Below are 113,141 nucleotides of genomic sequence, written 5' to 3' on the forward strand. Positions count from 1 at the left end.
GCCACACCCCCAATACCAGCCCCATCAGCGATAACGCCAGCACGTACCACGCAGGTGCAAAGGGCGACAGCCCCATCAACACCGTCACCACAATCGGGGTCAGCCCGCCGAAAATGGCATACGAGACGTTATAAGAGAAAGAGATTCCGGTGAAGCGTACCTCCGGCGGGAAGGCGCGGACCATCACGTACGGTACGGCGCCAACGACGCCCACACACAGCCCGACGACACCGTACAGCAGGAACAGCTGTTCAGGATGGGTGCCCGCAAGATGATAGAATGCCCAGCTCGACGCGGCCAGCAGCAGGCTGCCGACAATAAAGGTCACGCTGGCGCCGAAACGATCCGCCGCCAGCCCGGCGGCCAGACAGCCAAAGCAGAGCATAATTGTCGCGATACTGTTCGCCTGTAACGTCACGGCAGGCGCAAAACCGTACTGTTTTTGCAGCCAGACCGGCGACATCAAAATGACCACCACGATACCCGCAGACAGCAGCCAGGTCAGAAGCATCGACACGACTACCGCTTTTTTATGCCGCACTACTACGGTTTTCACCGGCAGTTCTTGCGCCAGCGCCTTCCGCTGCTGCATTTCCAGAAATATTGGCGTCTCCTGCAACCAGCGTCGCAGGTACATTGCCACCAGCCCAAACGCCCCGCCCAGCAGGAACGGTATACGCCAGCCCCAGTCGTGAAGGGCCTGTTGTGTCATGCTGGTATTGATGATGGTTGCAACTACGGAGCCAAGCAGGATCCCGATCGTCAGCCCCGCGGTCAGCGTTCCGCACGCAATGCCGATGCGGCGCACCGGGACGTGCTCAGCGACAAACACCCACGCGCCAGGCACTTCCCCGCCGATGGCCGCGCCCTGGAGAATACGCATCAGCAGCAGCAATAACGGGGCGATAATGCCCATCGACTCATAGGTAGGCAAAAGGCCAATCGCCAGCGTCGGCACGGCCATAAGCAGGATGCTGAGGGTAAACATCTTCTTGCGCCCAACCAGATCGCCAAAGTGCGCCATGACAATGCCGCCCAGCGGACGCGCCAGATAGCCGGCAGCGAAAATGCCGAAGGTTTGTACCTGACGCAGCCATTCAGGAATATCCGCCGGGAAAAACAGCGCCCCCACAACGGCGGCGAAGAAGACAAAGATGATGAAATCGTAAAACTCCAGCGCGCCGCCCAGGGCAGCGAGCGTGAGGGTTTTGTAGTCCTGTCGATTCAGAGGTCGGGGATTATGTGACATAGCGAACCATTGTGCATGTGTTGTGGATTATTTTTTACAGCAATCGTAAAGAAAAAATTACTATATCGTAAATCCATTTACACGCTACTGCGGCTGGCGCTTATGTCACATTTTAATCATTTTCAGGAGATTGTTTCGCGGCGAGCGCTTTTAGGGCGAAATGCTGCTACCACGTTGCCGTCAGTTTCCACGTACGGACCGTCAAGCAGTTGTATACAATACGGTACACTTGCAAAGATACCGTGGACGATAACGCTGCCGTCCTCGGCTTTTACCCCTTCCAGCGTCTCTTTTATCGACTTCGGCTGCCCCGGCAGGTTCAGGATCAGCGCCTGTTTGCGGATCACCCCGACCTGACGGGAAAGAATGGCCGTCGGGACAAAGTGTAGACTGATCTGGCGCATCTGTTCACCGAAGCCCGGCATTTCACGATCGGCGATAGCCAGCGTCGCGTCCGGCGTCACATCGCGGCGCGCGGGGCCGGTGCCGCCCGTCGTCAGCACAAGGTGGCAGCTCATCTCATCCACCAGCTCACACAGGGTTTGCTCAATGATCGGCTGCTCATCCGGGATCAGGCGAGTCTGGATCTCAAACGGGGTAGTGAGCGCGCTGCCCAGCCACGCTTCCAGAGCAGGGATGCCTTTATCCTGATAAACACCGCTGGAGGCGCGGTCAGAAATCGACACTAAGCCGATGCGTAAGGTATTCATATCCATTCCATTCAAAAAGTACTGATTAAAGGGAATGATACACGCAGAGAGAAAATTCAGACAGAGGCGGGGGAAAGACGCGTGACCGGGAGCCCGGTCACGCAGAATGATTACAGCAGGTCGCCGATCATTTTTTCCAGTTTTTCCTGGTCGATAGCAAACTTACGGATACCGTCCGCCAGTTTATCTACGGCCATTGGATCCTGGTTGTGCTGCCACAGGAACTCGGACTCGGTGATGCGCTCAGGGCGCGCTTTCACTTCGCCAGTGTAAGACAGTTTACGCTCGATAGCACCTTCGCTTTCTGCCAGCTCTTTCAGCAGCGCAGGGGCGATGGTCAGGCGGTCACAGCCAGCCAGCTCGATGATTTCGCCGACGTTACGGAAGCTTGCGCCCATAACAACGGTCTCATAGCCGTGCTGTTTGTAGTATTCGTAGATTTCAGTCACAGAAATCACGCCTGGATCTTCAGACGCCGCGTACTCTTTCTTGTCGGTGTTGGCTTTGTACCAGTCCAGAATACGGCCCACGAACGGAGAAATCAGGTATACGCCAGCTTCGGCACATGCACGCGCCTGTGCGAAGGAGAACAGCAGAGTCAGGTTACAGTTGATGCCTTCTTTTTCCAGCTGCTCAGCGGCGCGGATGCCCTGCCAGGTAGAGGCCAGTTTGATCAGGATACGGTCGTTGCTGATGCCCGCATCGTTGTACAGTTTGATCAGGCGTTTTGCTTTGGCGATAGAGGCTTCGGTGTCGTAGGACAGGCGAGCATCAACTTCGGTAGAGATACGGCCAGGAACGAGCTTCAGGATTTCCAGACCGATGTTCACTGCCAGTTTGTCAGTGGCATCCACAACCTGCTGCGCGCGGTCATTGCTCTGTGCTTTTGCCCAGGTCACCGCCTCGTCGATCAGTTTGCGATACTCAGGGATCTGCGCGGCGTTAAGGATCAGAGAAGGGTTGGTTGTGGCATCCTGCGGCTGGTACAGCTTCATTGCCGCGATATCTCCGGTGTCAGCGACGACAGTGGTGAACTGACGAAGGGAGGTCAATTTATCCGTCATGATAGTGTTTCTCTTTTAACGTGCCCTGGATAATTCACACTACCGACAGCTTGCCAGCAGCGGAAAAATGACAGGTTTACTTGTTAGGGGGATGTAACCGGTCTGCCCTGATGATAACACGAGTGAGAGGCAGCGCAACCGCAGACAGTGCGCTTAGGCAGAGTATGATAAACTCAGAATATTAACAGGCTGCTAAGTAACAGCATGCACAATCAGTGGTAGCGCTTACATATTCACTTTGGCATCAACAAGAGGGACGTTAGTGCCTGATTTCTTTTTCTTTATCAACGAAGTCCTCTGGGGTTCGATCATGATATACCTGCTTTCAGGAGCAGGTATCTGGTTTACGTGGCGCAGCGGTCTGATTCAGTTTCGCTATATCCGCAAATTTGGCAGAAGTCTGAAAAACAGCGTCACCCCACAGCCGGGCGGCCTGACCTCGTTTCAGGCGCTCTGTACTAGCCTTGCCGCGCGCGTCGGCAGCGGTAACCTGGCCGGTGTCGCGCTGGCGATCGGCGCGGGCGGTCCGGGCGCGGTATTCTGGATGTGGGTGACGGCGATTATCGGTATGGCCACCTCCTTTGCTGAATGCTCGCTTGCGCAACTCTACAAAGAAAAAGACGGCAAAGGTCAGTTTCGCGGCGGTCCCGCCTGGTATATGGCTCGCGGGTTGGGAATGCGCTGGATGGGCGTTCTGTTCTCGATCTTTTTGCTGATTGCCTATGGCCTTATTTTCAATACCGTTCAGGCAAATTCCGTCGCCCACGCGCTGCGCTTTGCCTTTAATTGTCCGGAGTGGCTGACGGGCGGCGCGCTTGCCCTTCTCACCCTGCTGACCATTGTGACCGGGCTCAAAGGGGTTGCCCGCCTGATGCAGTGGCTGGTTCCGCTGATGGCGCTGCTGTGGGTGTCCACCAGCGTGATGGTATGCGCGATACATATTGACGAGGTGCCGAACGTCATCGTCACCATTTTCCAAAGCGCGTTCGGCTGGCGCGAAGCGGCTTCAGGCGCGTTGGGTTACACCCTTAGCCAGGCTCTCACTGCGGGTTTTCAGCGGGGTATGTTCTCCAACGAAGCGGGAATGGGCTCCACGCCGAATGCCGCCGCAGCGGCCGCATCCTGGCCCCCGCATCCCGCCGCGCAGGGCATTGTACAGATGATTGGCGTCTTCACAGACACCATTGTTATCTGCTCCGCCAGCGCGATGATCATGCTGCTGGCCGGTGCCGCTGAGCAACCGTCCGGTAGTACGGCAGGCATTCATTGGGTACAACAGGCGCTGGTCTCCCTCGTCGGCGGCTGGGGCGCGGGCCTTGTCGCACTTGTCGTGGGACTTTTTGCCTTTAGTTCCATTGCGGTGAACTATATCTATGCCGAAAACAACCTTATCTTCCTGAAAGTCAATTCGCGTCTGACCCGCAACGTCCTTCGCGCGGGTGTGCTGGGAATGGTTTTCGTCGGCTCCCTGCTCAGCATGCCGTTGGTCTGGCAAATAGCGGACGTCATTATGGCACTGATGGCCATCACGAACCTGACGGCCATTTTGCTGCTTTCACCGGTTGTGGCGCTGATCGCGCGCGATTATCTGCGTCAGCGCAAGCTCGGCGTACAGCCCGTCTTTGACGCCTCACGCTATCCCGAAATCGAGTCACAAATTGCCCCTGGCACCTGGGATGATTTGCCGCGGCAATAACAGCTATCGATCAATTCAGGGCGATTTTTTGTTAAAGTCGCTCTAAATTTCCTGCAAGGACTGGATATGCTGATTCTGATTTCACCTGCCAAAACGCTCGACTACCAGAGCCCGCTCGCCACTGAGCGTTATACCCAGCCGGAATTGCTGGACTACTCGCAACAGCTGATCCACGAGGCGCGTAAGCTTTCGGCTCCGCAAATCGCTTCGCTGATGAGCATCAGCGATAAACTCGCCGACCTGAACGCCACCCGTTTTCATGAGTGGCAGCCTGACTTCACGCCCGCCAACGCCCGCCAGGCGCTGTTGGCCTTCAAAGGTGACGTCTACACTGGCCTGCAAGCAGAAACGTTTAGCGAAGCCGATTTCGATTTTGCCCAGCAGCATCTGCGCATGTTATCCGGCCTGTACGGGGTGCTGCGCCCGCTGGATCTGATGCAGCCGTATCGTCTGGAGATGGGTATCCGCCTGGAAAACGCTAAAGGTAAAGATCTGTACCAGTTCTGGGGCGATGTCATTACCGACAAGCTTAACGCGGCGCTGCAAGCCCAGGGGGACAACGTGGTGATCAACCTGGCCTCCGATGAGTACTTCAAATCGGTGAAACCGAAAAAGCTGGATGCGGACATTATCAAGCCGGTATTCCTCGACGAGAAAAACGGCAAATTTAAAGTAATCAGCTTCTACGCCAAAAAAGCGCGCGGTCTGATGAGCCGCTTCATCATTCAAAACCGCCTGACGAAGCCAGAGCAGCTCACCGGCTTTAACAGTGAAGGGTATTTCTTCGACGAGGCATCGTCAGGAAAAAACGAGCTGGTGTTTAAGCGTCACGAGCAATAAAAGACAACCCCGCCAGCTGGCGGGGTTTGTGTTAATGGTGCTTCCGGTCCGGGCGACGATCGTCATGACGGTGGTGATCGTCACGATCGCGATGTTCATCGTGAGGACGCCAGTGGTTATCGCGCCAGTCATAGTGCGCTTTCCACCAGTCATGGTCGCGCCAGCGGCCGCCATCCCAGTAGTGCCCGTTATTATCCCGATCGCCAATTTGCAGTTTTACCGCGGGCACGAGGGTGATTTCAGCTGCCTGCACCGCCATCGGAGCGACCAGCATCAGTGAAAGCGCGATAAGTGCAGGTTTCAGTGTAGACATAGGTGACTCCTTTTTCTTCTTGCCCAACGTGGGCCGATGTAAGGAGAGTACGTGATGGGAACGGGGGATGTTATTCTCTGCAATCCTAAACGCTAAGTGACCGCATTTATTGGGAATTTCTGCTTTTTTCCTGCTGTTTTTCTCCTTAATTTCTCCATAAAAAAGCCGGGTGGCGGCTTCGCCTTACCCGGCCTACGTTCTGAGCCGTTGTAGGTCGGGTAAGGCGTAGCCGCCACCCGACAAAAATCACGCTCGGGTCATCATCAGCTTACGCAGCGCGGCAAAGTCTGCGGGCAGCTCATGAGACAGCAGCGGCAGGTCGGCGCGCTCGGCCAGCTCTTTTGGCAGCGGCAGCGTTTCCCCCAGGATCGCTTCCACGCTCTCTTTGAACTTGGCCGGATGGGCGGTGCCGAGGAACAGGCCATACTCACCCGGTTGAAGCTGATCGCGCAGGGCACGATAGGCAATCGCCGCGTGCGGCTCAGAGGTATAGCCCACCGCTTTCAGCTCGCGCATGGTGGCTTTCGTGGTTTCGTCCGTCACCGCTGCGTAACCCAGATCGCCCAGACGCCAGACCTTACGGCGGAACAGCTCTTCCACACGCGGCCAGTTGTTAGGCTGTGACACATCCATCGCATTGGAGAGCGTGGCCTGAGTCGCGTTCGGCGCCCATTTTCCGTCCTTCAGGAAACGCGGCACGGTGTCGTTGGCGTTGGTGGCGGCGATAAAGCGCTTCACCGGCAGGCCGAGTGATTTCGCCAGCAGGCCTGCCGTCAGGTCGCCGAAGTTCCCGCTTGGCACGGAAACCACCAGCTGATTGCGCGCGTCCTGCGGCAACTGCGCCACCGCTTCGAAGTAGTAGCAGATCTGCGCCAGCAAACGGCTGATGTTGATGGAGTTGGCAGAGTTCAGCCCCAGCGCCGCCTTCAGCTCTTCGTCATCGAAGGCTTGCTTCACCAGCGCCTGACAGGCATCGAAATCGCCGTCGATCGCCACGGTTTCAATGTTGCCCCCAAGGGTGCAGAACAGTTTTTCCTGAAGCGGGCTGATTTTGCCTTTCGGATAGAGGATCACCACGCGGACGTTTTTCAGGCCGTAGAACGCATGGGCCACCGCCGCACCGGTATCGCCTGAAGTCGCGGTCAGAATGGTCACCGGTTTGTCGCCGCTGATGTGGGTCAGCATCTGCGCCATAAAACGACCGCCGAAATCTTTGAACGCCAGCGTCGGGCCGTGGAACAGCTCCAGACAGCCAACGTCAGGCTCCACCTGCTTCACCGGCGCCGGGAAAGCAAACGCCGCACGCACGCGCTCTTCCAGCAGCTCCTGTGGGATTTCGTCGCCGATAAACGCAGACAGAATTTTGGTGCTGCGGGTGACAAAGTCCTGCTTCAGCAGTTCATCGATTTCGGTCAGCTGAAATTCCGGCAGGTCGTGGGGGAAGAACAGCCCCTGATTTTTGCCCAGCCCCTGCGTTACCGCCTGCGCAAAGCTGACCTGCTCGTTATGATCTTTAAGGTTGTAGAGTTTCATTCGTTATCCCAGTACTCGTGCGCCAGCCGTGTCCAGACGGCAAATATGAACAAAGCCTTCCTGATTTTGCAGGTAGTGTTTAGAGAGCCAGTCCGCCACGCGCTGCGCGGTGTCTGGCTTGTCGCATAAGGCGAACAGCGTCGGGCCGGAGCCGGAGATGCCGCACGCCTGTGCGCCGATATCCATGGATGCCTGTCGCGCTTCGTTAAAGCCCGGCAGCAGCTTCGTGCGATACGGCTCGGCAATAATGTCTTTCATCAGTTTCGCCGCCAGCTGCGGCTGTCGGGTGTAGCAGGCATGAATAAAGCCCGCCAGATGACGCCCGTGGGCAATACAGTCCTGACGACGATACTGCGCCGGCAGGATCGCACGCGCTTCGGCGGTAGACACTTTAATGCCCGGATAGGCCAGCACCCACAGCCACTCATCAAACCCTGGCACCTGCTGGCTGATGATGCCATTTTCTTCAATCATCAGCTGCATGCCGCCAAGGAAGCACGGCGCCACGTTATCATAATGAATGCTGCCGGAGATGCGCCCTTCCAGCTCGCCCATCAGCGCCAGCAGACGGCTGTTGTTCAGCGGCTTGCCGCAGTGCTCATTCATCGCCACCAGCGCGGCGACCACCGAGCAGGCGCTCGAGCCCAGCCCCGAACCAATCGGCATGCTCTTTTCCAGCGTCATGGCGACCGGCACGTTCTTGCCGATCTCCTGACAGAAGCGTTCCCAGCACTGATAAACAATATTCTCGCGCGGTTCAGACGGCAGCTTACTGGCGAAACGGCCGATGTTATTCAGGCTGAAGCGCTCTGCCGCCTCAACCGTAACCGTATCGCCCAGCAGCGAACCGTCCACCGGCGTTACCGCCGCGCCCAGCACGTCAAATCCGACGCTCATATTGGCGCTGGAAGCCGGGGCATATACTTTAACCATCTTAAACTCCTAACTTCCATGACAGGGTACGCAGCAGATCGGCAAACACACCTGCCGCCGTCACATCATTCCCTGCGCCATAGCCGCGAAGCACCAGCGGCAGTGGCTGATAATAATGGCTGTAGAACGCCAGAGCGTTCTCGCCGTTTTTCACCTTGTACAGCGGATCGTTGCCATCCACTTCGGCAATCTTCACCCGGCAGACGCCGTCTTCTTCAATGTTGCCAACATAGCGCAATACCTTACCTTCATCACGGGCTTTCGCAACGCGTGCGGCAAAGGCATCGTCAAGCTGAGGTAAATTCGCCATAAAGGCGCTGACGTCACCGCTGTCATCAAATTCTGCTGGCAGCACCGGCTCAATCACGATATCCGAAAGCTCCAGCTCGCGGCCGGTCTCGCGCACCAGGATCAGCAGCTTACGCGCCACGTCCATACCGGAGAGGTCGTCCCGCGGATCCGGCTCGGTGTAACCCAGCTCGCGCGCGGCGCGGGTGGCTTCCGACAGGCTCATCCCTTCGTCCAGCTTGCCGAAGATAAACGACAGGGAGCCGGAGAGGATGCCGGAGAAACGCTGTAGTTCGTCGCCCGCGTTCAGCAGGTTTTGCAGGTTCTCGATGACCGGCAGGCCCGCGCCCACGTTGGTGTCATACAGAAACTTGCGGCGCGACTTACTCGCTGCCAGACGCAGCTGGTGATAGTAATCCATCGACGAGGTGTTGGCCTTTTTGTTCGGCGTCACCACGTGGAAACCTTCGCGCAGGAAATCCGCGTACTGATCGGCCACCGCCTGGCTGGAGGTACAGTCAACGATCACCGGGTTAAGCAGGTGATATTCTTTCACCAGACGGATCAGGCGGCCCAGGTTAAACGGCTCTTTCGCCTCTTCCAGCTCCGCCTGCCAGTTTTCCAGGTTCAGACCGTGGACGTTAGTCAGCAACGCTTTCGAGTTCGCAATGCCGCAGACGCGCAGATCGATATGTTTCTTCTTAAGCCACTCCTGCTGACGCTTTACCTGCTCCAGCAGCGCGCCGCCGACGCCGCCGACACCCACCAGGAACAGCTCAATCACCTGGTCGGTGTTGAACAGCATCTGATGCACCACGCGCACGCCGGTAGTGGCGTCATCGTTATCCACGACAACGGAAATGGAACGCTCGGATGAGCCCTGGGCAATCGCCACGATATTGATATTGGCCCGCGCCAGCGCGGCAAAGAATTTGGCGGAGATACCGCGCAGGGTGCGCATACCGTCGCCGACCACCGAGATAATCGCCAGACGCTCCTGAATGGAAAGCGGCTCCAGCAGCTCTTCTTTCAGCTCCAGATAGAACTCTTCTTCCAGCGCGCGACGGGCGCGCAGGCAATCGCCCTGCGGAACGCAGAAGCTGATGCTGTATTCGGAAGAAGACTGCGTGATCAGCACCACGGAGATCCCGTTGCGGGACATAGCGGCAAAGACGCGTGCCGCCATGCCGACCATGCCCTTCATCCCCGGGCCGGAGACGCTGAACATCGCCATGTTATTGAGGTTAGAAATGCCTTTCACCGGCAGGTCATCTTCATCCGCGCTGGCGCCAATCAGCGTGCCCGGCGCCTGCGGATTACCGGTATTCTTAATCAGGCAAGGGATCTGGAACTGGGCAATCGGGGAGATGGTACGCGGGTGAAGAACTTTAGCGCCGAAGTAGGAAAGCTCCATTGCTTCCTGGTACGACATCGACTTCAGCAACCTGGCATCCGGCACCTGGCGCGGATCGCAGGTATAAACGCCGTCGACATCAGTCCAGATCTCACAACAGTCTGCGCGTAAACAGGCCGCCAGCACCGCAGCGGAGTAGTCAGAGCCGTTACGCCCCAGCACCACCAGTTCGCCCTTCTCGTTACCGGCGGTAAAGCCTGCCATCAGGATCATATGGTCAGACGGGATTTTGCTCGCCGCAATACGGCGTGTCGACTCGGCAATGTCGACGGTGGATTCGAGGTAGTGGCCCACAGCCAGCAGTTTTTCAACCGGATCGATGACCGTCACGTGGTGACCGCGCGCTTCCAGCACGCCTGCCATGATGGCGATAGAGAGTTTTTCACCCCGGCAAATCAGCGCCGCGTTGATGCTGTCCGGGCACTGGCCAAGCAGGCTGATACCGTGAAGAACGTGTTTAATCTGGGCAAATTCAAGTTCAACGGTGCTTTTCAGCTGCGCCAGCGGGAAACCAGGCTGGGCGTCGGCCAGCCCCTGAAGCAGATCGGCGAAGATACGCTCGGCGTCGCTGATATTCGGCAGTGCATCCTGACCACCGATGGTTTTTTCAATCATCGCCACCAGGTGGTTCGTGATTTTGGCCGGGGCAGAGAGCACGGTGGCAACCTGCCCCTGCCTGGCGTTGCTTTCCAGGATATCGGCAACACGCAGAAAACGTTCTGCATTTGCCACTGACGTACCGCCGAACTTCAACACTCGCATGGTTCTACCTCATTTCCTTTAGCCGAAAAAAAAGCCCGCACTGTTCAGGTGCGGGCTTTTTTCTGTTTTTCCTGTACGCGTCAGCCCGCATCGTTACCTGTGGTAATGATGATGGTTGTAGTAATGGTGGTGATGCTGATGCGTTTCATGGATGTTGTGTACTCTGTCATTATTATCTGTCTGTGCTCTATTCTTTTAGGGTTAAAGGATCGAGCCCCTTAAGTCAATGAATTTTTAATTCGATCACAATTCGGGACATTCTCACGTCCCGCTGCGGGCAGATTTATTTTCATCGGAATACCCCAGTTGCAACCCCAGACATCAGCAGGATCGGCCATAATAAAAACCTATGGCACTATTTTACTCCGCTAATTTTTTTTCAATATCATGAAGCAATCGGTGCAGCATTGCCGTGTCACGCTGTTCAAGACGCCCCAGGCGCTGCTGTAACCAGTCCACCATTTTTTGATCGTCAGCGACGCCCAACTGCGCAAGAAGCTTATCTGCACGAACACGCAGTGCCGCCAGCTGGTTTTCATCCGAAACTGTCACCGGTGGCTGAGAAATTTGTATTAAGGATGCTAATTGATAGCAATAGACCATCACCGCCTGCCCCAGATTGAGTGACGGGTAATCCGCCACCATCGGCGCGCCCGTCAGCACGTCAGCCAGCGCCAGCTCTTCGTTAGTCAGCCCGGAATCTTCTCGCCCAAACACCAGCGCGGCTTTCTCCAGCCACTGGCTTTTCTCTTCCAGCATCGGCACCAGTTCAGCAGGCGTGGCGTAATAGTGAAACTTCGCCCGGCTGCGCGCGGTCGTCGCGACGGTAAATGAAATATCGTGGAGTGCGTCGGCGAGCGTAGCGTAAGTGGTTATATTATCGAGAATATCACCCGAACCGTGCGCCACCCAGCGCGCAGCAGGCTCCAGATGCGCCGTGCTGTCCACAATACGCAAATCGGTAAAACCCATAGTCTTCATGGCACGCGCCGCAGCGCCAATATTTTCAGCTCTTGCTGGTGCCACCAGCACAATCGACAGATGCATTTACGCTCTCTTTTTAATCAGTTAGCAGGTAAAAATGTGATTCAGTTCAACATATTACGCAGCACGAATTTACATTTTTGCAACACAAATCACCGAAATAGCGTTTCATAACAATTAAAAAAAGCTAAACTATTTTGTGGCTGAACAATCAGTTAGAATGTTAACAGAAGACCATTATCCTTATGTTTTGTAATGATAATGACCATATGAATACTCTTTTCTGATTGGATTCGTACCGTTTATCAATCAATGTCCGCAACTAGTTGGTTTATTGAAAAATTGTGACAAAGGCTAGCATTCAGCTACGATGATTTCATCAAACTGTTAACGTGCTACAATTGAACTTGATATATGTCAACGAAGCGTAGTTTTATTGGGTGTCCGGTGTCACTTAGCCTGTTATGTTGCTGTTAAAATGGTTAGGATGACAGCCGTTTTTGACACTGTCGGGTCCAAAGGGAAAGTACCCACGACCAAGCTAATGATGTTGTTGACGTTGATGGAAAGTGCATCAAGAACGCAATTACGTACTTTAGTCACGTTAAGCCGATCATGTTAATTTGCGACATGCATCAGGCAGGTCAGGGACTTTTGTACTTCCTGTTTCGATTTAGTTGGCAATTTAGGTAGCAAACATGCAGACCCCGCACATTCTTATCGTTGAAGACGAGTTGGTAACACGCAACACGTTAAAGAGCATTTTCGAAGCAGAAGGCTACGATGTCTTTGAAGCGACCGATGGCGCAGAGATGCATCAGATCCTTTCTGAAAATGATATCAACCTGGTGATTATGGATATCAACCTGCCGGGCAAAAACGGGCTTCTTCTGGCGCGCGAACTGCGTGAACAGGCGAACGTCGCGTTGATGTTCCTGACAGGCCGTGACAACGAGGTTGATAAAATTCTTGGTCTGGAAATCGGCGCGGATGACTACATCACCAAGCCGTTCAACCCTCGCGAGTTAACCATTCGTGCACGCAACCTGCTGTCCCGCACCATGAATCTGGGTACGGTCAGTGAAGAGCGTCGTAGCGTCGACAGCTACAAATTCAACGGCTGGGAACTTGATATCAACAGCCGTTCGCTGATTAGCCCGAACGGTGAGCAGTACAAACTGCCGCGCAGTGAATTCCGCGCGATGCTGCACTTCTGCGAGAACCCGGGCAAGATTCAGTCTCGTGCAGAACTGCTGAAGAAAATGACCGGTCGTGAGTTGAAGCCACACGATCGTACCGTTGACGTAACCATCCGTCGTATTCGTAAACATTTCGAATCTACGCCTGATACGCCGGAAATCATCGCCACGATCCATGGTGAAGGCTATCGTTTCTGCGGTGACCTCCAGGAGTAATCCTCACGTCACGCAGTAAAGAACGGCGCATTTGCGCCGTTTTTTTTATCAATGCCACGGCATAATCGGCACCGCGCTAATCGCGTTTTTCGGTGAGCCTTCCACGACTTTGTCCGAGTAGGCCAGATAAGCCAGGGTGTTACGCTTCGCGTCATAAAAACGGACCACCTGTAGCTTTTTGAACACCAACGAGGTCCGTTTCTGGAATACAACGTCGCCCTGCGCTTTGCCGTTTTTAATTTTGTCACTCAATTCCACCGGTCCAACCTGCTGGCAGGAGATGGCCGCGTCAGACGTGTCTTCAGCCAGCCCCAGGCCGCCTTTAATCCCGCCGGTCTTCGCCCGGCTGACATAGCAGGTGACGTTTTTAACGTCCGGATCGTCAAACGCCTCCACCACAATTTTGTGGTCCGGCCCAAACATTTTAAACACGGTATCCACGGAGCCAATTTGCTCCGCCTGCGCCACGCGCCCTGCCATCAGCGCCAGTGCTGCAAAGACTAAAACCTTGTATTTCATATTGTTACCATTCATAAAAAATTACGCTGAGCGATTATTCAACAGATTAGATAAAAATGTAGCAAGATCACAGGATTAGAATATATCCGCACATAAATCACCATAAAAAGCATTTATGCGCAAAAAAAACACTGAATGCTAAAACGTCAAAAAATGCTATTATCCGCTAACCTGTAAACAGGCACCTGCGGCAGTTTTAAGGATGAGGATAGTATATGGATCAGGCTGGAATTATTCGCGACCTGCTCACCTGGCTGGAAGGTCATCTCGACCAGCCATTGTCACTGGATAATGTGGCGGCAAAAGCAGGCTATTCCAAGTGGCATCTGCAAAGGATGTTCAAGGATGTCACCGGTCATGCTATCGGTGCCTATATTCGCGCACGTCGTTTATCAAAGTCTGCTGTTGCGTTGCGCCTGACCGCGCGACCAATCCTTGATATTGCCCTGCAATATCGTTTCGATTCACAGCAAACTTTCACCCGCGCCTTTAAAAAGCAGTTCTCGTTAACGCCAGCGCTTTATCGCCGCTCGCCGGACTGGAGCTCCTTTGGTATGCGTCCGCCGCTGCGTCTGGGCGAGTTTGCGATGCCAAAATATGAAATCATCACCCTGCCAGAAACGCACCTGGTCGGCACCACGCAGAGCTACTCCTGTTCCCTTGAGCAGATCTCCGAGTTCCGCCATCAGATGCGCGTTCAGTTCTGGCGCGAATTTTTAAGCCATGCTCCGGCGATCCCGCCGATTCTGTATGGTTTGAACGAAACGCATCCAAGCCAGGAAAAAGATGACGAGCAGGAGGTGTTCTATACCACGGCGCTGACGCCTGATATGGCGAACGGTTACATTCATGGCTCGAAGCCTGTCGTGCTGGAAGGCGGCGAGTATGTGATGTTCTCATACGAAGGTTTAGGAACGGGCGTTCAGGAGTTCATCCTGACCGTTTACGGGACCTGCATGCCGATGCTGAATCTGAATCGCCGTAAAGGTCAGGACATTGAGCGCTACTATCCGGCGCAAGATGCTAAACCGGAAGAAGGCCCTATCAATCTGCGTATGGAATTCCTGATTCCGGTACGTCGTTAACGCTGCAATTCGTCCAGTGCAGGGGCATCAAGATGCGAAATGTCCCCTGCCATCTCAACCACCCACCCCGATGCCAGCCAGGCACTTTCCTGATAGTCGATACGGGAAATGGAACAGTTGCGCAGACGCAAACGGCGTTCGGCGTAAGCGGGCAGTCCCAGAATGGTGCTCACCAGACAACCCAGCGCGATACCGTGGCTCACCAGCAGCGGTCGGCTACCTGCCGGGAGTTTCAGGCACTCGGCCAGCGCGGCATGCATACGTACGCTCAGCTCCTGCATGGATTCACCCTCAGGGATGCGACCATCTTCAGTGCCGTTCACCAGCGTGCGGCGCCAGCCTTCTTCGGTTTCCGTCAGCGTATCGATAGGACGTTTTTCCAGCACGCCCATATCCAGCTCGCGCAGACGCGGTTCGAGGGTCACGTCGCAGCCACAGGCATCGGCGATGATGCGTGCCGTCTGCTGTGTGCGGCCTAAATCACTGGAGATGACGTGAGTGATGCCCAGCGTTCTGGCGCGCTCCGCCACCTGCCACGCTTGCTGCACACCTTTGTCGGTGAGAGGACTGTCTGACTGGCCTTGAATACGTCGCTCGGCGTTCCACTGCGTTTCACCGTGGCGAACAAGGTATACCTGTAACATGCTTTTTTTCCGTTATACTGCGATGAATTTTTTAAATCGAGCTTAATTATGCACCATGTTGTCTCTGCTACCACCAATCCTGCCAAAATTCAGGCAATTCTAAGGGCATTTGAAGAGATCTTTGGCGAAGGATCCTGCCATATTGACGCCGTCGGCGTCGAGAGCGGTGTGCCGGAACAGCCGTTTGGCAGCGAGGAAACACGCGCTGGCGCACGAAATCGCGTGGCAAATGCCAGAGCTGCGGCCCCGGATGCGGACTTTTGGGTGGCGATTGAAGCCGGTATCGACGAAGGCGCAACCTTTAGCTGGGTGGTGATCGAAAGCCGCGAGCAGCGCGGCGAAGCGCGTTCTGCCACGCTGCCGCTGCCGGAGGTCATACTGGAGAAAGTCCGCGCGGGTGAAGCGCTTGGGCCGGTGATGTCGCAGTACACCGGCATTGATGAGATTGGCCGTAAAGAAGGGGCGATTGGCGTCTTTACCGCAGGCGCGCTGACGCGTTCAGGCGTTTATCATCAGGCAGTGATCCTGGCGTTAAGCCCGTTCCATAACGCGATCTATCGTTAGGCGTTTTTCAACAACACCGCTTCCAGCCACTGGCGCAGCTCAACGGGCGCCGACTTCAGGCTGTTCGATCCGCGGGTAATCGTCGCAATGCCCGCGCCGAGCTCATTTTTCAGCTCGCGCTGGCTCATCTCGCCGCGCAGCAGCTCTTCAATGATCCGCACGCGCGTGCCCAGCGCCTCACGCTCGTCTGGCGTGAGCATTAGCTGCATCAGGGGTAAATGCAAATCCTGCTCATAAGACTGGCGAAGCAGCTCCACAAAACGAAGCCACTCCTGATGACGTTGTTCGGCCATTGCCGAGGAATACGGGGAATGCTGGGTCATGTTATGCTGCCTCTTGTACTCTTTAGCGAGTACAGCATAACACAACCCACGCCGATCAGTAACGTATCTGCCACTCGGCATCGCTCATCAGGGTATCTTTCTGCCCCATGAAGTAGCGATAGTAGGCGTCATAGGCCAGCACGTTCTTCACATAGCCGCGCGTTTCCGAGAACGGAATGCTCTCGACAAACGCCACGGCGTCGATACGCCCTGCGCTGTTACCAAGCCATGTCCGCACGCGGCCTGGCCCGGCGTTGTACGCCGCTGACGCGAAGATACGGTTATTACCGAACTGCTGATAGACGTACTGCAAGTAGCTGGTACCGATGTTGATGTTGGTCTCCGGATCCAGCAGCTGGGACGGGCTGCTGTAGCCTGGAATATTAAACATCTTCACCGTGTGCGTCGCGGTGCCCGGCATAATCTGCATCAGGCCGCTGGCACCCACTGGTGAACGCACTTTCGGGTTCCAGGCGCTCTCCTGACGGGCAATGGCCATCGCGTAGCTTTGCGGAATATCTTTGCCGCTGGTGTAGCGAGCGAACAGATCCTTATAAGCCAGCGGGAAACGCTCTTCGAGATGATCCCACAGTTTGCCGGCGATCGTCGCCTGCACGCTCAGATCCCACCAGCGATTATCGAACGCATAGCGGGCAAGCTGCGCTTTCTCATCAGTGGTACGGCTGGTGACCAGATTCGCCCATTCGCTGCGCGCGGTATTATCCAGATTCCAGTACATCAGCTCGCGCACGCGCGCCATTTCCGGCCCCTGCGTCAGCGCCGGGTTCGCGTTGGCTGGCGCTTTGTCGATCTTCAGGGTGTACTCCTCGCCCAGACGCTGCGCCGCCGCCATCGGGTAGAATCCGCGCTGCTGCATCAGGGAGTGGAGGATCTCTTTGGCTTCATCGTCACGACCACGTTCCAGCAGCAGGTCTGCCTGCCAGTAACGCCATTCATCTTTCTCTTTGGCATCCATCGGCAGACGCGCCAGCCAGGTATTGAGGCCACGACGATCGCCCGTTCCCAGCGCCATGCGCACGCGACGCTCCACCAGCGAGACAGAGTTTGAACGCATCACCGCATCATCACGCCAGCGCGCCTGTTCGTCGGTGACATCTGTTCCCATCAGTCGCCATGCCACGATATCGCGCAGCTCCTGAGTTTGATCGTCATTAAGCTGCTGGGCCTGCACCAGCTGCGGGATCATCAGCCTGGCGTTTTCCACATCATCACGCGCCACGCTGGCAAAGGCCACCGCCGCCATCTGGCGGGTAAAATCGGTCGCGCCGGTGGTACGCGCAAACGTCAGGACGGTGTTCGGATCGTTTGCCAGGCCGATAACGGCAGACGCAATGGTCTGATAATCCGCCGGCATTTGCCCCGCCAGCACGGTGACCAGCCGCGTGTTCCCGGCCTTCATCGCCAGGCGAATACGTTCCAGGTAAGAGAGCGGATCCTGCTTGCCCGAGGCGCGCCAGGCGCTGAACAGCGGGTCACAGGCGTTTGGCTGGCTTTTGCCCGTCAACCACAGCTCTTTCGCACCGACCCAGGCTTCCTCCTGCTGACCGGTCGCCCATTTCGCATAATAGTAATTACACTGCGCTTCCGTCGCGCCCGGCTTGTCCGGGCTGAAGGCCAGCAGGCCGCGCCAGTCTTCGCGACGGGCAAGCTCGTTCACGAACCGGGACTTCAGGGTGCGCGCAGGCGGCAGGGTCGGGTTCGCCTGAATGAAGTTATTCACGGTGACGGTCGGCTGGTTCATCAGATCGTCCGTGATCTGGCGATACTCCAGATACGGATACAGCGGATAATCCTTGAGCGTCGGCATCAGCGCCTGCACGGTATCCATCTGCTTGTTGTCCCATGCCTGTTTAATCTGGGCATAGCGGTTACGTTGTTCATCCAGTGAATCGGCATGCACCGCCTGGCTTACCGCCATTACGCATACGCTGGCAGCCAGCAGACGCCAGACCACCCGTTTGGCTTTTTCCACAAGCTCTTCCTCATTGTTTTTCGTCAGTTGCAGCGTCTTGCCACGTCAAAGTTACATCAACTTATGCTAACCAGGCATCCCACAACGCGCCACGTCATGGACACTTTTTTACCTTTCTTGCGCGTTTTAACACTCCCGACGTTCCTGGCTGGGATTAGGGCGTGAAAAAGGCTACACTTCGAGGCTGAAATTCATTCTCATCACGATAAAAGAGGCGAAGTCCAACGTGGCTCAATTCGTTTATACCATGCATCGTGTCGGCAAAGTTGTCCCGCCGAAACGTCATATTCTTAAAAATATCTCGCTGAGCTTCTTCCCGGGCGCAAAAATCGGTGTTCTGGGTCTCAACGGTGCCGGTAAGTCCACCCTGCTGCGCATCATGGCCGGCATCGATACAGACATCGAAGGTGAAGCCCGTCCGCAGCCTGGCATTAAGATCGGCTACCTGCCGCAGGAACCTCAGCTGAACCCGGAGCACACCGTGCGTGAATCCGTTGAAGAAGCGGTATCCGAGGTGGTTAACGCCCTGAAAGGTCTGGATGAAGTGTATGCCAAATACGCCGAGCCGGATGCGGACTTCGACAAACTGGCCGCTCAGCAGGGCAAATATGAGGAAATTATCCAGGCGCACGATGGTCACAACCTGAACGTGCAGCTGGAGCGCGCGGCTGATGCCCTGCGTCTGCCAGACTGGGATGCGAAAATCGCTAACCTGTCCGGTGGTGAACGCCGCCGCGTGGCGCTGTGCCGCCTGCTGCTGGAAAAACCAGACATGCTGCTGCTCGACGAACCGACCAACCACCTGGATGCCGAATCCGTGGCGTGGCTGGAGCGCTTCCTGCATGACTTCGAAGGCACCGTGGTAGCGATTACCCACGACCGTTACTTCCTCGACAACGTTGCGGGCTGGATCCTGGAGCTGGACCGCGGCGAAGGTATTCCGTGGGAAGGCAACTACTCCTCCTGGCTGGAGCAGAAAGACCAGCGTCTGGCGCAGGAAGCGTCTCAGGAAGCCGCCCGCCGTAAGTCTATTGAGAAAGAGCTGGAGTGGGTGCGTCAGGGCGCGAAAGGCCGTCAGTCTAAGGGCAAAGCCCGTCTGGCACGCTTCGAAGAGCTGAACAACACCGAATACCAGAAACGTAACGAAACCAACGAACTGTTTATTCCACCTGGAGCTCGTCTGGGGGATAAAGTGGTTGAAGTGACTAACCTGCGTAAGTCCTACGGCGACCGCGTGCTGATCGACGATCTGACCTTCTCCGTTCCGAAAGGCGCTATCGTCGGCATCATCGGTCCGAACGGCGCGGGTAAATCCACCCTGTTCCGCATGATGTCTGGTCAGGAACAGCCTGACAGCGGCTCTATCACCCTGGGTGAGACCGTGAAGCTGGCCTCCGTTGACCAGTTCCGCGACGCGATGGACAACAGCAAAACCGTGTGGGAAGAAGTCTCCGGCGGTCTGGATATCATGCGTATCGGCAACACCGAGATGCCAAGCCGCGCCTATGTTGGCCGCTTTAACTTCAAGGGCACCGACCAGGGCAAACGCGTAGGCGAGCTGTCCGGCGGTGAGCGCGGTCGTCTGCACCTGGCAAAACTGCTCCAGGTTGGCGGCAACGTTCTGCTGCTCGATGAACCCACCAACGACCTGGACATCGAAACCCTGCGCGCGCTGGAAAACGCCCTGCTGGAGTTCCCGGGCTGCGCGATGGTTATCTCGCACGACCGCTGGTTCCTGGACCGTATCGCGACCCACATCCTGGACTACCAGGACGAAGGTAAGGTGGAGTTCTTCGAAGGTAACTTCACCGAATACGAAGAGTACAAGAAACGCACGCTGGGCGCAGACGCGCTTGAGCCGAAGCGTATTAAGTACAAGCGTATTGCGAAATAAAACCAAAACGGCAACTTCGGTTGCCGTTTTTTATGTTTGTTCCCTCTCCCCGTGGGAGAGGGCCAGGGTGAGGGCATCAGGCCGCACAAAATCACCCGCCCACGTAATACCGCTTCACCTCATCAAACTGCATCGCAAAGTCGATATAGCTCATCAGCGCAGGCGAATTGAGCTTACGGCTCGGGTAGGCCAGCCAGAGATCGTTTCCCTCAACGCTCCACGCCGACAGCACCTTCACCAGCGCGCCCTTTTCGATCTTATCTTCCAGCAGGAATGCGGGTAACAGCGTGATCCCCGCCCCGGCAATGGCGCATTCCCTGGCGTACACCAGATTATCCGTCATATGAGCGTTATCCGGCAGGTAGCGGTAATCCTCATTCTCGCTTCGCAGAAGCCACTCCGACCATGCCCGGTGCGTAATGCAGCGATGCTCCACCAGCTGTCGGGGATGAATTAACGGCTCCCGGCGTGCCAGGTAGTCGGGCGAGGCCAGCATGTAGCGCGGACAGTGCCCAATCATGCGGCCAATCAGGGAAGAATCCTGCGGTTTGCCGGTGCGCAGCGCAACGTCAAAGCCAGACTCGACCAGATCCACCACGTCGTCTGAGATCGACACATCCAGTGACACGTCCGGATAGCGAAGCTGGAACTCGGCATTCATATGCGCCAGCAGCGTCGCGCCAATTCCTGCCGGACAGGTGATCCGCAGCCGCCCGCTGGGGTTTTCTCGCAGCCGCTGAATGGCATACTCCGCGCGCTCGCTGGCCGCCAGCATCTCGCGACAGTGCACCAGATAGTGCTCGCCCGCAAACGTCAGGCTTATTCTGCGCGTCGTGCGATTCAACAGACGGATCCCCACCTGCTGCTCCAGCTGGCTAATGCGCTGGCTGACGCTGGATTTTGGCAGTTCCGCCTTCTGCGCCGCCGCGGTAAAGCTGCCCATCTCGGCCACCAGCGCAAACAGTGCCATATCCTGAAGCTGTTTAAACATGATTGTTCACTCTGTACGAACGCTGAGTTCTGGATTGTCCATCTTATCATGCGGCTGACCACTTAATAGACTAGCCTCAACAAAACGAATGCCATTGAGGAGCACACCATGTCAGTGAAAGCCATTGCCGTTAACCCAGAAAATCCCTCCACCTTCGTTGAAATCACCCCGCCGATGCCGCAGCCCGGCGAACACGATCTGCTGGTGGAGGTGAAAGCCGTCTCCGTAAACCCGGTGGACACCAAGGTACATGCAGGCATTGCTAAAAGCGGGCTGAAGGAGCCGCGCATTCTCGGGTGGGATGCCAGCGGGATCGTAAAAGCCGTTGGGGCTGGCGTCACCGGATTCAAACCGGGTGACGAAGTGTGGTACGCGGGGGATATCACCCGACCGGGCAGCAATACCACACATCAGCTGATCGATGCGCGCATTGTCGGGCACAAGCCTGCAAGCCTTGACTGGGCCGCCGCGGCTGCACTGCCGCTGACGGCGCTCACCGCGTGGGAAGGCCTGTTTGAACGGCTGAAGATTCAGGATGCCGACGCAGATAAAACGCTGCTGATTATTGGCGGCGCGGGCGGGGTGGGATCGCTGGCGATCCCGTTTGCGAAGCACAACAGCAAGGTAAAGGTGATCGCAACGGCGTCCCGTGAAGATTCCGCCCGGTGGTGCCGCGATCGCGGTGCAGATGTGGTGGTGAACTACCGCGATCTGAAAGGCGAACTGGCGAAGCACGGGCTGACCTTTGTGGATTACATTTTCATCCTCAACGACACCGACGGGCACTGGGATGCGGTCAGCGACCTGATTGCACCGCAGGGGCATATCTGTTCCATCGTTGAGAATGAACATCCGCTGAACCAGGACAAGCTGAAGTCCAAATCCGCCGCGCTGCACTGGGAATTTATGTACACCCGCAGCATGTATCAGACGGCGGATATGGCGCGTCAGGGAGAGATCCTGGACGAAGTCGCGAAGCTGGTGGATAACGGCGTAGTGGAAAGTTCGCTCAGCGAAACGCTGCACGGGCTAAGCGTGGAAAGCATTACCGAAGCGCACCGCAAGGTGCTGGAGGGGCATATGCGTGGGAAGGTGGTGGTTGAGTATTGATTGGACTGATTCCCTTACCCTGGCCCTCTCCTAAAGGGAGAGGGTGATTAAAGTCCCCTCTCCCTTTGGGAGAGGGTTAGGGTGAGGGGTAAATCTTTTACCCCTGCTCCCCCATCATCTCCTTCACCAGCTCGACGCAGCGCAGGAAACGGGTGTCGTAGTCCGACTCTTCCACATGGACAAACTCAACGTTGTTCTCGTTAAGCATCTCTACCAGCATGGTCTGGAACTCACGCCTGTCCACGGAGCTGCCCAGGCTGCGCATGCCGTCGGCCACCCATGGGGTGTTGTTTTCCAGCAGGATCACCAGGTCAAAGCGGTATTCGTCAATCAGCGCCTGCACAAACGGGTGCTCGCGCCCCTCGTACTTTTTGCAGAACGCCTGCGTGGTGACGAAATCGGTATCAATAAAGGCGACTTTATTGGCGTATTTCACCGCGAAATCAATGTACTGGGCATGACCGAGCGCGATTTTATCGTAGTCGGAATACTGCAACGCCATCTCGTCGCCGCCAAGGTGTGAAAAGACATAATCGCGGCCATACTCCCACGCGCTGGTGGTGTTGAAGATGTTCGCCAGCTTATTGACCAGCGTCGATTTCCCGCTCGACTCGCCGCCGAGGATCGCCACCGTACGCACGAAGAACGGCTTCACCTCGGTCGGGATGTAGTCCCAGTAACGGAACGGGTTCTCGCGAATCTGCGCCCCGCTGATGTTCATGAAGGTGCGTTTAGGATCGATCAGCACCGTCTCGATACCCAGATGCTCGCGGAACTGCGGCGCGTCGGACTCTTCAGAGGTGTAGATCCAGTTAGGCGCAATGCCCTTCTCTTCCATAAACGCTTTGATGCCGTTGCTCCACACGTCCCAGCCGTGCGGATACGGCTCCATGCCCTCTTCGTTAAAGGCATGAATACGAATATTTTTCTGATATTTAAAGGTCTGAAGCAGCCAGCGCAGGCGGTCCGGCACGGTGGGCTGCTGCGACATGGCGCTGTCTTCAAACAGCTGGCGATCGCGGGTTTCATCATAACCCATGATGATATGCAGCTCGTCGACCTGGCTACAGGCGCGCTGGATCAGATAGATATGCCCGGTATGCAGCGGGTAGAACTTACCGAACACCACGCCAATGTTCTTTTGCATCCGCGGAAATTCAAGCCCCAGAAAACGGTGCAGCGCTTCCAGCTTCTGCGCGCTGGGGCTTTTGATTTTGGCGTTCAGCAGTTGGCTCAGGTAGCCCTTGGTCATGCCGCTGGCGTCCGCCACCTGCTGCAACGTGCAGCCCTTCTGGCGGATAGCGGTCTTGATGTAGTCAAATGATGACATAAATTACGGTGCCTCCTGCAAAATCGAATACGTAATTATAAGTCGTCAAAGACATTTAACGCATCTGCGAGTTTTTTAACGCCGAAAACCTGCATCCCTTCCGGAATTTTTTTCGGCACGTTGGCGGCCGGAACAATCGCGCGGCGGAAGCCATGTTTTGCCGCTTCGGAGATACGCTCCTGACCGCTCGGCACCGGGCGGATCTCGCCGGCCAGCCCTACCTCACCAAATACCACCAGATCCTGCGGCAACGGTCTGTCGCGCAGGCTGGAGACCATTGCCAGCAGCAGCGCCAGGTCCGCGCTGGTTTCCGTAACCTTCACCCCACCAACCACGTTGACGAACACATCCTGATCCGCCATTTGCAGACCGCCGTGACGGTGCAGCACCGCCAGCAGGATCGCCAGGCGGTTCTGTTCCAGACCGACCGCCACGCGCCGCGGATTGCCCATCATCGAGTGATCCACCAGCGCCTGAATTTCAACCAGCAGCGGACGCGTTCCTTCCCACAGCACCATCACCGAACTCCCGGACGTGATCTCGTCGCCACGGCTCAGGAAGATGGCCGACGGGTTGCTGACTTCGCGAAGCCCCTGCTCGGTCATGGCAAACACGCCCAGCTCATTCACCGCGCCAAAGCGGTTTTTATGGCTGCGCAGGGTACGAAAACGGGAATCCGCATCGCCATCGAGCATCACCGAGCAGTCGATACAGTGTTCAAGCACTTTCGGTCCCGCCAGCGAGCCGTCTTTGGTCACATGACCAACCATCACAATCGCCACGCCGCGCGTTTTGGCAAAGCGCGTCAGGTAGGCCGCGGTTTCACGCACCTGCGCCACGCTTCCCGGTGACGACTGAATGTCAGCCATATGCATCACCTGAATGGAGTCGATCACCATCAGCTTCGGCTGCTCTTCTTCGGCGATCATGCAGATCTGCTCGATGCTGGTTTCCGACAGCATATTCAGATTGCCGGTCGGCAGGCCGAGGCGGTGCGCGCGCATCGCCACCTGCTGGAGTGATTCTTCCCCCGTGACGTACAGGGTTTTCATCTGTTCGGCGAGCTTGCAGAGCGTTTGCAGCAGCAGGGTCGATTTACCCGCGCCCGGGTTACCGCCGATGAGTATAGCGCTGCCCGGCACTACACCACCGCCGAGCACGCGGTCAAATTCTTTGAATCCGGTTGAGAAGCGCGGCAGCGCCTCAAGGCTGATATCCGAAAGTTTTTGTACCTTCGACACGCCTGCATTGCCCGCATAGCCGCTCAGCCGTTCATTGCGGGCCACGCTCGGCGAAGCCGCCACACCACGCACTTCGGTGATGGTGTTCCAGGCATGACAGGCGCTGCATTGCCCCTGCCAGCGCGGATAATCCGCACCACATTCATTACAGACAAATGCGCGTTTTGGAGCTTTCGCCACGGTTTACCTCGTTATTTTTGATTAATGCTGCCGGAGAGAATACAGAACACCCCCATCAGATCAGCATGACGGATAGTGACTTCCGTCTTTTCATTCACTTTCGGTTTGGCATGGTAGGCAATACCCAGCCCGGCAACTTTAATCATCGGCAGATCGTTCGCGCCATCGCCGATGGCGACGGTCTGCTCGACCGGGATGGCATATTTCTCTGCCAGACGCGTCAGCGTATTGGCTTTGTACTGCGCATCCACGATGTCGCCGATGACCTGTCCGGTGAGTTTGCCGTCCATGATCTCCAGCTCGTTTGCCACCACGGTGGTCAGACGCAGCTTGTCACGCAGGTAGTCGGCAAAGAAGGTGAACCCGCCGGAGGCAATCGCCACTTTCCAGCCGAGCGTCTCCAGCTTGAGTACCAGCTGCGTAAGCCCAGGCATCAGGGGCAGTTCATCGCGCACCTGACGCAAAATGTTAGCATCGGCCCCCTTCAGGGTCGCCACGCGCTGTCTCAGGCTGGCGGTGAAATCCAGCTCGCCGCGCATCGCGCGCTCGGTGACTTCCGCCACCAGCTCTCCGCTGCCCGCCAGTTTAGCAATCTCGTCAATACACTCGATCTGAATGGCGGTGGAGTCCATGTCCATTACCAGCAGGCCGGGCGTTTTCAGGTGCGGAATTTTGCCGAGGGGAGCAACGTCCAGCCCGGCGTCGTGCGCCAGACGCGTGGCGCGCTGCGTCAGGGAACCCGCCAGGCGAATGACCTGATAATCTTCCACACACCAGGCCGCAACGATGACCATCGCTGCGCCCAGTTTGGTTTGATACTGGGTGAGGCGTTGCTTATCCAGGCCGCGTCCGTACAGCAGCCAGCCGCTACGGCCAGCGTGGTAATCGAGAGGCATCACCTCATCGCCACTTAAAGAGAGCGGCAATCCTGGCCATAAAGAGACATCCGTTGGCAGGTCGCACCAGGTAATGTTCGGCATTGAAGCTCCTGTAATTTCGTTCGCGCCGGAAGGTTCCAGAGGGAAAATAACGCATGAGGCTACCCTGTAACCATCACTTCTGGCAACATTAAGCCGTAAATTTTAAGCAGGTGGAATATGGCTCGCGCAAAACTAAAATTCCGGCTTCATCGCGCCGTGATTGTCCTGATCTGTCTCGCACTATTAGTGGCGCTGATGCAGGGGGCATCCTGGTTTAGCCAGAATCACCAACGACAGCGTAACCCGCAGTTTGAGGAGCTGGCCCGGACGCTGGCGCGCCAGGTGACGCTCAACGTTGCGCCGTCTATGCGCACCGAAACGCCGGATGATAAGCGAATAGCCCAGGTATTGCGCCAGCTTACGGAAAACAGCCGCATTCTGGATGCGGGCGTGTACGATGAACAGGGCGACCTGATTGCCCGCGCGGGTGAGCATGTCGACGTGCGCGACAGGCTGGCGCTGGACGGCAAAAAAGCCGGTGGTTATTTCAACCAACAAATCGTCGAACCCATTCAGGGCAAAAATGGTCCGCTCGGCTATTTACGTCTGACACTCGACACCCACACCCTGCCAACCGAAGCCAAACAGGTAGATAACACCACCAATATTTTGCGCCTGATGCTGCTGCTCTCGCTGGCGATTGGCGTGGTACTGGCACGTACGTTGCTCCAGGGCAAGCGCACCCGCTGGCAGCAGTCACCGTTCCTGTTAACCGCCAGCAAGTCGGTTCCCGAAGAGGAAGAGAGCGAGAAGAAAGAATAGTGATAAAGTAGGCGGATGATTCGGAAAAGGAACTCTGCCATGTCGACGTTACGCCTGCTAATCTCTGACTCTTACGATCCCTGGTTTAACCTGGCGGTAGAAGAGTGCATCTTCCGCCAGATGCCTGCCACCCAGCGCGTCCTGTTTCTCTGGCGCAACGCTGATACGGTCGTTATTGGCCGCGCGCAAAATCCGTGGAAAGAGTGTAACACCCGCCGTATGGAAGAGGACAACGTCCGCCTGGCGCGCCGCAGCAGCGGCGGCGGTGCGGTATTCCACGATCTGGGCAATACCTGCTTTACCTTTATGGCGGGCAAGCCGGAATACGACAAAACCATCTCGACCTCCATTGTGCTTAATGCGCTCAATTCGCTCGGCGTGACGGCTGAAGCCTCGGGACGTAACGATCTGGTGGTCAAAACGCCCGATGGCGACCGCAAGGTATCCGGCTCTGCCTATCGCGAAACGATGGATCGGGGATTCCACCACGGCACATTATTGCTGAATGCCGATCTGAGCCGTCTGGCTAACTACCTTAATCCAGATAAGAAAAAGCTCCAGGCTAAGGGAATTACCTCCGTGCGCGGTCGCGTGGCGAATCTGGTGGAACTGCTGCCCGGGATTACTCATGAGCAGATTTGCGATGCGATCCGTGAAGCCTTCTTCGAACATTACGGTGAGCGGGTAGAAGCTGAAGTGATCTCCCCTGACAAAACACCGGACCTGCCCAACTTCGCGGAAACCTTTGCGCGCCAGAGCAGCTGGGAGTGGAACTTCGGCCAGGCACCGGCCTTTTCACACCTGCTGGACGAACGGTTTACCTGGGGCGGCGTGGAACTGCACTTTGACGTGGAGAAGGGCCATATTACCCGCACGCAGGTCTTTACGGATAGTCTCAATCCTGCACCGCTGGAGGCGCTGGCCGCACGTTTACAGGGCTGTCTGTACCATGCAGACAGTCTGCAACAGGCGTGCGAAGCGCTGTGGGTGGATTTCCCGGACCACGAGCGGGAGCTACGGGATCTCTCCCAATGGATCGCTGGCGCGGTGCGTTAATAAAAACAAATAAGGGAAGTGAATACGCTTCCCTTATTCCTGAAAATTAACACACGAATATAAATAAACAGGGAACATACACAAAATATATATTTATAGCTTATATATTAAGGGGAATTACATTCAAAAATTAACACTCCTTAATGTAAAGTTAACTTTTCCTCTAGAATAATAGACAGCAAGAAATAGTTTTTCTATTTCTTCTCCACACGTCTGTTTCGAACGTTAAGGATTAACGATGAAAAAAATCATTATTGCAACCGCTGTTGCAATGACCCTCTCTGCGACTGCACATGCCGACTCTACTGCGGTATTAAAATTAAAAGGCGTATTAACCAACAACGCCTGTACCCCAACGCTGAGCGATGGCGCTGTCGTTGATTTCGGCACTAAATATATCAGCTCGCTCTCCGCAACGGCAGATAACCAGCTGGGTTATAAAGATATTTCTCTGACTATCAACTGCTCTGCCGCAACGAAAGTAGCGTGGTCCATTACCGATGATCACGCAGATTCAATGAAGAAAATGACCATCGATAACGCCACTTTCGCGGGCGATCAGGCATGGAGTTCAACTAACCAGTACGGCGTAGGTAAAACGGCTGGCGGCGTCAATATCGGCGCTTACTCCGTGGGTATGAATTCGAATGTAACCGTAGATGGAAACGTCAAAGCATTAGGTTATTCTGCGATAGCAGATGATCCAATGTGGTTACTTGCGAATACGGGTTCGCAGCTCGTCACTCATAGTGACGGTTCTATCCAGTATAGCGCACTAAATAGCAGTGATCGGACGTTGGTTCCCTTTATGAATGCCGTATTCCCGCTGCGCGTTGCGCTGGCGGTGCAGAAAACTGACACCCTGGCGATTACCGACGATACCCCGATCGACGGCCAGGCCACCATCACTTTGCATTATCTGTAACTGGCTCATTTCGCTTGTGAACTGAGCGTGATGGCCTGCATTTGTTAAGGAACAACAATGAAAAAGATTTTAGTTGCCACTGCCGTTGCGCTGGCCCTCTCCGCAACTGCCGCTAACGCCGCCTCTACCGCCGTACTGAAAGTGACCGGTTTACTCTCCGTTGCCGCCTGCACCCCGCAGTTAAGCGGCGGCGGCGAGGTGGATTATGGTCTTATCCACCTGGCGGATCTTTCCGCGACCAGCGTTAACCAGTTGGGTCAGAAAGATATCTCCCTGACCATCACCTGCCCGGTAGCCACTAAAGCTGGCTGGACCATCAGCGATGACCGCGCAGACACCCATCCGGGTGCTTCTGTGATCACCATTAACACCGCAGACGCGGCGGGCGGCAACGTTTCCGACACCACCCAGTCCTACGGCGTGGGCAAAACCGCGCGCGGCGTGAAAATTGGCGCTTACTCCATCTTTGCTGATGTGGCGAACGTCACCGCCGACGGCGTGAAATCAGACGTTATCTCCGGTACCGTGGACAGCCCGTCCTGGCAGAAAACCGCTACCGGTATCATCAAAAACGCCAACATGGAAATGATGACCGTGGCCGCTTCCGGCACCACTGCGCCGCTGCCTTTCACGACCGCAGTATTTCCGCTGAAAACCTCCCTGGCGATTCAGAATACCGCGGCCCTCGCGATTACCGATGATACCAACCTGGATGGTCAGGCCACGATTACCGTTAAATATCTCTGATTATCAACCCGATAAAGTGTGAACTATGCCTCCTCTTAACAGAGGAGGTATTTTGTCAGGTTAAAGGATTAATCTTGATGTCAGTTAAAACCACGATCGCTCAGTGCGTCATTGCCGCACCGTTATTATTCTCTGCTCTCTTTGCTCAGGCGTATGCCGCCGGAATGGTGCCAGAAACCACGCTGCTGGTTATTGAAGAGTCGACTCACAGCGGCACCATGAACGTAAAAAATACCGACACCTTCCCGGCCCTGATCTATACCATCATTGTCGATCTTCCTGACGATACAGGCGTGACGTTAAACGCGTGACCCTTGAGGCTATCCCGCCGAAAAACACCGATAAACATATGTGGATCGGCTTTAACCTGAGTCAGGATCTGCCCAACGGCATCAAGAACATTTCTGTCGCCCATACAGCCTTCAGGGAGCTGGATTTCAAAGTACTGAATACCCGTCGCGTAATGCTCGAAGTGAAACGTGCAGACGGCTCGTGACTGTCAAAAGGGACCAGTATCGTGGATGAGAAAAACAACTACCTGGTCAGCGCGGTGGACAGCGGGCGTGTTTTTGTCACTGATATGTCCAATAGCCCGGCACTTTATGCCGTTGACGATAATATGCAGCGCATCTGCCGCATCGATTAATCCCTGAGTGAGACTCAGGACAAAGAATCGTTTTATGAAACTGCTAAAGGAGTCTGTAAATGAAACACCTTGGTAAACATTTACTGATGACTTTTTCGCTAATGGCTACGCTTTTTACGCCTGCCTCGTGGTCCGCCGATGAGTGCCAGCTCACCCTCACCCCGGTGCTGAATGACCGCCAGTTTAATCACATAGGTGATACGGTGACGCTGGAAAGCAATTTGATGTGGGAAGTGTTGACGAAGTAAGCACCATAGGGGGCAAACCTGCCCCCCTGAAGAAAACGAAATTACTCTTGATCGCCCAGCAGAACGGATTCCAGCGCGATTTTGATCATGTCGTTGAAGGTGGTCTGACGCTCGGCAGCGGTGGTCTGCTCGTGAGTACGGATATGGTCAGACACGGTGCAAATGGTCAGCGCTTTCGCACCGAATTCAGCCGCCACGCCGTAGATACCGGCCGCTTCCATTTCCACACCCAGAATGCCGTATTTTTCCATCACGTCGAACATGTCGCCTTCTGGCGAGTAGAACAGATCGGCAGAGAACAGGTTGCCCACGCGCGCGTCTACGCCCAGCGCTTTTGCCGCGTCAACCGCGTTACGCACCATGTCAAAGTCAGCAATGGCCGCAAAGTCATGATCTTTAAAGCGAATGCGGTTGACTTTAGAGTCGGTGCACGCGCCCATGCCGATCACCACGTCACGCAGCTTAACGTCCATGCGAACCGCGCCGCAGGAGCCGACACGGATGATTTTCTTCACGCCGAAATCGGTGATCAGCTCTTTGGTGTAGATGGAGCAGGATGGGATACCCATGCCGTGACCCATCACGGAGATTTTGCGGCCTTTATAGGTACCGGTGAAGCCCAGCATGCCGCGCACGTTGTTCACTTCACGCACGTCTTCGAGGAAGGTTTCTGCAATGTGCTTCGCGCGCAGCGGGTCGCCCGGCATCAATACGACGTCAGCGAAATCACCCATTTCTGCATTAATGTGAGGAGTTGCCATCTTCAGTTCCTTTTACATTGTTGTTTTTTCCGGGTGGCGGCTGCGCCTTACCCGGCCTACATTCTGTTTTCCCTCTCCCTGTGGGAGAGGGTCGGGGTGAGGGCATCAGGCCTCACCCAATCCGTTTAGAACATAGCCTTGCCATATTCCATGTCAGACGTACCAAAGTATTTCGCAATCGTCTGGCCGATGTCCGCGAAGGTTTCACGGTGACCCAGCGAGCCCGGTTTGACTTTCGGGCCGTACACCAGCACCGGAATGTGCTCACGGGTGTGGTCGGTACCGGTCCAGGTCGGGTCACAGCCATGGTCAGCGGTCAGGATCAGAATGTCATCTTCTCCCACCAGCTCCATCAGCTCTGGCAGACGGCGGTCAAACAGCTCCAGACCCGCAGCATAACCGGCGACGTCGCGACGGTGGCCCCAGGAGGAGTCGAAGTCCACGAAGTTGGTGAAGACAATGGTCTTATCGCCCGCTTCTTTCATCTCTTTGATGGTGGCGTCGAACAGCGCATCCAGACCGGTCGCTTTGACCTTTTTGGTAATGCCGCAGTTGGCGTAAATGTCCGCGATTTTACCCACGGAAACCACGTGACCGTCTTTCTCGTCGACGAGTTTTTGCAGCACGGTCGGCGCCGGTGGCTCCACGGCCAGATCGTGACGGTTGCCGGTACGCTGGAAGTTACCCGCTTTGTCGCCGATAAACGGACGCGCGATAACGCGGCCAATGTTGTAGCCGCCTTCGGTCAGCTCTTCACGGGCGATTTCGCACAACTCGTACAGTTTATCCAGGCCAAACGTCTCTTCATGGCAGGCGATCTGGAAAACGGAGTCAGCAGAGGTATAGAAAATCGGCTTGCCGGTTTTCATGTGCTCTTCGCCGAGCTGGTCCAGAATCACGGTACCGGAAGAGTGGCAGTTACCGAGGTAGCCCGGCAGGTTGGCGCGCTTCACCAGCTTATCAAGCAGCTCTTGCGGGAAGCTGTTCTCGTGATCGGAGAAGTAACCCCAGTCGAACAGCACCGGCACGCCGGCGATTTCCCAGTGGCCGGACGGAGTATCTTTACCGGAAGAGAGCTCGTGCGCCCACGCGTAGGCGCCCACCACTTCCGCGTTACCGTCCATACCGGCTGCGATCTTACCGGTAGAGCCTTCATGCGCTTTTACCAGCCCCAGACGGGTCAGGTTTGGCAGGTTCAGAGGGCCTTTACGACCGTTGTCCGCTTCGCCTTTTGCACAGGCTTCCGCGATGTGACCCAGGGTATCGGAACCCACGTCACCAAATCGTTCTGCATCTTCGGTTGCGCCGATGCCGAATGAGTCCAGCACCATAATAAATGCACGTTTCATAATTGTTCTCCGTACTTAGTGCTTCATAAAAATGCGATCAGATCAGTATACCGCTATTCAGTGATACGACGATAGACCGTCGGTGTGGTTTCCGGTGCTTTATCGTCAAGAGATATTGCCGCCTTCACCGCTTTCGCCGCGTCCTGCCAGCTGGCTTCATCTTTCGCGTGGATCACCGCCAGCGGACATTGGCCGTCAACGCAGTCACCCAGACGGGCCATATCGGTAAAGCCGACGCTGTAATCAATGGTGTCCGATGCCTGACGACGACCGCCGCCCATAGACACGACAGCCATGCCGAGCGCGCGGGTATCCATAGCCGAGACAAAGCCTTCGCTGTCCGCATAGACCGCTTTGCTGAGCATCGCGGTGGGCAGGTATTTCGCGTAGTTTTCCACGAAGTCGGTCGGGCCTTTCTGCGCCGCCACCATCCGACCAAAGATCTCCGCCGCTTTGCCGTTGTCCAGCACCGCCTGAAGCTTCGCGCGCGCGTCAGCGTCGTCTTTGGCCAGCTTGCCGGAGATTAACATCTCAACGCACAGCGCCATGGTGACATCGAACAGGCGCGGGTTACGGTATTCGCCTGTGAGGAACTGCACAGCCTCGCGGACTTCAACCGCGTTACCGGCGCTGGAGGCCAGCACCTGGTTCATGTCCGTCAGCAGTGCGGTGGTGCGCACGCCCGCGCCGTTGGAAACGCCAACGATCGCTTCGGCCAGCGCCTCAGAGAGTTCATAGGTCGGCATAAACGCGCCGCTGCCCACTTTCACATCCATCACCAGCGCATCCAGACCTTCCGCCAGTTTTTTGGCAAGGATAGAGGCGGTGATCAGCGGGATGGAGTCTACGGTCGCGGTAATGTCACGCGTCGCGTAGAAACGCTTATCTGCCGGAGCAAGAGAGCTGGTCTGGCCGATAATCGCCACGCCAACGTCTTTAATAATGTCGCGGAAGCGGTTGTCATCCGGGAAGATATCGAAGCCCGGAATGGCTTCCAGTTTGTCGAGCGTACCGCCGGTGTGGCCCAGGCCGCGCCCGGAAATCATCGGGATGTAACCCCCGCAGGCTGCCACCATCGGGCCAAGCATCAGGGAGGTCACGTCGCCCACGCCGCCGGTGGAGTGTTTGTCCACAATCGGGCCGTTGAGGTTGAGGCTTTTCCAGTCCAGAACGGTTCCTGAATCTCGCATCGCCATGGTCAGCGACACGCGCTCAGGCATCGACATATCGTGGAAGAAAATGGTCATCGCCAGAGCCGCAATCTGCCCTTCAGAGATGGTATTATCACGAATGCCGTTGATAAAAAAGCGGATTTCTTCGTCGCTTAATGCATGACCATCACGTTTTTTACGAATAATTTCTTGTGCGAGAAACACGGTAACCTCCATGCGGAATCGGGTGAATGGCGGCGGGTATGTTGACCCGCCCCACGATCCTGTAGGCCGGGTTAGCGTAGCGCCACCCGGCAATTCAACTTAGTAGCTGCTTGCGCTCTTACCGTCGCCGTGACCCAGCGCTTTCAGCAGGCTGGCCAGCAGGCTGGACGCGCCGAAGCGGTAGTGGCGGGAGTCCGCCCAGTCGGCGCCGAACAGCTCGTCGGCAATCGCCAGGAACTGCTGAGCGTCTTCTGCGGTACGCACGCCGCCTGCCGGTTTGAAGCCAACGGTTTTGGACACGCCCATATCACGGATGACTTCCATCATGATGCGTGCGCTTTCCGGGGTAGCGTTGACCGGCACTTTACCGGTAGAGGTTTTAATGAAATCCGCGCCCGCTTTGATGGAGATTTCAGACGCCTTACGAATCAGCGCCTCTTCTTTCAGCTCGCCGGTTTCAATGATCACTTTAAGCAGCACGTTTGCTGCCGCACATGCGTCTTTACAGGCTTTCACCAGGTCAAAACCGACCTGCTCGTTGCCGGCGATCAGCGCGCGGTACGGGAATACCACGTCAACTTCGTCTGCGCCGTACGCAATCGCTGCGCGGGTTTCTGCCAGCGCGATCTCGATATCGTCATTGCCGTGCGGGAAGTTAGTTACGGTGGCAATGCGCACATCCGGCGTGCCCTGCTCTTTCAGAGTTTTGCGGGCAATCGGGATGAAGCGCGGATAGATACAGACGGCGGCGGTGTTACCCACTGGCGTTTTCGCCTGATGGCACAGGGCGATGACTTTTTCATTGGTGTCGTCATCGTTCAGGGTGGTCAGGTCCATCAGTTTCAACGCGCGCAGGCTGCTTGCAGTTAAATCGGTCATAACATTCTCCAACGGCAGTGCCGTATAAATTTTACCTTGCGGGTCTGTGAGTATTCTAACATTCACCCGCATCCACACTTCGACATTCATCACAGTTAATGAAAACTGTGTGCAAATTTGCATTACTGTAATGAGATCTGCTTCAAATTTTAGTGCGTTAATTGCTGACTAAATCGGCGATATCCCCTTTCTGATCAAAAGCGCCACCAGGCTGGCTTCCTACAATTCGTTCACTATCCGCAGAACAACCAAGGAAGTGAACATGCCCGACGCCCTGCAACAACGTTGCCAGCACATTGTGACCAGCCCGGTGTTAACCCCAGAACAAAAACGTCATTTTCTGGCGCTGGAAGCGGAGAACAATCTGCCCTATCCCGCTCTGCCAGAGGCGGCCCGCGCCGCACTGGACGAGGGATTCATCTGCGACATGTTCGAAGGCCATGCGCCTTACAAACCGCGCTACGTGCTGCCGGACTACGCTAAATTTCTGGCTAACGGCTCAGAATGGCTGGAGCTGGAAGGGGCGAAAGATCTGGATGATGCCCTCTCGCTGCTCACTATCCTTTATCACCATGTTCCGTCCGTCACATCGATGCCGGTCTATCTGGGCCAGCTCGATGAAATACTCAGCCCCTATGTTAAAATTCTAACACAGGATGAAATCGATAGCCGAATAAAACGTTTCTGGCGTTACCTGGACAGAACGCTGCCCGATGCGTTTATGCATGCCAATATCGGCCCGGCGGATACGCCTGTCACCCGAGCCATCCTTCGCGCGGATGCAGAACTGAAGCAGGTTGCGCCGAACCTGACCTTTATCTACGACCCGGATGTAACCCCCAGCGATCTGCTGCTGAGCGTGGCGAAAAACATTTGTGAATGTAGTAAGCCGCATATTTCTAATGGCCCGGTGAATGATAAAATTTTCACAAAAGGTCGCTATGGCGTGGTGAGCTGTTACAACTCCCTGCCGCTGGCGGGCGGCGGCAGCACGCTGGTGCGCCTAAACCTGAAAGCGATTGCGGAACACAGCCGCTCACCGGAAGACTTTTTCACCCGTACCCTTCCCCACTACTGCCAGCAACAAATCGCGATCATCAATGCGCGCTGCGATTTCCTGTATCAACAATCCGGCTTCTTTGAGAATAGCTTCCTGGTGAAAGAGGGGCTGATTGATGCCGATCGTTTTGTGCCGATGTTTGGCATGTACGGTCTGGCCGAAGCGGTGAACGTGCTGTGCCAGAAAGCAGGCATTACGGGACGTTACGGTAAGAACGAACAGGCCAATGCGCTGGGCTACCGCATCAGTGAACAGCTTGCGGCGTTTGTCGAAAACACGCCGGTGAAACACGGCTGGAAGCAGCGCGCGATGCTTCATGCGCAGTCGGGGATCAGCTCTGACTCGGGCACCACGCCGGGCGCGCGCCTGCCCTACGGCGACGAGCCGGATCCCATCAGCCACCTGCTGGCCGTTGCGCCGCACCACAAGCACTACGCTTCCGGGATCAGCGACATTCTGACGCTGGATGAAACGGTAAAACGTAACCCGCAGGCAGTGGTCCAGCTCTGTCTCGGCGCGTTCAGGGCGGGGATGCGCGAGTTTACCGCCAACGTTGCGGGTAACGATCTCGTGCGCGTTACCGGCTATATGGTGCGGCTCTCCGATCTGGAGAAATACCGGGAGGCCGGCTCGCGCACCAACACCACCTGGCTCGGCGAGGAGGCCGCGCGCAATACCCGTATTCTGGAACGTCAGCCGCGCGTGATAAGTCATGAACAGCAGATGCGCTTTAGTTAGTCAGGTCATACCCTTCTCCTGCGTGGACGGGCCGGGCAGCCGCCTGGCGTTGTTCCTCCAGGGCTGTAACCTGCGCTGCAAAACCTGCCACAACCCGTGGACGATAGGGCGCTGCAACGACTGCGGCGACTGTGTACCCCACTGTCCGCATGATGCGCTGACGATTCAGGCCGGGCGCATCTGGTGGCAGGAGAGTCACTGTCAGCAGTGCGACACCTGCCTGCACCTGTGTCAGAAGCAGGCGACGCCGATGGCGCAGCGCTATAGCGTCGAGGAGATCCTCTCCCGGGTTCTCACGTGCGCGCCGTTTATTGAGGGCGTGACCGTCAGCGGGGGTGAGGCCACCACGCAGCTGCCGTTTTTGGTTGCGCTTTTCACCGCAATCAAAGCCGATCCGTCCCTGCGCCATCTGACGTGCCTGGTGGACAGCAACGGCCTGTTAAGCGAAACCGGCTGGCAAAAGCTGTTTCCGGTGTTTGACGGCGCGATGGTGGATCTGAAAGCCTGGGGCAATGAACATCACCGTTTTCTGACCGGGCGCGAAAACACGCTGATCAAGCAGAGCATCCGCTGGCTGGCCGATCGTCATCGCCTGACGGAGCTGCGCCTGCTGGTGATCCCCGATCGGTGTGATTATCTGCAACATCTGCCATCGCTGACCGCTTTTATCCACACGTTGGGGAACGTTCCGGTGCGGATCAACGCGTTTCATGCCCATGGGGTTTACGGGGAGGCGGCGAGATGGCGGAGCGCCACGCCGGAGGACATCGAGCCGCTGGCGCAGGCCCTGGAACGGCAGCAGATCACGGTGATCCGCCCGGCCCTTTATCTATAGCGTGATGCCGAAGACCGCTCGGGTATTTTCCAGCAGCGCGCTGGCAATCACATCTTCAGGCTCCTGACGCAACTCACACAGCACATCAAAAACGCGCGCCGCCTGCTCCGGGCGGTTAGGCTGGCCCTGAAAACCATTCAGCGGCATGTCAGGCGCATCCGTTTCCAGCAGGAGCGAGGTCAGCGGGAGCTGTGCCATCACATCACGGGTTTTGCTGGCACGCGGATAGGTAATGGTGCCACCGACGCCAATTTTATAGCCCAGCTCGATAAAACGCTGCGCCTGCTGAAGGCTTCCAGCGAAACCATGGACCACGCCCCTGCGCGGCACGTCGATGCGCTTCAGGTGCATCGCCAGTTTGTCATGGGTACGTCTGGAGTGGAGGATCACCGGCAGATCGTGGCGCTTTGCCAACCGGAGCTGCGCGTCCAGAATCGTCTGCTGGCGTTCAAACTGCGGATCTTCACGATAGAGATCGAGGCCGATCTCACCGATGGCAACCAGCTTCGTATCCGCGTTTTGCAGCGTGGCATCCAGCCTGTCGAGATGGTCATCAAGATGGTGCTCAATAACGATCGGATGCAGACCCAACGCGGCATACAGCGCATCGTGCCCCCGGGCAAGCGCCAGAACTTTCTCGAATCTCGCCGCTTCAATAGCGGGCACAATAATGGCTCTCACACCGGCCTCAGCCGCACGCGCAAGACTGGATGTTTCCTCCCCGCTAAACGGCGGGAAATCAAAGTGGCAATGGGTATCGATAAAGCAGTGCGTCACGCCAGATCCTCGTTATCGAGTAAGCCATCGTTGGCCTGCGGCGCGTCCACCAGCGGCATCGCCACCGCGTCATTGGCCACAACGGCAGGCGGCAAAATGATGCTTTTATGCCGATGAAGAGGCGGTTGCTCGGCCAGCATTTTCCCGACGGTCGCCAGGAAGTAACGCCCGCACAGCCGCCCCGTTTTGTAATCCATACGCAACGCAGGCAACCGACTGCCCAGCGCCATGCTCAACAGCGGCTTCGGCGGATAAATTTCAAAGATGCGCAGCTTGCCCGGTGGTTTTTCAATAAAACGCTGCATCGCGCCGTAGGTGGTTTCATGCTGCTTCGCAATATTCACCAGCGGTTGCAGGCTGCTGTCGCCCAGCCAGCGTTCCATCCGCTTAAACCACTGTGGGGTGTAATACATCTGCGAAGGCACCGTACGGATCACCACAATGGTTTTTGCCCCGCGCCGCGCCGCCTCCTGTACCGGCACCGCGTCGCTGATACCACCGTCAAGATAGCTTATCCCCTCCAGCAACGCGCCGGTGCGGTAGAATCCCGGGATCGCGCTGGACGCGCGGATGATATCCAGCCAGTTCTCTTTCTGCGGCGAAAAGTAACCCGGCGAATAGTCATCGCCACGGCTGGCGCACATCCAGAACTCTTTGCCGGTATCGAACAGTCGTGACGCGGTATCCATGGCCAGCGGCATCTGGCTGGAGGTGGCATCCAGTAACCAGTCGAGATCGATCAGGTTCCCGCCGCGCACGAAGCGTACCGGATTGAAGAATTCTTTCGAGGTGGTATAGCGCATAATCACTTTGCGCGCATAGCCGGGCTGGTTGCAGACATAGGCGGAGAGGTTCTGCGCCCCGGCAGAGGTGCCGAAATAGAGATCGAACGGGTTGAATTGCGCGCGCATAAATTCGTCGAGCACGCCGGCAGTGAAAATACCGCGCTGCCCGCCCCCTTCACAGACCAGCGCAAGCTGGCCTGCATGAAACGGTTTTAACGTCAGCGGCGCAATATTGCCGAGCGTAACGGGAATTCGTTGCCCCACCTCTGCCTTCCTGTTTTCATTATTGTGATGAGACACAGTAACGCACTTCCCCGGTGGTTCTCAAACGAGAAAAAGCCAGTCACGAGGACTGGCTTGAGTTTGTTTAGTAAATATTGCGTTTGCTACGGGCGACGTCGACCCGTAAACAGGCTGACCAGGAACAGAATAATACCGACGACGAAGACAATTTTCGCTGCCCATGCCGCGGTACCCGCCAGTCCACCAAAGCCCAATGCGGCGGCAATTAACGCGATAACCAGAAATATAATGCCCCAACGAAACATAAGCCTCTCCTTTACCATAGTTAATGTCGGCCGCTAAACGTGAGCGCTCAGGTCACTCACCGGCTTTTCCAGAATCGTTTTTATTTCGCCCGCGGTTTTCAGCCTGACGGGCGAATGGTACTGCTTTACTTCGTTTTCAGATCGTTTTTGACGCTTTTCACACCATCAATCGCTTTCGCAATTGACTCGGCACGATCGCTTTGTGCCTGATTCTCAACCGTACCGGACAGCTGGACCACACCATCGGTGGTTTCAACTTTCACCATACGGGATGGCACGATGTCGTCAGCTAACAGTTTAGCTTTGATTTCGCTGGTAGTTGCTGCATCTCCGGCATAGCCCTTCACGGACGATTCTTTGCTGTCACGTACGTGCAGTTTGTCGCTGACGGAGCTTACGCCCTCAACGCCTTTCGCCACTTTAACGGCTTCTTCGGCCTGGGTCTGGCTTTCAACGAAACCGCTCAGGGTGACAACCTTGTTGTCGGTTTTAACAGAAATATCGGTGCTCTTAATGGAGTCGTGATCCACCAGTGCGGCTTTCACTTTTGCTGTGATTGAGCTGTCATCCATGAAATTACCGACTTTATTCATAGAGCTATCGATTTTTTCCCCTGCGGTATTGGCGGAACTTTGCGCTTTATCCATGGTGCTGGATTCCGCCAGAGCAGAACCGCTTACCAGGACACTACCCAACGTTACAGCCAGCAGAGTTTTAGAAATCTTCAGTCTTGTCATATTCATCGATTTATTCCTGTGTTTTGCCCGTTATTTGGGCGACATACTTCCCTAAATCTTGGTTTTATATATTGCGAATTAACACCGGGGCAAAATGGAGAACCAATGGACATGCATTGAACAGTTAATTCATCCACGCCCGGTGCTAAACACTGAGTTAAATATAGATCACAATCAGAGGGGTGCATTCAGAATTGGGGAAAAAACGAACGAATAGCGAAAAATTGCGGTGAATTAAGAACATTCCGCAAGGGTTTAATAACACAGGAATTAAAGAAGAGCACGGCGGCTGCCGTGCTCTGAGAGGGAATTAATGCTCGCGCGTTTTGCGGAACTGAACATCAGGATAACGTTCCTGCGTCAGGTTCAGGTTAACCATGGTCGGGGCGATATAGGTCAGGTTATCGCCACCGTCCAGCGCCAGCTGAACTTCGTTCTTACGTTTAAATTCTTCGAATTTCTTCACGTCTGAACATTCAACCCAGCGGGCGGTCGCCACGTTCACCGATTCGTAAATCGCTTCCACGTTGTACTCGCTCTTAAGACGGGCAACCACCACGTCAAACTGGAGCACACCCACCGCGCCCACGATCAGATCGTTGTTAGCAATAGGGCGGAACACCTGTACAGCCCCCTCTTCGGAAAGCTGGACCAGGCCTTTCAGCAGTTGCTTCTGCTTCAGCGGATCGCGCAGGCGAATGCGGCGGAACAGTTCTGGCGCGAAGTTCGGGATACCGGTGAACTTCATCATCTCGCCCTGCGTGAAGGTATCGCCAATCTGAATGGTACCGTGGTTGTGTAAACCAATGATGTCACCCGGATAGGCTTCTTCTACATGCGAACGGTCGCCTGCCATGAAGGTCAGCGCGTCGGAGATCACCACGTCTTTACCGATACGGACCTGACGCAGCTTCATGCCCTTCTCGTACTTACCGGAGACCACGCGCATAAAGGCAACGCGGTCGCGGTGTTTCGGGTCCATGTTGGCCTGAATTTTAAAGACGAAGCCGGAGAACTTCTCTTCCTTTGCTTCTACTTCGCGGGTGTCGGTTTTACGCGGCATTGGCTGCGGGGCCCACTCCACCAGACCGTCGAGCATATGGTCAACGCCGAAGTTGCCGAGGGCGGTACCGAAGAAGACCGGGGTAATTTCACCGCTCAGGAACAGCTCTCGGTCGAACTCGTGCGACGCGCCTTTAACCAGCTCCAGCTCATCGCGCAGCTGCGCGGCCAGCTCTTCACCGACCGCTGCGTCCAGATCCGGGTTGTCCAGACCTTTCACGATGCGCACTTCCTGAATGGTGTGACCCTTACCGGTCTGGTACAGGTAGGTTTCGTCTTTATAGAGGTGGTAAACCCCTTTGAACAGCTTGCCGCAGCCAATCGGCCAGGTGATTGGCGCGCAGGCAATCTTCAGCTCGTTTTCCACTTCATCCATCAGCTCCATCGGATCACGGATGTCACGGTCGAGTTTGTTCATAAAGGTGAGGATCGGCGTATCGCGCAGACGGGTGACTTCCATCAGCTTGCGGGTACGATCTTCAACACCTTTCGCGGCGTCGATCACCATCAGGCAGCAGTCCACCGCCGTCAGGGTACGGTAGGTATCTTCGGAGAAGTCTTCGTGCCCCGGGGTGTCCAGCAGGTTCACCAGACAGTCGTGATACGGGAACTGCATCACGGAGGTGGTAATCGAAATACCACGCTGCTTTTCCATCTCCATCCAGTCGGATTTAGCATGCTGGCTGGAGCCACGGCCTTTAACGGTACCCGCGGTCTGGATCGCCTGTCCGAACAGCAACACCTTCTCGGTGATGGTCGTTTTACCGGCATCCGGGTGCGAGATAATGGCAAAAGTGCGGCGTTTGGCCACCTCTTGCAGATAAGGAGACAACGTCATAATCAATTCTTCTTAGGTAAGCGCGGCAGCAGGCCGCGCATCATGGAATACGAAAAATGCGGCTATTTTACCCATCAACAGGGGGCAGGCAATCATTGTTTACACAGGAGCTGCTCCAGTTCGTTCAATGACGTAACGGTCCAGGTCGGCTCGATGCCTTCCGGCAGCATGCGGCCATGCGCATTCAGCCAGACGGTCGACAGGCCCGATCTCATACCTCCCAGAATATCAGATTCTGCCGTATCCCCCACCATCAGCACGCGATCGCGGTCAGGATTGCCCGCTTGCGCCAACGCATAATCGAAAATACGCGGATCCGGCTTCGGTACGCCCACCTCTTCGGAGATCACCAGCGCGTCGAAATGATCGCGCAGGCCGGTGCGTTCAAGGCGAATCTGCTGAAGCGCGGTAAAGCCGTTGGTAATGATCCCAAGCTTCACCTTCCCTTTCAGCGAATCCAGCAAAGAAACGGCGCCGGGCAGCGGCGCGCAGATATCCGCCATCGCATTCAGGAAGGCCTCGTTCAGCACCCCAGGACTCACGTTTAACCGTTCAGCCCACACGTCAAAACGCTGATGCTGAAGCTGTAACGCGGTGATGGCTCCGTTCTGGTAATCCACCCACAGCGGTTTGTTCACCGCCTGATAGTCCTGAAAATCTTCCGCGGTGAACGTCACGCTATAGTCGAGAAACATCCGCTGTAGGCCGCCGAACGAGTCAAACGTAAACAGCGTTTCGTCGGCATCAAAGAAAATCCAGTCCCATTTCATCGTTACAACCTTATTTTCGTTATCCAATCGGCAGAGCCATGATAATGGCGTCTTCACGTCCCTCTGCGGTGGGGTAGTAGTTACGGCGGATAGTCGCCTCGTTGAAGCCTAAGCTTTCATAGAGCGCGATGGCGGCGACATTGGACGCGCGCACCTCCAGCCACAGGGTGAAAACGTCACGGGTTTCCAGCTCACGAATGAGGTGCTCAAGCAGTTCCCTGCCCAGCCCGCGGCGCTGGTATGCGGGATCGACCGCGATATTAAACAGCGTCGCCTCGTCCAGAACGACCTGCGTGATGGCGAACGCAGCCATCGCACCGTCAACGTCCAGGCGGAGATTTAAATAGCGTTCGCCCTGATTGCTGGCAAACGTCTTTTCGCTCCACGGAAAGGCATGGGCGCGGGTTTCAATCGCGAACGCGGTGGTCAGGTCAGCCGTCGTGAGGGAAGAAATCGTGTTCATATTCGCAAATTTGTTGCCATAGCGCGCTACGCGCTTTTGGGTTGGCTTTCAGTTCGTCCAGCGCTGGCGAGCTGATCTGGCTTCCTTCAAGGGGTAGCTCATCCACCGCCCCGATTCGCCAGCTGTTACAGCGGCTGTCAGAGGGAAGCATCGCGACGCTTTCGGGCGCCAGCTGTAATACCTGATCGTGGGTCACCTTCAGGCTGCGAAGGACATCCTCAATCAGGGGCTCGTTCAGGGCAGGCGGCGCTTCTGCCACCATCACCAGGCGGACATGCGCAGGGATGGAGATGGCTATTTCGCCCCGCAACGCCGTCGGGCGACGCAAAGCCCACTGGGTGATACCCAGTTGCTGCAACTGCCAGTCTCGTCGGGATGTCATAGCGAAAACTCCTGTCTCTCAGGCGCGCAAATATAGCAAATGTGTCGAAACTGCGCCATCTACCTACTATAATCCCCGCCTGAGTTTATTGAGGAACAATTCATGTCTGCATTTACCCCGGCAAGTGAAGTCTTGCTGCGTCACAGTGATGATTTCGAAGAAAGCCGTATTCTGTTTGCCGGAGATATGCAGGATGACCTGCCCGCACGTTTCGACTGTGCTGAAAGCCGTGCCCACACCCAGTACTATCACCACTGGCAAGTGCTGAGCCGTCAGATGGGCGAGCGCGCGCGCTTTAGCCTGGCGGCGGAGCAGAGCGATATTGCTGACTGCGATACGCTCATTTACTACTGGCCGAAAAACAAACCGGAAGCCCAGTTCCAGCTGATGAACCTGCTTTCTCTGCTGCCGGTCGGCTGCGATATTTTTGTTGTCGGTGAAAACCGCAGCGGGGTGCGTAGCGCAGAGCAGATGCTCGAAGCCTGGGCGCCGCTGACGAAAATCGACAGCGCCCGTCGCTGCGGCCTGTACCATGGTCGTCTGGAAAAACAGACCACCTTCGATGCCGACGCCTTCTGGGACGAGTACCAGCTTGAAGGCCTGACCATTAAAACCCTGCCGGGCGTGTTCAGCCGTGATGCGCTCGATACGGGCAGTAAGCTGCTGCTGTCCACCCTGACGCCTCATACCAAGGGCAAAGTGCTGGACGTCGGCTGTGGCGCGGGCGTGCTGTCAACGGTTCTCGCCAGTCACTCACCAAAAGTGCGTTTAACCCTGTGTGACGTGAGCGCTCCGGCGGTAGAAGCCAGCCGCGCCACGCTTGCTGCGAATGGCATTGAAGGCGACGTGATTGCCAGCAACGTCTTCTCCGACGTGACCGGTCGCTTTGACATGATCATCTCTAACCCGCCGTTCCACGACGGAATGGAGACCAGCCTTGAAGCGGCGCAAACGCTGATCCGTGGCGCAACCCGTCACCTCAACAGCGGCGGTGAGCTGCGTATTGTGGCGAACGCCTTCCTCGCATACCCGAAAGTACTGGATGAAACCTTTGGCTTCCACGAAGTGATCGCCCAGACGGGTCGCTTTAAGGTCTATCGCACCGTGATGACGCGCCAGGCGAAAAAGTAACCCCCCCGGTCCGGCGATGGCTGACGCTGCCATCGCCCAATTTTGCAGCAATCAAAACAACGTGCGCAATTTTCTGTTGACGTAAAGCTGAAAACATCTAGAATGCGCCTCCGTGGTTACGATACTTTTACAGTGTCGATGGTATGCGAAGGTGGCGGAATTGGTAGACGCGCTAGCTTCAGGTGTTAGTGTCCTTACGGACGTGGGGGTTCAAGTCCCCCCCCTCGCACCATAAATCACGTTGATATTGCTCGCACTGGGCGAAGGTGGCGGAATTGGTAGACGCGCTAGCTTCAGGTGTTAGTGTCCTTAGGATGTGGGGGTTCGAGTCCCCCCCCTCGCACCAACGAGGCGATATCAAACCAGTAAGATGACTGTGCGAAGGTGGCGGAATTGGTAGACGCGCTAGCTTCAGGTGTTAGTGTCCTTACGGACGTGGGGGTTCAAGTCCCCCCCCTCGCACCAATTATCTTACATCCTCTCAGCAGTGCCTCTTCTTTTTCCCTTTTATTTCAAACTCATCAGAATCACCAGCAGTCCACTGATTAGCGCCACGCATGAAGGCAGCAGGACATAATGCCGTAACTGTTTGTGCCAGATCATCGCGGATGTCACCAGCAAGCCTGAAACAATCATTGCTTTCCAGACATCAATGGGGAGATCGGTAAACATCAGCCCACCGATAATGGAACCAGGCAGTAATATTCCCCACCCACTTCCCAGCGCTTTGCTCAACATGGTTTCACCTCTCGCACTGATAATGATAACCAGTATCATATGATAGTAATTATCACTTGTCAGCAGGCGACGTAAGAAATTGCGCCAGCAATTGCTTTCCCATAATGACAGAGAATGTGTAAGGTGATAAATTGCCCACCTGTTAACTTCCGATAAAGTTTTTCTGATAATAAAAATTCAATTTTGTAGCGACCAATATTACACGACAACACCTTGCTCATTGTTTTAATTGAGTTTTAATAAAAACGCACGCATATGACATCACAATCCTGGCTGTCTTTAGTCAACAAGAAATATCAGCTATCTTTACGTTTGTTTTTATTTCTGAACGCCGCATCAGCATTGTTCTCGGTAACAAATCCTCTCTATTCCGTGCGTGTGTTATCAGTCCCGCTCTTTGCCGTACTGACTATCAGCACAGGCTTACTTATCTGGCACTGGAAAAACAGCACGCGAAAAATAAATATCCCTGTTGTTTCAGCTATTTTTGGTCTTTTATGGGCCTGGCAGATCGTCTCTAAATTTCTGTTAATCACGCACGATCACGCGACCTATTTAATGATGGCGCTATTAACAGTGCTTTTTATAGGGTCTCTGGCGTTCGCGAGTAATATTAAAGCCTTTACGTTACATTCATTTCCCGCCTTTATATCCTGCCTGTGGCTTAGCCCGTCCGAAAACTGGCTGAGAATGGCCTATTTTTTCGCGCTGCCGGTGGTCGCCATTGGTATCCATCATGTTCTTCAGCGGCGCAATGACCGTTTCGCCCAGGAGCTGCTTTCCGAACTGCTGGAGGAGCGCGAAACCCTGACCGATCTTAGCATGATGGACCCGCTCACCGGCCTGTATAACCGTCGCGGGCTGCAAAGCCGGCTGGAGAACCTTCCCAGGCCTGACGCTGGCGAGCACTTCGTGCTGCTGATGGATATCGACCACTTCAAAGCCTACAACGACCATTACGGCCATATGATGGGCGATCAGGCCTTGATCAGGGTCTCGGCTGCGATACGCGACGCCGTGCGCTCACGCGATGTTGTCGCCCGGTTTGGCGGGGAAGAATTTATGGTGCTGTTGAGTAACATCCCGCTGGAGCAAGCGCGCCAGACGGCTGAACGCATACGTCAGAAGGTTTACGATCTTAAAATCCCCCATATGTTTAACGAAAGCGTCGCCACTAACGTGACCATCAGCATCGGCATCGCCATGTTCGAAGGTGAAGACGTTGAGGGCGCGCTGGCGAAAGCGGATAAAGCCCTCTATGAAGCCAAGCATATGGGACGTAACAGCATTCTGCTGAGCGAAGAGCTTCATAATGCCTGAAACCGCCTTCACAGCGCCAGGATAAAACGCTTGCGCTTGGTTTTATCTATAGTTAGGATTGGCAATCATTATCATTTAGATTTGTAATCCACACTATGGCGACTCGTACCGCACACATCGTTGAGCCCCTGCTCTGGCGAGCTCCACTCTCCGCCGGGGAAACGACGCTTGCGGATGCCATTCGGGAAAAAATTGCCGTAACGCGCGCCCATCTGCTGGATTTCATCAAACTGGATGAAGCACCGCCGCATCATGCGCTGACGCTGACTGAGTGGCAACGTCCTGCCGAGCTGCGGTCGCTGCTGGCAACCTATTCCGACCATATTTATCGTAACCAACCTACCCTGACGCGGGAAAATAAACCGCTGTTATCCCTCTGGGCACAGTGGTATATCGGGCTGATGGTGCCGCCCGTCATGCTAGCCCTGCTGACCCAGGAAACGATGCTCGATCTCTCGTCGGAACATTTCCATGTTGAATTTCATGAAACCGGGCGCGCTGCCTGTTTCTGGATTGATGTACATGAAGATCCGAGCGCGAGACACCTGTCAGCGCAGGCGCGTATGGAACGGCTGATTACAAGAGCGCTGGTTCCGGTCATTGATGCGCTGGAAGCGACGGGAGAGATTAACGGCAAACTGATCTGGAGTAATACCGGGTATCTTATCCACTGGTATTTAACGGAAATGAAGCCGCTGCTCGGCGACGAGAAAGTGGATGCACTGCGTCAGAGCTGTTTCTTTGCCAGACAGCTATCGGATGGACGGGATAACCCTCTTTACCGCACCGTGGTTCCGCGTGAGGGACTTCTGGTACGTCGTACCTGCTGTCAGCGCTACCGTCTGCCGGACGTCCAGCAGTGCGGCGATTGCACGCTTAAGTAGTCTGGCCCGGCCTGATACCCGCAGTGAGAGAGAACAAACACTAAAAACGGCAATCTGCGTTGCCGTTTTGCTTTTACCTAAGCGACCTGCTCATTTTCCTCTTCTCCATTACGCTGTGCTTCTTCCGCTTCCTGCTGAAGCAACTGTTTCTCGTACACCTTGAAGAACGGGAAATAGATAATCGCGGAAACGCAGGCCAAAACCAGCACCAGAATGGCTGCACGGAAATCCCAGCCCAGCGCCCAGGCGGCACCAACCGGAGCCGGTGCCGTCCACGGCACGACGGAAATCACGCGGCCAATCAGATCAAACTTCATCGCTGCCCATGCCAGCACGGCATTAACCATCGGCGCCAGCAGGAAAGGAATAAAGAACACCGGGTTCATCACAATCGGCGTACCGAAAATCACCGGCTCATTGATATTGAAAATGCTTGGCACCACGCTCAGACGTCCAATAGAGCGCAGGTGCGCGGAGCGGCTACGCAGATAGCAGAACACCAGACCCATCGTCGCCCCCGATCCGCCGATAACGATAAAGAACGTCCAGAAGGCTTCCATAAAGATGTGTGGCAAAGGCTGGCTTGCCGCCAGCGCGGTCTGGTTCGCCCCCAGGTTCGTCAGCCAGAACATTTGCAGCATCCCGGAGACAATCGCCGCGCCGTGGATCCCGGCAAACCACAGCAGGTGGCCAATCAGCACCGCCAGCAGGATCGCAGGCAGCGAGTCAGCTGCAGAGACCAGCGGTTTGAATATCGACATGATGGCCTGTGGGATCAGCATACCGAACTGCGACTGGATCAGCAGACTCAGCGGATAGAGCGTCAGCACCACCACCAGCACCGGGATCAGCAGATCAAACGAGTTTTTGATCATCGGCGGAACCTGGTCTGGCAGGCGGATCCCGATATTGTGTGCTTTCAGGAAACGCATCATCTCAACGCAATAGATCGCCACCAGAATCGCGGTGAAAATACCGGTCCCTCCCAGGCTATCGACCGGCAAAGCGCCTTTGGTTTTAGGGGCGGCGACCAGCAGGAACGCCATCAGCGACAGCATCGCGCACATGAACGGATCCAGCTGATGGGTTTTAACGTAATGTTTGCCCAGGTTGTAGGCAATAGCCGCACAGATATAAAGGGACATCACCCCCATTGTCATATCAAACGGCGTCAGAATTTGGCCTTCAAACTGCTTCGCCATATCCAGCCAGGCGCGAGCAAAACCCCAGGTGGTATCAGGCGAAAAAGGTGGGTAAGCGAACACTAACAGAAACGAGCCCACAATCATAAACGGCATCGCTGAGATAAACCCGTCACGAATAGCCATAACGTGACGCTGGGAAGAGATGCGCCCGGCAATAGGGCTAACATAATTTTCAACGAAGCGGAAAATCAGATTAAATGCAGCATGGTTGGCAGACATAGCAGATCTCCTGTCATACGTTCGTTTCGGACGTTCTCACGTCACACGTTGTTCCATACATCAGCGTCACAACCTTGCCGGATCGTGTACCTGCGGTACTGCTCAAACGGAATGGTTTCATAATTAGCTCTTATTATTAGATACAGGGGAAGTTACACACTCAGTATTAATCTCTGCATCACGCTCTGCAACCGGTTACTGTAACCGGTTTCTGTGAATGTGAAGGCGATCCAGAAATCGCCCCTGACGGATATTTGTTACTTAAGGGATATTTACAGCGACTAAATTCTTATGACAGATTACGCAGGATATTTGTCAGGAGGAATCAATGAGTTTGCAGTCTGTACAACAGTTTTTTGCCGAACACGCTCCGGATATAGAGATCATTGAGCTTAACCAAAGCACAGCGACTGTTGCCCTTGCTGCTGCCGCGCACAACGTTGAACCCGGCCAAATTGCCAAAACGCTGTCACTAAAAATTAAAAATGACGTGATTCTGGTGGTTGCAAAAGGCGATGCGCGTCTGGATAACAAAAAGCTTAAAGAGACATTCGGCGCAAAAGCCCGCATGCTCAGCAGCGATGAGGTAGTCACCCTGACAGGTCATCCTGTTGGCGGCGTCTGCCCTTTCGGACTGGAAAACCCGCTTTCTGTTTACTGTGACATCACATTAAAACAATACGCGGAAGTGTTACCCGCAGCGGGCGCCATCCACAGTGCGGTGCGTATATCGCCCGACAGAATGGCGGAACTGACCGCAGCAAAATGGGTAGATGTGTGCATTTGAACGATGCGCCAGAAGCACTCTGGCGCATCATTTAACGCTAAGAGAATGAAGGAACGGTGAGAGCGGAACGACGAACTTCCCGGGCAGGGAGATGCGCCAGGATATCCGCCGCATCCAGTAATCCCACGTCAGAATTGACGCCCAGCTTTACCATGGCGTTAAACTTATGCGCCCGGATAGTTTTAATATTGCGTTCAAGCTGTGCTGCAATTTCAGGGATCGAAAAACCCGATGACATATAACGCAGAATCGCCCTCTCGGTTGGGCTTAACATACGATTGCTAACACACCAGTGATTGTACATGTTGTCGTTCACCTGATGCGTTTCGCTGAGTAATGTCTTCAGGCCCTCCATTAGCTGCTTTAGCGGAACCGATTTACTGATGATTCCATGCAAGCGAGAAGGCGAAAGATGGCTGACCAGCCTCGCCTCCATTTCGTCAGAGGCCAGCACAATACGCTGGACGTCGCTGTGGGTGAAGGTGAGATCCCGTAAACAGGCAAGACAGTTTCTCCGCTCCTCACGCTCATCAGACAGTGAATAGATAACCGCATAGAATGAGATATCCGAGAGCGCCGCTTTAAAGCTGGCGAATCTGCTAAACAGGTGCACCTGGTAATGGCTCAGGCTGGGCATCGCAAAGAGATGCTTCAGCCCCACAGCGCTCATTGAGCAGCTTTCGATGACGGCGATATGTCTTGTTGCAGTGGTCTTTTCCATTCCTCAAACTCTCCATAAGCCGACATTAAACTGAGTTCTCGCATTCCCTGGGTACTGCTTATCCACGCGTACATATCGGCATTACTGCGAAGTGATAAGCGACGCATTGCACTGTTTTTCTGTGCGCTGATCGTTTTATTACTTTTATTCAGTAGTGTGGCAATTTGGTTGATTCCCCAACCTTTACCGAGTAAACGCAACACCTTGCGTTCAGAGTGAGTGAGTGCAATCATTTGCTCACTCTCCTCTTCAATATCGGGCGTTTCCGGTATTAATAACGTCTGGCTTATTCGCTCGGCACGTTCACTGCCCGCGCGAATAGCGTTAATGACGCCTTCAATAGGCTCCATATCTGAAAGCAGCGTGCTTTCCGGACGCATAAGAAGCTCTACTGCAAGCGGATAAAGAGGACGCGAGACAAGGAATATCCAGTGAATATCCCGATACTGATTCATTAATCCATAATACTGCTCAAGCGTGCCGCGAGGATTACGATACTCACCCGAAATATCGGCAATAACGACCCCGGCGCGACGCAACTGAAGTAGCGTCAACTCCTGCATCGAACGGCAGTACGTTATCTCAAAATCGGGAAAATGACGCGACATGACGCCACCTAACCCATTTTGCATAACCGGCACTCTGCTAATCACAACTCCGTGTTTACCATTCAATGGCAACATAGACCCTCCATGTCATGAATTCATTATTTAAGAACGAACTAACCCTACGAGGTTAAACACGTTTGTATTCCTTAGTACAAAACGGCTTAATATTCGTAAATCAGAAGAAATGTCACATGGGTTATGAAACGCCCAATACAGTCTTAATATCGCATAAAGACTACAAGAATTTAATTCTGGTTGTGTGAAAAGATCGAAAATATGAAATTAGAAATACTTAATATATTTTTTTTATTAATTCTCGTCACATATTCATTAAATAAATAAAGATACGGCCTCTTCGCCATGCTGGACACGCAACTGATCGCACAAATGTTGATCTGGCCCAGCGCAAAGGGCCCTGCCCTTTGTGTTAAAAGTAAGCAATCTCTCTTCTCTTCAGGGCGTTTCATGCAGGCAGATCGGTCTACGCAACGTGCTACCACGCGGCTATGTATTCAGTGCGGACTTTTTCTCTTACAACACGGGGCAGAAAGCGCCCTCGTCGAAGAACTTTCCACACGCCTTGGTCTGGCGCTGGGGATGGACAGCGTTGAGAGCTCCATCTCGTCAAATGCCATTGTACTGACCACCATTAAAGACGGACAGTGCCTCACCTCCACTCGTAAAAATCATGACCGCGGCATTAACATGCACGTCGTGACGGAAGTGCAGCACATTGTGATCCTTGCTGAACACAGGCTGCTCGATCTGCGGGAAATAGAGAAACGCTTCAACCAGATCAAACCTCTCCGGTATCCACGCTGGCTGGTTGTGCTGATGGTGGGACTCTCCTGCGCCTGCTTCTGCAAGCTCAACGCGGGCGGCTGGGACGGCGCTGTCGTGACCTTCTTTGCCAGCAGCATCGCGATGTATTTCCGCCAGTTGTTGACGCACAGGCAACTGCATCCGCAAATTAACTTCTGCATCACGGCATTTGTGGCGACAACCGTATCCGGCCTGCTTTTGCGCCAGCCTTACTTCGCCAGCACGCCTACTGTTGCGATGGCCGCCAGCGTATTGCTGCTGGTGCCGGGTTTTCCCTTAATCAATGCCGTCGCTGATATGTTCAAAGGCCACATCAACACCGGTCTGGCGCGCTGGGCGATAGCCAGCCTGCTGACGCTGGCGACCTGTATCGGGGTGGTAATGGCCATGACACTCTGGGGGTTACGCGGATGGGCGTGATCGATTTTCTGCTCGCACTGGCGCAGGACATGCTCCTGGCAGCCCTTCCCGCCGTTGGCTTTGCGATGGTGTTTAACGTCCCGCAACGTGCATTACCCTGGTGTGCGCTGCTGGGTGCCATTGGCCACGGGTCACGTATGATCATGATGACCGCGGGCTTTAATATCGAATGGTCGACGTTTATCGCCTCCATGCTGGTCGGCAGCATCGGTATTCAGTGGTCCCGCTGGTATCTGGCGCATCCGAAGGTGTTCACCGTGGCGGCAGTCATTCCTATGTTCCCGGGTATTTCAGCCTATACGGCGATGATTTCCGCCGTCAAAATCAGCCACTTTGGCTACAGCGAACCGCAGATGATCCTGCTTCTGAGCAACTTCCTTAAAGCCTCGTCGATTGTGGGCGCGCTCTCCATCGGCCTGTCGATCCCCGGCTTATGGCTTTACCGCAAACGTCCACGCGTATAATAAAATAGCTTGCAATTGTATCGCGCACTATCTATATTCATTTCATGGATGCAAAAATGAACGACACCACTAACGCGCTTCTGCTGGATAACCAGCTCTGTTTTGCCCTCTATTCGGCAAATCTGGCGCTTAACAAGCTCTACCGGCAACTGCTGGCGCCGCTTAACCTGACCTACCCGCAATACCTGGTGATGCTGGTACTGTGGGAGCAGGATGATATTACGGTATCAGACATTGGCGAGCGGCTGTTCCTGGATTCCGCCACCCTGACGCCCCTGCTGAAACGCCTGGAAAGTGCAGGATTAATCTTCCGCCAGCGTTCCCGTCAGGATGAGCGTCAGGTCGCCGTCACCCTGAGCGACGCGGGTCGGGCGCTGCAACAGCAGGCCGTGACGATACCCCACGCCGTGGGCTGTGCAGCGCAGTGTGATACCGACACCATGCTGGCGCTCAAGCACCAGCTCGAACTTTTGCGCCAACAGCTTCATCGCGCGTAAGGCTATACTTTACGCGCATGATTTTAACTTAATACATCGCGCGCTATTTAATAGCGCATATAAACGTAAGATGAGGAACCTGCCATGTCTTTAGAAAAAGTTGTCTACACTGCCAAAGCCAAAGCAACCGGAGGCCGTGATGGCCGCGCAACGTCTTCCGATGGCGTTCTGGATGTCAAACTGGGTGTCCCCAAAGAGATGGGTGGCATGGGGGGTGAAGTAACCAACCCTGAACAGCTGTTCGCTGCGGGTTACTCCGCCTGCTTCCTGGGCGCAATGAAGTTCGTTGCGGCACGCGACAAATTCGCTCTGCCAAAAGATGCCTTTATTGAAGGCGAAGTGGGGATTGGCCCGCTGCCAACCGGTTTTGGTATCGAAGCGAAGCTGAACATCCACGTTGAAGGGATGGACGCAGCGGAAGCCAAAAAACTGGTGGATGCGGCGCATATTGTCTGTCCGTACTCTAACGCGACGCGCGGCAATATCGACGTGACGCTGAACATCATCGCGTAATCAGCTCCTGTGATTTTAGCCCCGGTAAGCGTAACGCCGCCGGGGAAATCCTCTCCTTTCCTCTCCTCTCTCTGTGCTACCATAACCCTCAATCACGCCCGTAGTAATCAGTTGAGAAAGTGTTATGTCCTCCAGAATCCTGACCACCAGCATTGCTGGCATTGATGCCTTTATGCGCGATCCTCGCGGTGTGTTGACGCACGCCGAAGGCGGCACGCTCGCGGTATTTGCCGACAACGCCCCGGCGTTTTATGCGGTCACGCCGGAACGTCTGGCGCAGCTTCTGGAAATTGAAGCGAAGCTGTCGCGCCCGGCGAGCGATGTCATGCTGGATAATCAGTTTTTTGACGAACCCGCCAGCGCTCCGGTGGCCGTTCCAATGGGGAAATTTCCCATGTACGCCGGTTGGCAGCCGGACGCCGATTTTCAGCGGCAGGCGGCCTTATGGGGAATAGCCCTCGCGCAGCCCGCGACGCCAGAAGAGCTGGCGGCCTTTACCGCTTACTGGCAGGCTGAAGGAAAAGTCTTCCACCATGTTCAGTGGCAGCAAAAGTTCGCGCGCAGTCTGCAAATCAACCGCGCCAGCAACAATGGCCAGCCAAAACGTGATATCAATGCCTTTTCAGAACCGGACAAAAAAATCCCTGATGGATTCCGAGGTGCGAAATGAAAAACGTCGGCGACCTGATGAAACGTTTGCAGAAGATGATGCCCGCCAACGTGAAGCCCGCCTTCACCACCGGTGAAGAGCTGCTGGCGTGGCAAAAAGAGCAGGGTAAAATTCGCGCGGCTGCCCTCGCCCGCGAAAACCGCGCGATGAAAATGCAGCGCACCTTTAACCGCTCTGGCATTCGCCCTCTGCACCAGAACTGCTCCTTCGAGAATTATAAGGTCGAGTCGCAGGGGCAGATGAACGCCCTCAACCAGGCGCGCCAGTATGTGGATGAATTTGACGGCAACATTGCCAGCTTCATCTTTAGCGGAAAACCCGGCACGGGGAAAAATCACCTTGCGGCCGCTATCTGCAACGAGCTGCTGCTGCGCGGGAAGTCAGTGCTGATTATCACCGTGGCCGATATTATGTCCGCCATGAAGGACACCTTCAGCAACCGCGAAACCAGCGAAGAACAGCTGCTGAATGATTTAAGTAACGTGGATTTGCTGGTCATCGACGAGATCGGCGTCCAGACGGAGTCCCGCTACGAAAAAGTGATCATCAACCAGATTGTCGATCGCCGTTCGTCGTCAAAACGCCCAACAGGTATGCTGACGAACCACAATATCGACGAGATGACCCGACTTCTTGGCGAGCGGGTAATGGATCGCATGAAGCTGGGTAACAGCCTGTACGTCATCTTCGACTGGGACAGCTACCGCAGCCGCGTCACCGGCAAAGAGTATTAAGATATTTCCAGGGAGCGCCGGAAGAGCAGAGGTATATACTGAACCCACTTCTGGCCCAAAACGGACCTTGTTGAGTAAATCATTATGAAAAAACAGTTTCTTATCAGCATCCTTACTGGCACCCTGCTGGTGACTGGCGCAGCGCAGGCCGCATCATGGCAGGAGTCGCTCTCCAGCGCAGCAAGTGAGTTAACCAAAGAGAGCGGCACTTCCCAGGGAGGGCTGTCAGCCTCGTCCCTCACCGGCCTGCTGAGTAACAGCTCCCAAAGCCTGAGCGCCGGCACGATGAACAATGCGGCGGGCATTCTGGAATACTGCGCGAAGCAGAAACTGGCTTCCGTCACCGATACCGAAAACATTAAAAACCAGGTGCTGGGTAAACTGGGTCTGGACACTCAGGAGCAGAAAGCGGACACCAACTATATGGACGGTATTCAGGGCCTGCTGAACGCGCAAAATGGCCAGCAGCTGAACCTCAGCACCCTTGGAAATTCATCTCTGGCGAAACAGGTGAAAACGAAAGCCTGCGATCTGGTGCTGAAACAAGGCGTTAATTTCCTCTCCTGATCGTCTCCCATTTTCTGCCACAACACGCCGGGTTTATTACGTTAGTCTTACACCGCGGCGTGAAGTGCGTTTTTTTATCCCCTGCCACCACCTCAGCCTCCGTGTACCACGATGCGACTGTATTCAAAAATCCGATTTTATAAACCAAATCCTAACAACAGCACACTTTCGTGACACTAAAATTGCAGCTAAGCGACATCGCAATTACATTGTATTACCCAAAAAATAAGCAATTAGCCGGCTAAGCGTCCGGCATGATGAGGATCTGCTGTTGTCAGAGTTAATGTCCCTTGTCCTTTTCCTGGCTTCCATCGGCGTTTATGCCTGGAAAGCCGGTCGTCACACCTGGTGGTTTGTGGCCACCCTGGTGGTGCTCGGCATTTTTATTGTTTTAAACATTACGTTATATGCCAGCGATTATTTTACCGGCGACGGTATTAACGACGCGGTGCTCTACACGTTGACCAACAGCCTGACCGGCGCTGGTGTAGGTAAGTATATCCTTCCGGGTCTGGGGCTGGTGGTCGCCCTGGTGGGCATCTTCGCCGCGCTGGCCTGGGTTCTGCGCCGTCGCCGTCACCGTCCGCATCATCATGGCTACAGCCTGCTGGCGCTGTGCCTGGCGCTGGCCTCCGTGGATGCCAGCCCCGCATTCCATCAAATTACCGAGCTGGTAAAATCCCAGTCGCGCGATGGCGACCCGGACTTTGCGGCCTATTACAAAGAACCCTCGAAGAAGATCGACAATCCCAGACTCAACCTGGTCTATATCTACGGCGAAAGTCTGGAGCGCACCTATTTTGATAACGATGCTTTCCCGAACCTGACGCCAGAGCTTGGCGCGCTGAAAAACCAGGGCCTCGACTTCAGCCACACCATGCAGCTCCCTGGCACGGATTACACCATCGCCGGGATGGTGGCCTCCCAGTGCGGCATTCCGCTGTTCGCTCCGTTTGAAGGCAACGCTTCCGCCTCAATGTCGAGCTTCTTCCCGCAGAACATTTGCCTCGGCGATATCCTGAAAAACTCGGGCTATGAAAACTACTTTATGCAGGGCGCTAACCTGCGCTTTGCCGGGAAAGATGTGTTCCTGAAATCCCACGGTTTCGATCACTTGTATGGTTCCGAAGAGCTGAAAACCACGGTGGCCGATCCGGCCTACCGCAACGACTGGGGCTTTTACGACGATACCGTTCTGGATGAAACCTGGAAGAAATTCGAGGAGCTTTCCCGCGCCGGTAAACGCTTCTCGCTGTTTGCGTTGACCGTCGACACGCATCATCCGGATGGTTTTGTCTCACGCACCTGTAAACGTCAGGGCTACGACATTGACGGTAAAAACAACAAGTCGTTCAGCGCCGTGACCTGTAGCCAGGAGCATATCGCGGCGTTAATCGAAAAAATCAAAGCGTCGCCGTATTTCAAAAATACGGTCATCGTCGTCTCATCTGACCATCTGGCGATGAAAAACAGCGCCTGGGATGAGCTGAATAAGCTGGATCGCAGCAACCTGTTCTTTGTGCTGCGCGGCGATAAACCGCAGCAGGAGATCATTGCCGCTAAACGTAACTCGATGGATAACGGCGCTACCGTGCTGGATATTCTGGGTGGCGATAACTTCATTGGACTGGGCCGCAGTACGCTGTCGGGCCAGTCCCTGTCGGAAATCTTCCTCAACATGAAGGAAAAAATCCTCGCCTGGAAGCCGGATATCATTCGTCTGTGGAACTTCCCGAAAGAGATAAAAGACTTCACCATCGATCAGGATAAAAAAATGATCGCGTTCTCCGGCAGCCATTTCCGCCTGCCACTGCTGCTGCGCGTGTCGGATAACCGCGTCGAGCCGCTGCCGGAAAGCGAATACTCCGCGCCACTGCGCTTCCAGCTGGCGGAATTCGCCCCGCGCGATAATTTCGTCTGGGTCGACAAATGCTACAAAATGGGCCAGCTCTGGTCGCAACAGCTGTCGCTGTCCACCGACTGGTGCGTCTCTCAGGGGCAACTCGGCGGCGAGCAGGCCGTGCAACACGTTGACAAACCGCAGTGGCAGGGAAAAACCGCGTTTAAAGATACGGTTATTGATACCGCACGCTATCAGCGCAACGTAGACCTGCTGAAAATCGTCGACAACGACATTCGTTATAAAGCAGACAGCTTCATCTTTAATGTTGCCGGCGCGCCGGAAGAGGTGAAGCAGTTCAGCGGTATTTCGCGGCCGGAATCATGGGGGCGCTGGTCTAACGCCCAGTTAGGCGATGAGGTGAAAATTGAATATACCCATCCGCTGCCGGAGAAATTCGATCTGGTGATCACCGCCAGGGCATTTGGTCCCAACGCGAATCGCCCTATACCGGTGCGCGTCGGCGATAAAGAACAGACGCTGACGCTGAGCAATGATGTCACCACCAGCACGCTGCACTTCGATAACCCAACGCGCAGCAATACGCTGGTCATTGTGCCGCCCGATCCGCAGTCCACTAACGAAGGGAATATTCTCGGTCACGCTCCGCGCAAGCTGGGGATCGGCATGGTGGAGATTAAAATTGTGAGCAGCGCTGGCTGATGACGGCGTTCACCCTTCGCCCGACGCGCATCGACGACGTCGCTGCCCTGCCCGCCATCGAACGTGCGGCGGGGCAGCGGTTTCGCGACGTTCCTGAGCTGGCCTGGCTGGCAGACAATGAGGTTATTTGTGTTGAAGATCACCTCGGTTACGCCGGACGCGGATTGAGCTGGCTGGCGCTGACTGACGACAGGCCTGTGGGCTTTATTCTCGCCGAAGCTCATCCATCGTCGCTGTTTATTGTGGAACTGTCGGTTCACCTGGACTGGCAGGGACGAGGTCTCGGACGCCAGTTAATCGCCCGTGCCGCCGCGCATGCCCGCAGTCTGGGGCTGAACTCGCTGACGTTAACGACGTTTCGTGATGTCCCGTGGAATGCGCCCTTCTACAGGCGATTAGGGTTTGAAATGCTGACGACGCTGACGCCGGAACTGCGCCAGAAACGCGAGGAAGAGACGGCGCACGGTTTAGCGTATGGTTCCCGCTGCGCCATGCGCCTGCCTCTGTAAGATCGCCCGGTGGCGTTGCGCTTACCGGGCTTACAAAACCCAATTCCGCAGGCCGGGTAAGGCGCAGCCGCCACCCGGCAAAACGCACAGCGTCAGAACGTTTCCCAGTTATCGCCCGCATCTGCGGTCGCCGGTTTACGCGCCACTACCGGAGCGGCAACGCTTTTCGCGGAGGCGAACTCGCGCGCCTTCATCTGTTCCTGCTGAATACGGAACACCGCAACAGCCTGCGTCAGACGGCTCGCCTGCTCTTCCAGTGCCGCGGCCGCCGCCGCAGACTCTTCCACCAGCGAGGCGTTCTGCTGGGTCACGCGATCCATCTCAGCCACCGCCAGCCCAACCTGGTCGATACCGCGGCTCTGCTCGTCAGACGCAGACGCGATTTCGCCCATGATGTCCGTCACGCGCGTTACCGCATTCACGATCTCACCCATGGTTTCACCCGCGCTTTCCACCAGCGTTGAACCAATTTCCACGCGCCCCACGGAGTCTTCAATCAGACTCTTGATCTCACGGGCCGCCTGGGCGCTGCGCTGCGCCAGGTTTCGGACTTCACCTGCAACCACCGCAAAGCCGCGGCCCTGCTCGCCCGCACGCGCCGCTTCTACCGCCGCGTTCAGCGCCAGAATATTGGTCTGGAAGGCAATCCCGTCGATCACGCTGATGATATCGGCGATTTTCTGCGAACTGCCGGCGATATCGCGCATGGTCTGCACCACGTTATCCACCACCTTGCCGCCTTTCTGCGCGGTTTCAGACGCGCTCAGGGCCAGGTTGCTCGCCTGACGGGCGTTCTCGGCGTTCTGCTTCACGGTGGCAGTCAGCTGTTCCATGCTGGCGGCGGTCTCTTCCAGAGAGGCAGCCTGCTGTTCGGTACGGGATGAGAGATCGTTATTACCCATCGAGATTTCGCTCGCACCGCTGTAAATGGCGTTTGCGCCGTTACGCACGTCACCCACGGTACGCACCAGCTCGCCCTGCATGTGGCGCAGGGAGTCAGCCAGTTCCCCCATCTCGTTGGAGCCTTCCACGTCGATGCGCTTCACCAGGTCGCCGCTGGCGATATGACGAATGCTGTCAATCAGACGGTTCAGCGGCGAAATCAGCGCCTGACGAATACCCAGCCAGACGGCAACAATCACCACCAGCACCGCAGCCAGCACGCTAATCAGCACCCAGATAGCCTGGCGGTAAGAACTGTTGCTGTCTTCAACCGCGGTCTGATACAGCGCGTCGTTCTGTTGCAGATAGGTGACGTACTGCTTCTCAAAGCCATCCTGATAGCTCTGGGTCGGCTGGTCGAAGAACTCATTGATCTTGCCCGCCCCCAGCAGCTGGATCAGCTCGGCCAGCGCGCCGTGGTAGATATCGTAATTACGTTTGATTTCCAGTGCCGCAGCGTCGCTCTGACGCGGGTCGCGCGGCAGCGCTTCGTAATCCGCCCAGTTTTTTTCCGCCTGTTTCAGAGACGCAGAGGCAATCTGCATCAGCTCGGCGACGGTTGAGCCGCTACCGATATTGTTCTGATCCATCATATAGCGGATACCCGCGCGGTTCAGAGTGTTACGGGTTTGCAGCAGCGCCACCCAGCTACCGTTCAGGGTGGATTGTTGCTGGCGAATGGTTTGCAGGATGGTGAAATTCTCTTTGTCATGCTTCAGGGCATTGAAGAAAAGACCACCGGATGTGAGTTGTAAAAGGCCAAATATCGCTAAAACCAGCAGTAAGCTGGTGACAATCTTGATACGATTTAACATGTTTTCTCTTTCCTCAGACAGATACAGAATTTTCGGCCTGGAAAGGGAAAACTTTACGAAAATCATCCTGGAATTTAGGGTTTTTACTCATCGTCCCGCGCGGCAATATGTCGGTTTCCAAGTTCAATAAATTCTTCCAGCAGCGCCGTGAGCTGCGTCATCTTCTCAGGGGTATATTCCGCCTCAATCTGCTGGTACGCCTCTTCCACCTGAGCCTGTGCACGCTGGTACAGCGCGTTGCCTTCTTTCGTCAGCGATACGTACAGCTTGCGCTGGTCATTCACCGGCTTTAAGCGCAGCACCAGACCGTCGCGCTCCATCCGCGTCAGAATGCCGGTCAGGCTTGGGCGCAAAATGCAGGTGCGGAACGCCAGATCGTGAAAATCCATGGAGGGATGCTCGGCCAGCACGCGGACGATACGCCACTGCTGCTCGGTCAGATTATGCCGCTTCACTATCGGGCGGAAGTAGCCCATCGCCGCTTCACGAGCCTGCAACAGCGCAATGGTTAATGAGTCATGCATCACCTTCCCCTTACATCATTAATAAGTAAACAATTTAAAACAGATGCTTTTATAGACAACACGTTGTAACCCAAAAAGTCTAACAGAAACAATGCCATTTTTTTAATCCTTTGAATTAAAAGATAATTAACTCATTTATGTAAATTTATTGTTATTCATATCACAAATTATTCACTTCTGATTGCGAAACGAACAGCAAAAGCATAAAACCAGTTCATTAACATATTAATGAAATCAAAACCGGACAGCCGGTTTGAGGAGTATGGGAATGAAAGGTACTGTTTTTGCCGTAGCGCTAAACCACCAAAGCCAGCGTGCAGCCTGGGCTGAGGCGTTTGAAAAAGCCCCCTATAACGCGCCGCCAAAAACGGCGGTGTGGTTTATCAAGCCACATAACACCGTTATTCGCGCAGGCGAGCCGATTCCCTTCCCACAGGGAGAAACCGTGTTAAGCGGCGCAACGGTGGCGCTGGTGGTGGGCAAAACCGCCAGCAAAGTCCGCGTTGAAGAGGCGGCGGCGTACATCGCTGGCTACGCGCTGGCCAACGAAATCAGCCTGCCGGAAGAGAGCTTCTACCGTCCGGCGATCAAGGCCAAATGTCGGGATGGATTTTGCCCGCTCGGCGAACCTGTCGCCGTTGATAAGGTGGACAACCTGACCATCATCACCGAGATCAACGGTCGCGAAGCGGACCACTGGAACACGGCCGATCTGCACCGCAACGCCGCCGAACTGCTGAGCGCGCTGAGCGAATTTGCCACCCTGAACCCCGGCGATGCGATATTGCTCGGTACCCCACAAAGCCGTGTCGAAATTCGCCCGGGCGATCGGGTTCGCATTCTGGCAGAGGGATTTCCGCCGCTGGAAAACCCGGTGGTAGTGGAACGCGACGTTACCATTGCTTCGCGCACGCCGCCGCACGCCACGCTGTTCGCACTCGGCCTGAACTACGCCGATCACGCCAGCGAGCTGGACTTCAAACCGCCTACCGAGCCGCTGGTGTTTATCAAAGCGCCGAACACCTTTAATGGCGACAACCAGACCTCGGTGCGCCCAAACAACATTGAATACATGCATTACGAAGCCGAGCTGGTGGTGGTCATCGGTAAAACCGCGCGTAAGGTCAGCGAAGCCGAGGCGATGGACTATGTTGCGGGCTACACGGTGTGCAACGACTACGCCATCCGCGATTATCTCGAAAACTACTATCGCCCAAACCTGCGGGTGAAAAGCCGCGACGGGCTGACCCCCATCAGCCCGAACGTGGTACCAAAAGAAGCCATCCCTGACCCGCACAACCTTCGTCTTCGCACCTACGTTAACGGTGAACTGCGTCAGGAAGGCACCACCGCCGATCTCATTTTCAGCATCCCATTCCTGATTGCGTATCTGAGCGATTTCATGACCCTGCAACCGGGCGACATGATTGCCACCGGCACGCCGAAGGGGCTGTCCGACGTGGTACCGGGCGATGAAGTGGTGGTGGAAGTGGAGGGCGTAGGCCGTCTGGTAAACCGAATTGTCAGTGAGGAGACTGCAAAATGAAAAAGATTAACCACTGGATCAACGGGAAAAACGTCGCCGGAAGTGAGTACTTCCAAACCACTAACCCGGCCTCCGGCGAGGTGCTGGCTGAAGTAGCCTCCGGGGGCGAAGCCGAAATCCATCAGGCCGTTGCCGCCGCCAAAGAGGCGTTCCCGAAATGGGCCAACCTGCCGATGAAGGAGCGTGCGCGCCTGATGCGTCGCCTGGGGGATCTGATTGACCAGAACGTGCCGGACATTGCCGCGATGGAGACCGCCGACACCGGCCTGCCGATCCACCAGACCAAAAACGTGCTCATTCCGCGCGCCTCGCACAACTTCGAGTTCTTCGCCGAGGTGTGCCAGCAGATGAACGGCAAAACCTACCCGGTAGACGACAAGATGCTCAACTACACCCTGGTGCAGCCGGTGGGTGTCTGCGCGCTGGTGTCGCCGTGGAACGTGCCGTTTATGACCGCCACCTGGAAGGTCGCGCCCTGTCTCGCGCTGGGTAACACCGCGGTGCTGAAGATGTCTGAACTCTCCCCGCTGACCGCCGACCGTCTGGGCGAGCTGGCCCTCGAAGCGGGCATTCCGGCGGGCGTGCTCAACGTGGTGCAGGGCTATGGCGCCACGGCGGGCGACGCGCTGGTGCGTCATCATGACGTGCGCGCCGTCTCCTTCACCGGCGGCACCGCCACCGGGCGTAACATCATGAAAAACGCCGGGCTGAAGAAGTATTCTATGGAACTGGGCGGCAAATCTCCGGTGCTGATTTTTGAAGACGCGGACATCGAGCGCGCGCTGGACGCCGCCCTGTTCACCATCTTCTCCATCAACGGCGAACGCTGCACCGCCGGCTCGCGCATCTTCATCCAGCAGAGCATCTACCCGGAGTTCGTCAAACGCTTTGCCGAGCGCGCCAACCGCCTGCGCGTGGGCGACCCGACCGATCCGAACACCCAGATTGGCGCGCTCATCAGCCAGCAGCACTGGGAAAAAGTCTCCGGCTATATCCGCCTCGGCATTGAAGAGGGGGCAACCCTGCTGGCGGGCGGCCCGGACAAACCGACCGATCTGCCTGCGCACCTGAAAGGCGGCAACTTCCTGCGCCCGACCGTGCTGGCGGATGTCGATAACCGCATGCGCGTGGCGCAGGAAGAGATCTTCGGGCCGGTGGCCTGCCTGCTGCCGTTTAAGGACGAAGCGGAAGGGCTGCGCCTGGCGAACGACGTGGAGTATGGCCTGGCGTCGTACATCTGGACCCAGGACGTCAGCAAAGTGCTGCGTCTGGCGCGCAACATCGAAGCGGGCATGGTGTTCGTCAACACCCAGAACGTGCGCGACCTGCGCCAGCCGTTTGGCGGCGTGAAGGCCTCCGGCACCGGGCGCGAAGGCGGCGAGTACAGCTTCGAGGTCTTCGCGGAGATGAAGAACGTGTGCATCTCCATGGGCGACCATCCGATTCCAAAGTGGGGGATCTGATCATGGGAAAATTAGCGTTAGCGGCAAAAATCACCCACGTGCCGTCAATGTATCTCTCTGAACTGCCGGGCAAAAACCACGGCTGCCGCCAGGGCGCCATCGATGGGCATAAAGAGATCAGCAAGCGCTGCCGCGAGCTGGGCGTGGATACCATTATCGTCTTCGACACCCACTGGCTGGTGAACAGCGCGTATCACATCAACTGCGCGGACCATTTCTCAGGCGTCTACACCAGCAACGAGCTGCCGCATTTTATTCGCGACATGACCTACGACTACGACGGCAACCCGGAACTCGGCCAGCTGATTGCCGACGAAGCGGTGAAGCTTGGCGTTCGCGCCAAGGCGCACAACATCCCGAGCCTCAAGCTGGAGTACGGCACGCTGGTGCCGATGCGCTACATGAACGCGGATAAGCACTTCAAAGTGGTCTCCATCTCGGCGTTCTGCACGGTTCACGACTTCGCCGACAGCCGCAGGCTGGGCGAGGCCATCATCAGCGCCATCGAAAAATACGACGGCACCGTGGCGGTGCTCGCCAGCGGCTCGCTGTCGCACCGCTTTATCGACGACCAGCGCGCGGAGGAAGGGATGAACAGCTACACCCGCGAGTTTGATCGCCAGATGGACGAGCGCGTGGTGAAGCTGTGGCGCGAGGGGCAGTTCAAGGAGTTTTGCAGCATGCTGCCGGAGTACGCCGACTACTGCTACGGCGAGGGCAACATGCACGACACGGTGATGCTGCTGGGGATGCTCGGCTGGGACAAATACGACGGTAAGGTGGAGTTTCTCACCGAGCTGTTCGCCAGCTCCGGCACCGGCCAGGTCAACGCCGTTTTCCCGCTGCCCGCCTAAGGAGTCGTTATGCCGCACTTTATTGCTGAATGTACCAACAACATCCGCGAGCAGGCCGACCTGCCGGGTCTGTTCGCCAAAGTGAACGAGGCGCTCGCCGCCACGGGGATCTTCCCGCTCGGGGGCATCCGCAGCCGCGCCCACTGGCTGGATACCTGGCAGATGGCCGACGGTAAGCACGATTACGCCTTTGTGCATATGACGCTGAAGATCGGCGCGGGGCGCAGCCTGGAAAGCCGGGAAGAGGTCGGTGAAATGCTGTTTGCGCTGATCAAAACGCACTTCGCAGAGCTAATGGCGGGCCGATATCTGGCGCTGTCGTTCGAGCTGGACGAGCTGCACCCGACGCTTAATTACAAGCAAAACAACGTGCACGCGTTGTTTAAATAACACCGCACGGTCTGTCCCCTCTCCCACGGGGAGAGGGAGAAAACAAATAAAAACAGGATATCGCCATGCTCGACAAACACACCCATACCCTGATCGCCCACCGTCTGCATCAGGCGGAACAATCCCGGGAGCAGATCCGCGCGATCTCGCTGGAGTACCCGGAGATCACCATTGAAGACGCCTACGCCGTCCAGCGCGAATGGGTGAGCCTGAAAATTGCCGAAGGCCGCGTGTTGAAAGGCCACAAGATCGGCCTTACCTCCAAAGCGATGCAGGCCAGCTCGCAGATCAGCGAGCCGGACTACGGTGCGCTGCTGGACGATATGTTCTTCCACGACGGCAGCGACATCCCCGTGGATCGCTTTATCGTCCCGCGCATCGAAGTGGAGCTGGCCTTCGTGCTGGCAAAACCGCTGCGCGGCCCGAACTGCACGATCTTCGACGTCTACAACGCCACGGATTACGTCATCCCCGCCCTGGAGCTGATCGACGCCCGCTGCCATAACGTTGACCCGGAAACCCAGCGCCCGCGCAAGGTGTTCGACACCATCTCCGATAACGCCGCCAACGCGGGCGTGATCCTCGGCGGCCGCCCGATTAAACCCGACGAGCTGGATCTGCGCTGGATCTCCGCCCTGCTTTACCGCAACGGCGTGATCGAAGAGACCGGGGTCGCCGCAGGCGTGCTTAACCACCCGGCGAACGGCGTGGCGTGGCTGGCGAACAAACTCGCGCCATACGACGTGCAGCTTGAGCCAGGGCAAATCATCCTCGGCGGCTCGTTTACCCGCCCGGTTGCCGCCAGCAGAGGCGACACCTTCCACGTCGACTACGGCAACATGGGCTCCATCAGCTGCCGCTTTGTGTAAGGAGATGACCATGCAAAACGCATTCAAAGCGGCGCTGAAGGCGGGCCGTCCGCAAATCGGGTTATGGCTGGGGCTGACCAGCAGCTACAGCGCTGAGCTACTGGCCGGGGCCGGTTTTGACTGGCTGCTGATCGACGGAGAGCACGCGCCGAACAGCGTGCAAACCATCCTGACTCAGCTCCAGGCCATCGCCCCTTATCCCAGCCAGCCGGTGGTGCGCCCGTCGTGGAACGATCCGGTGCAGATCAAGCAGCTGCTGGACGTGGGGGCGCAAACCCTGCTGGTGCCGATGGTGCAAAACGCCGACGAAGCCCGTCTGGCTGTCAGCGCCACCCGCTACCCGCCTGCCGGTATTCGCGGCGTCGGCAGCGCGCTGGCGCGGGCGTCGCGCTGGAACCGCATCCCGGAGTACCTGCATCAGGCTAACGACGCCATGTGCGTGCTGGTGCAAATCGAAACTCGCGAGGCGCTGAAAAACCTGCCGCAGATCCTGGACGTGGAAGGGGTGGACGGCGTGTTTATCGGCCCTGCGGATCTGAGCGCCGACATGGGCTTCGCCGGTAATCCGCAGCACCCGGAGGTGCAGGCCGCCATAGAGCAGGCGATCGCGCAGATCCTCAGCGCGGGCAAAGCGCCCGGCATCCTGATGGCGAACGAGCAACTGGCAAAACGTTATCTTGAACTCGGCGCGCTGTTTGTCGCGGTCGGCGTGGATACCACCCTGCTCGCCCGCAGCGCCGAAGCGCTGGCGGCCCGCTTTACCGATGTCACCACAGCAGTTGATAACAATAAATCCGTCTACTAAACGTACGATGTGGAGCGCAACATGACGACCTCAACCCTGCATAATAAAGCTGTTGAACATCGCGTTATTAATAAGCTGTTCCGTCGTTTGATCGTGTTTCTTTTTATCCTGTTTGTCTTCTCGTTTCTCGATCGCATCAACATCGGCTTTGCCGGGCTGACGATGGGCAAAGATCTGGGCCTCACGTCGACCATGTTTGGCCTGGCCGCGACGCTGTTTTACGTGACCTACGTGCTGTGCGGGATCCCCAGCAACATCATGCTGGCGAAGATCGGCGCCCGCCGCTGGATCGCCGGGATCATGGTGGTGTGGGGCATCGCCTCTACCTGCACCATGTTCGCCACCAGCCCCGAAACGCTCTACGTCCTGCGCATGCTGGTGGGCATTGCCGAAGCCGGTTTCCTGCCGGGCATTCTGGTCTATCTCACCTGGTGGTTCCCGGCCTATCACCGCGCCCGCGCCAACGCGTTGTTTATGATCGCCATGCCGGTGACCATGATGCTCGGTTCGATCCTCTCCGGGTACATTCTGGCGATGGACGGACTGTGGAACCTTAAGGGCTGGCAGTGGCTGTTCCTGCTGGAGGGGCTACCGTCGGTGGTGCTCGGCGTGGTGACCTGGTTCTACCTTAACGACACCCCGGATCAGGCCACCTGGCTGGATGATGACGAAAAGCAGGCACTCAAAACGATGATCGCCCGCGAGCAGGAGCTGGCCATTGCGCATGCCGCCACGCCGCGATCGACGCTGCGCGAGGTGCTAACGCCCGCCGTGCTGCTCTACACGCTGGCCTACTTCTGCCTGACGAATACGCTGAGCGCGATCAACATCTGGACGCCGCAGATCCTGCAAAGCTTCAACACCGGCAGCAGCAATATCGTGATTGGCCTGCTGGCGGCGATCCCGCAGTTTTGCACCATCCTCGGGATGATCTGGTGGAGCCGCCGCTCCGACAGGCTGAAAGAGCGAAAAAAGCACACTATCCTGCCGTATCTTTTTGCAGCGGCGGGATGGATGCTGGCCTCGGCGACCGATCACAATCTGATCCAGCTGCTTGGCATCATCATGGCCTCAACCGGATCGTTTACCGCCATGGCGATATTCTGGACCACGCCGGATCAGGTTATTAGCCTGCAATCCCGCGCGGTGGCGCTGGCGGTGATCAACGCCATCGGCAACGTCGGGTCTGCCGTCAGCCCATTGCTGATAGGTATTTTGCGCGACGCGACCGGCAGCTTCAGCTCGGGACTGTGGTTCGTGGCAGGTCTGCTGGTGGTGGGCGCGCTGGTGCTGACGCGCATTCCGATGACGCGCCGGGAAAGCCTTGAGCGTGAGCCGGACATCGCGGCGCAAAAGATCCACTGAGGAGCCGCTATGTGTCAGAGCCCCATCACCAACATCGATATCAGCAAGGAGTACGACGAAAGTCTGGGCACCGACGATGTGCACTACCAGTCGTTCGCCCGCATGGCGGCCTTTTTTGGCCGCGACATGCAGGCGCACCGCCACGACCAGTATTTTCAGATGCATTTTCTCGACACCGGGCAGATTGAGCTCCAGCTCGACGACCACCGTTACTCGGTGCAGGCGCCGCTGTTTGTGCTGACGCCGCCGTCGGTACCGCATGCGTTTATCACCGAATCCGACAGCGACGGCCACGTGCTGACGGTGCGCGAGGATCTCATCTGGCCGCTGTTAGAAGTACTCTACCCCGGTACGCGGGAAGCGTTCGGCCTGCCGGGGATCTGCCTGTCGCTTGCCGACAAGCCTGATGAGCTGGCGGCGCTGAAGCACTACTGGCAGCTGATTGCCCGGGAATCCACGGAACAGCTGCCCGGTCGCGAGCATACGCTGGTCCTGCTGGCGCAGGCCGTTTTTACCCTGCTGCTGCGCAACGCGAAGCTCGACGACCACGCGTCCGGCGGCATGCGAGGTGAGCTGAAGCTGTTTCAGCGCTTTAACCAGCTGACAGATGCTCATTACCACGAGCACTGGACGGTGCCGGAATACGCCAGCGAACTGCATCTCACCGAATCCCGCCTGACCGATATCTGTCGCCGCTTCGCCAACCGCTCGCCGAAACGGCTGATCTTCGACCGCCAGCTGCGGGAAGCCAGACGCCTGCTGCTGTTTTCCGACAGCACAGTGAGCGAAATTGCCTGGCAGCTGGGTTTTAAAGATCCGGCCTATTTCGCCCGTTTTTTTAACCGACTGACGGGGTGCTCACCCAGCGCATACCGGGCGCAGAAAGTACCGGTGTCGCCTGTTCCCCTCACCCCTGCCCTCTCCCAGAGGGAGAGAGAGTAACCGTCCCCTCTCCCTCTGGGAGAGGGTTAGGGTGAGGGAAATCACACTCTGTGATCTCTCGCGAAAAGTACCTGCCGTTGTCCCAATCGTCCCTTCACGTTCCGCCCCTCTCACGCTTCAATTAAACAACAAAAACAAAACATAAATTTAACAACCATCTTCCGATACGAGGTCCCTATGAAGCCTGAAGATTTCCGCGCTGATGCCAAACGTCCGTTAACCGGTGAAGAGTATTTAAAAAGCCTGCAAGATGGCCGTGAGATTTATATCTACGGCGAGCGCGTTAAGGACGTCACTACCCACCCGGCATTTCGCAATGCGGCGGCGTCCATCGCCCAGATGTACGATGCCCTGCACAAGCCAGACATGCAGGATACCCTCTGCTGGGGCACGGACACCGGCAGCGGCGGTTACACCCATAAGTTCTTCCGCGTGGCAAAAAGCGCCGACGATCTGCGCCAGCAGCGTGACGCCATCGCCGAGTGGTCGCGCCTGAGCTACGGCTGGATGGGGCGTACGCCTGACTACAAAGCCGCGTTCGGCTGCGCGCTGGGGGCGAACCCTGCCTTCTACGGTCAGTTCGAGCAGAACGCCCGAAACTGGTACACACGTATTCAGGAAACCGGCCTCTACTTTAACCACGCCATCGTCAACCCGCCGATCGACCGCCATAAACCGGCAGACGAGGTGAAAGACGTTTACATCAAGCTGGAGAAAGAGACCGACGCCGGGATCATCGTCAGCGGCGCGAAAGTGGTGGCCACCAACTCCGCCCTGACCCATTACAACATGATCGGCTTCGGCTCTGCGCAGGTGATGGGCGAAAACCCGGACTTCGCGCTGATGTTCGTCGCGCCGATGGATGCCGAAGGGGTGAAGCTGATCTCCCGCGCCTCTTACGAGATGGTGGCAGGGGCGACCGGTTCCCCGTACGACTACCCGCTCTCCAGCCGTTTTGACGAGAACGACGCCATTCTGGTGATGGATCATGTGTTGATCCCGTGGGAAAACGTGCTGATCTACCGCGATTTCGACCGCTGCCGTCGCTGGACGATGGAAGGTGGCTTCGCCCGCATGTACCCGCTTCAGGCCTGCGTGCGTCTGGCAGTGAAGCTCGACTTCATCACCGCTCTGCTGAAGAAGTCGCTGGAGTGTACCGGCACCCTCGAGTTCCGCGGCGTGCAGGCGGATCTCGGCGAAGTGGTGGCGTGGCGCAACATGTTCTGGGCGCTGAGCGACTCCATGTGCTCCGAAGCCACGCCGTGGGTAAACGGCGCGTATCTGCCTGACCACGCGGCGTTACAGACCTACCGCGTGATGGCGCCAATGGCCTATGCGAAGATCAAGAACATCATCGAACGTAACGTGACCTCCGGGCTGATCTACCTGCCGTCCAGCGCGCGGGACCTGAACAACCCGCAGATCGACCAGTATCTGGCGAAGTACGTGCGCGGCTCCAACGGGATGGATCATGTCGAACGCATCAAGATTCTGAAACTGATGTGGGATGCCATCGGCAGCGAGTTTGGCGGACGTCACGAGCTGTACGAAATCAACTACTCCGGTAGCCAGGATGAGATCCGCCTGCAATGCCTGCGTCAGGCGCAAAGCTCCGGCAACATGGACAAGATGATGGCGATGGTTGACCGCTGCATGTCCGAGTACGACCAGCACGGCTGGACCGTACCACACCTGCACAACAACACTGATATCAACATGCTGGATAAGCTGCTGAAATAACGCAGCGGGAGGTTTCAATGCAATCTGAAGAACGCCTGCGTTTTCGCGACGCGATGGCCAGCCTGTCGGCGGCGGTGAATGTGGTCACCACCGAGGGCGATGCGGGTCGCTGCGGCATTACCGCCACCGCCGTCTGTTCGGTCACGGACACCCCGCCTTCGGTCATGGTCTGCATCAACGCCAACAGCGCCATGAACCCGGTCTTCCAGGGCAACGGCAAACTGTGTGTCAACGTGCTGAACCACGAGCAGGAGATCATGGCCCGCCACTTTGCCGGGATGACCGGCATGGCAATGGAGGAGCGCTTTGCTCTCTCCTGCTGGCAGAAAGGACCGCTGGCGCAGCCGGTGCTGAAAGGCGCTCTGGCAAGCCTGGAAGGCGAGATAACCCAGGTGCAAACCATCGGTACCCATCTGGTCTACCTTGTGGAGATTAAGAACATCATCCTCAGCAGCGAGGGGCACGGCCTGATCTACTTCAAACGCCGTTTCCACCCGGTGATGATGGAGATGGAAGCCGCGGTTTGATCCCGTTGCACAAAAAAACGCTAAGGTTTCCGCAAAGGTGCGCCGTTAACTATCCATAAGATAAATTTTCCGGGGCGGCTGGCGACGTCGTCAGGCGCCCCCTTAACGCTGGAAAGTCTTATGGCCCCTTCACCCCGAAGCCGCTCGGCTGAACGTCTGGTTGACATCATTATTGCCCTGCACCGCAACGGAAGCGTTAATCGCCGCGATCTGATGCAAAAATTTGGCATTACCGAACGCACGGTGTACCGCGATTTGCAGGCGCTTTCCCCGATTATTGAACACGACGGCAAAGGGCGCTATCAGCTGCTGCCTGCGTATCAGACCTGCCGCTGCGTGCACTGCCCTGAAGCGAACGACGAAACCCCGCAGGGGTAGATTATTCTCAGTGATCTCAATCACATATTTTCTTCCACCGTGGGTGAGCCTTAACCACTCACCCTCGCTTTTGACCGCTCACGCATCGCTTTCAACCACTCACCTATTTACCGTGCTTTATACGCGCGAGGATCTGGCACGATCGCTCCAGCATTAATCAATACCTCCTCACAACGAACCCTGACCCTTTTTTCTTTACATAAAAAACCAGGTCTTACTATGGATACTAAAAAACTACTTAAGCACGTGCCCTGGGCCATCCTCGGGATCATCGGTGCTTTCTGTCTGGCGGTTGTCGCATTACGCCGGGGCGAGCACGTCAGCGCCCTGTGGATCGTGGTCGCGTCAGTTTCCGTCTATCTTGTGGCTTATCGCTACTACAGCTTGTACATCGCGCAGAAGGTCATGAAGCTCGACCCGACGCGCGCCACCCCGGCGGTCATTAACAATGACGGCCTGAACTACGTGCCAACCAACCGTTACGTGCTGTTTGGTCACCACTTCGCCGCCATTGCAGGCGCGGGTCCGCTGGTCGGCCCGGTACTGGCCGCGCAGATGGGCTACCTGCCGGGTACGCTCTGGCTGCTGGCGGGCGTGGTGCTGGCGGGAGCGGTGCAGGACTTTATGGTGCTGTTTATCTCCTCGCGCCGTAACGGTTCGTCGCTGGGTGAGATGATCAAAGAAGAGATGGGCCGCGTGCCGGGCACCATCGCCCTCTTTGGCTGCTTCCTGATCATGATCATCATCCTCGCGGTGCTGGCGCTGATCGTGGTGAAAGCGCTGGCCGAAAGTCCGTGGGGCGTCTTCACCGTCTGCTCTACCGTACCGATTGCGCTGTTCATGGGCATCTACATGCGCTTCCTGCGCCCTGGCCGCGTTGGCGAGGTGTCGGTCATCGGTATCGTGCTGCTGGTCGCCTCCATCTACTTCGGCGGCGTGATTGCGCACGACCCGTACTGGGGCCCGGCGCTGACCTTTAAAGACACCACCATCACCTTCGCGCTGATCGGTTACGCGTTCATCTCAGCGCTGTTGCCGGTGTGGCTGATTCTGGCTCCGCGCGACTACCTGGCGACCTTCCTGAAAATCGGCGTGATCGTCGGGCTGGCAATCGGGATTGTGATCATCAATCCTGAGCTGAAAATGCCAGCGGTGACACAGTACATTGACGGTACCGGTCCGCTGTGGAAAGGCGCTCTGTTCCCGTTCCTGTTTATCACCATCGCCTGCGGTGCCGTGTCTGGCTTCCACGCGCTGATCGCCTCGGGCACCACGCCGAAGCTGATGGCCAACGAAACCGACGCGCGCTTCATCGGTTACGGCGCGATGCTGATGGAGTCCTTCGTGGCGATCATGGCGCTGGTTGCAGCGTCGATTATCGAGCCAGGTCTGTACTTTGCGATGAACACCCCACCAGCGGGTCTCGGCATCACCATGCCAAACCTGCATGAGATGGGCGGCGAAAATACCGCGCTGATCCTGGCGCAGCTGAAAGACGCCAGCGCACACGCGGCGGCGACCGTCAGCTCCTGGGGCTTCGTAATTTCGCCTGAGCAGATCATGCAGACCGCGAAAGACATCGGCGAACCGTCCGTGCTGAACCGCGCAGGTGGCGCGCCAACGCTGGCGGTGGGTATCGCACACGTGTTCCACAAAGTGCTGCCGTGGGCGGACATGGGCTTCTGGTACCACTTCGGTATTCTGTTTGAAGCGCTATTCATCCTCACCGCGCTGGATGCCGGTACGCGTGCAGGCCGCTTCATGTTGCAGGATCTGCTGGGTAACTTCGTGCCATTCCTGAAGAAAACCGACTCTCTGGTGGCCGGTGTTCTGGGTACCGCGGGCTGCGTAGGCCTGTGGGGTTATCTGCTGTATCAGGGCGTTGTTGACCCGCTGGGCGGCGTTAAGAGCCTGTGGCCGCTGTTCGGCATCTCTAACCAGATGCTGGCGGCTGTGGCCCTGGTGCTGGGTACCGTTGTCCTGGTGAAGATGAAACGCACCAAATACATCTGGGTCACCGTGGTGCCTGCGCTGTGGCTGCTGCTCTGCACTACCTGGGCGCTGGGTCTGAAACTGTTCAGCACCAACCCGCAGCTGGAAGGCTTCTTCTTCATGGCTAACCAGTACAAAGAGAAGATTGCCGCAGGCGGCGCGGATCTGACCGCGCAGCAGATTGCCAACATGAACCATATCGTGGTGAACAACTACACCAACGCGGGTCTGAGCATTCTGTTCCTGGTGGTGGTGTACAGCATTATCTTCTATGGCATCAAAACCTGGATGAAAGTGCGTAACGTTGAGGGCCGTACGGACAAAGAAACCCCGTACGTGCCGGTGCCGGAAGGCGGCGTGAAGACCTCATCACACCATTAATTAAGCATGTTACTGTAGGCCCGGATCGCTGCGCGCCTCCGGGCTTCTTCTATCTGGAACCCTCAATGTTTGGTAACTTAGGCGAAGCAAAAAAATACCTCGGTCAGGCGGCGAAAATGCTGATTGGCATTCCGGACTATGACAACTACGTTGAGCATATGAAGACCAACCATCCGGATAAGCCGTACATGACCTACACTGAATTCTTCCGCGAGCGTCAGGAAGCGCGCTACGGCGGAAGTGGAGAAGGCGGCGTCCGCTGCTGCTAAAGGAGAAACCATGACCCCGATTGCCGTTACCCTGCTGACCGGTTTTCTCGGCGCCGGTAAAACCACCCTGCTGCGCCACATTCTGAACGAGCAGCACGGCTTCAAAATCGCCGTCATCGAAAACGAATTTGGCGAAGTCTCCGTTGACGATCAGCTGATTGGCGACCGCGCCACCCAGATCAAAACCCTGACCAACGGCTGCATCTGCTGCACCCGCTCTAACGAATTAGAAGACGCCCTGCTGGACCTGCTCGACAGCCGCGATCGCGGTGACATCGTCTTCGACCGTCTGGTGATCGAGTGCACCGGCATGGCCGACCCCGGCCCGATTATTCAGACCTTTTTCTCCCACGAGATCCTCTGCCAGCGCTACCTGCTGGACGGTGTTATCGCTCTGGTGGATGCGGTACACGCCGACGAGCAGATGAACCAGTTCACCATCGCCCAGTCTCAGTTGGGCTACGCCGACCGCATCCTGCTGACCAAAACCGACGTGGCAGGTGAAAGCGAAAAACTGCGCGAGCGCCTGACGCGCATCAACTCGCGTGCGCCCATTTATACGGTGACGCACGGCGATATCGATCTCGCTCAGCTGTTCAACACCAACGGCTTTATGCTGGAAGAGAACGTTACCGCGAAACCGCGCTTTCACTTTATGTCCGACAAGCAAAACGACGTGGCGTCGATTGTGGTGGAGCTGGACTACCCGGTAGACATCAGCGAGGTCTCCCGCGTGATGGAAAACCTGCTGCTGTCGTTTGCCGACAAGTTGCTGCGCTATAAAGGGATGCTGTGGATCGACGGCGAGCCGAACCGCCTGCTGTTCCAGGGGGTGCAGCGCCTGTACAGCGCCGACTGGGATCGCCCGTGGGGCGATGAAACGCCGCACAGCGTGATGGTGTTTATTGGAATACAGCTGCCGGAAGAAGAAATTCGGGCAGCGTTTGCGGGGCTGAAAAAATAAGATACATCAGGGCCAATTTTTAATGGCCCTGATTTAATTACTGTCTCACACTTTCGATTTTTTTATTCTCATCTCTCTGGCAGAGAAGTAAGATTACAGCACAAGCACCAATTACCATTGCTGTATTTCGTTGGATAAAGAGGACATCTGTCAATCCCATAAGAAATAGCGCTGACATATACAGCAGCAACCCAACATTGAACTTATTCTTTTTTTCGCAAGAAGCTAAAAAACCAGAGACATAAAACAATATAATAGCAATGACGCCTAAAAACCCCTGTAAGCTAAAGCTTTCAATTATATCATTATGGAAATGATATTTTATAGCCCTGACTGCTTCCGCACTTTTATAGTTTTGTTCAATATATTCTCTTGCATTATTATAACGCTGTTCTGCATCTTGACCAAAAAGTGATAAACTCGCTACGTGCTGTCCTGCGTCAAGCATAACAAAACGTGCTCCTAAAGATGTGTTAGCATTATTTTTTTGTAATTGTTGGATATTATCATAAGCCTCAACAATTCTCTTTTGCATCTTATAAGCTATACCTCCACCAATTACGGATATTGCCAGTAATGCTAAAAACCAATAACGAGGCTTTACATTTCTCAATTCAAAACATGCCAGGACGAAGCAGACAATGAAAAAAGTGCCTATAGCGCCTCTGGTTTCTGTCATCAGTAATAAATAAGAGAATATGAAAAATGTAGCAATGTAAAATACAGTACGGTAAAGCTGATTTGAAACTGCTTTTTTAATAAGAGAAAAACACAGAACTGACTGAACAACCATTATATAAGCAGTAGTCGTAGCAGCATCGGCTAGTAATTTAATTCTGGTTATACCAGTCACTTGCTCCTGGTAACCAAACCAAACGGTGAATAAACCTAGAACAACGCTAGTGCAAGCAGCGAATTTCCAGCTTTGGATTGAAATTACATTTACGGATTTAAGCAAATAAAATGCCATTACTCCTGACAGGATGAGCAACTTTCCGCCAGCATAATAATTATCTTTAATATCCTGTAAATGTGTCGATGGAAATATCATTGACCAAATTAGCTTACTGGTACCGAGAAGCACAATGCTCAACAAAAATGCTATTGCGATTTTATTACTCAATAGCCATTGACGAAAACCCTTCCAACTTTCCAAAAAAAGAAGGCCAAAAATAGAAAGATAACAACTAATGTAAAATAGCTTTCTTGGATAAGCCTCTATAAAAAGATCGCTTCCAACTGTAAACACAATAAGAATGAAAATAATGTTAACATTTAACCTTTTAATGTATTCACGACTTAACATGTTTAGTTTGCCTTTTTTCCAAGAAACGAGCCAAATGATAACGAACAAACATACAGAAAGCTTCAATAAACTGTTTCTTATTATTAAGCGTTTTATAGCATTTCTTTAGCTCTTTCGCACAACGTGGACTAACATCTTCAACATCACACCAGGGTGACATTTTTTTATATTTACGATAGTAGGTGCTTATTTGCTGTTGATTCCATAACTGCCATGGTTTATCGCTACCAACATAATGTAACAAAACTGTTTCATTGGGTGGTTCACGCATGAAATCTTCCTTTTTGTGTCCTGCCTTTATTTGGCAATTATACTTGCCATCTATAAACATTATTTTTTCGTTCAGGACAACATTAAGAGCATCTTGATCAAAATACTTAAAGTCAGCCCCGCGCTCCAGTAAGCATTCAAAAACTTTATGCGATATTTTATTTTCATTCCACGTTCTGGCATCAACATAAAGAACGCCAGAATTAAAATAATCGCAACCAGGCATATTAATAGATTCTGACAGAGCAGTCTGATGCTCTGGCTCCATGACAGCACAACAAATATTATTTATCGGCTTATGGTTTTCTAATAGATCATAAATACTATTCAGCGCTATAATATCGGCATCAACATATAAAAAATAACGATATTCTTTAATTAAATACGGAGCCAGGAGACGGAAATATACTGAGACCGGGAAAATTGAATTCTTAGGAAAAACATCCAGCGCGTCAGCAGATACAATAATAATTGTCAGTGCATGTTGAGTATTCTTGATAATAGACTGCAATCTGGAAAACTCAACTTCATTGCTTTTATCTGTAATAATGAAAAAATGCAATGGAACTTCCGAAGTTTTTTCCACAATTGATAACATCGAGATCCCACAGTGCTTTAGAAAATTTTCATCGACACCATAAACAACTGCTGAATATTGAACTTCAACATCGAGATTAAAATTCGTTACTTGCACGCCCAATATATTTTCGTTTAAATTAAGAATGGTTGGGTTCATCATTATTTATCGAGCTCAAAAATACTTATAATACATAAGATAACAAATAATAGCTGCCTTCCCCAGTACTTTCTCTAATTTGTTTAGCAATCATACAAAACATGATAGCCTTGAAAAAATTCACGTCTAACCTTTTGAATAATATACAAAAAAACACTATACCCATAGACGCATGGGCATAGTGCTGCATTACTCCAAAAATGGTTGATTAACCATCCGCTCTCATTTCAACGCCTCCGGCAGCGTCACAATCCACAGCTCGCTGTCGGACTCCGGCTTCTTCAGCGGCTTCACGCTGAGCGTGGTTTCCACCGGTTTATCATCCAGCGTCAGCTTGCCTTCCGCGTTCACCCGGTAATCCTTGAGCTTCTTGCCCTCGGCCGGGTTGTGCATCGCCACCTTCACGCCAAAGTCGTTATCGTTCGCCACCGCCAGCGTTTTGCTGTCAATCAGCGCCAGTCCTTCGGCCTTTTCCTGCTGCCAGCCCAGCGCACGCAGATCGACCACCTGCGTTTTTTCAGCAAGTGTAATGCCGCGCTGCGCCAGCGTTTTCTCATCGTCAAACTCCGGGTATTCGCCCGGCTTGTCGAAGGCGGCCAGATCGCTCGCCTTGCTCAGATCCACCCTGTAGATGAGGTTACGCATTGCGTCATTTTTATCCTCACCCTGTTCAATCAGCAGGATGGTGTGGTTATCCAGCGCCACTATGTCGCCGATTTTGGCGTCGCTGTTTTTGCTGTAGGCCGTGCTGTCGACAGGGTAGCCGTACATCGCGGTTTTCCCGGTCGCCGGATCGAAGCTCACCAGACGGGTAAACAGCGCCTGTTTTTTGTTCTTCCCGTCGATATCCAGTGTGCTTTGCACGGCGGCAATAATCCGTCCGTCCGGCATGCGGGTCAGGCCTTCAAAGCCCCGGTTTGCCTGACGCCATTTGATAACGTTTGGCAGACCGCCCGCGATGGATTTCTCCCCTTGCGTCGCCTGCGGACCGTGGATCGCGAGGATTTTCCCTTTACTGTCGACGTTAATCAGGAACGGGCCATACTCATCGCACAGCCAGTAGCCGCCCTTCCCGTCCGACGTGATGCCTTCCGTATCCAGCCCGCGGTTATCGCCTTTCAGTACTTTTAAGGTGTCGCTTAGCGCGACTTCATTGGTGGAACCAATCACACCGCTTTGCAGTGGCAGGCCGTTGATCTCGCCTTTATCGTCATGCAGCGGTCGCGCGTCCACGGCCTCCGCTTTACCGTTTTGCACGCGGATCGTCATCAGCAGCGGAGCGAAATCCGGGGTAACAAATATTTTGGCATCGTTTTTCCCCATTTTTGGCGAATCCGCGTTAGGACCGCGATCGGTCACGGTCGCAAACGTCAGCGCATCGCCCTGCTTGCCCGTAAACAGCAGACCAGAACCCATCCCCACCGGGAGCCCGTTCGGGAACGCATCGGCAAACGCGCCGCTGTATTTCACATGGGAGCCGTCAGGGAAGCTGACGATATAGCGCTCAGCGGTAGGCTGCGCAGCCAGGCCAGAGAAAGAGAGCGCACAACCGATAAGCACAGGAATAATTTTTCTTTTCATATTGTTAGCATCCAGTAAGTGAAGCCAACAACGTAATGAAGAAACGTGTCAGAAAAATGACATGAAAAGACAGCGGATCGGCAAAGAAATACGTATAGCAATCACCAGAAATGTAAACCTCTGTCTTGATCTGTGACAGCCGAAATACTTTTGGAAATTATTAGAAAATTAATTAATTCACCTCAAACGGCTTTCTTCGCCTCGTTCATTAAACGTTTAGCCAAAAATATAAACTTTCCCTAAACACGAATGGATTGAGGATTGACGATCTGCCATAAAAACATCTCATCAACATTTAAGATTAAAAAAACCAACAAAAACAGCATAAAACTGCGATACCCATCACATTTGCAGTCATAAACATCCCTTGTTAAGGTGCCCTCAGATTAATTTGATGACGAGGAAACACGCATGAAAAAGCTTAACGTTCTCATCCTTTCTGCTCTCACCGCCGTATCGGGCTCCGCACTGGCAATGGGCGGCAGCATTGAGCAGGGTAAAAACTTTACCAATCTGAATGTGGAAATGGGCAAATCAACTTCCGGTCTGTACACCGAAGGTAATTGGCTGAAAAACACCGACGACGGCACCACGACCGGTGGCGTGGGCGCAGGCTACAATTTCGAGGTCGGCCCGGTAATGCTGAACGCAGGCGCTAAGGCCCTCTACGTTGGCCCGAAGAAAGGCGATAACGGCGTGGCGTTCCCGGTCGGCGGCGGTGTGAACGTTGCCCTGACCGACAGCATCAGGGTATTCGGTGAAGGCTACGTTGCGCCAGACGGACTGAACAACAGCGTGAAGAACTACGTTGAAGCTAACGGCGGCGTAAGCTGGACCCCGGTCAAACCGGTTACGCTGAAAGTGGGATACCGCCACGTGAGCGTTGATGGCAAAGACGGTCGTCCAAACCACACGCTGGTAGACGGCGCTTACTTCGGCGGCGGCGTGAGCTTCTAAGCCACCTGATAGATAAAAAAACCTGCCCTTCGGCAGGTTTTTTATTACTACGTCACTTACGCACCACCACCAGCTTCTGGTTCACAAACTCTTTGATCCCCAGATCCGACAGCTCGCGTCCGTAACCCGAACGTTTTACGCCGCCGAACGGCAGTTCTGCCGCCGTATCGGTGAGCCAGTTGATGTACACCATCCCGGTCTCAATGCGCGACGCCATTTTCTTCGCGCGCTCGATGTTCTGGCTGAACACCGCTCCGCCCAGACCGTAGTGGGAGTCGTTCGCCAGGGCAACCGCCTCGTCGTCGTCTTTCACCACATAAATCTGCGCTACCGGACCAAAGAACTCTTCGAAATACGCCGGGTTATCGCGCGAGATATTGGTCAGGATGGTCGGCTCAAAGAAGCTCCCGTCACGCTGAACCGGCTTGCCGCCATGGTGCAGCTTCGCGCCGTTTTTCACCGCCTCGTTAACCTGTTTAGTTAGCGTCTCCAGCGCGTCTTTGGATGACAAAGGCCCCAGCGTGGTACTTTCGTCCAGCGGATCGCCAATCTTCACCTGCTTAAACGCCTCGGTGAATTTGTTCAGGAAGGCGTCTGCAATCTTTTCATGCAGGATAAAGCGCTTCGCCGCGGTACAGACCTGCCCGGCGTTATTAAGCCGCGCGTTAACGCCGATCTTCACGGCTTTCTCCAGATCCGCATCGTCCAGCACCACGAAGACGTCGTTCCCGCCCAGTTCAAGGGTCGATTTTTTGATGTGTTTCGCAGCCTGTGCCGCAACCACGCTACCCGCTTTTTCTGAACCGGTCAGCGCCGCCCCCTGTACGCGATCGTCGGCGATGATGTTCGCCACCTGTTCGGACGAGATAAACAGGTTGGTCCACGCCCCTTCCGGCGCGCCCGCTTCACGTACCAGCTGTGCAAAGGTTTCTGCACAGTGCGGCACGATACTGGCATGCTTGGCGATCACCGGGTTGCCCGCTGCCAGGTTTGGCGCCAGAACGCGCATCAGCTGATAGTATGGGAAGTTCCATGGTTCGACGGCCATCAGCACGCCGATGGGGTGATGTTCAACCCATGCTTCCCCGAGTTCAGAGTCATACTTCACCGGGGCCAGGAACTGCTTCGCGTTGTCAGCATAGTAGCGGGCGATTTGCGCGCATAGCTTCACTTCACCGCGGCTTTGTTCGATGAGCTTACCCATCTCCTGACTGGCGATTTTCGCCAGATCCTCCGCGCGTTCGTCGATCAGGTCCGCCAGCTTATGCAGCACCGGCAGGCGCTGGCTTATGTCACCTTTCGCCCAGTCGGAGTGATAGAGCGCATCGGCTGCCTTCAGCGCCGCTTCAACGTCTGCGTCAGTGTGAGAGGGATATTCTTTGATGAGCTGGTTCGTGGCAGGATTTACTGTCTGGTAAGCCATATCGAATCTCCTTGTTTTACCGCTTAGGGTATTAAGGGTAGTCAATGTGACTGGCAATGAAGGTAAAGTTGGGTATATACGGAAGGTTCTTAATGAAGCGCTGCCAGACGGTTCGCTGACGTGGTATAAAAAACGTCCAGAAGGAGTTCATATGACCGATACCCGACACATCCGGCAGACTTTTCACCGCGCCTCAGGCCTTGAGCTGCGCAGCACGTGGCAGAGCACGCAGGCCTATAAGCGTCATTGTCACCCGCAGCTCTCCATCGGCGCGATTGTGGAAGGCCAGACATGCTGCGTGTGTAATGGCAGAGAATACATCCTCCAGCCCGGAGACCTGATTGTGATCCCGGCTTATGTCCCACACAGCTGCAACCCTGTTGCCGGGCAGCCGCGTAGTTATCATATGCTTTATATTGATACGGATCTTCCCCTTGCGGTTCAGGTGATTCGCAACGCTACGCTGTTTATGTATTACCGGGAAGTTGTTGAGAGGATGTCCCCTGCGTCCGTGGACAGGCTGCTTACTGCCCTTCCCCATTGCATGGATGAGGGAGAAAAGCCTGGATCAACCAGCCAGCAGGTTCAGTAGGCATTTCTTTCCAATCTTTCCAACCCGCCTTCCCTCGACGCACTTGCGCAACGATTCTCGCTGCGCAAGGAGACGCTGATCCGTACCTTCAAGAAGGACACCGGCCTGACGCCGGTCAGCTTTCTCAACGTCTCCCGCGTGGAGTACGCCAAAGCGCGGCTGCGTGCCGGAGACGACATTGCCGATGTCGGCTACCAGAGCGGGTTTGCCGACCAGAGCCATTTTCATAAGACCTTTGTGCGCTACACCGCCGCCACACCGCGCCAGTACGCTACGGGCCGATCAATAACAGACAATAAATAGGTTCTGTGTTTTCGTAGTCTGGCCCCAGTTTTGCATTCTGAGGTCGCTATGGAACTATTCTTCCCTTCCGCTTTTCTCGCCCTGGCGCTGGCGCATTTTGTTGCCCTGTTAAGCCCGGGCCCGGATTTCTTCCTGCTGATGGGCTACGCCGCCCGCTACCGTCTGCGCGGCAGCGCCGGATTGTGCATCGGGATAGCGGCAGGAAACGGGCTTTACATTTTGCTGGTCATTATAGGATGGAGCGCGCTGCGTCAGTTCGCGTGGCTGTTCACGTTGATTGAATTATCCGGTGCACTGTATTTGCTCTGGATCGGCTCGCATCTTGTACGCAGCCGACCGCAGACGCTGGCGCTAAAGGAAACACATGAGCGCTGCCCTTCGCTGCGTAAGCAGATCCTGCTGGGGCTGGGTTCGGCGTTGTTAAATCCCAAAAACGCGTTGTTCTACCTGGCGCTAATGACGGCGTTACTCGGGCCGGACGTCATGCTGCTTCAGCAGGCGACCTGCGGCGTCTGGATGGTGATGGTAGTACTGGTATGGGATTTTGCGCTGGTGTCGCTGATGGGGTTACCGGCGGTTCAGCGAAAGCTCAGCCGTTCGCTCTGGCTGATAGAGCGCACGGCGGGGGTGGTATTGATGGGGTTTGGTGGGTGGGTGCTGTGGCGGTTTTTGCACTTTTCCCCCGTATCCCTCTATCCTTAACCCATGGAAAAGCATACCGAACTCAAACGCGCCAAGCTTCTCGCGCTGTCGCTGCTGCTGATTGCCGTCGCAGCGTTTATCACCACCCTGTTCATGCCGCAAACCTTCTGGGTGCGCGGCGTAAAGGCCATTGCCGAGGCGGCGATGGTTGGCGCGCTGGCGGACTGGTTTGCCGTTGTCGCGCTGTTCCGCCGGGTGCCCATTCCCTTTATCTCGCGCCATACGGCGATTATCCCGCGCAATAAAGACCGCATCGGCGACAATCTCGGCCAGTTCGTGCAGGAAAAGTTTCTCGATACGCAATCCCTTGTCGATCTTATCCGTCGCTACGAGCCCGCACAGATGATTGGGACCTGGTTCAGCCAGCCCGATAACGCCCGGCGCGTGGGGCAGCATCTGGTGCAGGTGATGGGCGGTTTTCTGGAACTTACCGACGATGGGCGCATCCAGCGCCTGCTCAAACGCGCGGTGCATAAGGCTATCGACAAGGTCGATTTAACCGAGACCAGCGCCGTCATGCTGGAAAGCATGACCAAAAACAACCGTCACCAGGTGCTGCTGGACGCCATCATAAACCGCCTGATTACCCTGATTCAGCGGGAAAGCACGCGGGAATTTATTGCTGACCAGATCGTTCACTGGCTTAAGACCGAGCATCCGCGCAAGGCCATGGTGCTGCCCACCGAGTGGCTGGGCGATCAAAGCGCGGAGATGGTGTCGAACGCGGTGAACACGCTGCTGGACGATATCAGCCACGACCGTACGCACCAGATCCGTCAGGCATTTGACCGCGCCACAATCAAGTTCATCGACAATCTGAAAAACGATCCGGAGATGACGGCGAAAGCCGAGAATATCAAACACTACCTCAAGAATGATGAGGCCTTTAACCGCTATCTGGGGGAAATGTGGGCTGACCTGCGCCAGTGGCTGAAAAATGACATGCAGAGCGATGATTCCCGCGTGAAGCAGCGTATCGCCAACGCCGGGCTGTGGTTTGGCGAAACGCTGACCAACGACGCCAGCCTGCGGGCGTCGCTGAATGAGCATCTGGAGCAGGCCGCGCACCGCGTGGCGCCGGATTTCGCCGCGTTCCTGACGCGCCATATAAGCGACACGGTGAAAAGCTGGGATGCCAAAGACATGTCACGCCAGATAGAACTCAATATCGGTAAAGATCTTCAGTTCATTCGCGTTAACGGTACCCTGGTGGGCGGTACGATTGGCCTGATCCTGTTTCTGCTCTCGCAGCTACCCGCCGTGCTGGGGCATTAATCCGCTTTTGGCGGCGCGATAACGTAGCGCGTCGCCTCGAAGCGATTCAGGATCAGGTGCACCAGAAAGACCATCGTCAGCGTGACCACCAGCGCGAAGGTAACGGAGGTGATGCGGTACAGATCGCTGAACACCAGGTCGCTGTCCGGGTGCATGTTCTGCCCGAACATAATGCCGATGGTGGTGATACTGGCGAAGCCTACCCCGGCGCCGACCTTCTCCATTACGTGCAGACGCGCGCCAAACGCCAGTCCAAGGCCAATCAGCGGCATCATCAGCAGCATATGGCTGCTGTGATCGTAGAGGATAAGCTGGACGACAAGGATATAGAGGCACCCCAGCACCACGCCAACCACGCGCCAGATGGAGCTGATAACCGAGCCGCGATAGTGCATCGGGAACAGGATCAAAATCCCCGCCATCAGCGCCGAAAGCGAATCGCTTAAGTCGCTAATCTGGAACACGACGAAAATCAGCGTCGCCACGGTGCCGGATAGCAGCGACTCGTGGCGCACGCGGGCATCGTCTTTCTCAATCAGCGGCGGCGGCTTACGCGGCTCCACGTCCGGCAGCAGGTAGTTCATCAGCGCGCTCAGGCACACCGCCATCACGCTCGCTTCGATGTTAGAGAATAAAAGCGTGTGCCAGTTGGTGGTGGGGTAGCTCATAAAGTTGAGCATCACGCTCTGGCAAACCACGCCCATCGAGCCGAACAGGAACAGCGGCCCCTTACTCATAAAGCGAAAACGCATCACGTACAGGGCAAACACCACCAGCGTCATGATGACCGGCCACTGCGACAGATAGCCGATAATCAACACCATTTCGACGCAGTTCAGCGAGGCGCTGAAGATAAACTGCTTCGCCACGTGGCGATTAAACACCGGTACCAGCGAGAGAAGCATGATCGGGTAGACCACAAAAAACACGCCGTAGCTGGTGTTGTAGAAACTCGAAATACTGAGCGCAATCATCCCGGCAAAGACGATACGCAGGGTCTGGCGAAAGTCGTTTGCCGTATAGACGATGTTGCCGTGCGGGGTAAATACCCGTGCCAGGGTGCTAATAGACATAGTGAAGCAGGCTCACCAGATGGATTTGCATCCCGGAGAAGAATCGCGCAAACGGCCCTTCGCTGTTGTAGAGCTGCACGGTGGCGCGCGCGCCGGTCGGCAGCGGCTTCGGTAAGGCTTCGTCCAGCGCTACGTGAATGCGCATACGCTGGGCATCACGCACCCAGCGGTTGGAGGTTTCCGGTTCAGAAAGTTGACCGTTTACGGCCTCCTGTCCGGCGAGGATCCCCGCGTCGCTGCTGGTAACGTGGGCACGGAAAACGTGCCCCGGGAAGGCGTCAAACACCACGGCAGCGTCGGTCCCCTGATGGGTATGACGCAGGCTCTTCTCGCGGAAATCCGCCACGATATCGATCCGGGTGTTCACCAGCGCCAGCGCAGCCGAACCGGATGAGGCGTAAAAACCGGGGCTTAATTGCAGGTTACTGACCGTGCCGTCCGCCTCGGCGTAGACCTTCGTCCAGCCAAGATTCAGCTCCGCTTCATCCAGCGCGTTACGGTATTTTTGCAGCGTCACGTTACGGTGCTCATCCCGCTCGCCGCGCTGAATGCGCAGGTTATGAATATTCGCCTGGATCGAGCTGACGGACTGCTCGCTGCTCTGCCAGGTGGTACGGACCTTATCCAGATCCGCCTGCGATACGTTCTGCAAGGTGCTCAGTTTCTGGTAGCGGTCGAATGTCACTTTGTCGTTACGCGCGGTCAGCACGGCGGTTTTCAGGCTGGCCTGCGCTGCGGCAATCTGCGCATCCAGCTGATCGTTAGACAGACGCGCCTGTTCCAGCGCGATCTGCGCCGCCTCGACCTTATTGCGAAACGGCGTGGCGTCGAGCTCAAACAGCAGATCGCCTTTCTTAACCTGGCTATTGTTATGGACATGTACCGCCGCCACATACCCGGAGACGCGGGCAGACACCGGGGTCACCACGCGCATCACGGTGGAGTCCGGCGTCAGCGGGATCCAGATATCCGCGACGATAAAGTAAACAAACATCAGCAGGAAAGAGGCAATACTCACCCTTACCCAGCGGGCAAACTTTTGTTCAGGAGTCATTATTTTTCGGTCTTATTATCTTCTTCGCGGATTGTCCGCAAATTGCAGGCGATTTGATTGAGAGTAGCGCTGAAAATATCGATATGTTCCGGCGCGATGTTTTGCGATACGCGCGCCTGGAACGTCTCAATCACCTGAGAGAGCCTTTCAAGAATGGCTTTTCCCTCAGGCGTCAGCGTCAGCAGCCGGATACGCTTGTCATACGGCGAGACGGTGCGCAGCAGGTAGCCCTGCTTTTCCAGCTGTGTCAGCGTGCGCATTAGGGGAGGCAGTTCAATGCCCTGCACTTCCGCCAGCTCGCTGACCGAGACGTTATCCCCGAGTTGATGAAGCTGCATCATCACCGTCCAGCTCGACTGGGTTAACCCGGTGTCGAGAATGGCGTCGTCGATGACTGCGCGCCACTGACGCACGATCATCGCCATCCGCATGCCCATCGGCCTGCGGCTAAACAGATCTTCTTCACTCATGGGGAGCCCTCTCGTAGTACGCCATCACGATAATAGTTATCAGGATAAGTATCAAGAAACGAGAAGTTAAAGCGCAGGAATTGCGAAACGATGTTCTCCCTCTCCCTGTGGGAGAGGGTCGGGGTGAGGGCATCAGCCCGCAGCGGCGTTTAGCGGCTAAAATGCTTCCTGACGGCACTTTTCCCCGAAGCCGTCACCACCACCTCCCGATAACCCGCCACCCGCTGGATCCAGCCTTTGCTTTCCATGTGGATAAGCAGCGCAGCGCCCGCCTCACCGCCAAGATGAAACCGCCGCTCGCTCCAGTCCAGGCAGGCGCAGCAGGCCTTCCGACGCGGATGAGCGCTTAACGGAATACCGAGCGCCAGGAACTGCTCCCGACCATACAGGGTCAATGCGGAACCGTCAGCCTCCAGCCAGCCTTCCGCCTGCATGAAATCATAGATCTGCACCGCCACCGCGCCTGCGAGATGGTCGTAGCAGGTCCGGGCTTCACGCATGGCTTTCGGCGCGCTGGTTTCCGGCGGGGTAATGCGGCTCCACGAAAGCCCCATCATCTGTTCCACCAGCGCCGCCACGTCGTGCCCGGCAAGACGATAATAACGATGCCGCCCTTGCGACAGGCAGGTAATTAGCTGCCCTTCAACCAGCCGGGCAAGATGCCCGCTGGCGGTCGACGGCGCAACGTCTGCCGCCGCACTCAGTTCAGTGGCCGTCCACGCACGCCCGTCCATTAGCGCACAAAGCATCTTCACGCGCGACGGATCGGCCATTGCAGCCGCCACCGCGGCAATCGCCTTTTCCAGCATCGCGCTGTTGTCAGGGGGTAAACTCGTCTTAAGCATGGGCCGCCCAGGGTTCGGTGATCTCTGCGGCCAGCTTATCATCATCCGTCAGCAGAATAAGGTGATTCGCATGGTCGCTGTACTGAGTCAGGATAGACACGCCGCGTGCCCTCCGGTTTCGGAACTGTATTCCCGCACCAGCTGCGCCACGAGAATACGGTAGAAAGAGAAAATCGACGCCCGTCCTTCGGCCTGCGCCGCCTGATGAAAGACGTTCTGCTTCCAGCGGCGGACGGCCTCTTCATCCCGCCACCAGGAAAGGGAGAGGATTTTGCCGTCGGTCGTCAGGCTCTGGAACCGTTCGATATCGATAAAGCCGTCGATGTCGGCCAGCAAAGGCTTAAGCTCTGCGGCAAGTTGGAGGTAGCGCGCCTGATGGGCAGGCGCGGCTTTGGCTTCGAAAAGGACTGCGATCATGATGGTCTCTCCGCTGTGATGTTGAGGAGAGAATGCAGGATGGAAAAGCACAATGCTTCGGTAAAGAGCGAAGCTTTAGCCCAGAACCGACCTCGGCTCCATAAACGCGCGGATCCCCCACTCGCCCATCTCGCGCCCCACGCCGGAGTGCTTAAACCCGCCAAACGGCGCTTTCGGTTCATGAGCCAGGGTGTTCACCAGCACGCGACCGGAAACAATCTGCTGTGCCACGCGTCGCGCGCGGTCCACATCGCCGCCCAGCACCATCGCGCTCAGGCCGTACTCGGTATCGTTGGCAATGGCAATCGCCTCCGCCTCGTCCTGATAAGGGATTACGCACAGCACCGGGCCGAAAATCTCGTCGCGGGCAATGGTCATCCGATTGTTCACGCCGGCAAACAGCGTCGGACGCACAAACCAGCCGTCCCGCGTGCCTTCCGGTCGCCCTTCGCCGCCCGCCAGCAGGCGCGCCCCTTCTTCGATTCCTTTGCGGATATAGCCCTGCACCCGCAGCCACTGCTTTTCGCTGACCATCGGGCCGACGTCTGTCGTGCTGTTGCGCGGGTCGCCGGATTTCACCGCCGCCACGGCCTGCGCCAGCGCGGTTTCGATCTCCGCCTTGCGCGAGTAAGGCACCAGAATGCGCGTCCCGGCCACGCACGCCTGCCCGCTGTTCATAAACCCGGCCTGGATCACCAGCGGGATCGCCTGCTCGAGATCCACATCATCCAGCAGGATCGTCGGCGATTTACCGCCCAACTCCAGCGTTACGCGCTTAAAGCTTTCCGCCGCGTTGCGCAGGATCGCCTTGCCGGTATTCGTGGAACCGGTGAACGAGATTTTCGCGACGTCCGGATGGCGGCTGAGGGTTTCGCCCACCGTCTCGCCGCGTCCGGTGACGATGTTAAACACGCCCGGCGGCAGCGCGGCGTCGCGCAGCGCTTCGGTGACAATCTGCGTTTGCAGGGCGCTCATTTCGCTCGGCTTGATGACCGCCGTGCAGCCCGCCGCCAGCGCGGCCGCCAGTTTGCCGCAGATAAACCCCGCATCGCTGTTCCATGGCGTAATCAGCCCGGCCACGCCGAGCGGCGTCATCTGCACCGTTGCGGCACCTGCGGAGGTGACAAACTCAAACGCCTCAAGCGCCTCGATGGCCTGAGCAATCACCTCTGCCGGATAGCTTGCCATCCATGCCGAGCGCGAGGCGGGCGCGCCGTACTCTTCAATGACCGCTTCCAGCAGATCGTCGTGACGAGCGGCCACGGCGGCGTGCATGCGCTTCAGCGCGGCGATGCGTTCCTGCTTTGTGGTCTGCGACCACGCCGGAAACGCCGCTTTCGCCGCCGCGATAGCGCGTTCAGCGTCAACCTCATCCGCCAGGCGAATCTGACCGATGACCTGCGCCGTCGCCGGGTTGTACAAATCAAACCACTCGGTGCCGTGCGGGGTAACAAACTCGCCGTTAATAAAGATCTGTTCGATGGTGTGCATATAAACCTCCTCAGGCTGTGTGAGACCAGTCTGTCACGGCTTCTCCGTTGCGATAATCCACGCTATGCTGCAAGGGTTGTTTCGATTTTCAGGATAATCTATGCATCGTTCAGGTCTGACAGAGCTGGAAGTGGTGATGGCGGTGGTGCGGCGCGGCAGCTTTCGCGGCGCGGCGCAGGAACTGGGGATGTCCGCCACGGCGGTCAGCAACGCCATCGCCGGGCTGGAGAGCCGCCTTGAGACGCGACTTTTCAACCGCACCACCCGCAGCGTGGCGCTCACCGACGCCGGGCAGCGCTACGTGGCGCGTATCGGCCCGGCGCTACAGGAGATCCGTCTCGCCGGGGAGGAGATCCACAGCGACACCGGGGAACCCGCCGGCACGCTGCGTCTGAACGTGCCGAACCATATCGGCACCCTGTTTCTGGACCAGCTGCTGATCGACTTCATGATCCGCTACCCGAAAATGCGCGTGGAAACGGTGAGCGAAGCGAGGATGATCGACATCGTCGCCGAAGGCTATGACGCGGGGATCCGCCTCGAAGAGTCCGTTCCGCAGGACATGATCGCTGTGCCGCTGACCGGTGAGATCCGCCAGCTGGTGACCGCCACGCCGGACTATTTCGCCCGTCACGGCATACCCGAGACGCCGGACGATCTGCTTTCACATCAGGGGATCGGCATGCGTATGGCCCACGGCGGGATCTACCGCTGGGAGCTGGCCCGTCGGGGGGAAACGTACGCCCTTGCCGTGCCGCCGCGCTTTGCGACGTCCGATCTTTTTGCCTCGATCCGCGCCGTAAAAGCGGGGTTAGGGGTGGGATTTTTACCGGAAATCTATATTCAGGACGAGCTGAAAAGCGGGGAGCTGGTGAGCGTCTTAAACGACTGGGCGCAGCCGTTTGCCGGGCTGCGCCTGTACTACCCCGGCCATCGCCACGTCCCGCCGGGGTTGCGGGCGCTGGTGGCGATGATCCGCGAGCGCGGGATTATTCCAGGTTAGCCTTGTTCAGCCCGTACGCCGCATCCAGCGAGCCCGGCTCCATGCGGGAGGTAATGCCCAGGCGGTTCCAGGCGTTGATCGCCACGATGGCGAAGTTCAGCTCTGAAATCTCCACGTCCGAGAAGTGCTCCGCCACGCTGCGGTACAGCGCATCGCTCACGCCGTGAACGCCGATTTGGGTCAGCGCTTCGGTGAAGGCCAGCGCCGCTTTTTCACGGGCGCTGAACAGCGGGGACTCGCGCCAGGCCGCCAGATGGTACAGGCGCAGCTCGCGCTCGCCGGCGATTTTCGCCTCTTTTGAGTGCATATCGAGACAGAACGTACAGCCGTTCAGCTGCGACACGCGAATGTCGATCAGGTGCTTCAGCGCCGGATCAATAGAGGTTTTCGCCACTTCCATGCTCAGGGCGGAAAGCGCGTTGGTGAGTGCAGGTGTGGCTTTGTGGTGGTTTACGCGAGTGCTCATTGTCTTTCCTCTTTTTTGTGCGGCATGTGTCATGCGATGAAGCAAATCTACGCCGTTCATGACATAGTAAAAAGATACAAAAAGCGTGAAATGAGGTAGGACATGAAGCCGGGCTATCACGAGATTTATTCCCGCTATCGCGACAACATCATGCGCGGCGTGCTGAAGCCGGGCGACAAGGTACCTGCCATCCGCGTGCTGGCGGAAGAGCTGAAGGTGGCGCGCAAAACCGTCGAGACGGCGTATGCCATTCTGACGGGCGAAGGGTATCTGGTGAGCCAGGGCGCGCGCGGGACGCGGGTGAATCCGGATCTTCTGCTGCCCGCGCAAAACGCCCCCACAGAACAAGCGACCGGCACGCTGCCGGCGTCGTTGATTAGCCAACGCGAACGAGCCGGTTTTCTGCGCCCCGGCATTCCCGCCCTCGACAGCTTCCCCTATAAAAAATGGCTGCTGCTGGCGGGCCAGGCGACGCGCGCCATGCGTCAGGATGAAATGCTCAACCCGCCCGTTCTGGGCTGGTATCCGCTGCGCGAGGCGATAGCCCGCTATCTCAATATCTCGCGCGGGTTATCCTGCACTGCGGAACAGGTAATGATCACCAGCGGCTACAGCGGCAGCCTGCGCCTGATCCTCGACACGCTCGCCAGCCGCAGCGATAAAGTGGTATTTGAGGATCCAGGCTACTTTATGGGCCAGCAGTTGCTCAAGCGCATTGTGCCCCGCCTGCACACCGTGCCGGTCGATCGCGCAGGGATGGATACGGACTACCTGCTGCGTAATCACCACGATGCCCGCTTCGCCATCGTTACTCCGTCGCACCAGAGCCCGCTGGCGGTGACGCTCTCCCTGCCGCGCAAGCAGCAGTTGCTCGACTGGGCGTCACAAAACGAGGCGTGGATTATCGAAGATGATTATGACGGCGAATTTCACTACACCCGCAAAGTGCTGCCGTCGCTGAAAAGCCTCGACCAGCATGACAGGGTGATTTTTATGGGCACCTTCAGCAAAACCATCATGCCATCGCTGCGCATGGGGTACGTGGTGATGCCCGCCAGCACCGTCGGCGCGTTTACCGACAGCGCGGACATCCTCACCAGCGGCCAGCCGGTGCTGACGCAAAAGATCCTCACCGCGTTTCTCAACGAAGGGCATTTTTTCCGTCATCTGAAAAAGATGCGCGCGCTCTATCAGACCCGCCGCGACTGGATGATTGCCGCCCTGCGTGAGGTCTATGGCGATCTGTTTTTCACCGAGCAAAACGACGGCGGGATGCATATTGTCGCGTTCCTCGCAAAGGGAAGCGCTGACCGGGAGATCGCCCGCTGCTGGCAGGAACAGCAATTGCAGGTCAATGCGCTTTCGGCGTGGTATCACGGATCAGGAAAACGCTACGGGCTGGTGATGGGCTATAACAACGTGCGGTCGTATCAGGAGGCGCTGGATTTGCTGGAAAGGCCGAAACGGCAGACGCTAGAACTGTTGAGCTGAAAACCACCGGGTGGCGGCTGCGCCTTCCCCGGCCTACGGTCTCCTGTAGGCCCGGTAAGCGTAGCGCCACCAGGCAACCCTATGCTCACACATCATATCGCGATAACCCGACGTCCTTGAGCTGCTCGTCGCTCATCTGGCTCAGAATACGGCGGGTACGGTTGATGCGATACCAGTTACGCAGCGTTTTCGCTACCCAGACAAACGCGATAAACGGACGTTTTGAACGATTCTCGTAGAATTCCATGATGCTCTCCTCGCTATGCCAGTGGGGTTATCATCATGGAAAACGGCCAGTACAATACAGATTCAAAAACTGCTTTTGTTTACCATACAGATCCGCTAAAACGGTATCTGCATGGTGGTTTATTCATCCATCTGTACTGGTTTAATGCTCTGTATGGTGAAAACAAAGGATACAGCATGACGCGCTATCAACATCTGGCCAACCTCCTGGCGGAACGCATTGAACAAGGGCTGTATCGCAGCGGCGAACGTCTGCCGTCGGTACGCACGCTGAGCCAGGAGCACGGCGTGAGCATCAGCACCATACAGCAGGCCTACCAGATCCTCGAAAACCTCCAGCTGATCACGCCTCAGCCGCGCTCCGGCTATTTCGTCTCGAAACGCAAAGCCCAGCCGCCCGTCCCGGCGATGACCCGTCCGGTACAGCGCCCGGTGGACGTTACCCAGTGGGATGAGGTGATGATGCTGCTGGACGCCCGCGCCGACAAAGAGATGATCTCCTTTGGCGGCGGCTCGCCGGACATTAACCAGCCGAGCCTGAAGCCCCTGTGGCGCGAGATGAGCCGCATCGCGCAGCATAACCCCGGCGAGATGCTGAGCTATGACGTGCTCGACGGGCGCCTGGAGCTGCGCGAGCAAATCGCCCGCCTGATGCTGGACGGCGGCTCCACCGTCGCGGCAAACGAAATTGTCATTACCAACGGCTGCCACGGCGCGCTGTCGATCGCCCTGCTCTCGGTGTGCAAACCGGGGGATATCGTGGCGGTGGAATCGCCGTCGTTTCACGGCACCATGCAGATGCTGCGCGGCTTTGACATCAAGGCCATTGAAATTCCCACCGATCCTGAAACCGGGATCAGCATCGAAGCGTTGGAGCTGGCGCTGGAGCAGTGGCCGATCAAGGCGGTGATCCTGGTGCCAAACTGCAATAACCCGCTCGGGTTTATCATGCCGGAGGCGCGGAAGAAGCAGGTCTTAGCCCTGGCACAGCGGCACGATATCGTGATTGTTGAGGATGATATCTACGGCGAGCTGGCGGCGGAGTATCCGCGTCCGCGCACCATTCATTCTATGGATATTGATGGTCGCGTGCTGTTATGCAGTTCGTTTACCAAGACCGTGGCGCCGGGCCTGCGCGTCGGCTGGATTGTGCCGGGGCGCTATTACGATCGGGTGATGCACATGAAGTACGCCGCGGGCGGGTTTAACGTGCCGGGCACGCAGATGGCGGTGGCGGCGTTTATCCGCGACGGCCATTACCATCGCCACGTGCGGCGTATGCGCCAGATTTATCAGCAGAATATGGAGACCTACACCTGCTGGGTGCGGCAGTATTTTCCGGCAGAGATATGCGTCACCCGCCCGCAGGGCAGCTTCCTGCTGTGGGTTGAGCTGCCGGAGACGGTCGATATGGTGTGCGTCAGCAAGCAGCTGTGCCGGCTGAAGATCCAGGCCGCGGCCGGGTCGCTGTTTTCCGCCTCCGGAAAGTACCGCAACTGCCTGCGGATCAACGTAGCGCTGCCGCCGACAGACAAAAATCGCGAGGCATTGAAAAAGATGGGTGAAGCGATTGTGATTGCGATGGAGGAGTAGTGCGGCATTTTGCCCTCACCCCGCCCCTCTCCCACAGGGAGAGGGAGAAAACCGCTCCCGCCACCCGGCAAGATCAACAACTCAGAACTTCCACGAAACGCTGCCCACAATGCTGCGTTCTGCACCGAAGTAGCAGTAAGAGAGAGAGTTACAGGCCGCGACGTAGCTTCTATCCGTCAGGTTATTGACGTTCAACTGCGCGCTCACGCCCGTGAGCCCCACTTTCGACAGGTCATACCCCACGGTCATATCCACCAGCGTGTACGACGGAAGCGTATGGGTATTCTGGCGATCGCTGGCGATCCCGTTGACATAGCGCACGCCGGAGCCGACGGTCAGGCCGTCCAGCGGGCCGGTTTTGACGTCGTAGCTCAGCCAGGCGCTGGCCATGTTACGCGGGGCATAAACGGCGCGCTTGCCCTCCTCTTCCGGGCTGCTCTTCTTGTAGCGAATATCCGTGTAGGTGTATGCCGCCTGCATACGCAGGCTGTCGGTCAGCTGACCAATCGCCTCCAGCTCAACGCCTTCGGATTCGATTTCACCAATGGAACGGTACGGATCGGTCGGCTCCTCTTTAGTGGCAATGTTCTTCTGGTTGATGCGGAACACCGAGGCGCTGAACTGGCTGTTCATCCCCTCTGGCTCATACTTTACGCCCGCTTCCCACTGCTTGCCCTTCATCGGATCCAGGATATTGCCCTGCTCGTCGGCAAAGCTGGTCGGCGTAAAGGCGGTAGAGTAACTGACGTACGGCGCAACGCCGTTATCAAACAGATACAGCAGCGCCGCGCGGCTGCTGAAGTTGTTTTTATCCAGATCGCTGCGGGTGTGGTTAAAGTTGTCGACGTTCGACACGCTCACCTGGTCGTAACGCCCGCCGAGCGTCAGGCGCCAGCGGTCAACGGACATCTGATCCTGTAGGTAGTAGCCGGTCTGGCGCAGCTTGTGTTTTTCCCTGCTGTACTGGGTGATGTAGTCCGGCTTCGCACCGTAAACCGGGTGGAAGGCGTCAATCGGCGGGAAGCCGCCATAGTAGCCGGTCACGTTGTTGGTGCGGTCCTGATAGTCCATGCCGATCAGCACGCGGTGGTTCACCGCCCCGGTGTCGAAGCTGCCGTCGACCTGGTTATCCAGGGTGATGGCGTTCATCTTCTCGTCAGAGCCGGAATAGCCGCGATTCAGCTCGGTGTCATTCAGCCAGCCTGCGGCATACACCTGGTTCAGCTCGACTTTGGTGTGCAGGTAGCGCAGCTTCTGGCGCACAGACCAGCCGCTGTCAAACAGGTGCTCGATGTTATAGCCGACCATGTTTTCCCGACGATCGTACTTGTCGTAATCGTCCTCGCCCTCGAAGAAGGTGTTGGAGATTTTCTTACCGCTGTGCGGTACAACGGTGCCCTCATATGGCAGGCCGGAGTGGCTGCCTCCTTCCGGATCGCGGTGCAGGTAGGCCATCAGATCCAGACGGGTGCTGTCGGTGATACGCCAGGTCAGGCTCGGCATCAGGGCGTAACGCTCTTCTTTGAGCGGATCGAACTGGGAATCCGCATAGCGGGTCATCCCGCTGAGGCGCACCGCCACGCGGTCGTTATCATCAACCGGGCCGGTCACGTCGAACATCGCCCCACGCTGGTTATTGTTACCGGCGAAGAGCTTAATCTCCCCGCCAGGATCGAACGATGGCTTACGGGAGGTGAGCGCCACAATCCCGCCCGGCGATGAGCGGCCATAGAGCACGGAGGCCGGACCGCGCACGACTTCGATACTGTCCAGGAACCACGGGTCAACCACCAGCGAGCTGTGGGAATTGGTGTCGCCCATCATCTTCAGGCCGTCGAGGTAGACGTTGTCCAGACTGCCGTCCGAGAAGCCGCGCAGCACCATGTAGTCAAAGCGGTTTGACGCCCCGATCTGGTTGCTGTAGACCCCCGGCGTGTAGCTCACGGCCTGACGCACGCTGGTTGCGCCCTGCTCTTCGAACTGCTCGCGCGTGACGATAGAGACCGACTGCGGGGTTTCAATATCCGGTGTTTCAAGCTTGGTGGCCGCAGACTGCATCTGCGAGGTCACCACCACGGTGTCAGTTTTTTGGGCATCCTGCGCCAGTAAAGGAAAAGCGACGCTACCGGTAACCCATCCCACCAGCAGTGCCAGACGCGATTTAGCAAACATAACCCTCTCCAGAGATATTTCTTATTGTTAATAAGAATTATTACCTTTTTGAGAGTGCAAACGGCTATGCGTACAGCCAGGTTACGTATGCGCGATGCTAAACCGCACGGGATGCATTCGCGCGACAGGAGAAATTACGTTAGCGGAGTTTGCGCACGTCACCCGGTGAAATCCCGTAATGACGACGAAACGCGGTGGCGAAGTTGGTGGCATGCTGATACCCGCACATCCACGCCGCCTGCTGCACGCTGTGGCCTTCCAGCAGATAGCGGCGCGCCAGCGCAAGGCGACAGTTGCGGAGATAGTCGAAGAGGGTGCAGCCATAGCGCTGACGGAACTTGCTACGCAGGCTGCTTGGGCTCATTGCAGCCAGGGCTGCCAGCTGCGCGAGAGTATGATCCCGTTCAGGAGACTGTTCCAGCAGGCTCCGCACGCGTTCAAGACGCGCATGTTCAGGGCGGCTTGGGCAAGGCTGCTGGCGCTGGTTGAGGCCATGGCCGAGCAGCTGATACATCAGCCCCTCAAGCAACAGCTTGCGTGAGAGCACGCTTACCCCCTGCCGCTGCGCATGCAGAATACCTGACATCACAAACTCGGGAACCTGCCAGACAAACGCGGGTGCATTCAGGCTTTGCCATTCCAGAAGCAATGACTCAAGCAAGGCTTCACGTCCGGCATCGTGCGGGTACACGCCAAACGAGAGCGTTTTCAGCGTGCTATCGGCATCGTGACGCGCGCTCATTACCTGATCTTCACTCAGACGTGAGCTGAACGCCATGCCCGGGCGGACGGGATAATTGATACCATTGAGCGTGAGCGTCACGCACCCTTCCAGCACCACCAGCATATAGAGCGGGCTGCTGTGGCGAGAGGTGGTTTCATAGGGCTGTAATACACGTACGTCGGAATGGGTCAGCGAAATGCCGGACGAGAGCATCATCTCTTCAACATTCCCCTGCAACACGGGGCTACCGCTGACCTGCGCCTCTTTTAACTGGGGGAAACGGTAGTCGATGCCGTAGCGCTCGCCGAATACCTGAAAATCTTCAACAAAAAATATGCGTTTCGCTGATTTATTTTCACTCTGGAGCATCATTCGGGGCCTGCATCGGGAAAGGACAGGCAAAACAGTACCATCCATTTGCAATGGCAGCAATCACCGGGCGCAGACACTATTACGCTCCGGACGAAGCCGGAGCGAAGGCATATATTTCCTTGCGAGAGATATATTTATGCTTCCTGCCACTCAGCAAAAACCTCTTTATGGTTTTTGGTCAGGACAACTTTATTATCTTCGACTTTATCAACCCAGCCGAGAGGAATAAAATGGTGCTTGCCGCCCGATTCCGGATCGCTCTTCGCAAGCTTGATACGCTCACCATCAAGATGGTCCACAACCCCGACGTGCGTTCCGCAGCTGGCGACAACCTGAGTGTGATCCTTAATTGCGCTTTTATCTACCATAATTATTCTCCTGTTTCGGTTATTTGCCTGTTGCACGAAATTAACTGTAGCGCATAAATTAAGGCTTAAACGCTCTATTAGCATTTTGAAACATCATTGACAGAACCGAATATTCATTCTACTTAACGCCGAAATGAAAAAATAAGAATGAGATGAATTATTACTGACTGATTATTTCCCGTTCATAATTAACTTATCGCAACCAACGAGGAGGTATTTATGACGATTCGCAACAATCGGACAGAAATTTCGCTGGCTCTTGGTGAAGCGGTTTTAGACATCGTGCAAAAAGGCCATGAAGTATCGCGAGAAAATCTCGCCCAGGCGATGAAAATCAAAGCGGAGAAAGAGCGCGACGACGAGCGGCTTCTTAACTACTGGAAGGCGTGTAATATGCTGGTTTGAACGTAGCGGCGTTTAGGCTGACTAAACGCCGCCTCATGTTACTCGTCGAAGTACCAGTACCCCTGGTTAATCAGCCCGGTGAGTTCGTCCACAAACGCCGGATTATTCAGTGCGTCACCCAGCTCGGCCTGGCCGAGCTCGGTGTAGCGGCACAGCGCGTCTGCCCCGTTCACATCCGCCGTTTCCAGCTGTTCACTGTTGATAAAGAAGCTGCCGTTAACGTTCAGCACGCGCAGGCCGCTCAGGCGCGACAGCGTTTCGCCGCCCTGAAGCGCGTCCAGCACCTCTTCTGCGGAATACGGCGGCTCGGCGGCGGCAATATCCAGCTCGTGACGTGGCGTGGAAACGAAGCTGCCAAACCATTTCGTGAAATCATCCGGCTTGCTAATCATGTCGATCATCATCTCGCGAATGCGATCAAGCTCGTACTGCTCCACGCGGCCCGGGTGTTCGCGGCAGGTCAGATCCGGATCGCTGTAGTGTTCGCCGCCCAGATCGTTCTCCAGCGCATAGTCGGCAAAGCTGCTGATCAGATCGCGACCGTTCGGCCCGCGAAAACCGACAGAGTAGTTGAGCGCGGTTTCATGGGTGAAGCCGTCATGCGGGAATCCAGGCGGAATGTAGAGGATATCGCCCGGCGCCAGATCTTCGTCGATGATCGGCTCAAACGGATCGACATGTAGCAGAGCCGGATGCGGGCAGAACTGACGCATCGGCAGCTTGTCACCCACGCGCCAGCGGCGGCTGCCCATCCCCTGGATGATAAACACATCGTACTGATCGATATGCGGCCCAACGCCGCCGCCCGGGACAGAAAAGGAGATCATCAGGTCATCGAGACGCCAGTCCGGCAGGACGCGGAACGGACGCACCAGCTCTGCGGCGGGCATATGCCAGTGGTTCACCGCCTGCGCCAGCAGGGACCAGCCGGTTTCACCGAGGTTATCGAAATGCTCAAACGGGCCATTGCTCGCCTGCCACTTGCCGTTAGCGTGGCTTACCAGGCGGCTATCGACTTCCGGCTCCATCGCCAGACCCGCCAGTTCATCAGGGGTAATGGGGTCGACAAAATTCGGGAAGGCATTTTTCAGTACAACGGGTTGTTTTTGCCAGTATTTTTCAAGAAATTCCGGCCAGTTCAGGTTCAGTTGATACGCCATGGTTAGCACCAGTGAGAGGGTAAACAGGCGCGATTATAGGTAAGAAAGCAGAGGGGGAACTTGTCATGGGTCAATCGAGCGCGTGTAGGTCGGGTAAGGCGAAGCCGTCACCCGACGCACACGCAGGCTAAAACTTAATCCAGGTTCAGCTCGTCATAATGGGTGATCAGTTTGCCCACGATGCCGTAGTCCAGCGCTTCCGCCGGTGACATCCAGAAGTTACGGTCGGTGTCTTTCTTCACTTTCTCCAGCGGCTGGCCGGTGGCGTCGGCAATCAGCTTGTTCACGCGTTCCAGCATGCGGATGATCTCCCGCGCTTCGATCTCAATATCCGTTGCCTGACCGCGCACGCCGCCCAGCGGCTGGTGGATCATAAAGCGGGTATTTGGCAGCGAGTAGCGGTGCTCTTTTTTCGCCGCCAGGAAGATGGTGATCCCGGCGCTTGCCACCCAGCCGGTGCCAATAACGTGTACTTCCGGACGGATAAACTTAATGAAGTCGTGGATGGTATCGCCCGCTTCTACATGGCCGCCCTGGCTGTTGATGTACAGCTTGATCGGATCGTTACTGACGCTTTGCAGCAGGATCATCTGAGTGATGACTTTCTGGGCCAGCTCCTGGTTGATTTCACCGGAGATGACAATCGAACGGGATTCCAGCAGTTTTTGCTGTAGAGCGCCCGCGCCGTTTGTTCCTTCCGCTTTTTCTTTATCGTCACTGCTTTTCAGTGTGTAGTGCATCGTTATGTCCTCAGCTTGTCGCGCTCAAAATCAGAGTGTAGCCTGTTTTACCCGTCGGCGTCCTCACACAAAACATCGCGTGTCGTGCGCTGGCTCCGCCCCCGGAAAGGTCACTAAAAACAGCGCTCCACTCCTAACTAATTCGCCACATTTTTATTACACTTTCATATCATCTTCATATTGGTAAATGATAATAATAATTAATGTGTTAGTATGAATGAGGATAGCAAACAGTCGCTTACGTTCAAAAAGGCGCTATTTTATTGTCGATGATTTACTGATCACACACCGGGGCGGTGAATGGAACACATTGTTTATGTGGTTGATGACGATGACACAGTCAGACAGTCCGTTGTCAGGCTGCTGGAATCCGCGGATATGCACGCCCTTGGCTTTTCCTCAGCAGAAGCCTTTCTCAGCCATCCCTTTGAGGATCTGCCCTCCTGCGTGATCCTCGATATGCAGATGCCCACGATAACCGGATTTGATGTCGCAGATGCGCTGAAAGCCAGCGGGCGGGAAATACCGATCATCTTTCTCACCGGTCACGGCACCATCCCTATGTCCGTCCGGGCGATCAAAGGCGGAGCCTATGAATTTCTCACTAAGCCCGTTGAATCCAGCGCGCTCATCGGCTCCATCGAATCCGCGCTCAGACTGGCACAGCACAACGCCGCCCGCGTCAAAGAGCACTACGCCCTGAAGCAGCGCCACATGTCCCTCACGCCGCGCGAGCATGAGGTGCTTGAGCTGGCCATCAGCGGCAAGCTCAACAAGCAGATCGCCGCCGAGCTGGGCGTCAGTGAGATCACGGTGAAAGTGCACCGCCGCCGGGTAATGGAGAAAATGCAGGTCCGCTCCGTGGCCGAACTGGTCAGGGCCGTCGAGCGCCTGACCAAACATCAACCAGTGGAATAACCGTTACTCCTCCTGTCCGGCAAGCGGCAACGCGAAGGTAAATACCGTGCCGTACGGCTCTCTGCGGCGCGCGCTCAGTTTCCCCCGGTGCCGTTCAATGATGCTGGCGCTGATGGTCAGCCCCATCCCCATTCCCTGCGCTTTGGTCGAATAGAACGAGTCAAAGATCCGCTCGGTGAGCTCCGGCTCAATGCCACTGCCGGTATCGGCGATCTCAAAGATCACCTTCCCCTCGCCGCAGTTCGCGGTGGAGATCGTGATGCTGCACGGGCGATCCGTCACTTCCGCCATCGCTTCCATCGCATTCATCACCAGGTTAAGCAGCACCTGCTGGATCTGCACGCTGTCGCCGATGATAAAGCTGTCGTCAGCGTTCAGAAGATAATCAACGCTTATGTGTCGCAGCTCAAGTTCGCTGCGTGAAAGCATAATGATGTGGTGGATCAGGAAGTGCAGATCAATACGCGTAAACGTGGGGTCCTGCTTGCGCGTCAGAGACTGAATGCTGCGAATGATCTCCCCTGCCCGCTCGCCCTCGGCGGCGATCTCCTCCAGCCCCTCGCGCACTTTGTCCAGCCGCGCCGGATCGCGGTTGAGCCAGCGCAGGCTCGCGCCGGCGTTCGAGACAATCGACATCAGCGGCTGGTTGATCTCGTGCGCGATCGAGGAGGTCAGTTGCCCGACGGTGGTGGCCCGTGAGACTCGCGCCAGATCCGCCTGCGCCACCCGCATCGCATCTTCCGCCGCCCGCTGGCTGGTGATGTCGGTAATGATGCCGTAATACTCATTCACTTCGCTGCCGACGCCGACCGGATCGCCAATCCCGAGGATGTAGCGAACGGAGCCGTCGGTGCGGATAATGCGAAACTCCGCGCGCATCGACAGCCCGTCGCGCACGCTCTGGTTAACGAGGGTGCTGATCCGGCCATAATCGTCCTCATGCACGAAGGTTAAAAACTCCGCCATTGAGATCATCTTTTGCTGCTCCGGCAGGCCAAGGATACGGGCGTACTCTTCAGACATAAACATCAGATCCTGCACCAGCTCCCAGCGCCAGCTGCCGGTATGGCTGATCTGCTCGCCCAGCATCAGTGAGGTCTGGCTGGCGCGCAGCTCTTTCTCCACCCGTCGGCGCTGGATGTTTTCCGCCAGCAGCTCGGCGTAAAGCCGCGCCGTCTCCAGCGAAACCGCCGCCTGCGCGCCCAGCAGGCTGACCACGCGCGAATGTTCGGCGGTAAACACTTCCGGCATCAGGCGGTTTTCCAGATACAGCACCCCCACCAGCCGCGCCTGTTTGAACATCGGGACACACATCACGGCGGCGCCGGACGTCACCAGATACGGATCCTGGCTGAACGGGTGGAACTCCTCCGGTTTGCCGGTGCGGATCTCCTGCCCGGTGCGGATCACTGCGGCCAGCACCGACAGCGGCATGTCCGTCGCCATCGGTGACGCCTTCAGGATGCGCACCCGCACCCCGTCGGTACTGGTCCAGGCACTGGCCTCGATCTCCGGGATGTGATTATCGCTAACGCGCAGCAGCAGGCCACGCTGCGCCCCGGCCCGTTCAAGCAGCAGCGTCATCAGGTTTTCAATTAAACGCTCGAGGTTAATTTCTTCGGACAAGGCGCGTGAGGCTTTGATGACGCTCTGTAAATCGCGGATCACCTCGTTCTGGGCGAAGGCCGCCGTGTCATACGCGCGGCTCTGCCCGGAGGCCAGCAGATGGGGGAAATCCTGCTCCAGCTGGCGCACCTTGGCCTGCGCCCCGGCGCGCCCCCAGGCGGCAATCGCGCCGCGGAAATGGGCGTCGGAGGCGGTCGGGTAGCCGCAGGCCAGCGAGAAACGCCCTGCCAGCTCGTGAGCCAGGGCATTGATCGGGTTAAAGCCGCCCTCCCGCGAGAGCCGCACCGCTTTTTCATACTGCTCCAGCGCGATGCTGTTCATGCCGTCCAGACGGACGATTTCGGCGTAAATCAGCGCTTCTTTATCGGCAAACGTGCCCGAATTGATCCGCGCCCAGAGGGCAATTTTGTCGTAATGGTGATGAATACTGCGGCGATAATCCGCCGAGAAGGTCTCCGGCGTGAGCTGACGGGAGAGCGCCAGCGCGCTGTAAAAATGGTAATCCAGCAGATGAATATGACCCGGCGCGGACCACGCATACCAGCCCGCCCTCTCTAAATCCGCCTGTGCGTCGGCGTATTCGCCGCAGGAAAAGTGCGCCATCCCGCGATAGAGCCAGTACCAGAACAGCATAGTCGAGGTCTGCTCGGGCGCCTGCTCCGGCGGCGCGGGCAGCAGATCATCAGGCAGCGCCTGGGCGGCGCTCCATGGGCCCGTCACCGGCGTGCGTAAAAACTCCACGTAGCGGCGCTGAATGTGCAGAACGGTTTCAATGTCCTGATAATCCGTTTTGCGTACAAAGGCCAGACCGCGATCGATGCTGGTCAGCACGCCATCCAGATGATCGCCCCGGGAGAGGAAGTTAATGATCTGATGACAGGCCGCGAAACAGGCCATCGTCATGTCGCCGTGGGTCACCGCCGAGGTAAAGCAGGCCTTTGCGCACTCGATAGTGTACGACAGCGGCTGGGTCCAGACGCTGAGCTGATCGAGCGGCAGCAGAGTTTTGGCTTCATAGGCATCATAGCCGTGGCGGTTCACCAGCTCACGAGCCAGCGTGCCGTACTCAAATCCGAGACGGTATTCGGCGTAGCGGTGACCAATCAGCACGCCAAACCAGGCCATCGCCGTGGTGGAGGCGCCGGTGATGCCGTGATCGAGCGTGAGGTGCATCATCCGGCACAGGAGTAAAAAGTGCAGGCGCGGGCAGGTAAAACTGGCGAAAATACTGGCGCTGTAAAGCAGGTTCATCACCGCTTCGGTCTCTGCGTTCTCCATCAGCTTAAGCTGAGAAAACGGGTTCAGCGGCGCGTCGGCGGTGCGTTGACAGAACTGCTGCCAGGCCTCGTCACATTCGGCATTTTCCGGGTAGCGGCTGATCTGGATCCCGAACACGCCCAGCCAGCATAACGACGCCTCCAGCGCCAGTCGGATCTCCGACTGGCGCATATACACTTCCGCCAGCAGGTTGGCGGCCAGCGCTTTCTCCGTCAGCCCGCCCGGTGAACCGAGGATCGCATCGCACAGCGCACGCGTACGCTCCAGGTGCCCGAGCGCAAACTCACAGCCCGCCTCTTCGATATCCAGCATAAAGTCCGAGACCGGGCCCGCATTCCCCAGCGCTCTGGCGGTCTGGATATAGCTTAAGGCGGAAAGGTAATCGCCGGTACGCTTCGCACGCCGCGCGGCCTGAAGGCTCAGCTCCCGGAATCGCTGCCGCTGGGGTGCAGGCTGGATGCAGTCCAGCGCGGCGCTGACGTGGTGAACCGCGCGGAACAGCAGTTCGTTGCCCGCCGTCTGCCGTGCGGCATCCGCCAGCAGGCTGGCGGTGGTCAGGTGCAGATGGCTTTTCTCGCCCTCATCCAGCAGGGCAAAGGCGGCTTCCTGCACCCGATCGTGAGTAAAAGCGTACTCTTTCTCCGTCAGCACAATCAGCTGAGCAGTAACCGCCGGGTGAAGCGCGTAGCGGATTTCCGCCGCCGACCGCCCCACCACGCGGCACAGCATCTCCAGCTCGCCCGTGCAGCCGAGGCAGGCGATGCTGCCCAGCAGGCGGCGCGTCTCGTCGGGCATCTCCTTGAGCTGTTCAAGTACCAGCGTCACCACGTTTTCGGTGTAGTGCCGGGCGCGGATGGCCTGGAGATCGTAATGCCATTTCCCCTGATATTTGTTGTGCACCACCAGTCCGTCATCGACGATGCGACGGAAAAACTCCTGCACGAACAGAGGGTTGCCGCCGGTTTTTTCATGGATCAGCGTGGCAAGATCGGCGGTGCCGCTACTGCGGGCATGAAAAATTCCCCCGAGCCAGCGCGCCACGGCCTTCACCGACAGCGGCTGCGGCACAATCGTCGTGGCGTATTGCGCCGCCTCCGGCAGGCTCGCCAGCGCGGTCTGCAAGGTGGGATCAGAAAGCGAACTGAGATCGCGGTGCGCCACCACCACCAGCAGCGGGATGGCGCCGCAGGCGCGCAGCAGGTGATCGAGCGTTTGCAGGCTGGCGGCGTCGATCCACTGTACATCATCCAGCAGCAGCACCAGCGGCGCGCCCTGGGTGGCGAAGGTTTTCACCAGCGCCAGCACCATATGGCTGAAGCGCGCCCGCGCGTCGATGGAAAAGGTATCCGCGGAGAAACGCGGTTTGTTCTCAAGGAGTAAATTCAGCTCCGGCACCAGGCTGACGGCCAGCTCTTCATAGCCTTCCAGCGCGCGCGACAGACGGATTTTCCACGTCGCCACCTCCCCGGCTGGCAGCCCGAGCAGGTGCAGCGTGAGCGTCCGAAACGCCGAACTCAGCACGCCGTAGGGCAGCGTGGGGGAATATTGATCGACCTTGCCCACCGCCAGCAGCACCTTGCGCTGTTGCAGCGATTTCAGCGTGGTGGCGATCACGGAAGATTTGCCGATCCCCGAAGGCCCCCCAATCGTCACCAGTTCCGGCGCACCGCTCTGGCTGACCCGCTCAAACGCGGCGATGACGTCGCTGGCCTGCGGATGCGCAGAGAAAAGCGAATCGGCCAGATGGATCGCCGGAGAGCGATCCTGCTGGCCGGGAATAAAGTCGACAATTTCGCCTTCAACGGTTAGCGTCGCCTGGCAGCGCCTGAGGTCGGCAATCAGCCCGTCGACGGTCTGATAGCGATTCTCCGGATTCTTCTCCAGCAGCTTAAGGATAATGGTCGACAACATGCCGGGTACGTCCGGGCGCACCCGACCCGGCGCAAGCGGTTCAGAGGCAATGTGATAATGCGCCCAGTTGGTCTGGTCATCAGCGTTCAGTTCAAACGGCAATCGCCCGGTCAGAAGTTCATAAAGCACGATCCCCAGACTGTAGAGATCGCTCCGGCTGTCAACGGCGCGCCGGGTACGCGTGGTGTGTTCCGGTGACATGTAGGCGGGCGTGCCGCCAGACGCGGCAAGCCGGGACTGGGAGAAGGCGTCGGAGGTGCCGCAGGAAAGACCGAAGCTGCACAGACGGCAGGTGGCATCGTGATGAACGAAGATCGACCCGGGTTTGATATCGCCGTGGATCAGGTTGTGCTGATGCATCTGGCGCAGGGGACCGCTGATGCGGATCGCCATCTCGATAAAGCGGGCGATCCCGGAAATCGCCTTACCTGCCCGGCACGCCAGCAGTTCAAAGCAGAACGGCGCGTAGACCAGCGCAAAACGTCCGCGGTACTGGGTTGTAGCGACGGGCCGGATAGCCCAGCCGTCATGAAGGCGATCGCGCAGGGCAAACTCGTTTTTCAGCAGCCGCGTTGCCCGCTCCTCTTCTTCATCGCTGACCGCGGTGGCAATAATAAACGAACCGCCGGACTGGGGATGCCGCCCGTTCATCCAGGAGATGCCGCCCTCCTGCGCCAGCACGGTAAAAATGACATCCTCTTTCAGAACAAAAGCCCGCCCTTCATGGAGACTTCCCCGGGCGGGCCAAAATGCAGGCGACGTATGTTCGTTCATCCGCGATCCTTATTGTCGGCGGGTCAGCTCCCGCTGAATATGATCCAGCAGAATATCGATGTTAATCGGCTTACGCAAAAATGCAGCGGCGCCCAGACTGAGTGCATACCGCTGCATATTTTCATCAGCATGGCCGGAGATAAAGAGTATTGGCGGTGGCGGCATGGCCAGCAACCGCAGCTTCTCAAACAGCTCGATGCCGTTCATGCCGCGCAGCTTGATGTCGGCGATCACCAGCGACGCGCCGGACAGGGCGAGAGGGTGGCTCAAGAACACCTCTGCCGAATCGAAGGTATCGGTAGCATACCCTTCCGATTGCAGCAGGTTACTGAGCCCGCTGCGAACAGAGCGTTCGTCATCAATGATGGCAATGCGCCACGGCAGCGTCATGCTGTCTTTCCTCAAACAAATCGTTACGCGTCGCGGCTTTCCTTCGCGGGCGCGGGGGGCGCAGTACCGCTGATTTTCGGTACGCATTCATGACGAAACCAGGCCAGGGTCAGCGGTTCGCGGCTCACCAGACGCCGTCCGATGGGGATCAGCTGTTCACCCACCAGCATGCCGAACAGGCCTAGCAGCGCGACGACCGGCGGCGCCGGGGAATGTACGTCGAGCAGGGCGTAAAGTACCCCAGCCGCGGCCCCGCACACCAGCGAAATAATCCAGGCCTTCATGATGACGCTCCGGTCGGGTGCTGAACGTGGGGAACCGTCACCTGCACGGCAGCCGGATTATCGCGGGATAAAAGATGACGCATCGCCTGTTCACCTGCCAGCATCCCCAGCAGGCCAATCAGCGCCAGCGCGGGCGGCGCGGGGGAGCGCACCTTCAGCACGGCATACATCAGGCCAATCAATACGCCTGCCGCAAGGGATATCAGCCCAGTACTCATTGTGAACTCCAGAGAAAGAGGCAGCGGCGAGCCGGATGAGGGACCAGCCCGCCGACGGGAATTAGCGAGCCGGAACCGGCGCTAAGGTGCGGTGCTCGCTCTTCTGGCGAGACGGCGCTTTGTGCACCATGGTGTAGGCGTAATCCACGCCCATGCCGTAGGCGCCGGAGTGCTCGCGCACGATATCCATCACCGCGGTGTAGGTCTCTTTGCGCGCCCAGTCACGCTGCCACTCCAGCATCACCTGCTGCCAGGTCACCGGGATCACGCCCGCCTGGATCATGCGCTGCATCGCGAAGTCGTGGGCTTCTTTGGAGGTGCCGCCGGAGGCGTCTGCCACCATATAAATTTCGTAGTCGCCTTCCAGCATCGCGCACAGGGCAAAGCTGTTGTTGCACACTTCGGTCCACAGGCCGGCAACCACCACCTTCTTCTTGCCGTTGGCCTTCAGCGCGTCGCGCACCTTCTGGTCGTCCCAGGAGTTCATGGAGGTACGCTCCAGAATGTCCTGGCCCGGGAACACGTCCAGCAGTTCCGGATAGGTATTGCCGGAGAAGCTTTCAGTCTCAACGGTGGTGATGATGGTTGGGATGTTGAACACCTTAGCCGCTTTCGCCAGCGCCACGGTGTTGTTTTTCAGCACCTGGCGGTCAATAGACTGCACGCCGAACGCCATCTGCGGCTGGTGGTCGATGAAAATGATCTGACAGTTGGCAGGGGTTAAGACTTCGAGCTTAGAAGTGGTCATAAGATTATCCAGTGAGGTTAAAGGTTAAAATCGCCGCGAACAGCACGCCGATAAAATCGCGTTCATCCTATGACCCACAGCGCTGTGGTGTAATTATCTCTTCGTATAGTTAACCTTAGGTATAGTTATACTTTGGTATACCTATCCTATTGTATAACTGGATCTTTGCCGAAACCGGTTCCCATAATCCTGACCATTCCCCTCTTAGTCTGGAGCTCTTATGGTTACCCTCGGTAAAGCCGATCTCATTCTGGTTAACGGCCAGTTTCACACCGTCGATCGCGAGAATCCTCTCGCAGAAGCCGTTGCCGTGCGCGACGGAAAATTTCTGGAAGTGGGTACCGTCGCCGAGGTGATGCAGCACCACGGCGACGGCACCAAAGTGATCGATCTGAAAGGCCATAGCGCCATCCCCGGCCTGAACGACTCGCACCTGCACCTGATCCGCGGCGGGCTGAACTACAACCTTGAGCTGCGCTGGGAAGGCGTGCCGTCGCTCGCCGACGCCCTGCGGATGCTGAAAGAGCAGGCGCTGCGCACGCCGTCGCCCCAGTGGGTGCGCGTGGTGGGCGGCTGGAGCGAGTTCCAGTTTGCCGAGCGCCGCATGCCAACCCTGGACGAAATTAACGACGCCGCGCCGGACACCCCGGTCTTCATCCTGCACCTGTACGACCGCGCCCTGCTCAACCGCGCCGCGCTGAAGGTGGTCGGCTACACCAAAGACACGCCAAACCCGCCGGGCGGGGAGATCCAGCGCGACGCCAACGGCAACCCGACCGGGATGCTGATTGCCCGTCCGAACGCCATGATCCTCTACGCCACGCTGGCGAAAGGGCCGAAGCTGCCGCTGGAGCAGCAGGTCAACTCCACGCGCCAGTTCATGCGCGAGCTGAACCGCCTGGGGCTGACCAGCGCCATCGACGCGGGCGGCGGCTTCCAGAACTACCCGGAAGATTACGAGGTGATTGCCGAGCTGCACGAGAAAAAGCAGATGACCATCCGCATCGCCTACAACCTGTTTACCCAGCGTCCGGGCCACGAGCTGGAAGACTTTGAAAAATGGACCGACATGCTCACGCCGGGCCAGGGCAGCGACTTCTTCCGCCACAACGGCGCGGGCGAGATGCTGGTCTTCTCCGCCGCCGATTTTGAAGACTTCCTCGAGCCGCGCCCGGACCTTGCGCCGGGCATGGAGGACGAGCTGGAGCGCGTGGTGCGCCATCTGGTGGAGCACCGCTGGCCGTTCCGCCTGCACGCCACCTATAACGAATCCATCAGCCGCATGCTGGACGTCTTCGAGAAGGTGAACCGCGACATTCCGTTCAACGGCCTGCACTGGTTCTTCGACCATGCGGAAACCGTCACCCAGGCCAACATCGACCGCATCAAAGCGCTCGGCGGCGGCATTGCCGTCCAGCACCGCATGGCCTTCCAGGGCGAGTATTTTGCCGAGCGTTACGGCATCGAAGCCACCCGCCACACGCCGCCGGTGGCGAAAATGCTCGAGACCGGCGTGCCAGTGGGATTAGGCACCGATGCCACCCGCGTGGCGAGTTACAATCCGTGGACCGCGCTCTACTGGCTGGTCTCCGGCCGCACCGTCGGCGGGATGCAGATGTACGACCACAGCGCCCGCCTGGATCGCGATACCGCCCTGATGCTCTGGACCCAGGGCAGCGCGTGGTTCTCCAGCGAGCAGAATCAAAAGGGGCAGATCAAGGTCGGCCAGCTCGCGGATCTGGCGGTGCTCAGCAAAGATTACTTCCGCGTGCCGGAGGAGGAGATCAAGGGCATCGAGTCCGTACTCACCGTGGTGAACGGCGATATCGTCTACGCCGCTGGCAGCTTTGGCCCGCTCGCGCCGCCGGCCATCCCGGTCCTGCCCGAGTGGTCCCCGGTGGTGAAGGTGCCGGGCCACTACCGCAGCGCGCCGCCGCAGGCCGCACGCGTGGGTATGAGTGTGGCTCACCACTGTAGCGGCCCGTGCGGGGTTCACAGCCACCAGCATGACTTTGCCCGCACGTCAGCGATGCCGGTATCCGACGATAACGCTTTCTGGGGGGCGCTGGGTTGCAGCTGCTTTGCATTCTGATGAAACAAAATGACGCTTCGCCCCGGATCGATCCGGGGCTGTTCTTTCTGCGCCTGACCGGCAGCCTGCTGCTGCTTTACGTGCACGGCCTGCCGAAGGTGCTGCACTTCAGCGAAGAGCTGACGCGCATCGAAGATCCGTTTGGTTTCGGGCCGTATGCCAGTCTGATCCCGGCGATCGTCGCCGAGGTGATCTGCCCGCTGTTTATCATTGCGGGGGTTTACACCCGCCTGGCGTGCCTGCCGATTATCGCCGTGCTGCTGGTGGCGATGCTGGCGGTTCATCCGAACTGGTCGATTGCCGAAGGGCAGTTTGGCTGGCTGCTGCTGATTATCTTCACCACCCTTGCCCTCACCGGGCCGGGCCAGTGGCGAGTGCAGCGTAAAACAACGGAGAGGTTCGCATGACCCAGGTAAACGACGTTCGCGACGCACACGTCGAGACGACGCCCGCCCCGGCGGTTTCACCCTGGCAGCCGCTGAGCCAGCCGGTGTTCCGCATGCTGTGGATCGCCACGGTGGTCTCTAACGTCGGCTCATGGATGAGCGACGTCGGCATCAACTGGAGCATGCTGACGCTCAGCGCCGATCCGCTGGATATCGCGCTGGTGCAGGCGGCGAGCAGCCTGCCGATGTTCCTCTTCGCCCTGCCGTCCGGGGTGATCGCGGACATCGTTGACCGACGTAAATACCTGCTCTTCTCCCAGCTATGGGTGTTCATCGCCGCCGCCGGGCTGACGGTGCTCTCCTTCACCGGACACGTCACCCCTACCGTTCTGCTGTTGGCGACGTTCCTGCTGAGCGTGGGCGCGGCGATGAGCTCGCCGCCGTTCCAGGCGATTGTGCCCGATCTGGTGAGCAAGCCTGAGCTGGGTGCCGCCGTGGCGCTTAACTCGCTCGGGGTCAATATCAGCCGGGCGATTGGCCCCGCGCTGGGCGGTTTTCTGCTGTCGCTTGCCGGACCGTGGATGGTGTTTGCCCTGAACGCGCTCTCCGTGGTCGGCGTGGCGTGGGTGCTGTGGCGCTGGCGTCCGGCGCCGTCCGTGCAGCGTTTGCCACCAGAGCACTTCTTCTCCGCGGTGCGCTCCGGCATTCGCTACGTGCACGCCGCCCCGGTGCTGCGCAACGTGCTGGTGCGCACCGTGGCGTTCTTCGTTTTCGGCAGCGCGGGCTGGGCACTGCTGCCGCTGGTGGCGCGCCGCGAGCTGGGCCTGGGCCCGGCGGGCTACGGCGTGATGCTGGCGTGTATCGGCCTTGGCGCCATTGCCGGGGCCATCCTGCTGCCGCGCCTGCGCCAGCGGCTGAACGCCGACCGCCTGATGGTGGCCGCGAGCCTGACCTTTGCCCTCACCATGCTGGCGCTGGCGTTCGTGCGCCACGTCTGGCTGCTCAACCTGTTTGAGTTCTTCACCGGCTTCGCGTGGATTGCGGTGCTCTCGACGCTGAACCTCGGCGCGCAGCGCAGCGCCGCCCGCTGGGTTAAGGCCCGCGCACTGGCGGTGTACCTGACGGTGTTCTTCGGCTCGATGACCGCAGGCAGCGCCATCTGGGGGCAGATCGCCTCCCGGTTCGGCACCCCGACCGCGCTGGTTGTCGCCACGCTGGGGATGGTGCTGGCAAGCGCAACGGCGTTCCGCTGGAAGCTGGAGAAAGATCCGGACCTGAACCTCGACCTGAGCGGCCAGCCGCTGGACGGCGTGGAGATTGACCTGCCCAACGAGCGTGGCCCGG

The 113,141-nt window shown here is 56.6% G+C and carries 110 protein-coding genes, 3 tRNA genes, 4 pseudogenes and 1 other annotated feature (1 of these 118 running past the window's edge); of the genes and pseudogenes, 58 read left to right on the forward strand and 59 right to left on the reverse strand.

Annotated features, from left to right (window positions below; translation table 11 throughout):
- The 3 genes from ACOTZD_RS07745 to tal all read right to left on the reverse strand — a co-directional run.
- A partial coding sequence (locus ACOTZD_RS07745; protein ID WP_275152278.1) for an MFS transporter occupies positions 1–1,249 on the reverse strand: 1,249 nt, incomplete at its 3' end.
- A 122-nt stretch (positions 1,250–1,371) separates the two neighbouring features.
- The gene (gene mog, locus ACOTZD_RS07750) at positions 1,372–1,959 is read right to left on the reverse strand and encodes a molybdopterin adenylyltransferase (RefSeq protein WP_003856479.1); all 588 of its coding nucleotides are present in this window, start codon (positions 1,957–1,959) and stop codon (positions 1,372–1,374) included.
- Between the two features lie 110 nt (positions 1,960–2,069).
- Positions 2,070–3,023, reverse strand: coding sequence for a transaldolase (gene tal / locus ACOTZD_RS07755; RefSeq protein WP_003856481.1), 954 nt, complete (start codon positions 3,021–3,023; stop codon positions 2,070–2,072).
- 262 nt (positions 3,024–3,285) lie between these two features.
- Here tal and ACOTZD_RS07760 point away from each other — a divergent pair, with 262 nt between their 5' ends.
- Positions 3,286–4,719, forward strand: coding sequence for an alanine/glycine:cation symporter family protein (locus ACOTZD_RS07760; protein ID WP_022650382.1), 1,434 nt, complete (start codon positions 3,286–3,288; stop codon positions 4,717–4,719).
- A gap of 66 nt (positions 4,720–4,785) precedes the next feature.
- Positions 4,786–5,559 carry a peroxide stress protein YaaA gene (gene yaaA, locus ACOTZD_RS07765; protein WP_022650381.1) on the forward strand — a complete coding sequence of 258 codons (774 nt, stop codon included), beginning with the start codon at positions 4,786–4,788 and terminating at the stop codon, positions 5,557–5,559.
- A gap of 31 nt (positions 5,560–5,590) precedes the next feature.
- On the opposite strand, the gene ACOTZD_RS07770 is transcribed toward yaaA, so the two are convergent.
- From ACOTZD_RS07770 to yjjY, 7 genes are all read right to left on the reverse strand, one after another.
- Positions 5,591–5,872, reverse strand: a complete 282-nt coding sequence (locus ACOTZD_RS07770) for a DUF2502 domain-containing protein (protein WP_032608469.1) — start codon at positions 5,870–5,872, stop codon at positions 5,591–5,593.
- 246 nt (positions 5,873–6,118) lie between these two features.
- Positions 6,119–7,405, reverse strand: coding sequence for a threonine synthase (gene thrC / locus ACOTZD_RS07775; RefSeq protein WP_003856490.1), 1,287 nt, complete (start codon positions 7,403–7,405; stop codon positions 6,119–6,121).
- 3 nt (positions 7,406–7,408) lie between these two features.
- Positions 7,409–8,338, reverse strand: coding sequence for a homoserine kinase (gene thrB / locus ACOTZD_RS07780; protein ID WP_003856492.1), 930 nt, complete (start codon positions 8,336–8,338; stop codon positions 7,409–7,411).
- Position 8,339: 1 nt separating this feature from the next.
- Positions 8,340–10,802 (reverse strand): bifunctional aspartate kinase/homoserine dehydrogenase I, encoded by a 2,463-nt coding sequence (gene thrA / locus ACOTZD_RS07785; RefSeq protein ID WP_003856494.1) that lies wholly within the window; start codon positions 10,800–10,802, stop codon positions 8,340–8,342.
- Positions 10,803–10,826: 24 nt separating this feature from the next.
- Positions 10,827–10,944 (reverse strand) — a sequence feature (Thr leader region).
- Positions 10,883–10,951, reverse strand: coding sequence for a thr operon leader peptide (gene thrL / locus ACOTZD_RS07790; RefSeq protein WP_015572623.1), 69 nt, complete (start codon positions 10,949–10,951; stop codon positions 10,883–10,885). It overlaps the preceding feature by 62 nt.
- Before the next feature lie 211 nt (positions 10,952–11,162).
- Complete coding sequence (locus ACOTZD_RS07795; RefSeq protein ID WP_003856496.1) at positions 11,163–11,849, reverse strand: tRNA/rRNA methyltransferase; 687 nt, start codon at positions 11,847–11,849, stop codon at positions 11,163–11,165.
- Between the two features lie 399 nt (positions 11,850–12,248).
- The gene (yjjY, locus tag ACOTZD_RS07800) at positions 12,249–12,389 is read right to left on the reverse strand and encodes a protein YjjY (RefSeq protein WP_001541509.1); all 141 of its coding nucleotides are present in this window, start codon (positions 12,387–12,389) and stop codon (positions 12,249–12,251) included.
- A gap of 95 nt (positions 12,390–12,484) precedes the next feature.
- Between yjjY and arcA the strand changes: the two genes are divergently transcribed.
- The gene (arcA, locus tag ACOTZD_RS07805) at positions 12,485–13,201 is read left to right on the forward strand and encodes a two-component system response regulator ArcA (protein ID WP_003856501.1); all 717 of its coding nucleotides are present in this window, start codon (positions 12,485–12,487) and stop codon (positions 13,199–13,201) included.
- Between the two features lie 48 nt (positions 13,202–13,249).
- On the opposite strand, the gene creA is transcribed toward arcA, so the two are convergent.
- On the reverse strand, positions 13,250–13,720 hold the full coding sequence (gene creA / locus ACOTZD_RS07810; RefSeq protein ID WP_003856503.1) for a protein CreA: 471 nt from the start codon (positions 13,718–13,720) through the stop codon (positions 13,250–13,252).
- A gap of 215 nt (positions 13,721–13,935) precedes the next feature.
- Between creA and robA the strand changes: the two genes are divergently transcribed.
- Positions 13,936–14,805 carry an MDR efflux pump AcrAB transcriptional activator RobA gene (gene robA / locus ACOTZD_RS07815; RefSeq protein WP_003856504.1) on the forward strand — a complete coding sequence of 290 codons (870 nt, stop codon included), beginning with the start codon at positions 13,936–13,938 and terminating at the stop codon, positions 14,803–14,805.
- Here robA and gpmB read toward each other — a convergent pair.
- The gene (gene gpmB, locus ACOTZD_RS07820) at positions 14,802–15,449 is read right to left on the reverse strand and encodes a 2,3-diphosphoglycerate-dependent phosphoglycerate mutase GpmB (RefSeq protein WP_006810187.1); all 648 of its coding nucleotides are present in this window, start codon (positions 15,447–15,449) and stop codon (positions 14,802–14,804) included. The genes robA and gpmB overlap by 4 nt on opposite strands.
- 48 nt (positions 15,450–15,497) lie before the next feature.
- Here gpmB and yjjX point away from each other — a divergent pair, with 48 nt between their 5' ends.
- Entirely contained in the window at positions 15,498–16,013 is a 516-nt protein-coding gene (gene yjjX, locus ACOTZD_RS07825; RefSeq protein WP_045350425.1) for an inosine/xanthosine triphosphatase, read from the forward strand.
- Here the strand turns inward: yjjX and trpR are convergent.
- Positions 16,010–16,336 carry a trp operon repressor gene (trpR, locus tag ACOTZD_RS07830; RefSeq protein ID WP_021240574.1) on the reverse strand — a complete coding sequence of 109 codons (327 nt, stop codon included), beginning with the start codon at positions 16,334–16,336 and terminating at the stop codon, positions 16,010–16,012. The two genes, yjjX and trpR, sit on opposite strands and share 4 nt — an antisense overlap.
- Before the next feature lie 55 nt (positions 16,337–16,391).
- Entirely contained in the window at positions 16,392–18,329 is a 1,938-nt protein-coding gene (gene sltY / locus ACOTZD_RS07835) for a murein transglycosylase (protein ID WP_174402126.1), read from the reverse strand.
- 226 nt (positions 18,330–18,555) lie between these two features.
- On the opposite strand from sltY, the gene ettA reads away from it, so the two are divergent.
- The gene (gene ettA / locus ACOTZD_RS07840) at positions 18,556–20,223 is read left to right on the forward strand and encodes an energy-dependent translational throttle protein EttA (RefSeq protein WP_003856515.1); all 1,668 of its coding nucleotides are present in this window, start codon (positions 18,556–18,558) and stop codon (positions 20,221–20,223) included.
- A gap of 91 nt (positions 20,224–20,314) precedes the next feature.
- Here ettA and ACOTZD_RS07845 read toward each other — a convergent pair whose 3' ends face one another.
- Entirely contained in the window at positions 20,315–21,214 is a 900-nt protein-coding gene (locus ACOTZD_RS07845; RefSeq protein WP_022650376.1) for a LysR family transcriptional regulator, read from the reverse strand.
- Positions 21,215–21,322: 108 nt separating this feature from the next.
- Here ACOTZD_RS07845 and ACOTZD_RS07850 point away from each other — a divergent pair, with 108 nt between their 5' ends.
- Positions 21,323–22,324, forward strand: a complete 1,002-nt coding sequence (locus tag ACOTZD_RS07850) for a zinc-binding alcohol dehydrogenase family protein (RefSeq protein WP_022650375.1) — start codon at positions 21,323–21,325, stop codon at positions 22,322–22,324.
- A 97-nt stretch (positions 22,325–22,421) separates the two neighbouring features.
- Here the strand turns inward: ACOTZD_RS07850 and nadR are convergent, their stop codons facing one another.
- From nadR to serB, 3 genes are read right to left on the reverse strand one after another with little or no spacing between them, the layout of a single operon-like run.
- Positions 22,422–23,654 (reverse strand): multifunctional transcriptional regulator/nicotinamide-nucleotide adenylyltransferase/ribosylnicotinamide kinase NadR, encoded by a 1,233-nt coding sequence (gene nadR, locus ACOTZD_RS07855; RefSeq protein ID WP_003856522.1) that lies wholly within the window; start codon positions 23,652–23,654, stop codon positions 22,422–22,424.
- A gap of 35 nt (positions 23,655–23,689) precedes the next feature.
- Positions 23,690–25,075 carry a DNA repair protein RadA gene (radA, locus tag ACOTZD_RS07860; RefSeq protein ID WP_003856523.1) on the reverse strand — a complete coding sequence of 462 codons (1,386 nt, stop codon included), beginning with the start codon at positions 25,073–25,075 and terminating at the stop codon, positions 23,690–23,692.
- Between the two features lie 11 nt (positions 25,076–25,086).
- Complete coding sequence (gene serB / locus ACOTZD_RS07865) at positions 25,087–26,055, reverse strand: phosphoserine phosphatase (RefSeq protein ID WP_003856524.1); 969 nt, start codon at positions 26,053–26,055, stop codon at positions 25,087–25,089.
- A 117-nt stretch (positions 26,056–26,172) separates the two neighbouring features.
- Here serB and ACOTZD_RS07870 point away from each other — a divergent pair, with 117 nt between their 5' ends.
- The 7 genes and pseudogenes from ACOTZD_RS07870 to ACOTZD_RS07900 all read left to right on the forward strand — a co-directional run.
- The gene (locus ACOTZD_RS07870; protein WP_015572615.1) at positions 26,173–26,817 is read left to right on the forward strand and encodes a YtjB family periplasmic protein; all 645 of its coding nucleotides are present in this window, start codon (positions 26,173–26,175) and stop codon (positions 26,815–26,817) included.
- Between the two features lie 39 nt (positions 26,818–26,856).
- A complete protein-coding gene (gene lplA, locus ACOTZD_RS07875) occupies positions 26,857–27,873 on the forward strand; it encodes a lipoate--protein ligase LplA (RefSeq protein ID WP_023324128.1) in 1,017 nt (338 codons plus the stop codon).
- Between the two features lie 238 nt (positions 27,874–28,111).
- On the forward strand, positions 28,112–28,798 hold the full coding sequence (locus ACOTZD_RS07880; RefSeq protein ID WP_022650372.1) for a DUF1120 domain-containing protein: 687 nt from the start codon (positions 28,112–28,114) through the stop codon (positions 28,796–28,798).
- Positions 28,799–28,855: 57 nt separating this feature from the next.
- Positions 28,856–29,545 carry a DUF1120 domain-containing protein gene (locus tag ACOTZD_RS07885; RefSeq protein WP_023315355.1) on the forward strand — a complete coding sequence of 230 codons (690 nt, stop codon included), beginning with the start codon at positions 28,856–28,858 and terminating at the stop codon, positions 29,543–29,545.
- Between the two features lie 77 nt (positions 29,546–29,622).
- A complete protein-coding gene (locus ACOTZD_RS07890; RefSeq protein ID WP_023315354.1) occupies positions 29,623–29,856 on the forward strand; it encodes a hypothetical protein in 234 nt (77 codons plus the stop codon).
- A 59-nt stretch (positions 29,857–29,915) separates the two neighbouring features.
- Positions 29,916–30,254: pseudogene (locus tag ACOTZD_RS07895) on the forward strand (FimD/PapC C-terminal domain-containing protein); the annotation flags it as partial.
- Between the two features lie 86 nt (positions 30,255–30,340).
- Positions 30,341–30,439 (forward strand): annotated as a pseudogene (locus ACOTZD_RS07900) (hypothetical protein); the annotation flags it as partial.
- 41 nt (positions 30,440–30,480) lie between these two features.
- On the opposite strand, the gene deoD reads toward ACOTZD_RS07900, so the two are convergent.
- From deoD to deoC, 4 genes are all read right to left on the reverse strand, one after another.
- Positions 30,481–31,200 carry a purine-nucleoside phosphorylase gene (gene deoD, locus ACOTZD_RS07905; protein ID WP_022650368.1) on the reverse strand — a complete coding sequence of 240 codons (720 nt, stop codon included), beginning with the start codon at positions 31,198–31,200 and terminating at the stop codon, positions 30,481–30,483.
- Positions 31,201–31,325: 125 nt separating this feature from the next.
- Positions 31,326–32,549 (reverse strand): phosphopentomutase, encoded by a 1,224-nt coding sequence (gene deoB, locus ACOTZD_RS07910; protein ID WP_003856540.1) that lies wholly within the window; start codon positions 32,547–32,549, stop codon positions 31,326–31,328.
- Positions 32,550–32,602: 53 nt separating this feature from the next.
- Positions 32,603–33,925 (reverse strand): thymidine phosphorylase, encoded by a 1,323-nt coding sequence (gene deoA, locus ACOTZD_RS07915; protein WP_045345982.1) that lies wholly within the window; start codon positions 33,923–33,925, stop codon positions 32,603–32,605.
- Between the two features lie 99 nt (positions 33,926–34,024).
- Positions 34,025–34,804, reverse strand: a complete 780-nt coding sequence (deoC, locus tag ACOTZD_RS07920; RefSeq protein WP_003856543.1) for a deoxyribose-phosphate aldolase — start codon at positions 34,802–34,804, stop codon at positions 34,025–34,027.
- 262 nt (positions 34,805–35,066) lie between these two features.
- On the opposite strand from deoC, the gene ACOTZD_RS07925 reads away from it, so the two are divergent.
- Together ACOTZD_RS07925 and ACOTZD_RS07930 are read left to right on the forward strand one after the other, a co-directional pair.
- On the forward strand, positions 35,067–36,602 hold the full coding sequence (locus ACOTZD_RS07925; RefSeq protein WP_045350430.1) for a YjjI family glycine radical enzyme: 1,536 nt from the start codon (positions 35,067–35,069) through the stop codon (positions 36,600–36,602).
- A complete protein-coding gene (locus tag ACOTZD_RS07930; RefSeq protein WP_045342576.1) occupies positions 36,577–37,437 on the forward strand; it encodes a YjjW family glycine radical enzyme activase in 861 nt (286 codons plus the stop codon). The genes ACOTZD_RS07925 and ACOTZD_RS07930 overlap by 26 nt, the downstream gene beginning before the upstream one ends.
- Here the strand turns inward: ACOTZD_RS07930 and ACOTZD_RS07935 are convergent.
- From ACOTZD_RS07935 to ACOTZD_RS07970, 8 genes are all read right to left on the reverse strand, one after another.
- A complete protein-coding gene (locus ACOTZD_RS07935; protein WP_045342575.1) occupies positions 37,432–38,214 on the reverse strand; it encodes a TatD family hydrolase in 783 nt (260 codons plus the stop codon). The two genes, ACOTZD_RS07930 and ACOTZD_RS07935, sit on opposite strands and share 6 nt — an antisense overlap.
- Entirely contained in the window at positions 38,211–39,263 is a 1,053-nt protein-coding gene (locus ACOTZD_RS07940; RefSeq protein ID WP_003856550.1) for a patatin-like phospholipase family protein, read from the reverse strand. Before ACOTZD_RS07940 ends, ACOTZD_RS07935 begins: the two co-directional genes overlap by 4 nt.
- A gap of 122 nt (positions 39,264–39,385) precedes the next feature.
- A complete protein-coding gene (locus ACOTZD_RS07945; protein WP_003856556.1) occupies positions 39,386–39,547 on the reverse strand; it encodes a DUF1328 domain-containing protein in 162 nt (53 codons plus the stop codon).
- Positions 39,548–39,672: 125 nt separating this feature from the next.
- Complete coding sequence (gene osmY / locus ACOTZD_RS07950) at positions 39,673–40,290, reverse strand: molecular chaperone OsmY (protein ID WP_003856559.1); 618 nt, start codon at positions 40,288–40,290, stop codon at positions 39,673–39,675.
- A gap of 304 nt (positions 40,291–40,594) precedes the next feature.
- Entirely contained in the window at positions 40,595–42,184 is a 1,590-nt protein-coding gene (prfC, locus tag ACOTZD_RS07955) for a peptide chain release factor 3 (protein ID WP_003856562.1), read from the reverse strand.
- A 92-nt stretch (positions 42,185–42,276) separates the two neighbouring features.
- Positions 42,277–42,954 carry a pyrimidine 5'-nucleotidase gene (gene yjjG / locus ACOTZD_RS07960; RefSeq protein WP_003856564.1) on the reverse strand — a complete coding sequence of 226 codons (678 nt, stop codon included), beginning with the start codon at positions 42,952–42,954 and terminating at the stop codon, positions 42,277–42,279.
- Between the two features lie 19 nt (positions 42,955–42,973).
- On the reverse strand, positions 42,974–43,417 hold the full coding sequence (gene rimI / locus ACOTZD_RS07965; protein WP_003856565.1) for a ribosomal protein S18-alanine N-acetyltransferase: 444 nt from the start codon (positions 43,415–43,417) through the stop codon (positions 42,974–42,976).
- The gene (locus ACOTZD_RS07970) at positions 43,386–43,799 is read right to left on the reverse strand and encodes a DNA polymerase III subunit psi (protein ID WP_003856566.1); all 414 of its coding nucleotides are present in this window, start codon (positions 43,797–43,799) and stop codon (positions 43,386–43,388) included. Before ACOTZD_RS07970 ends, rimI begins: the two co-directional genes overlap by 32 nt.
- Before the next feature lie 102 nt (positions 43,800–43,901).
- Here ACOTZD_RS07970 and rsmC point away from each other — a divergent pair, with 102 nt between their 5' ends.
- From rsmC to ACOTZD_RS07990, 4 genes are all read left to right on the forward strand, one after another.
- The gene (rsmC, locus tag ACOTZD_RS07975; protein WP_023324121.1) at positions 43,902–44,930 is read left to right on the forward strand and encodes a 16S rRNA (guanine(1207)-N(2))-methyltransferase RsmC; all 1,029 of its coding nucleotides are present in this window, start codon (positions 43,902–43,904) and stop codon (positions 44,928–44,930) included.
- Positions 44,931–45,075: 145 nt separating this feature from the next.
- Positions 45,076–45,162: transfer RNA gene (locus tag ACOTZD_RS07980), tRNA-Leu, on the forward strand.
- 28 nt (positions 45,163–45,190) lie between these two features.
- A tRNA-Leu gene (locus tag ACOTZD_RS07985) sits at positions 45,191–45,276 on the forward strand.
- A gap of 32 nt (positions 45,277–45,308) precedes the next feature.
- Positions 45,309–45,395: transfer RNA gene (locus ACOTZD_RS07990), tRNA-Leu, on the forward strand.
- A 42-nt stretch (positions 45,396–45,437) separates the two neighbouring features.
- Here the strand turns inward: ACOTZD_RS07990 and ACOTZD_RS07995 are convergent.
- Entirely contained in the window at positions 45,438–45,707 is a 270-nt protein-coding gene (locus ACOTZD_RS07995; protein ID WP_032628028.1) for a DUF1435 domain-containing protein, read from the reverse strand.
- 216 nt (positions 45,708–45,923) lie between these two features.
- Between ACOTZD_RS07995 and ACOTZD_RS08000 the strand changes: the two genes are divergently transcribed.
- Together ACOTZD_RS08000 and fhuF are read left to right on the forward strand one after the other, a co-directional pair.
- Positions 45,924–46,988, forward strand: coding sequence for a GGDEF domain-containing protein (locus ACOTZD_RS08000; protein ID WP_023324120.1), 1,065 nt, complete (start codon positions 45,924–45,926; stop codon positions 46,986–46,988).
- Between the two features lie 95 nt (positions 46,989–47,083).
- On the forward strand, positions 47,084–47,872 hold the full coding sequence (gene fhuF, locus ACOTZD_RS08005; protein ID WP_003856570.1) for a siderophore-iron reductase FhuF: 789 nt from the start codon (positions 47,084–47,086) through the stop codon (positions 47,870–47,872).
- A gap of 77 nt (positions 47,873–47,949) precedes the next feature.
- Here the strand turns inward: fhuF and ACOTZD_RS08010 are convergent, their stop codons facing one another.
- On the reverse strand, positions 47,950–49,296 hold the full coding sequence (locus ACOTZD_RS08010) for a PTS sugar transporter subunit IIC (protein ID WP_023324119.1): 1,347 nt from the start codon (positions 49,294–49,296) through the stop codon (positions 47,950–47,952).
- A 328-nt stretch (positions 49,297–49,624) separates the two neighbouring features.
- Between ACOTZD_RS08010 and ACOTZD_RS08015 the strand changes: the two genes are divergently transcribed.
- A complete protein-coding gene (locus ACOTZD_RS08015) occupies positions 49,625–50,083 on the forward strand; it encodes a YbaK/EbsC family protein (protein WP_003856572.1) in 459 nt (152 codons plus the stop codon).
- A gap of 37 nt (positions 50,084–50,120) precedes the next feature.
- Here the strand turns inward: ACOTZD_RS08015 and bglJ are convergent, their stop codons facing one another.
- Positions 50,121–50,753, reverse strand: coding sequence for a DNA-binding transcriptional activator BglJ (gene bglJ / locus ACOTZD_RS08020; RefSeq protein ID WP_003856573.1), 633 nt, complete (start codon positions 50,751–50,753; stop codon positions 50,121–50,123).
- A complete protein-coding gene (locus ACOTZD_RS08025; RefSeq protein ID WP_003856574.1) occupies positions 50,750–51,487 on the reverse strand; it encodes a helix-turn-helix transcriptional regulator in 738 nt (245 codons plus the stop codon). Before ACOTZD_RS08025 ends, bglJ begins: the two co-directional genes overlap by 4 nt.
- A gap of 390 nt (positions 51,488–51,877) precedes the next feature.
- Between ACOTZD_RS08025 and ACOTZD_RS08030 the strand changes: the two genes are divergently transcribed.
- The 9 genes from ACOTZD_RS08030 to ACOTZD_RS08070 all read left to right on the forward strand — a co-directional run bounded on the left by ACOTZD_RS08030 (position 51,878) and on the right by ACOTZD_RS08070 (position 59,171).
- Positions 51,878–52,654, forward strand: a complete 777-nt coding sequence (locus ACOTZD_RS08030) for a threonine/serine ThrE exporter family protein (protein ID WP_047654644.1) — start codon at positions 51,878–51,880, stop codon at positions 52,652–52,654.
- Positions 52,645–53,118: a threonine/serine exporter gene (locus ACOTZD_RS08035; protein WP_003856576.1), complete on the forward strand. Its 474-nt coding sequence runs from the start codon at positions 52,645–52,647 to the stop codon at positions 53,116–53,118. Before ACOTZD_RS08030 ends, ACOTZD_RS08035 begins: the two co-directional genes overlap by 10 nt.
- A 44-nt stretch (positions 53,119–53,162) precedes the next feature.
- The gene (locus ACOTZD_RS08040; RefSeq protein WP_032608457.1) at positions 53,163–53,615 is read left to right on the forward strand and encodes a MarR family winged helix-turn-helix transcriptional regulator; all 453 of its coding nucleotides are present in this window, start codon (positions 53,163–53,165) and stop codon (positions 53,613–53,615) included.
- Positions 53,616–53,699: 84 nt separating this feature from the next.
- Complete coding sequence (locus ACOTZD_RS08045) at positions 53,700–54,128, forward strand: organic hydroperoxide resistance protein (RefSeq protein ID WP_003856578.1); 429 nt, start codon at positions 53,700–53,702, stop codon at positions 54,126–54,128.
- A 124-nt stretch (positions 54,129–54,252) separates the two neighbouring features.
- A complete protein-coding gene (gene dnaT / locus ACOTZD_RS08050) occupies positions 54,253–54,798 on the forward strand; it encodes a primosomal protein DnaT (RefSeq protein WP_003856579.1) in 546 nt (181 codons plus the stop codon).
- Entirely contained in the window at positions 54,795–55,532 is a 738-nt protein-coding gene (gene dnaC, locus ACOTZD_RS08055) for a DNA replication protein DnaC (RefSeq protein ID WP_003856580.1), read from the forward strand. The genes dnaT and dnaC overlap by 4 nt, the downstream gene beginning before the upstream one ends.
- Positions 55,533–55,616: 84 nt before the next feature.
- Positions 55,617–56,099 (forward strand): DUF2501 domain-containing protein, encoded by a 483-nt coding sequence (locus tag ACOTZD_RS08060; protein WP_003856582.1) that lies wholly within the window; start codon positions 55,617–55,619, stop codon positions 56,097–56,099.
- A gap of 271 nt (positions 56,100–56,370) precedes the next feature.
- Positions 56,371–58,662 carry a phosphatidylglycerol--membrane-oligosaccharide glycerophosphotransferase gene (gene opgB / locus ACOTZD_RS08065; protein ID WP_045335577.1) on the forward strand — a complete coding sequence of 764 codons (2,292 nt, stop codon included), beginning with the start codon at positions 56,371–56,373 and terminating at the stop codon, positions 58,660–58,662.
- Positions 58,662–59,171 (forward strand): GNAT family N-acetyltransferase, encoded by a 510-nt coding sequence (locus tag ACOTZD_RS08070; RefSeq protein WP_050871255.1) that lies wholly within the window; start codon positions 58,662–58,664, stop codon positions 59,169–59,171. Before opgB ends, ACOTZD_RS08070 begins: the two co-directional genes overlap by 1 nt.
- Before the next feature lie 92 nt (positions 59,172–59,263).
- On the opposite strand, the gene tsr is transcribed toward ACOTZD_RS08070, so the two are convergent.
- Both tsr and hpaR read right to left on the reverse strand, forming a co-directional pair.
- Positions 59,264–60,928, reverse strand: a complete 1,665-nt coding sequence (gene tsr, locus ACOTZD_RS08075; protein ID WP_003856589.1) for a methyl-accepting chemotaxis protein — start codon at positions 60,926–60,928, stop codon at positions 59,264–59,266.
- An 83-nt stretch (positions 60,929–61,011) separates the two neighbouring features.
- The gene (gene hpaR / locus ACOTZD_RS08080) at positions 61,012–61,452 is read right to left on the reverse strand and encodes a homoprotocatechuate degradation operon regulator HpaR (RefSeq protein ID WP_137041740.1); all 441 of its coding nucleotides are present in this window, start codon (positions 61,450–61,452) and stop codon (positions 61,012–61,014) included.
- 268 nt (positions 61,453–61,720) lie between these two features.
- Between hpaR and hpaG the strand changes: the two genes are divergently transcribed.
- The 14 genes from hpaG (at position 61,721) to yjiA (ending at position 75,937) form a co-directional block, all read left to right on the forward strand.
- On the forward strand, positions 61,721–62,998 hold the full coding sequence (gene hpaG, locus ACOTZD_RS08085; protein ID WP_174402127.1) for a 4-hydroxyphenylacetate degradation bifunctional isomerase/decarboxylase: 1,278 nt from the start codon (positions 61,721–61,723) through the stop codon (positions 62,996–62,998).
- Positions 62,995–64,461, forward strand: a complete 1,467-nt coding sequence (gene hpaE, locus ACOTZD_RS08090; RefSeq protein WP_003856594.1) for a 5-carboxymethyl-2-hydroxymuconate semialdehyde dehydrogenase — start codon at positions 62,995–62,997, stop codon at positions 64,459–64,461. The genes hpaG and hpaE overlap by 4 nt, the downstream gene beginning before the upstream one ends.
- A 2-nt stretch (positions 64,462–64,463) precedes the next feature.
- The gene (hpaD, locus tag ACOTZD_RS08095; RefSeq protein WP_003856598.1) at positions 64,464–65,315 is read left to right on the forward strand and encodes a 3,4-dihydroxyphenylacetate 2,3-dioxygenase; all 852 of its coding nucleotides are present in this window, start codon (positions 64,464–64,466) and stop codon (positions 65,313–65,315) included.
- Between the two features lie 9 nt (positions 65,316–65,324).
- Positions 65,325–65,705, forward strand: a complete 381-nt coding sequence (locus tag ACOTZD_RS08100) for a 5-carboxymethyl-2-hydroxymuconate Delta-isomerase (RefSeq protein WP_003856599.1) — start codon at positions 65,325–65,327, stop codon at positions 65,703–65,705.
- A gap of 65 nt (positions 65,706–65,770) precedes the next feature.
- Positions 65,771–66,574 (forward strand): 2-oxo-hept-4-ene-1,7-dioate hydratase, encoded by an 804-nt coding sequence (gene hpaH, locus ACOTZD_RS08105; RefSeq protein WP_015572593.1) that lies wholly within the window; start codon positions 65,771–65,773, stop codon positions 66,572–66,574.
- 10 nt (positions 66,575–66,584) lie between these two features.
- Positions 66,585–67,379 (forward strand): 4-hydroxy-2-oxoheptanedioate aldolase, encoded by a 795-nt coding sequence (gene hpaI, locus ACOTZD_RS08110; RefSeq protein ID WP_022650349.1) that lies wholly within the window; start codon positions 66,585–66,587, stop codon positions 67,377–67,379.
- A 21-nt stretch (positions 67,380–67,400) separates the two neighbouring features.
- Complete coding sequence (hpaX, locus tag ACOTZD_RS08115) at positions 67,401–68,744, forward strand: 4-hydroxyphenylacetate permease (protein ID WP_023324113.1); 1,344 nt, start codon at positions 67,401–67,403, stop codon at positions 68,742–68,744.
- A gap of 9 nt (positions 68,745–68,753) precedes the next feature.
- Positions 68,754–69,686, forward strand: a complete 933-nt coding sequence (gene hpaA / locus ACOTZD_RS08120) for a 4-hydroxyphenylacetate catabolism regulatory protein HpaA (RefSeq protein ID WP_045331730.1) — start codon at positions 68,754–68,756, stop codon at positions 69,684–69,686.
- A 177-nt stretch (positions 69,687–69,863) separates the two neighbouring features.
- Positions 69,864–71,426 (forward strand): 4-hydroxyphenylacetate 3-monooxygenase, oxygenase component, encoded by a 1,563-nt coding sequence (gene hpaB, locus ACOTZD_RS08125; protein WP_010427196.1) that lies wholly within the window; start codon positions 69,864–69,866, stop codon positions 71,424–71,426.
- 17 nt (positions 71,427–71,443) lie between these two features.
- A complete protein-coding gene (locus tag ACOTZD_RS08130) occupies positions 71,444–71,953 on the forward strand; it encodes a 4-hydroxyphenylacetate 3-monooxygenase reductase subunit (RefSeq protein ID WP_003856606.1) in 510 nt (169 codons plus the stop codon).
- A 120-nt stretch (positions 71,954–72,073) separates the two neighbouring features.
- Positions 72,074–72,331 carry an HTH domain-containing protein gene (locus tag ACOTZD_RS08135; protein WP_003856607.1) on the forward strand — a complete coding sequence of 86 codons (258 nt, stop codon included), beginning with the start codon at positions 72,074–72,076 and terminating at the stop codon, positions 72,329–72,331.
- A 219-nt stretch (positions 72,332–72,550) separates the two neighbouring features.
- The gene (locus ACOTZD_RS08140) at positions 72,551–74,704 is read left to right on the forward strand and encodes a carbon starvation CstA family protein (RefSeq protein WP_003856608.1); all 2,154 of its coding nucleotides are present in this window, start codon (positions 72,551–72,553) and stop codon (positions 74,702–74,704) included.
- A 65-nt stretch (positions 74,705–74,769) separates the two neighbouring features.
- Positions 74,770–74,973 carry a YbdD/YjiX family protein gene (locus tag ACOTZD_RS08145; protein WP_003856610.1) on the forward strand — a complete coding sequence of 68 codons (204 nt, stop codon included), beginning with the start codon at positions 74,770–74,772 and terminating at the stop codon, positions 74,971–74,973.
- 10 nt (positions 74,974–74,983) lie between these two features.
- Entirely contained in the window at positions 74,984–75,937 is a 954-nt protein-coding gene (gene yjiA, locus ACOTZD_RS08150) for a GTPase (RefSeq protein WP_174402128.1), read from the forward strand.
- A gap of 37 nt (positions 75,938–75,974) precedes the next feature.
- Here the strand turns inward: yjiA and ACOTZD_RS08155 are convergent, their stop codons facing one another.
- From ACOTZD_RS08155 to ACOTZD_RS08165, 3 genes are all read right to left on the reverse strand, one after another.
- The gene (locus ACOTZD_RS08155; RefSeq protein ID WP_063158654.1) at positions 75,975–77,243 is read right to left on the reverse strand and encodes an O-antigen ligase family protein; all 1,269 of its coding nucleotides are present in this window, start codon (positions 77,241–77,243) and stop codon (positions 75,975–75,977) included.
- On the reverse strand, positions 77,230–78,252 hold the full coding sequence (locus tag ACOTZD_RS08160) for a glycosyltransferase family 8 protein (protein WP_129329559.1): 1,023 nt from the start codon (positions 78,250–78,252) through the stop codon (positions 77,230–77,232). Before ACOTZD_RS08160 ends, ACOTZD_RS08155 begins: the two co-directional genes overlap by 14 nt.
- A gap of 219 nt (positions 78,253–78,471) precedes the next feature.
- A complete protein-coding gene (locus tag ACOTZD_RS08165) occupies positions 78,472–79,830 on the reverse strand; it encodes an esterase-like activity of phytase family protein (protein ID WP_045342559.1) in 1,359 nt (452 codons plus the stop codon).
- Positions 79,831–80,241: 411 nt separating this feature from the next.
- Between ACOTZD_RS08165 and ACOTZD_RS08170 the strand changes: the two genes are divergently transcribed.
- Positions 80,242–80,787: a YfaZ family outer membrane protein gene (locus ACOTZD_RS08170; RefSeq protein ID WP_003856615.1), complete on the forward strand. Its 546-nt coding sequence runs from the start codon at positions 80,242–80,244 to the stop codon at positions 80,785–80,787.
- Positions 80,788–80,839: 52 nt separating this feature from the next.
- Here the strand turns inward: ACOTZD_RS08170 and ACOTZD_RS08175 are convergent, their stop codons facing one another.
- The gene (locus ACOTZD_RS08175; RefSeq protein WP_136466950.1) at positions 80,840–82,210 is read right to left on the reverse strand and encodes an NAD-dependent succinate-semialdehyde dehydrogenase; all 1,371 of its coding nucleotides are present in this window, start codon (positions 82,208–82,210) and stop codon (positions 80,840–80,842) included.
- A 151-nt stretch (positions 82,211–82,361) separates the two neighbouring features.
- Here ACOTZD_RS08175 and ACOTZD_RS08180 point away from each other — a divergent pair.
- The 3 genes and pseudogenes from ACOTZD_RS08180 (at position 82,362) to ACOTZD_RS08190 (ending at position 85,082) form a co-directional block, all read left to right on the forward strand.
- Positions 82,362–83,105 (forward strand): annotated as a pseudogene (locus ACOTZD_RS08180) (helix-turn-helix domain-containing protein).
- Positions 83,106–83,153: 48 nt separating this feature from the next.
- The gene (locus ACOTZD_RS08185; RefSeq protein ID WP_129329558.1) at positions 83,154–83,807 is read left to right on the forward strand and encodes a LysE family translocator; all 654 of its coding nucleotides are present in this window, start codon (positions 83,154–83,156) and stop codon (positions 83,805–83,807) included.
- Between the two features lie 3 nt (positions 83,808–83,810).
- On the forward strand, positions 83,811–85,082 hold the full coding sequence (locus ACOTZD_RS08190) for a DUF445 domain-containing protein (protein ID WP_032608445.1): 1,272 nt from the start codon (positions 83,811–83,813) through the stop codon (positions 85,080–85,082).
- On the opposite strand, the gene ACOTZD_RS08195 is transcribed toward ACOTZD_RS08190, so the two are convergent.
- From ACOTZD_RS08195 to ACOTZD_RS08225, 7 genes and pseudogenes are all read right to left on the reverse strand, one after another.
- A complete protein-coding gene (locus ACOTZD_RS08195; protein ID WP_003863094.1) occupies positions 85,079–86,155 on the reverse strand; it encodes a DUF2955 domain-containing protein in 1,077 nt (358 codons plus the stop codon). The genes ACOTZD_RS08190 and ACOTZD_RS08195 overlap by 4 nt on opposite strands.
- Positions 86,145–87,212, reverse strand: coding sequence for an HlyD family secretion protein (locus ACOTZD_RS08200; protein ID WP_086527941.1), 1,068 nt, complete (start codon positions 87,210–87,212; stop codon positions 86,145–86,147). Before ACOTZD_RS08200 ends, ACOTZD_RS08195 begins: the two co-directional genes overlap by 11 nt.
- Entirely contained in the window at positions 87,209–87,679 is a 471-nt protein-coding gene (locus ACOTZD_RS08205) for a MarR family winged helix-turn-helix transcriptional regulator (RefSeq protein ID WP_003863089.1), read from the reverse strand. Before ACOTZD_RS08205 ends, ACOTZD_RS08200 begins: the two co-directional genes overlap by 4 nt.
- Before the next feature lie 149 nt (positions 87,680–87,828).
- A complete protein-coding gene (locus ACOTZD_RS08210; RefSeq protein ID WP_045340719.1) occupies positions 87,829–88,524 on the reverse strand; it encodes an ArsR/SmtB family transcription factor in 696 nt (231 codons plus the stop codon).
- Positions 88,517–88,633 (reverse strand): annotated as a pseudogene (locus ACOTZD_RS08215) (amino acid-binding protein); the annotation flags it as partial. The pseudogene ACOTZD_RS08215 and the gene ACOTZD_RS08210, both read right to left, overlap by 8 nt.
- Positions 88,612–88,941 (reverse strand): antibiotic biosynthesis monooxygenase family protein, encoded by a 330-nt coding sequence (locus tag ACOTZD_RS08220; protein WP_174402432.1) that lies wholly within the window; start codon positions 88,939–88,941, stop codon positions 88,612–88,614. The pseudogene ACOTZD_RS08215 and the gene ACOTZD_RS08220, both read right to left, overlap by 22 nt.
- 75 nt (positions 88,942–89,016) lie before the next feature.
- Positions 89,017–90,432, reverse strand: a complete 1,416-nt coding sequence (locus ACOTZD_RS08225; protein ID WP_048209768.1) for an aldehyde dehydrogenase family protein — start codon at positions 90,430–90,432, stop codon at positions 89,017–89,019.
- Positions 90,433–90,532: 100 nt separating this feature from the next.
- Between ACOTZD_RS08225 and ACOTZD_RS08230 the strand changes: the two genes are divergently transcribed.
- Complete coding sequence (locus ACOTZD_RS08230) at positions 90,533–91,435, forward strand: LysR family transcriptional regulator (RefSeq protein WP_003863079.1); 903 nt, start codon at positions 90,533–90,535, stop codon at positions 91,433–91,435.
- On the opposite strand, the gene ACOTZD_RS08235 is transcribed toward ACOTZD_RS08230, so the two are convergent.
- Positions 91,422–91,901 (reverse strand): carboxymuconolactone decarboxylase family protein, encoded by a 480-nt coding sequence (locus ACOTZD_RS08235; protein ID WP_003863077.1) that lies wholly within the window; start codon positions 91,899–91,901, stop codon positions 91,422–91,424. The two genes, ACOTZD_RS08230 and ACOTZD_RS08235, sit on opposite strands and share 14 nt — an antisense overlap.
- 102 nt (positions 91,902–92,003) lie before the next feature.
- On the opposite strand from ACOTZD_RS08235, the gene ACOTZD_RS08240 reads away from it, so the two are divergent.
- Positions 92,004–93,392 carry a PLP-dependent aminotransferase family protein gene (locus ACOTZD_RS08240; RefSeq protein WP_050871249.1) on the forward strand — a complete coding sequence of 463 codons (1,389 nt, stop codon included), beginning with the start codon at positions 92,004–92,006 and terminating at the stop codon, positions 93,390–93,392.
- An 85-nt stretch (positions 93,393–93,477) separates the two neighbouring features.
- Here ACOTZD_RS08240 and ACOTZD_RS08245 read toward each other — a convergent pair whose 3' ends face one another.
- On the reverse strand, positions 93,478–93,639 hold the full coding sequence (locus tag ACOTZD_RS08245; RefSeq protein ID WP_003863073.1) for a DUF1127 domain-containing protein: 162 nt from the start codon (positions 93,637–93,639) through the stop codon (positions 93,478–93,480).
- 176 nt (positions 93,640–93,815) lie between these two features.
- Here ACOTZD_RS08245 and ACOTZD_RS08250 point away from each other — a divergent pair, with 176 nt between their 5' ends.
- Positions 93,816–95,231 (forward strand): PLP-dependent aminotransferase family protein, encoded by a 1,416-nt coding sequence (locus tag ACOTZD_RS08250; RefSeq protein WP_003863072.1) that lies wholly within the window; start codon positions 93,816–93,818, stop codon positions 95,229–95,231.
- Positions 95,232–95,312: 81 nt separating this feature from the next.
- On the opposite strand, the gene foxA is transcribed toward ACOTZD_RS08250, so the two are convergent.
- From foxA to ACOTZD_RS08265, 3 genes are all read right to left on the reverse strand, one after another.
- Positions 95,313–97,421, reverse strand: coding sequence for a ferrioxamine B receptor FoxA (gene foxA, locus ACOTZD_RS08255; RefSeq protein ID WP_113771850.1), 2,109 nt, complete (start codon positions 97,419–97,421; stop codon positions 95,313–95,315).
- 121 nt (positions 97,422–97,542) lie between these two features.
- The gene (locus tag ACOTZD_RS08260) at positions 97,543–98,499 is read right to left on the reverse strand and encodes a helix-turn-helix domain-containing protein (RefSeq protein ID WP_022650335.1); all 957 of its coding nucleotides are present in this window, start codon (positions 98,497–98,499) and stop codon (positions 97,543–97,545) included.
- A 134-nt stretch (positions 98,500–98,633) separates the two neighbouring features.
- The gene (locus ACOTZD_RS08265) at positions 98,634–98,867 is read right to left on the reverse strand and encodes a DUF2171 domain-containing protein (RefSeq protein WP_003863067.1); all 234 of its coding nucleotides are present in this window, start codon (positions 98,865–98,867) and stop codon (positions 98,634–98,636) included.
- A 219-nt stretch (positions 98,868–99,086) separates the two neighbouring features.
- Between ACOTZD_RS08265 and ACOTZD_RS08270 the strand changes: the two genes are divergently transcribed.
- A complete protein-coding gene (locus ACOTZD_RS08270) occupies positions 99,087–99,272 on the forward strand; it encodes a hypothetical protein (protein ID WP_010427252.1) in 186 nt (61 codons plus the stop codon).
- Between the two features lie 38 nt (positions 99,273–99,310).
- On the opposite strand, the gene ACOTZD_RS08275 is transcribed toward ACOTZD_RS08270, so the two are convergent.
- Both ACOTZD_RS08275 and ACOTZD_RS08280 read right to left on the reverse strand, forming a co-directional pair.
- The gene (locus ACOTZD_RS08275) at positions 99,311–100,432 is read right to left on the reverse strand and encodes a cupin domain-containing protein (RefSeq protein ID WP_045342555.1); all 1,122 of its coding nucleotides are present in this window, start codon (positions 100,430–100,432) and stop codon (positions 99,311–99,313) included.
- 134 nt (positions 100,433–100,566) lie between these two features.
- The gene (locus ACOTZD_RS08280; RefSeq protein WP_003863062.1) at positions 100,567–101,172 is read right to left on the reverse strand and encodes an ATP-dependent Clp protease proteolytic subunit; all 606 of its coding nucleotides are present in this window, start codon (positions 101,170–101,172) and stop codon (positions 100,567–100,569) included.
- Positions 101,173–101,472: 300 nt separating this feature from the next.
- Between ACOTZD_RS08280 and ACOTZD_RS08285 the strand changes: the two genes are divergently transcribed.
- A complete protein-coding gene (locus tag ACOTZD_RS08285) occupies positions 101,473–102,090 on the forward strand; it encodes a response regulator transcription factor (protein ID WP_003863061.1) in 618 nt (205 codons plus the stop codon).
- A 3-nt stretch (positions 102,091–102,093) separates the two neighbouring features.
- Here the strand turns inward: ACOTZD_RS08285 and ACOTZD_RS08290 are convergent, their stop codons facing one another.
- The 5 genes from ACOTZD_RS08290 to ACOTZD_RS08310 form a co-directional block, all read right to left on the reverse strand.
- On the reverse strand, positions 102,094–107,679 hold the full coding sequence (locus tag ACOTZD_RS08290) for a trifunctional serine/threonine-protein kinase/ATP-binding protein/sensor histidine kinase (protein WP_174402434.1): 5,586 nt from the start codon (positions 107,677–107,679) through the stop codon (positions 102,094–102,096).
- 9 nt (positions 107,680–107,688) lie between these two features.
- Positions 107,689–108,069, reverse strand: coding sequence for a response regulator transcription factor (locus tag ACOTZD_RS08295; protein ID WP_003863058.1), 381 nt, complete (start codon positions 108,067–108,069; stop codon positions 107,689–107,691).
- Positions 108,070–108,092: 23 nt separating this feature from the next.
- Positions 108,093–108,353: a XapX domain-containing protein gene (locus ACOTZD_RS08300; protein WP_023324098.1), complete on the reverse strand. Its 261-nt coding sequence runs from the start codon at positions 108,351–108,353 to the stop codon at positions 108,093–108,095.
- On the reverse strand, positions 108,350–108,571 hold the full coding sequence (locus ACOTZD_RS08305; protein WP_003863054.1) for a DUF1427 family protein: 222 nt from the start codon (positions 108,569–108,571) through the stop codon (positions 108,350–108,352). The genes ACOTZD_RS08300 and ACOTZD_RS08305 overlap by 4 nt, the downstream gene beginning before the upstream one ends.
- Positions 108,572–108,632: 61 nt before the next feature.
- Positions 108,633–109,319 (reverse strand): hydrolase, encoded by a 687-nt coding sequence (locus ACOTZD_RS08310; RefSeq protein WP_003863053.1) that lies wholly within the window; start codon positions 109,317–109,319, stop codon positions 108,633–108,635.
- 220 nt (positions 109,320–109,539) lie between these two features.
- On the opposite strand from ACOTZD_RS08310, the gene ACOTZD_RS08315 reads away from it, so the two are divergent.
- The 3 genes in view from ACOTZD_RS08315 to ACOTZD_RS08325 are tightly spaced (each overlapping or abutting the next) and all read left to right on the forward strand, a layout consistent with a single transcriptional unit that may run on beyond the window.
- On the forward strand, positions 109,540–111,411 hold the full coding sequence (locus tag ACOTZD_RS08315; protein WP_421636265.1) for an amidohydrolase: 1,872 nt from the start codon (positions 109,540–109,542) through the stop codon (positions 111,409–111,411).
- Positions 111,411–111,818, forward strand: a complete 408-nt coding sequence (locus ACOTZD_RS08320; protein ID WP_017383877.1) for a DoxX family protein — start codon at positions 111,411–111,413, stop codon at positions 111,816–111,818. The genes ACOTZD_RS08315 and ACOTZD_RS08320 overlap by 1 nt, the downstream gene beginning before the upstream one ends.
- On the forward strand, positions 111,815–113,141 hold the 5' portion of the coding sequence (locus ACOTZD_RS08325; RefSeq protein ID WP_174402436.1) for an MFS transporter. Its footprint extends 293 nt past the window's final position; the window shows 1,327 of its 1,620 coding nt (coding positions 1–1,327); its start codon is at positions 111,815–111,817; its stop codon lies off the right edge, out of view. Before ACOTZD_RS08320 ends, ACOTZD_RS08325 begins: the two co-directional genes overlap by 4 nt.

Origin of the sequence: Enterobacter cloacae complex sp. SHL022, assembly GCF_049237785.1 — a bacterium.
Classification (GTDB): Bacteria; Pseudomonadota; Gammaproteobacteria; order Enterobacterales; family Enterobacteriaceae; genus Enterobacter; species Enterobacter hormaechei_C.

Coding starts and splice junctions, on each gene's coding strand:
- ACOTZD_RS08295 (WP_003863058.1), bottom strand. CDS start 108,069: ATGACGCTGCCGTGGCGCATTGCCATCATTGATGACGAACGCTCTGTT.
- hpaX (WP_023324113.1), top strand. CDS start 67,401: ATGACGACCTCAACCCTGCATAATAAAGCTGTTGAACATCGCGTTATT.
- tsr (WP_003856589.1), bottom strand. CDS start 60,928: ATGTTAAATCGTATCAAGATTGTCACCAGCTTACTGCTGGTTTTAGCG.
- ACOTZD_RS07885 (WP_023315355.1), top strand. CDS start 28,856: ATGAAAAAGATTTTAGTTGCCACTGCCGTTGCGCTGGCCCTCTCCGCA.
- ACOTZD_RS08260 (WP_022650335.1), bottom strand. CDS start 98,499: ATGATGCTCCAGAGTGAAAATAAATCAGCGAAACGCATATTTTTTGTT.
- dnaC (WP_003856580.1), top strand. CDS start 54,795: ATGAAAAACGTCGGCGACCTGATGAAACGTTTGCAGAAGATGATGCCC.
- dnaT (WP_003856579.1), top strand. CDS start 54,253: ATGTCCTCCAGAATCCTGACCACCAGCATTGCTGGCATTGATGCCTTT.
- trpR (WP_021240574.1), bottom strand. CDS start 16,336: ATGACCCAGCATTCCCCGTATTCCTCGGCAATGGCCGAACAACGTCAT.
- bglJ (WP_003856573.1), bottom strand. CDS start 50,753: ATGAGCGCTGTGGGGCTGAAGCATCTCTTTGCGATGCCCAGCCTGAGC.
- deoB (WP_003856540.1), bottom strand. CDS start 32,549: ATGAAACGTGCATTTATTATGGTGCTGGACTCATTCGGCATCGGCGCA.
- yaaA (WP_022650381.1), top strand. CDS start 4,786: ATGCTGATTCTGATTTCACCTGCCAAAACGCTCGACTACCAGAGCCCG.
- ACOTZD_RS07945 (WP_003856556.1), bottom strand. CDS start 39,547: ATGTTTCGTTGGGGCATTATATTTCTGGTTATCGCGTTAATTGCCGCC.
- ACOTZD_RS08210 (WP_045340719.1), bottom strand. CDS start 88,524: ATGCTTAAGACGAGTTTACCCCCTGACAACAGCGCGATGCTGGAAAAG.
- ACOTZD_RS08230 (WP_003863079.1), top strand. CDS start 90,533: ATGCATCGTTCAGGTCTGACAGAGCTGGAAGTGGTGATGGCGGTGGTG.
- ACOTZD_RS07880 (WP_022650372.1), top strand. CDS start 28,112: ATGAAAAAAATCATTATTGCAACCGCTGTTGCAATGACCCTCTCTGCG.
- ACOTZD_RS08305 (WP_003863054.1), bottom strand. CDS start 108,571: ATGAGTACTGGGCTGATATCCCTTGCGGCAGGCGTATTGATTGGCCTG.
- ACOTZD_RS08300 (WP_023324098.1), bottom strand. CDS start 108,353: ATGAAGGCCTGGATTATTTCGCTGGTGTGCGGGGCCGCGGCTGGGGTA.
- ACOTZD_RS08170 (WP_003856615.1), top strand. CDS start 80,242: ATGAAAAAGCTTAACGTTCTCATCCTTTCTGCTCTCACCGCCGTATCG.
- deoD (WP_022650368.1), bottom strand. CDS start 31,200: ATGGCAACTCCTCACATTAATGCAGAAATGGGTGATTTCGCTGACGTC.
- ACOTZD_RS08320 (WP_017383877.1), top strand. CDS start 111,411: ATGAAACAAAATGACGCTTCGCCCCGGATCGATCCGGGGCTGTTCTTT.
- osmY (WP_003856559.1), bottom strand. CDS start 40,290: ATGAATATGACAAGACTGAAGATTTCTAAAACTCTGCTGGCTGTAACG.
- yjiA (WP_174402128.1), top strand. CDS start 74,984: ATGACCCCGATTGCCGTTACCCTGCTGACCGGTTTTCTCGGCGCCGGT.
- ACOTZD_RS08165 (WP_045342559.1), bottom strand. CDS start 79,830: ATGAAAAGAAAAATTATTCCTGTGCTTATCGGTTGTGCGCTCTCTTTC.
- ACOTZD_RS08265 (WP_003863067.1), bottom strand. CDS start 98,867: ATGGTAGATAAAAGCGCAATTAAGGATCACACTCAGGTTGTCGCCAGC.
- ACOTZD_RS08025 (WP_003856574.1), bottom strand. CDS start 51,487: ATGTTGCCATTGAATGGTAAACACGGAGTTGTGATTAGCAGAGTGCCG.
- creA (WP_003856503.1), bottom strand. CDS start 13,720: ATGAAATACAAGGTTTTAGTCTTTGCAGCACTGGCGCTGATGGCAGGG.
- hpaB (WP_010427196.1), top strand. CDS start 69,864: ATGAAGCCTGAAGATTTCCGCGCTGATGCCAAACGTCCGTTAACCGGT.
- ACOTZD_RS08030 (WP_047654644.1), top strand. CDS start 51,878: ATGCAGGCAGATCGGTCTACGCAACGTGCTACCACGCGGCTATGTATT.
- mog (WP_003856479.1), bottom strand. CDS start 1,959: ATGAATACCTTACGCATCGGCTTAGTGTCGATTTCTGACCGCGCCTCC.
- ACOTZD_RS08130 (WP_003856606.1), top strand. CDS start 71,444: ATGCAATCTGAAGAACGCCTGCGTTTTCGCGACGCGATGGCCAGCCTG.
- ACOTZD_RS08195 (WP_003863094.1), bottom strand. CDS start 86,155: ATGTCTATTAGCACCCTGGCACGGGTATTTACCCCGCACGGCAACATC.
- ACOTZD_RS08015 (WP_003856572.1), top strand. CDS start 49,625: ATGAGTTTGCAGTCTGTACAACAGTTTTTTGCCGAACACGCTCCGGAT.
- ACOTZD_RS08070 (WP_050871255.1), top strand. CDS start 58,662: ATGACGGCGTTCACCCTTCGCCCGACGCGCATCGACGACGTCGCTGCC.
- ACOTZD_RS08225 (WP_048209768.1), bottom strand. CDS start 90,432: ATGCACACCATCGAACAGATCTTTATTAACGGCGAGTTTGTTACCCCG.
- ACOTZD_RS08275 (WP_045342555.1), bottom strand. CDS start 100,432: ATGGCGTATCAACTGAACCTGAACTGGCCGGAATTTCTTGAAAAATAC.
- ACOTZD_RS07850 (WP_022650375.1), top strand. CDS start 21,323: ATGTCAGTGAAAGCCATTGCCGTTAACCCAGAAAATCCCTCCACCTTC.
- gpmB (WP_006810187.1), bottom strand. CDS start 15,449: ATGTTACAGGTATACCTTGTTCGCCACGGTGAAACGCAGTGGAACGCC.
- ACOTZD_RS08010 (WP_023324119.1), bottom strand. CDS start 49,296: ATGTCTGCCAACCATGCTGCATTTAATCTGATTTTCCGCTTCGTTGAA.
- ACOTZD_RS08040 (WP_032608457.1), top strand. CDS start 53,163: ATGGATGCAAAAATGAACGACACCACTAACGCGCTTCTGCTGGATAAC.
- hpaR (WP_137041740.1), bottom strand. CDS start 61,452: ATGCATGACTCATTAACCATTGCGCTGTTGCAGGCTCGTGAAGCGGCG.
- ACOTZD_RS07770 (WP_032608469.1), bottom strand. CDS start 5,872: ATGTCTACACTGAAACCTGCACTTATCGCGCTTTCACTGATGCTGGTC.
- thrA (WP_003856494.1), bottom strand. CDS start 10,802: ATGCGAGTGTTGAAGTTCGGCGGTACGTCAGTGGCAAATGCAGAACGT.
- ACOTZD_RS08240 (WP_050871249.1), top strand. CDS start 92,004: ATGAAGCCGGGCTATCACGAGATTTATTCCCGCTATCGCGACAACATC.
- ACOTZD_RS08285 (WP_003863061.1), top strand. CDS start 101,473: ATGGAACACATTGTTTATGTGGTTGATGACGATGACACAGTCAGACAG.
- nadR (WP_003856522.1), bottom strand. CDS start 23,654: ATGTCATCATTTGACTACATCAAGACCGCTATCCGCCAGAAGGGCTGC.
- ACOTZD_RS08290 (WP_174402434.1), bottom strand. CDS start 107,679: ATGAACGAACATACGTCGCCTGCATTTTGGCCCGCCCGGGGAAGTCTC.
- robA (WP_003856504.1), top strand. CDS start 13,936: ATGGATCAGGCTGGAATTATTCGCGACCTGCTCACCTGGCTGGAAGGT.
- ACOTZD_RS08060 (WP_003856582.1), top strand. CDS start 55,617: ATGAAAAAACAGTTTCTTATCAGCATCCTTACTGGCACCCTGCTGGTG.
- thrB (WP_003856492.1), bottom strand. CDS start 8,338: ATGGTTAAAGTATATGCCCCGGCTTCCAGCGCCAATATGAGCGTCGGA.
- hpaH (WP_015572593.1), top strand. CDS start 65,771: ATGCTCGACAAACACACCCATACCCTGATCGCCCACCGTCTGCATCAG.
- ACOTZD_RS07870 (WP_015572615.1), top strand. CDS start 26,173: ATGGCTCGCGCAAAACTAAAATTCCGGCTTCATCGCGCCGTGATTGTC.
- ACOTZD_RS08135 (WP_003856607.1), top strand. CDS start 72,074: ATGGCCCCTTCACCCCGAAGCCGCTCGGCTGAACGTCTGGTTGACATC.
- ACOTZD_RS08220 (WP_174402432.1), bottom strand. CDS start 88,941: ATGATCGCAGTCCTTTTCGAAGCCAAAGCCGCGCCTGCCCATCAGGCG.
- ACOTZD_RS08245 (WP_003863073.1), bottom strand. CDS start 93,639: ATGGAATTCTACGAGAATCGTTCAAAACGTCCGTTTATCGCGTTTGTC.
- ACOTZD_RS08045 (WP_003856578.1), top strand. CDS start 53,700: ATGTCTTTAGAAAAAGTTGTCTACACTGCCAAAGCCAAAGCAACCGGA.
- thrC (WP_003856490.1), bottom strand. CDS start 7,405: ATGAAACTCTACAACCTTAAAGATCATAACGAGCAGGTCAGCTTTGCG.
- arcA (WP_003856501.1), top strand. CDS start 12,485: ATGCAGACCCCGCACATTCTTATCGTTGAAGACGAGTTGGTAACACGC.
- ACOTZD_RS08145 (WP_003856610.1), top strand. CDS start 74,770: ATGTTTGGTAACTTAGGCGAAGCAAAAAAATACCTCGGTCAGGCGGCG.
- hpaE (WP_003856594.1), top strand. CDS start 62,995: ATGAAAAAGATTAACCACTGGATCAACGGGAAAAACGTCGCCGGAAGT.
- ACOTZD_RS07930 (WP_045342576.1), top strand. CDS start 36,577: ATGAACAGCAGATGCGCTTTAGTTAGTCAGGTCATACCCTTCTCCTGC.
- ACOTZD_RS08205 (WP_003863089.1), bottom strand. CDS start 87,679: ATGAGTGAAGAAGATCTGTTTAGCCGCAGGCCGATGGGCATGCGGATG.
- ACOTZD_RS08235 (WP_003863077.1), bottom strand. CDS start 91,901: ATGAGCACTCGCGTAAACCACCACAAAGCCACACCTGCACTCACCAAC.
- ACOTZD_RS08280 (WP_003863062.1), bottom strand. CDS start 101,172: ATGCACTACACACTGAAAAGCAGTGACGATAAAGAAAAAGCGGAAGGA.
- ACOTZD_RS08175 (WP_136466950.1), bottom strand. CDS start 82,210: ATGGCTTACCAGACAGTAAATCCTGCCACGAACCAGCTCATCAAAGAA.
- hpaD (WP_003856598.1), top strand. CDS start 64,464: ATGGGAAAATTAGCGTTAGCGGCAAAAATCACCCACGTGCCGTCAATG.
- hpaG (WP_174402127.1), top strand. CDS start 61,721: ATGAAAGGTACTGTTTTTGCCGTAGCGCTAAACCACCAAAGCCAGCGT.
- ACOTZD_RS08155 (WP_063158654.1), bottom strand. CDS start 77,243: ATGTTAAGTCGTGAATACATTAAAAGGTTAAATGTTAACATTATTTTC.
- ACOTZD_RS07890 (WP_023315354.1), top strand. CDS start 29,623: ATGTCAGTTAAAACCACGATCGCTCAGTGCGTCATTGCCGCACCGTTA.
- ACOTZD_RS07845 (WP_022650376.1), bottom strand. CDS start 21,214: ATGTTTAAACAGCTTCAGGATATGGCACTGTTTGCGCTGGTGGCCGAG.
- deoC (WP_003856543.1), bottom strand. CDS start 34,804: ATGACCGATTTAACTGCAAGCAGCCTGCGCGCGTTGAAACTGATGGAC.
- prfC (WP_003856562.1), bottom strand. CDS start 42,184: ATGACGTTGTCTCCTTATCTGCAAGAGGTGGCCAAACGCCGCACTTTT.
- ACOTZD_RS08000 (WP_023324120.1), top strand. CDS start 45,924: ATGACATCACAATCCTGGCTGTCTTTAGTCAACAAGAAATATCAGCTA.
- ACOTZD_RS08315 (WP_421636265.1), top strand. CDS start 109,540: ATGGTTACCCTCGGTAAAGCCGATCTCATTCTGGTTAACGGCCAGTTT.
- ACOTZD_RS08250 (WP_003863072.1), top strand. CDS start 93,816: ATGACGCGCTATCAACATCTGGCCAACCTCCTGGCGGAACGCATTGAA.
- hpaA (WP_045331730.1), top strand. CDS start 68,754: ATGTGTCAGAGCCCCATCACCAACATCGATATCAGCAAGGAGTACGAC.
- serB (WP_003856524.1), bottom strand. CDS start 26,055: ATGCCGAACATTACCTGGTGCGACCTGCCAACGGATGTCTCTTTATGG.
- ACOTZD_RS08310 (WP_003863053.1), bottom strand. CDS start 109,319: ATGACCACTTCTAAGCTCGAAGTCTTAACCCCTGCCAACTGTCAGATC.
- ACOTZD_RS08185 (WP_129329558.1), top strand. CDS start 83,154: ATGGAACTATTCTTCCCTTCCGCTTTTCTCGCCCTGGCGCTGGCGCAT.
- rimI (WP_003856565.1), bottom strand. CDS start 43,417: ATGAACACGATTTCTTCCCTCACGACGGCTGACCTGACCACCGCGTTC.
- ACOTZD_RS07925 (WP_045350430.1), top strand. CDS start 35,067: ATGCCCGACGCCCTGCAACAACGTTGCCAGCACATTGTGACCAGCCCG.
- hpaI (WP_022650349.1), top strand. CDS start 66,585: ATGCAAAACGCATTCAAAGCGGCGCTGAAGGCGGGCCGTCCGCAAATC.
- yjjX (WP_045350425.1), top strand. CDS start 15,498: ATGCACCATGTTGTCTCTGCTACCACCAATCCTGCCAAAATTCAGGCA.
- ACOTZD_RS08160 (WP_129329559.1), bottom strand. CDS start 78,252: ATGATGAACCCAACCATTCTTAATTTAAACGAAAATATATTGGGCGTG.
- ACOTZD_RS08100 (WP_003856599.1), top strand. CDS start 65,325: ATGCCGCACTTTATTGCTGAATGTACCAACAACATCCGCGAGCAGGCC.
- ACOTZD_RS07795 (WP_003856496.1), bottom strand. CDS start 11,849: ATGCATCTGTCGATTGTGCTGGTGGCACCAGCAAGAGCTGAAAATATT.
- ACOTZD_RS08035 (WP_003856576.1), top strand. CDS start 52,645: ATGGGCGTGATCGATTTTCTGCTCGCACTGGCGCAGGACATGCTCCTG.
- rsmC (WP_023324121.1), top strand. CDS start 43,902: ATGTCTGCATTTACCCCGGCAAGTGAAGTCTTGCTGCGTCACAGTGAT.
- ACOTZD_RS08140 (WP_003856608.1), top strand. CDS start 72,551: ATGGATACTAAAAAACTACTTAAGCACGTGCCCTGGGCCATCCTCGGG.
- yjjG (WP_003856564.1), bottom strand. CDS start 42,954: ATGAAATGGGACTGGATTTTCTTTGATGCCGACGAAACGCTGTTTACG.
- ACOTZD_RS07970 (WP_003856566.1), bottom strand. CDS start 43,799: ATGACATCCCGACGAGACTGGCAGTTGCAGCAACTGGGTATCACCCAG.
- ACOTZD_RS08190 (WP_032608445.1), top strand. CDS start 83,811: ATGGAAAAGCATACCGAACTCAAACGCGCCAAGCTTCTCGCGCTGTCG.
- ACOTZD_RS08270 (WP_010427252.1), top strand. CDS start 99,087: ATGACGATTCGCAACAATCGGACAGAAATTTCGCTGGCTCTTGGTGAA.
- lplA (WP_023324128.1), top strand. CDS start 26,857: ATGTCGACGTTACGCCTGCTAATCTCTGACTCTTACGATCCCTGGTTT.
- fhuF (WP_003856570.1), top strand. CDS start 47,084: ATGGCGACTCGTACCGCACACATCGTTGAGCCCCTGCTCTGGCGAGCT.
- ACOTZD_RS07995 (WP_032628028.1), bottom strand. CDS start 45,707: ATGATACTGGTTATCATTATCAGTGCGAGAGGTGAAACCATGTTGAGC.
- tal (WP_003856481.1), bottom strand. CDS start 3,023: ATGACGGATAAATTGACCTCCCTTCGTCAGTTCACCACTGTCGTCGCT.